General features: G+C 63.6%; 106 protein-coding genes, 3 tRNA genes and 4 pseudogenes (1 of these 113 only partly in view). 62 read left to right on the forward strand and 51 right to left on the reverse strand.

The window, feature by feature from the left end:
• Positions 1–62 precede the first annotated feature (62 nt).
• Positions 63–794 (forward strand): phosphonate metabolism transcriptional regulator PhnF, encoded by a 732-nt coding sequence (gene phnF / locus P3R82_RS24825; protein WP_283195716.1) that lies wholly within the window; start codon positions 63–65, stop codon positions 792–794.
• Positions 795–995: 201 nt separating this feature from the next.
• Here the strand turns inward: phnF and P3R82_RS24830 are convergent, their stop codons facing one another.
• From P3R82_RS24830 to mepA, 6 genes are all read right to left on the reverse strand, one after another.
• Complete coding sequence (locus P3R82_RS24830; protein WP_018899221.1) at positions 996–1631, reverse strand: 2,3-bisphosphoglycerate-dependent phosphoglycerate mutase; 636 nt, start codon at positions 1629–1631, stop codon at positions 996–998.
• 21 nt (positions 1632–1652) lie between these two features.
• Positions 1653–2477 (reverse strand): 4-hydroxy-tetrahydrodipicolinate reductase, encoded by an 825-nt coding sequence (dapB, locus tag P3R82_RS24835; protein ID WP_283195717.1) that lies wholly within the window; start codon positions 2475–2477, stop codon positions 1653–1655.
• 23 nt (positions 2478–2500) lie between these two features.
• On the reverse strand, positions 2501–4288 hold the full coding sequence (locus tag P3R82_RS24840; protein ID WP_183900695.1) for an ABC transporter ATP-binding protein: 1788 nt from the start codon (positions 4286–4288) through the stop codon (positions 2501–2503).
• Positions 4289–4381: 93 nt separating this feature from the next.
• Entirely contained in the window at positions 4382–5413 is a 1032-nt protein-coding gene (locus P3R82_RS24845; protein WP_283195718.1) for a glucokinase, read from the reverse strand.
• Positions 5414–5446: 33 nt separating this feature from the next.
• A complete protein-coding gene (locus tag P3R82_RS24850; protein WP_183900697.1) occupies positions 5447–5830 on the reverse strand; it encodes a methylglyoxal synthase in 384 nt (127 codons plus the stop codon).
• A gap of 111 nt (positions 5831–5941) precedes the next feature.
• Positions 5942–7015, reverse strand: coding sequence for a penicillin-insensitive murein endopeptidase (gene mepA, locus P3R82_RS24855; protein ID WP_283195719.1), 1074 nt, complete (start codon positions 7013–7015; stop codon positions 5942–5944).
• 242 nt (positions 7016–7257) lie between these two features.
• Here mepA and P3R82_RS24860 point away from each other — a divergent pair, with 242 nt between their 5' ends.
• The 9 genes from P3R82_RS24860 to pncB all read left to right on the forward strand — a co-directional run bounded on the left by P3R82_RS24860 (position 7258) and on the right by pncB (position 16891).
• The gene (locus P3R82_RS24860; protein ID WP_283196420.1) at positions 7258–9096 is read left to right on the forward strand and encodes an extracellular solute-binding protein; all 1839 of its coding nucleotides are present in this window, start codon (positions 7258–7260) and stop codon (positions 9094–9096) included.
• A 158-nt stretch (positions 9097–9254) separates the two neighbouring features.
• On the forward strand, positions 9255–10346 hold the full coding sequence (locus P3R82_RS24865) for a microcin C ABC transporter permease YejB (protein WP_183900699.1): 1092 nt from the start codon (positions 9255–9257) through the stop codon (positions 10344–10346).
• The gene (locus tag P3R82_RS24870) at positions 10346–11494 is read left to right on the forward strand and encodes an ABC transporter permease (protein WP_283195720.1); all 1149 of its coding nucleotides are present in this window, start codon (positions 10346–10348) and stop codon (positions 11492–11494) included. The genes P3R82_RS24865 and P3R82_RS24870 overlap by 1 nt, the downstream gene beginning before the upstream one ends.
• A 70-nt stretch (positions 11495–11564) precedes the next feature.
• Positions 11565–11861 (forward strand): hypothetical protein, encoded by a 297-nt coding sequence (locus P3R82_RS24875; protein ID WP_283195721.1) that lies wholly within the window; start codon positions 11565–11567, stop codon positions 11859–11861.
• On the forward strand, positions 11858–12343 hold the full coding sequence (locus P3R82_RS24880) for a PIN domain-containing protein (RefSeq protein ID WP_283195722.1): 486 nt from the start codon (positions 11858–11860) through the stop codon (positions 12341–12343). The genes P3R82_RS24875 and P3R82_RS24880 overlap by 4 nt, the downstream gene beginning before the upstream one ends.
• Positions 12343–13971, forward strand: coding sequence for an ABC transporter ATP-binding protein (locus P3R82_RS24885; protein ID WP_283195723.1), 1629 nt, complete (start codon positions 12343–12345; stop codon positions 13969–13971). The genes P3R82_RS24880 and P3R82_RS24885 overlap by 1 nt, the downstream gene beginning before the upstream one ends.
• A gap of 21 nt (positions 13972–13992) precedes the next feature.
• Positions 13993–14946 (forward strand): glyoxylate/hydroxypyruvate reductase A, encoded by a 954-nt coding sequence (locus tag P3R82_RS24890; RefSeq protein ID WP_283195724.1) that lies wholly within the window; start codon positions 13993–13995, stop codon positions 14944–14946.
• Positions 14947–15049: 103 nt separating this feature from the next.
• Positions 15050–15391: a hypothetical protein gene (locus tag P3R82_RS24895; RefSeq protein WP_183900705.1), complete on the forward strand. Its 342-nt coding sequence runs from the start codon at positions 15050–15052 to the stop codon at positions 15389–15391.
• 195 nt (positions 15392–15586) lie between these two features.
• Positions 15587–16891 carry a nicotinate phosphoribosyltransferase gene (pncB, locus tag P3R82_RS24900; RefSeq protein ID WP_183900706.1) on the forward strand — a complete coding sequence of 435 codons (1305 nt, stop codon included), beginning with the start codon at positions 15587–15589 and terminating at the stop codon, positions 16889–16891.
• A 179-nt stretch (positions 16892–17070) separates the two neighbouring features.
• On the opposite strand, the gene P3R82_RS24905 is transcribed toward pncB, so the two are convergent.
• Both P3R82_RS24905 and P3R82_RS24910 read right to left on the reverse strand, forming a co-directional pair.
• Positions 17071–17877 carry a hypothetical protein gene (locus P3R82_RS24905; protein ID WP_283195725.1) on the reverse strand — a complete coding sequence of 269 codons (807 nt, stop codon included), beginning with the start codon at positions 17875–17877 and terminating at the stop codon, positions 17071–17073.
• A gap of 53 nt (positions 17878–17930) precedes the next feature.
• Positions 17931–18020: transfer RNA gene (locus P3R82_RS24910), tRNA-Ser, on the reverse strand.
• Positions 18021–18245: 225 nt separating this feature from the next.
• Here P3R82_RS24910 and P3R82_RS24915 point away from each other — a divergent pair.
• From P3R82_RS24915 to deoA, 10 genes are all read left to right on the forward strand, one after another.
• Positions 18246–18563: a hypothetical protein gene (locus P3R82_RS24915; protein WP_183900725.1), complete on the forward strand. Its 318-nt coding sequence runs from the start codon at positions 18246–18248 to the stop codon at positions 18561–18563.
• A gap of 24 nt (positions 18564–18587) precedes the next feature.
• Positions 18588–18806 carry a hypothetical protein gene (locus tag P3R82_RS24920; protein ID WP_283195726.1) on the forward strand — a complete coding sequence of 73 codons (219 nt, stop codon included), beginning with the start codon at positions 18588–18590 and terminating at the stop codon, positions 18804–18806.
• A gap of 127 nt (positions 18807–18933) precedes the next feature.
• On the forward strand, positions 18934–19926 hold the full coding sequence (locus tag P3R82_RS24925) for a BMP family ABC transporter substrate-binding protein (RefSeq protein WP_183900726.1): 993 nt from the start codon (positions 18934–18936) through the stop codon (positions 19924–19926).
• 71 nt (positions 19927–19997) lie between these two features.
• Positions 19998–21509 carry an ABC transporter ATP-binding protein gene (locus P3R82_RS24930; protein ID WP_283195727.1) on the forward strand — a complete coding sequence of 504 codons (1512 nt, stop codon included), beginning with the start codon at positions 19998–20000 and terminating at the stop codon, positions 21507–21509.
• Positions 21510–21516: 7 nt separating this feature from the next.
• Entirely contained in the window at positions 21517–22620 is a 1104-nt protein-coding gene (locus tag P3R82_RS24935; RefSeq protein WP_183900728.1) for an ABC transporter permease, read from the forward strand.
• Between the two features lie 11 nt (positions 22621–22631).
• Entirely contained in the window at positions 22632–23603 is a 972-nt protein-coding gene (locus tag P3R82_RS24940) for an ABC transporter permease (RefSeq protein WP_283195728.1), read from the forward strand.
• A gap of 4 nt (positions 23604–23607) precedes the next feature.
• Positions 23608–23994, forward strand: a complete 387-nt coding sequence (locus tag P3R82_RS24945) for a cytidine deaminase (RefSeq protein ID WP_037188430.1) — start codon at positions 23608–23610, stop codon at positions 23992–23994.
• Positions 23994–24800 carry a purine-nucleoside phosphorylase gene (locus P3R82_RS24950; protein WP_283195729.1) on the forward strand — a complete coding sequence of 269 codons (807 nt, stop codon included), beginning with the start codon at positions 23994–23996 and terminating at the stop codon, positions 24798–24800. The genes P3R82_RS24945 and P3R82_RS24950 overlap by 1 nt, the downstream gene beginning before the upstream one ends.
• On the forward strand, positions 24797–25573 hold the full coding sequence (gene deoC / locus P3R82_RS24955) for a deoxyribose-phosphate aldolase (RefSeq protein WP_283195730.1): 777 nt from the start codon (positions 24797–24799) through the stop codon (positions 25571–25573). The genes P3R82_RS24950 and deoC overlap by 4 nt, the downstream gene beginning before the upstream one ends.
• A gap of 1 nt (position 25574) precedes the next feature.
• Entirely contained in the window at positions 25575–26882 is a 1308-nt protein-coding gene (gene deoA, locus P3R82_RS24960) for a thymidine phosphorylase (protein ID WP_283195731.1), read from the forward strand.
• A 4-nt stretch (positions 26883–26886) separates the two neighbouring features.
• Here deoA and P3R82_RS24965 read toward each other — a convergent pair whose 3' ends face one another.
• The 7 genes and pseudogenes from P3R82_RS24965 to P3R82_RS24995 all read right to left on the reverse strand — a co-directional run bounded on the left by P3R82_RS24965 (position 26887) and on the right by P3R82_RS24995 (position 32370).
• Complete coding sequence (locus P3R82_RS24965; protein ID WP_283195732.1) at positions 26887–27420, reverse strand: TIGR02281 family clan AA aspartic protease; 534 nt, start codon at positions 27418–27420, stop codon at positions 26887–26889.
• A 161-nt stretch (positions 27421–27581) separates the two neighbouring features.
• Positions 27582–28211, reverse strand: a complete 630-nt coding sequence (gene upp / locus P3R82_RS24970; protein WP_283195733.1) for a uracil phosphoribosyltransferase — start codon at positions 28209–28211, stop codon at positions 27582–27584.
• Between the two features lie 131 nt (positions 28212–28342).
• Positions 28343–29311: an adenosine deaminase gene (locus tag P3R82_RS24975; RefSeq protein ID WP_283195734.1), complete on the reverse strand. Its 969-nt coding sequence runs from the start codon at positions 29309–29311 to the stop codon at positions 28343–28345.
• Positions 29308–30528 carry a phosphopentomutase gene (locus P3R82_RS24980; RefSeq protein WP_283195735.1) on the reverse strand — a complete coding sequence of 407 codons (1221 nt, stop codon included), beginning with the start codon at positions 30526–30528 and terminating at the stop codon, positions 29308–29310. Before P3R82_RS24980 ends, P3R82_RS24975 begins: the two co-directional genes overlap by 4 nt.
• Before the next feature lie 109 nt (positions 30529–30637).
• Positions 30638–31213, reverse strand: coding sequence for a TadE/TadG family type IV pilus assembly protein (locus tag P3R82_RS24985; protein WP_283196421.1), 576 nt, complete (start codon positions 31211–31213; stop codon positions 30638–30640).
• Between the two features lie 2 nt (positions 31214–31215).
• Positions 31216–31832 (reverse strand): annotated as a pseudogene (locus tag P3R82_RS24990) (TadE/TadG family type IV pilus assembly protein).
• Between the two features lie 109 nt (positions 31833–31941).
• Positions 31942–32370, reverse strand: coding sequence for a pilus assembly protein N-terminal domain-containing protein (locus P3R82_RS24995; RefSeq protein WP_183900738.1), 429 nt, complete (start codon positions 32368–32370; stop codon positions 31942–31944).
• A 401-nt stretch (positions 32371–32771) separates the two neighbouring features.
• On the opposite strand from P3R82_RS24995, the gene P3R82_RS25000 reads away from it, so the two are divergent.
• From P3R82_RS25000 to P3R82_RS25045, 10 genes are all read left to right on the forward strand, one after another.
• Positions 32772–32951: a Flp family type IVb pilin gene (locus tag P3R82_RS25000; RefSeq protein ID WP_283195736.1), complete on the forward strand. Its 180-nt coding sequence runs from the start codon at positions 32772–32774 to the stop codon at positions 32949–32951.
• 103 nt (positions 32952–33054) lie between these two features.
• A complete protein-coding gene (locus P3R82_RS25005; protein WP_283195737.1) occupies positions 33055–33567 on the forward strand; it encodes a prepilin peptidase in 513 nt (170 codons plus the stop codon).
• Between the two features lie 110 nt (positions 33568–33677).
• Positions 33678–34493: a Flp pilus assembly protein CpaB gene (gene cpaB, locus P3R82_RS25010; protein WP_283195738.1), complete on the forward strand. Its 816-nt coding sequence runs from the start codon at positions 33678–33680 to the stop codon at positions 34491–34493.
• Between the two features lie 11 nt (positions 34494–34504).
• Entirely contained in the window at positions 34505–36010 is a 1506-nt protein-coding gene (locus P3R82_RS25015; protein WP_283195739.1) for a type II and III secretion system protein family protein, read from the forward strand.
• A 17-nt stretch (positions 36011–36027) separates the two neighbouring features.
• Positions 36028–36762 (forward strand): CpaD family pilus assembly protein, encoded by a 735-nt coding sequence (locus P3R82_RS25020; RefSeq protein WP_283195740.1) that lies wholly within the window; start codon positions 36028–36030, stop codon positions 36760–36762.
• 17 nt (positions 36763–36779) lie between these two features.
• Positions 36780–38057 carry a CpaE family protein gene (locus tag P3R82_RS25025; RefSeq protein WP_283195741.1) on the forward strand — a complete coding sequence of 426 codons (1278 nt, stop codon included), beginning with the start codon at positions 36780–36782 and terminating at the stop codon, positions 38055–38057.
• Positions 38058–38079: 22 nt separating this feature from the next.
• The gene (locus P3R82_RS25030) at positions 38080–39552 is read left to right on the forward strand and encodes a CpaF family protein (protein ID WP_283195742.1); all 1473 of its coding nucleotides are present in this window, start codon (positions 38080–38082) and stop codon (positions 39550–39552) included.
• 4 nt (positions 39553–39556) lie between these two features.
• On the forward strand, positions 39557–40564 hold the full coding sequence (locus tag P3R82_RS25035; RefSeq protein ID WP_183900746.1) for a type II secretion system F family protein: 1008 nt from the start codon (positions 39557–39559) through the stop codon (positions 40562–40564).
• 13 nt (positions 40565–40577) lie between these two features.
• Positions 40578–41564, forward strand: coding sequence for a type II secretion system F family protein (locus P3R82_RS25040; protein ID WP_283195743.1), 987 nt, complete (start codon positions 40578–40580; stop codon positions 41562–41564).
• 81 nt (positions 41565–41645) lie between these two features.
• Complete coding sequence (locus P3R82_RS25045; RefSeq protein WP_283195744.1) at positions 41646–42278, forward strand: LysE family translocator; 633 nt, start codon at positions 41646–41648, stop codon at positions 42276–42278.
• Here the strand turns inward: P3R82_RS25045 and P3R82_RS25050 are convergent.
• A complete protein-coding gene (locus P3R82_RS25050) occupies positions 42275–43105 on the reverse strand; it encodes a tetratricopeptide repeat protein (RefSeq protein WP_283195745.1) in 831 nt (276 codons plus the stop codon). The genes P3R82_RS25045 and P3R82_RS25050 overlap by 4 nt on opposite strands.
• A 248-nt stretch (positions 43106–43353) precedes the next feature.
• Between P3R82_RS25050 and P3R82_RS25055 the strand changes: the two genes are divergently transcribed.
• The 3 genes and pseudogenes from P3R82_RS25055 to P3R82_RS25065 all read left to right on the forward strand — a co-directional run bounded on the left by P3R82_RS25055 (position 43354) and on the right by P3R82_RS25065 (position 46061).
• Positions 43354–44742: a M17 family metallopeptidase gene (locus P3R82_RS25055; RefSeq protein WP_283195746.1), complete on the forward strand. Its 1389-nt coding sequence runs from the start codon at positions 43354–43356 to the stop codon at positions 44740–44742.
• A gap of 101 nt (positions 44743–44843) precedes the next feature.
• A complete protein-coding gene (locus P3R82_RS25060; protein WP_283195747.1) occupies positions 44844–45188 on the forward strand; it encodes a MarR family winged helix-turn-helix transcriptional regulator in 345 nt (114 codons plus the stop codon).
• A 16-nt stretch (positions 45189–45204) separates the two neighbouring features.
• Positions 45205–46061: pseudogene (locus P3R82_RS25065) on the forward strand (NlpC/P60 family protein).
• On the opposite strand, the gene P3R82_RS25070 reads toward P3R82_RS25065, so the two are convergent.
• The 12 genes and pseudogenes from P3R82_RS25070 to P3R82_RS25125 form a co-directional block, all read right to left on the reverse strand.
• Positions 46054–47445, reverse strand: a complete 1392-nt coding sequence (locus P3R82_RS25070; protein ID WP_283195748.1) for an amidase — start codon at positions 47443–47445, stop codon at positions 46054–46056. The pseudogene P3R82_RS25065 and the gene P3R82_RS25070 overlap by 8 nt on opposite strands.
• Positions 47446–47475: 30 nt before the next feature.
• Positions 47476–48342, reverse strand: a complete 867-nt coding sequence (locus P3R82_RS25075) for an ABC transporter permease (protein WP_283196422.1) — start codon at positions 48340–48342, stop codon at positions 47476–47478.
• A gap of 3 nt (positions 48343–48345) precedes the next feature.
• Positions 48346–49290: pseudogene (locus tag P3R82_RS25080) on the reverse strand (ABC transporter permease); the annotation flags it as partial.
• Between the two features lie 627 nt (positions 49291–49917).
• Entirely contained in the window at positions 49918–51447 is a 1530-nt protein-coding gene (locus P3R82_RS25085; protein ID WP_283196423.1) for an ABC transporter substrate-binding protein, read from the reverse strand.
• Positions 51448–51621: 174 nt separating this feature from the next.
• Positions 51622–52539 (reverse strand): LysR family transcriptional regulator, encoded by a 918-nt coding sequence (locus tag P3R82_RS25090; protein WP_283195749.1) that lies wholly within the window; start codon positions 52537–52539, stop codon positions 51622–51624.
• A gap of 41 nt (positions 52540–52580) precedes the next feature.
• On the reverse strand, positions 52581–53576 hold the full coding sequence (locus P3R82_RS25095) for a P1 family peptidase (protein ID WP_283195750.1): 996 nt from the start codon (positions 53574–53576) through the stop codon (positions 52581–52583).
• A gap of 154 nt (positions 53577–53730) precedes the next feature.
• On the reverse strand, positions 53731–53925 hold the full coding sequence (locus P3R82_RS25100) for a hypothetical protein (RefSeq protein WP_018899167.1): 195 nt from the start codon (positions 53923–53925) through the stop codon (positions 53731–53733).
• A gap of 522 nt (positions 53926–54447) precedes the next feature.
• Positions 54448–55089, reverse strand: a complete 642-nt coding sequence (locus P3R82_RS25105) for a dihydrofolate reductase family protein (RefSeq protein WP_283195751.1) — start codon at positions 55087–55089, stop codon at positions 54448–54450.
• 36 nt (positions 55090–55125) lie between these two features.
• Positions 55126–58053: an aminotransferase gene (locus P3R82_RS25110; RefSeq protein ID WP_283195752.1), complete on the reverse strand. Its 2928-nt coding sequence runs from the start codon at positions 58051–58053 to the stop codon at positions 55126–55128.
• A 164-nt stretch (positions 58054–58217) separates the two neighbouring features.
• Positions 58218–59102: a formyltetrahydrofolate deformylase gene (purU, locus tag P3R82_RS25115; protein ID WP_183900758.1), complete on the reverse strand. Its 885-nt coding sequence runs from the start codon at positions 59100–59102 to the stop codon at positions 58218–58220.
• 182 nt (positions 59103–59284) lie between these two features.
• Positions 59285–60562 (reverse strand): hypothetical protein, encoded by a 1278-nt coding sequence (locus P3R82_RS25120; protein WP_283195753.1) that lies wholly within the window; start codon positions 60560–60562, stop codon positions 59285–59287.
• Positions 60563–60566: 4 nt separating this feature from the next.
• A complete protein-coding gene (locus P3R82_RS25125; protein ID WP_283195754.1) occupies positions 60567–61628 on the reverse strand; it encodes a glycoside hydrolase family 5 protein in 1062 nt (353 codons plus the stop codon).
• 131 nt (positions 61629–61759) lie between these two features.
• On the opposite strand from P3R82_RS25125, the gene P3R82_RS25130 reads away from it, so the two are divergent.
• The 4 genes from P3R82_RS25130 (at position 61760) to P3R82_RS25145 (ending at position 65271) form a co-directional block, all read left to right on the forward strand.
• Positions 61760–63463, forward strand: a complete 1704-nt coding sequence (locus P3R82_RS25130) for a GNVR domain-containing protein (protein ID WP_283195755.1) — start codon at positions 61760–61762, stop codon at positions 63461–63463.
• 123 nt (positions 63464–63586) lie between these two features.
• Complete coding sequence (locus P3R82_RS25135) at positions 63587–63928, forward strand: hypothetical protein (RefSeq protein ID WP_283195756.1); 342 nt, start codon at positions 63587–63589, stop codon at positions 63926–63928.
• Between the two features lie 136 nt (positions 63929–64064).
• Positions 64065–64649 carry a sigma-70 family RNA polymerase sigma factor gene (locus P3R82_RS25140; RefSeq protein WP_283195757.1) on the forward strand — a complete coding sequence of 195 codons (585 nt, stop codon included), beginning with the start codon at positions 64065–64067 and terminating at the stop codon, positions 64647–64649.
• The gene (locus P3R82_RS25145; RefSeq protein ID WP_283195758.1) at positions 64636–65271 is read left to right on the forward strand and encodes a DUF1109 domain-containing protein; all 636 of its coding nucleotides are present in this window, start codon (positions 64636–64638) and stop codon (positions 65269–65271) included. Before P3R82_RS25140 ends, P3R82_RS25145 begins: the two co-directional genes overlap by 14 nt.
• A 43-nt stretch (positions 65272–65314) precedes the next feature.
• Here the strand turns inward: P3R82_RS25145 and P3R82_RS25150 are convergent, their stop codons facing one another.
• Both P3R82_RS25150 and P3R82_RS25155 read right to left on the reverse strand, forming a co-directional pair.
• The gene (locus tag P3R82_RS25150) at positions 65315–65539 is read right to left on the reverse strand and encodes a hypothetical protein (protein ID WP_283195759.1); all 225 of its coding nucleotides are present in this window, start codon (positions 65537–65539) and stop codon (positions 65315–65317) included.
• Between the two features lie 401 nt (positions 65540–65940).
• Positions 65941–66027, reverse strand: a tRNA-Leu gene (locus P3R82_RS25155).
• Between the two features lie 184 nt (positions 66028–66211).
• Here P3R82_RS25155 and P3R82_RS25160 point away from each other — a divergent pair.
• The gene (locus P3R82_RS25160) at positions 66212–66670 is read left to right on the forward strand and encodes a BA14K family protein (RefSeq protein WP_283195760.1); all 459 of its coding nucleotides are present in this window, start codon (positions 66212–66214) and stop codon (positions 66668–66670) included.
• 51 nt (positions 66671–66721) lie between these two features.
• On the opposite strand, the gene P3R82_RS25165 is transcribed toward P3R82_RS25160, so the two are convergent.
• Positions 66722–67018, reverse strand: coding sequence for a SelT/SelW/SelH family protein (locus P3R82_RS25165; RefSeq protein ID WP_112944963.1), 297 nt, complete (start codon positions 67016–67018; stop codon positions 66722–66724).
• A 138-nt stretch (positions 67019–67156) separates the two neighbouring features.
• Here P3R82_RS25165 and P3R82_RS25170 point away from each other — a divergent pair, with 138 nt between their 5' ends.
• Entirely contained in the window at positions 67157–67894 is a 738-nt protein-coding gene (locus P3R82_RS25170; RefSeq protein WP_283195761.1) for a type 1 glutamine amidotransferase, read from the forward strand.
• Positions 67895–67973: 79 nt separating this feature from the next.
• Here the strand turns inward: P3R82_RS25170 and P3R82_RS25175 are convergent, their stop codons facing one another.
• The 4 genes from P3R82_RS25175 to P3R82_RS25190 form a co-directional block, all read right to left on the reverse strand.
• Positions 67974–69248: a Gfo/Idh/MocA family oxidoreductase gene (locus P3R82_RS25175; protein ID WP_283195762.1), complete on the reverse strand. Its 1275-nt coding sequence runs from the start codon at positions 69246–69248 to the stop codon at positions 67974–67976.
• A 63-nt stretch (positions 69249–69311) separates the two neighbouring features.
• On the reverse strand, positions 69312–70139 hold the full coding sequence (locus tag P3R82_RS25180) for a sugar phosphate isomerase/epimerase family protein (RefSeq protein ID WP_283195763.1): 828 nt from the start codon (positions 70137–70139) through the stop codon (positions 69312–69314).
• A 74-nt stretch (positions 70140–70213) separates the two neighbouring features.
• Positions 70214–71362, reverse strand: a complete 1149-nt coding sequence (locus P3R82_RS25185; protein WP_283195764.1) for a Gfo/Idh/MocA family oxidoreductase — start codon at positions 71360–71362, stop codon at positions 70214–70216.
• A 147-nt stretch (positions 71363–71509) separates the two neighbouring features.
• Positions 71510–72175 (reverse strand): TetR/AcrR family transcriptional regulator, encoded by a 666-nt coding sequence (locus P3R82_RS25190; RefSeq protein WP_283195765.1) that lies wholly within the window; start codon positions 72173–72175, stop codon positions 71510–71512.
• Between the two features lie 202 nt (positions 72176–72377).
• Here P3R82_RS25190 and P3R82_RS25195 point away from each other — a divergent pair, with 202 nt between their 5' ends.
• From P3R82_RS25195 to P3R82_RS25230, 8 genes are all read left to right on the forward strand, one after another.
• Positions 72378–73664: an ABC transporter substrate-binding protein gene (locus P3R82_RS25195; protein WP_283195766.1), complete on the forward strand. Its 1287-nt coding sequence runs from the start codon at positions 72378–72380 to the stop codon at positions 73662–73664.
• Between the two features lie 5 nt (positions 73665–73669).
• Positions 73670–74632: a sugar ABC transporter permease gene (locus tag P3R82_RS25200; RefSeq protein ID WP_283195767.1), complete on the forward strand. Its 963-nt coding sequence runs from the start codon at positions 73670–73672 to the stop codon at positions 74630–74632.
• Positions 74625–75509, forward strand: coding sequence for a carbohydrate ABC transporter permease (locus P3R82_RS25205; RefSeq protein WP_183900771.1), 885 nt, complete (start codon positions 74625–74627; stop codon positions 75507–75509). The genes P3R82_RS25200 and P3R82_RS25205 overlap by 8 nt, the downstream gene beginning before the upstream one ends.
• Positions 75510–75546: 37 nt before the next feature.
• Positions 75547–76620, forward strand: a complete 1074-nt coding sequence (locus P3R82_RS25210) for a Gfo/Idh/MocA family oxidoreductase (protein WP_283195768.1) — start codon at positions 75547–75549, stop codon at positions 76618–76620.
• Between the two features lie 36 nt (positions 76621–76656).
• Positions 76657–77736, forward strand: a complete 1080-nt coding sequence (gene ugpC / locus P3R82_RS25215; protein ID WP_283195769.1) for a sn-glycerol-3-phosphate ABC transporter ATP-binding protein UgpC — start codon at positions 76657–76659, stop codon at positions 77734–77736.
• A gap of 186 nt (positions 77737–77922) precedes the next feature.
• Positions 77923–78321 (forward strand): hypothetical protein, encoded by a 399-nt coding sequence (locus tag P3R82_RS25220; RefSeq protein WP_283195770.1) that lies wholly within the window; start codon positions 77923–77925, stop codon positions 78319–78321.
• A gap of 25 nt (positions 78322–78346) precedes the next feature.
• Positions 78347–79216 carry a phosphotransferase gene (locus P3R82_RS25225; protein WP_283195771.1) on the forward strand — a complete coding sequence of 290 codons (870 nt, stop codon included), beginning with the start codon at positions 78347–78349 and terminating at the stop codon, positions 79214–79216.
• A 1-nt stretch (position 79217) separates the two neighbouring features.
• Entirely contained in the window at positions 79218–81668 is a 2451-nt protein-coding gene (locus P3R82_RS25230) for an FAD-dependent oxidoreductase (RefSeq protein ID WP_283195772.1), read from the forward strand.
• Between the two features lie 22 nt (positions 81669–81690).
• On the opposite strand, the pseudogene P3R82_RS25235 reads toward P3R82_RS25230, so the two are convergent.
• Positions 81691–83144, reverse strand: a pseudogene (locus tag P3R82_RS25235) (mannitol dehydrogenase family protein).
• Positions 83141–84556, reverse strand: a complete 1416-nt coding sequence (uxaC, locus tag P3R82_RS25240) for a glucuronate isomerase (protein WP_283195773.1) — start codon at positions 84554–84556, stop codon at positions 83141–83143. The pseudogene P3R82_RS25235 and the gene uxaC overlap by 4 nt, the downstream one beginning before the upstream one ends.
• A gap of 193 nt (positions 84557–84749) precedes the next feature.
• Between uxaC and P3R82_RS25245 the strand changes: the two genes are divergently transcribed.
• The 4 genes from P3R82_RS25245 (at position 84750) to P3R82_RS25260 (ending at position 88100) form a co-directional block, all read left to right on the forward strand.
• A complete protein-coding gene (locus tag P3R82_RS25245) occupies positions 84750–84959 on the forward strand; it encodes a SlyX family protein (protein WP_183900778.1) in 210 nt (69 codons plus the stop codon).
• A gap of 114 nt (positions 84960–85073) precedes the next feature.
• Entirely contained in the window at positions 85074–85520 is a 447-nt protein-coding gene (locus tag P3R82_RS25250) for a PACE efflux transporter (protein WP_283195774.1), read from the forward strand.
• 94 nt (positions 85521–85614) lie between these two features.
• Positions 85615–86241 (forward strand): ribonuclease D, encoded by a 627-nt coding sequence (locus tag P3R82_RS25255; RefSeq protein WP_283195775.1) that lies wholly within the window; start codon positions 85615–85617, stop codon positions 86239–86241.
• A gap of 230 nt (positions 86242–86471) precedes the next feature.
• Positions 86472–88100, forward strand: coding sequence for a hypothetical protein (locus P3R82_RS25260; protein ID WP_283195776.1), 1629 nt, complete (start codon positions 86472–86474; stop codon positions 88098–88100).
• 96 nt (positions 88101–88196) lie between these two features.
• Here P3R82_RS25260 and rpsA read toward each other — a convergent pair whose 3' ends face one another.
• The 3 genes from rpsA to P3R82_RS25275 form a co-directional block, all read right to left on the reverse strand.
• Positions 88197–89897 carry a 30S ribosomal protein S1 gene (rpsA, locus tag P3R82_RS25265; RefSeq protein WP_183900782.1) on the reverse strand — a complete coding sequence of 567 codons (1701 nt, stop codon included), beginning with the start codon at positions 89895–89897 and terminating at the stop codon, positions 88197–88199.
• Between the two features lie 169 nt (positions 89898–90066).
• Positions 90067–90717: a (d)CMP kinase gene (gene cmk / locus P3R82_RS25270; protein ID WP_283195777.1), complete on the reverse strand. Its 651-nt coding sequence runs from the start codon at positions 90715–90717 to the stop codon at positions 90067–90069.
• Positions 90718–90785: 68 nt separating this feature from the next.
• Complete coding sequence (locus P3R82_RS25275) at positions 90786–91451, reverse strand: FMN-binding negative transcriptional regulator (RefSeq protein ID WP_283195778.1); 666 nt, start codon at positions 91449–91451, stop codon at positions 90786–90788.
• Positions 91452–91708: 257 nt separating this feature from the next.
• Here P3R82_RS25275 and P3R82_RS25280 point away from each other — a divergent pair, with 257 nt between their 5' ends.
• From P3R82_RS25280 to P3R82_RS25295, 4 genes are all read left to right on the forward strand, one after another.
• Complete coding sequence (locus tag P3R82_RS25280; RefSeq protein ID WP_018899129.1) at positions 91709–92101, forward strand: TIGR02300 family protein; 393 nt, start codon at positions 91709–91711, stop codon at positions 92099–92101.
• Positions 92102–92254: 153 nt separating this feature from the next.
• Positions 92255–92330 (forward strand) — tRNA-Ala (locus P3R82_RS25285).
• Between the two features lie 172 nt (positions 92331–92502).
• The gene (locus P3R82_RS25290; RefSeq protein ID WP_283195779.1) at positions 92503–93219 is read left to right on the forward strand and encodes a YoaK family protein; all 717 of its coding nucleotides are present in this window, start codon (positions 92503–92505) and stop codon (positions 93217–93219) included.
• 71 nt (positions 93220–93290) lie between these two features.
• Complete coding sequence (locus tag P3R82_RS25295; RefSeq protein ID WP_283195780.1) at positions 93291–94076, forward strand: YdcF family protein; 786 nt, start codon at positions 93291–93293, stop codon at positions 94074–94076.
• 21 nt (positions 94077–94097) lie between these two features.
• Here the strand turns inward: P3R82_RS25295 and P3R82_RS25300 are convergent, their stop codons facing one another.
• Complete coding sequence (locus P3R82_RS25300; protein ID WP_283195781.1) at positions 94098–94580, reverse strand: hypothetical protein; 483 nt, start codon at positions 94578–94580, stop codon at positions 94098–94100.
• Between the two features lie 114 nt (positions 94581–94694).
• On the opposite strand from P3R82_RS25300, the gene P3R82_RS25305 reads away from it, so the two are divergent.
• On the forward strand, positions 94695–95330 hold the full coding sequence (locus P3R82_RS25305; RefSeq protein ID WP_183900789.1) for a trimeric intracellular cation channel family protein: 636 nt from the start codon (positions 94695–94697) through the stop codon (positions 95328–95330).
• Between the two features lie 25 nt (positions 95331–95355).
• Here the strand turns inward: P3R82_RS25305 and irrA are convergent, their stop codons facing one another.
• Positions 95356–95775, reverse strand: a complete 420-nt coding sequence (irrA, locus tag P3R82_RS25310) for an iron response transcriptional regulator IrrA (protein WP_183900790.1) — start codon at positions 95773–95775, stop codon at positions 95356–95358.
• Positions 95776–96076: 301 nt separating this feature from the next.
• Between irrA and fabA the strand changes: the two genes are divergently transcribed.
• From fabA to P3R82_RS25330, 4 genes are all read left to right on the forward strand, one after another.
• On the forward strand, positions 96077–96592 hold the full coding sequence (gene fabA / locus P3R82_RS25315) for a 3-hydroxyacyl-[acyl-carrier-protein] dehydratase FabA (RefSeq protein ID WP_183900791.1): 516 nt from the start codon (positions 96077–96079) through the stop codon (positions 96590–96592).
• A 58-nt stretch (positions 96593–96650) separates the two neighbouring features.
• Complete coding sequence (gene fabB / locus P3R82_RS25320; RefSeq protein ID WP_018899122.1) at positions 96651–97874, forward strand: beta-ketoacyl-ACP synthase I; 1224 nt, start codon at positions 96651–96653, stop codon at positions 97872–97874.
• A 4-nt stretch (positions 97875–97878) separates the two neighbouring features.
• Positions 97879–98685 carry an enoyl-ACP reductase FabI gene (gene fabI / locus P3R82_RS25325; RefSeq protein WP_283195782.1) on the forward strand — a complete coding sequence of 269 codons (807 nt, stop codon included), beginning with the start codon at positions 97879–97881 and terminating at the stop codon, positions 98683–98685.
• 132 nt (positions 98686–98817) lie between these two features.
• On the forward strand, positions 98818–99213 hold the full coding sequence (locus tag P3R82_RS25330) for a type II toxin-antitoxin system HicB family antitoxin (protein WP_283195783.1): 396 nt from the start codon (positions 98818–98820) through the stop codon (positions 99211–99213).
• A 5-nt stretch (positions 99214–99218) separates the two neighbouring features.
• Here the strand turns inward: P3R82_RS25330 and P3R82_RS25335 are convergent, their stop codons facing one another.
• The 3 genes from P3R82_RS25335 to rpsO form a co-directional block, all read right to left on the reverse strand.
• On the reverse strand, positions 99219–100235 hold the full coding sequence (locus P3R82_RS25335) for a class I SAM-dependent methyltransferase (protein WP_283195784.1): 1017 nt from the start codon (positions 100233–100235) through the stop codon (positions 99219–99221).
• Positions 100236–100310: 75 nt separating this feature from the next.
• Complete coding sequence (gene pnp / locus P3R82_RS25340) at positions 100311–102449, reverse strand: polyribonucleotide nucleotidyltransferase (protein WP_283195785.1); 2139 nt, start codon at positions 102447–102449, stop codon at positions 100311–100313.
• A 327-nt stretch (positions 102450–102776) separates the two neighbouring features.
• A complete protein-coding gene (gene rpsO, locus P3R82_RS25345; protein WP_026283114.1) occupies positions 102777–103046 on the reverse strand; it encodes a 30S ribosomal protein S15 in 270 nt (89 codons plus the stop codon).
• A gap of 267 nt (positions 103047–103313) precedes the next feature.
• Here rpsO and gstA point away from each other — a divergent pair, with 267 nt between their 5' ends.
• Entirely contained in the window at positions 103314–103922 is a 609-nt protein-coding gene (gene gstA / locus P3R82_RS25350; protein WP_283195786.1) for a glutathione transferase GstA, read from the forward strand.
• A 106-nt stretch (positions 103923–104028) separates the two neighbouring features.
• Here the strand turns inward: gstA and truB are convergent, their stop codons facing one another.
• The 6 genes from truB to rimP form a co-directional block, all read right to left on the reverse strand.
• Entirely contained in the window at positions 104029–104961 is a 933-nt protein-coding gene (gene truB / locus P3R82_RS25355; RefSeq protein ID WP_283195787.1) for a tRNA pseudouridine(55) synthase TruB, read from the reverse strand.
• A 12-nt stretch (positions 104962–104973) separates the two neighbouring features.
• The gene (rbfA, locus tag P3R82_RS25360; protein WP_018899114.1) at positions 104974–105381 is read right to left on the reverse strand and encodes a 30S ribosome-binding factor RbfA; all 408 of its coding nucleotides are present in this window, start codon (positions 105379–105381) and stop codon (positions 104974–104976) included.
• Positions 105382–105488: 107 nt separating this feature from the next.
• Positions 105489–108254: a translation initiation factor IF-2 gene (infB, locus tag P3R82_RS25365; protein ID WP_283195788.1), complete on the reverse strand. Its 2766-nt coding sequence runs from the start codon at positions 108252–108254 to the stop codon at positions 105489–105491.
• 102 nt (positions 108255–108356) lie between these two features.
• Positions 108357–109046: an RNA-binding protein gene (locus P3R82_RS25370; RefSeq protein ID WP_283195789.1), complete on the reverse strand. Its 690-nt coding sequence runs from the start codon at positions 109044–109046 to the stop codon at positions 108357–108359.
• Positions 109046–110650 carry a transcription termination factor NusA gene (nusA, locus tag P3R82_RS25375; protein WP_018899111.1) on the reverse strand — a complete coding sequence of 535 codons (1605 nt, stop codon included), beginning with the start codon at positions 110648–110650 and terminating at the stop codon, positions 109046–109048. Before nusA ends, P3R82_RS25370 begins: the two co-directional genes overlap by 1 nt.
• A gap of 61 nt (positions 110651–110711) precedes the next feature.
• Positions 110712–111317: a ribosome maturation factor RimP gene (gene rimP, locus P3R82_RS25380; RefSeq protein ID WP_047506543.1), complete on the reverse strand. Its 606-nt coding sequence runs from the start codon at positions 111315–111317 to the stop codon at positions 110712–110714.
• Positions 111318–111527: 210 nt separating this feature from the next.
• Here rimP and P3R82_RS25385 point away from each other — a divergent pair, with 210 nt between their 5' ends.
• Positions 111528–113156, forward strand: the 5' portion of a protein-coding gene (locus tag P3R82_RS25385; protein WP_283195790.1) for an MFS transporter. Its footprint extends 24 nt past the window's final position; only the first 1629 of its 1653 coding nucleotides appear in the window; it begins with the start codon at positions 111528–111530; its stop codon lies beyond the right edge, outside the window.

Below are 113156 nucleotides of genomic sequence, written 5' to 3' on the forward strand. Positions count from 1 at the left end.
ACCTAAATCGCCGAGGTGACAAGCGTGTGACATTTCGGGGGCGCATAAGATAAAGGGCTAAAATGGCTGGGCAGGTTCAGAGACAGACGGGCGTGGCGCTGTGGCGACAGATCGCCGACCGGATTCGCCAGGCAATCAGCGCCGGCGCCTACGACGAAACGGGCATGGTGCCGCCGGAGATGACGCTGGCCACGCAGTTCGGCGTCAACCGCCACACGGTGCGCAGCGCGCTGGCGGCGCTGGCGCAGGAGGGGATCGTGCGCGCCGTGCAGGGTCGCGGCACGCTGATCGAGCGCAAGGAACGGCTGAACTTTCCGATCAGCAAGCGGACGCGCTTCAACAGCGGCATCGGCGAGCAGGCGCGCGAGACGCGCGGGCTGTTGCTCGGACATGGCGAGGAGGCGTCCAGCGACGAGGTGGCGCGCTGGCTGAAGCTTGCGCCGGGGACGAAAGTGATCCGGCTGGAGACCGTGCGCAAGGCGGATGGACGGCCGGTCTCGAGCGCGACCTCATGGTTTCCGGCGGCGCGTTTCGCGGGCATGCCCGAGGCCTACGAGAAGACGGAATCGATCACCCGCGCCTTCGCCGACCTCGGCCTGTCCGACTATATCCGCGCCACCACCGAAATCACCGCCGCCCACGCCGAAGCCGCCGATCTCTCGGCGCTGGAGCTGACGCCGGGCGCGATCGTGCTGATCACCAAGGCGATGAATACCGATCTCGACGGCGTGCCGGTGCAATATTCGGTGACGCGGTTTGCCGCTGATCGGGTGCAGTTCACGATCGAGAATTGAGGGTTATCCTAGCAACATGGAGAGGGCGCAGCACGGGCGTGCGTGAACCCCCTGGCATCCCTCATCCCGGACTTGGTCCGGGATCCAGCAGCGTCGCGTCTGCGGCGCGAGGGAGTCCTTCAACCCAAGGACTTGGGTTGACTGGATCCCGGCACAAGGCCGGGATGAGGGTGGAGAGTTTGGACGCAGCCAGAGACGGGCTCAGTGCGCGCCGGACATGTCGCCGAGGACTTCCTTGGACGCGACGGTCGAGTCGGCGTTGAGCTTGTAGACCATGGGAACGCCGGTCGCGAGGTTGACGCCGAGGATCTGTTCCTTGGTGAGCTTGTCGAGCACCATGACCAGCGAGCGCAGCGAATTGCCGTGGGCGGCGACGAGCACGGTTTCGCCGCGCAGCACGCGGGGCAGGATCTCGGTGAGATAATAGGGCCAGACGCGGGCGCCGGTGTCGCGCAGGCTTTCGCCACCCGGAGGGGGAACGTCGTAGGAGCGGCGCCAGATGTGGACCTGCTCCTCGCCCCACTTGGCGCGGGCGTCGTCCTTGTTGAGGCCGGAGAGATCGCCGTAGTCGCGCTCGTTCAGCGCCTGGTCCTTGATCGTCTCGAGGCCGGTCTGGCCGACGTTCTCAAGGATGATCTTCAGCGTGTCCTGGGCGCGCTTCAGGTCGGAGGTGAAGGCGATGTCGAACTTGATGCCGGTCTCGGCGAGCGCCTTGCCGCCGGTGTTGGCTTCCTGAACGCCGAGCTCGGTGAGCTCCGGGTTCTTCCAGCCGGTGAAAAGGTTCTTCAGGTTCCAGTCGCTCTGGCCGTGGCGAACGAGGACGAGGGTACCACTCATGAGAAATGCCTCCGAAAAAGATCAGTTTTGGGAAAGCCCGAGAACATCGAGCATGGAATAGAGACCCGGCTTCCTGTCGCGCGCCCAAAGGGCCGCCTTGACGGCGCCGCGCGCGAAGATGGAGCGATCGCCGGCGCTGTGGGCCATCGAGACGCGCTCGCCTTCGCCGGCGAAGATGACGGAATGTTCGCCGATGACGGAGCCGCCGCGCAGCGTGGCGAAGCCGATCGTGCCCGCTTCGCGCGCGCCGGTGTGGCCATCGCGGACGCGCACGGAGTGGGTTGAGAGATCGACGCCGCGGCCCTTGGCGGCGGCTTCACCGAGCAGCAGGGCAGTGCCCGAGGGGGCATCGACCTTGCGCTTGTGGTGCATTTCGAGGACCTCGATGTCCCAATCGGCGGGATCGAGCGCGCGCGCCGCCTGTTCGACGAGAACGCTGAGCAGATTGACGCCGAGGCCCATATTGCCCGATTTGACGATGCGGGCATGGCGGCTGGCGGCCGAGATCTTCTGTTCGTCCTCGACCGAGCAGCCTGTCGTGCCGATGATGTGGACGATGCGGGCCTGGGCGGCGAGCGCGGCGAATTCATTGGTGGTCGCGGGCGTGGTGAAATCGAGCACGCCATCGGCATGGAGGAAGGCGGCCAGCGGATCGTCGCCGATCAGGACGCCGTTGGGGCCGAGGCCGGCGATCTCGCCGGCATCCTTGCCGATGAAGGGCGAGCCCGGGCGGCCGACGGCTGCGTGCAGTACGACGCCTTCGATCTCGTGCACCATGCGGATGAGCGCCTGTCCCATGCGGCCCGCTGCACCAACCACCACCAGTTTCATCGCAGCATCGCTCATGTCAGGCGTCCATCATTCACGTATCAGAAAGTCTCGGAGGCCGCGGGCCTCTGAAGATTGTTGAGGCGAGCGTAAAGACCGTCGCTGCGCTTCGCAAGCGTCTCGTGATTGCCCTCTTCGACGACGCGGCCCTGCTGCATGACGACGATCTTGTCGGCGCGCACGACGGTCGAGAGACGGTGGGCGATGACGACGACGGTGCGGCCGGTCATGGCTTCGTCGAGCGCCTTCTGCACGGCGGCTTCCGATTCGGTATCGAGCGCGGAGGTCGCTTCGTCGAGAAGCAGGATCGGGGCGTTGCGCACCAGCGCGCGGGCGATCGACAGGCGCTGGCGCTGGCCGCCCGAGAGCGTCACGCCGTTTTCGCCGACCGGCGTGTCGTAGCCTTCCGGCTGTGCGACAATGAAATCGTGGGCGTAAGCGAGACGCGCGGCTTCCTCGATCTCGGCATCGCTGGCATCGGGACGGCCGTAGCGGATGTTGTCGCGGATCGAGCCTTCGAAGAGATAAGGCTGCTGCGAGACATAGGCCAGCTGCTCGCGCAGCGACTTCTTCGTCACATGGGCGATGTCCTGGCCGTCGATCAGGATCTGGCCGGCCTTCGGATCGTAGAAGCGCGGGATGAGGTTGATGATCGTCGACTTGCCGGCGCCGGAGGGGCCGACGAGCGCGGTGGTCTTGCCGCCTTCGGCGACCATGTCGACGCCATCGAGCACATTGTCGTTGCCATAGGCGAAGGCGACGTGCCTCAGCTCGATGCGGGCCTCGGTGACGACCAGGGGCTTGGCATCCGGCAGGTCGCGCTGGCGCGGCTCCATGTCGAGCAATTCGTAGATCATCCGCGCGTTGACGGCGGCGCGCTCCATCTGCACCTGAAGCTTGGCAAGGCGGCGGGCGGGATCGTAAGCCAGGAGCAGCGCGGTGACGAAGGAGAAGAAGGCGCCGGGCGGCACGTTCTGATAGATCGAGCGGTAGGCGGCGTAGGCAAGAACGCTGGCGACGGCGAAACCGGCAAAGCTTTCGGTCATCGGCGCGTTGCGCTCCGACAGCCTTGCGATCTTGTTGGCGCGGCCCTCGGCGGCGACGATGATCTTGTTGACCTTCTCCTCGAGCTGGCCCTCCATCGTGAAGGCCTTGACGATGGAGATGCCCTGGATGGTCTCCTGCATGGCGCCGAGCACGTGGCTGTTGAGGTCGATCGCTTCCTTGGTGGCCTGGCGCAGGCGTTTGGAAAGGTAGCGCAGCGCCAGAAGCAGCGGCGGCGCCAGGATCAGGACGGCGAGGCTGAGCAGCGGGTCCTGATAGACCATGACGCCGAGCAGCGCCACGAAGGTCAGGAGGTCGCGGGCGGTGGAGGTGATCGTCAGGTTGAGGACATCGCGGATGCCGCCGACATTCTGGCTGACCTGGGCGGCGATGCGGGCCGAGCGCGCCTCGTTGAAATAGCCGACCGACAGCGTCATCAGATGCACGTAGAGGCGGCTCTGGTAACGGGCGACGATGTTGTTGCCGATCTTCGACAGCGCCACCGCCTGGCCATAGCTGGCGAAGCCGCGCACGACGAAGGCGATGAAAATCGCCAGACAGATGATCCACACGACATCGGCGCGCCTGTTGGCGAAGGCCTCGTCGATGATCGAGCGCATGATCCAGGCGGTGAAGGCCGTCGACAGCGCGACGAGGACAAGACAGCCGATGGCGACGACGTAGCCCCAGATGTGCTCGCGGCCGTTTTCAGCGATGATGCGCTTCAGAACGGCGGTGACCGTACCGCTGTCAACGGGTCGCTGCTGGGGATCGGATGAACGCAATAAAGACTTCCTGTCTCGTGGTCATGCGAGCCGCAAGTGCGGCCCGCGCTCGAGCGGCTCTATAAAGAGTTGACGCCCGTTTGGCTAGATCGGCTATCGACCCCAGCGGCGGCCATCCGTCGACACGCCAAACGTATCGGGCCGGCGGGCGTAGGAAGAGAGGCCGGAAAGCGCCGCCAGCGGATGGGTAACGACGTAGGTCGGGATGGTCGAGAGAAGTGCCGTATGCGGCGCCTTGTCCTCGAAACCGGCGCGAAACTCGGGCTTGCGCAGCGCGCCCAGGATCTTCTGGCTGATGCCGCCGGAGAGGAAGACGCCGCCACGGGCCATGAAGATCATCGCCATGTCGCCGGCAACGCGGCCGAGATAGGTCGAAAACAGCGAGATGGTCTCGACGGCGACCGGGTCGCTTTCGGCCAGCGCATGCGAGGTGATGTCGGCCGGATCGCTGTATTTCGGCGCGATGCCATCGGCGGCGCAGATGGCGCGGTAGAGATTGACGATGCCCCGGCCGGAGAGGATCTGCTCGGCGGACACGCGGCCCTCGATGGTCTCGACATGGGGGAAGATTTCGAGATCGCGCTTGCTGCGCGGCCCGAGATCGACGTGGCCGCCTTCGCCCGGAACCGGGATCCAGGCGCCGCGCGCATGCACGAGGCCGCCGACGCCGAGGCCGGTGCCTGGCCCGAGCACGACGCGGGAGGCGACCATGTCCTCATGGGCGTCGGGATTGCCGAGACGCTCGCGGTGCTCCGGCGCCAGATCGGAGATGGCGAGCGCCTGCGCCTCGAAATCGTTGACGACGAGAACATCCTCGAGCCCAAGATTTTCGATCATGGTCCTGGGGCGAACGACCCAGTCGCAATTGGTCAGCGGGATCTCGTCGTCGCTGATCGGGCCGGCGACCGCGAGGATCGCCGAACGCGGCTTGACCGCGCTCTTTTCCAGGATGGTGGCGCGGATGGCGTCGTCGATGGTTTCGAAATCGGCGGTGCGCACGTTCGGGAAATTGACCTGTTCGGCATCCGCCGTCTCGATGATGGCGAAACGGGCGTTGGTTCCGCCGATATCGCCGATCAGGATCGGGAAGGGCATGGAGGCGTCGCTGGTATCGAGCTGGTGCATGGCAGGTTCCGTTGTTGCGCGTTCGCGCGCCGCTTAGGCGTGAAGATTGGCGATCAGCCTGTCGGCCGTGGCCTCGTTGAGCGCCATTGGGATATCATAGACGATCGCGAGACGCATCAAGGCCTTGACGTCGACATCGTGCGGCATGGGTGTCAGCGGGTCGACGAAAAAGATCAGGGCATCGACCTCGCCGGTGGCGATGAGCGCGCCGATCTGCTGGTCGCCGCCGAGCGGGCCGCTCTTCAAGCGTGTAACATCGAGAGCGGGAGCGGCGTCGAGAACGCGGCCGCCCGTGGTTCCCGTCGCGAAGATCGTCCAGTGCGTCCTGAGCGTTTCCTCGTTGCGGCGGGCGAACTCCGCCATTTCGTCCTTCTTCTGGTCATGCGCGATGAGCGCAAGGCACTTGCGGCCGGCCATCAGAAGCTCCCCCTCTAAATTCACTGGCAAAATTCAATCGATTTGACCGCTTCTATACGAAGCGATCAGGGTTTTAAAGTGCGGGATCGCTGTGTTTCACCGCGCCGCGTGTCATTGCGCGGCGGGCTTGTCATCAGGGACGGGGCCGAGATCGGGCAGCTCTTCGTCGCTGGCGGCCGCCGGCTGGGCGGCGGGGGCAACGCCGAGCGCTTCGGCGGCCGAGGCGCCGCCATAGGTCGCCGCGCGCATCGAGGAGACGGCCGGGGCGTCGAGAACAGCCTGGCAGGCCTTGGGCAGATCGGAGACCATGACCTCGCGCGGCTTTACCGGCTTGGCATCCGGCTTCGGCGGCTTGGGCTTTGCCCAGGGCGCTGGGGTGAACCACCAGGCGAGCGACTGGTCACAGCCGTCTCCCGCCGCGACCGGAGCCTGCGGCTTGCAATTGGCCGCGCCCGGCGGGCATTTGAGCCGGACGTGGAAGTGGGCGTCGTGGCCGTATTCCGGGCGCAGCTTGCCGAGATTGGTGCGATCGCCCGTCCAGGTGTCGCACATCTTCTTCTTGATCGCCGGATTGACGAAGATGCGCTGCACCTCGGGGTAGCTCGCGGCGCGCATCAACAGGCGCGCCTGGGCCGCGCTCCAGACATTGGGATCGATCGTCAGAAACGCGTCCTTCTTCAGCATCGAGGTGAAGGGCAGTGCCTCGCGCTGGTCCGTGGTCATGCGGTAGGATGGCATCGGCTTCAGCCAGATATCGGCGTCGAGGCCGATCTGGTGCGAGGCGTGGCCATTGAACATCGGCCCGCCGCGCGGCTGGGAGATATCGCCGATCAGAAGACCCGGCCAGCCGTCATATCTGGCGGCGTCGCGCGACAGCTGTTCGATGAAGGACAGCATGGCCGGATTGCCCCAGCGGCGGTTGCGCGACAGGCGCATGGCCTGCCAGGTCGGACCATCGGTCGGCAGCGCTTCGGCGCCGGTCATGCAGCCCTTGGCGTAGAAGCCGAAAGGTTGCGGGCCGCCTTGCGTGGGAAGCTGAACGCCGCCGAAGATCGCCTTGGCGCTGCCGGGGCTCGGCTGTTTCTGCTGAGCGGCGGCATCGCCGGCGACGAGGCTGGCGCCGATCAAGCCAGCCAATGCCAGTTTACCGATGGAGGAAAGCGCCTGCGCGATACGGAAAGCCATGCCGTGTCCTGAACTGCTGCCCGATTGGGTCGAGTGATTTGTATTAGACTTACCGCGAAAAGCGATTCTGGTGAATCGATGTTTTTCACGGCCGCCGTGGGCCTTGCGTCGGACGCGTCGCGGCGGCTTGTTGCTCCCTTGCGCTCACATTTGCGCGAAGCCGGATAAAAAAGGTGGCGTCACCTGTTTTTCGCCTGCATTTCGCCTATCCTCGGACGAAGCGAAACAATTGGGGCTGGCGAATGGCGCGTGCGTGGTCGAGACTTGGTTTGGTGTTTTCCCTGCTGGGCGCTGCCGCCCTGCCCTTGCAGGCCGTGGCCCAGGAGCCGACTTTCAAGATCGGCAGCTCCGTCATCGGCGAGCTGAAATACAAGCCGGGCTTCAAGTATTTCGACTACGTCAACCCGGACGCGCCGAAGGGCGGCAATCTGAGGCTTTCGGCATCGGGAACCTACGACACGTTCAACCCGCTGCTGTCCAAGGGCCAAGGCGCCGTCGGCCTGACGCTGCCCTTCGAGACGCTGATGAAACCCGCCGATGACGAGCTGCTTGCCTCCTACGGGCTGCTGGCGGAGGGGCTCTCCTATCCCGACGACGTCTCGAGCGCGACGTTCAGGCTGCGCGCCGAAGCCAAGTGGGCGGATGGAAAGCCCGTCACGCCCGAGGACGTGATCTTCAGCTTCGACAAGGTGAAGGAGCTCAACCCGCTCGCTTCCAACTACTACGCGCACGTGGTGAAGGCCGAGAAATCGGGCGAGCGCGACGTGACCTTCACCTTCAACGAGAAGAACAACAAGGAACTGCCCAACATCCTGGGGCAGCTGGTCGTGGTGCCGAAGCACTGGTGGGAAGGCACCGGCCCCGACGGCAAGCCGCGCGATATCGCCAAGACCACGCTGGAACCCGTGATGGGCTCCGGCCCCTACAAGATCGCCGCCTTCTCGGCGGGCGCCACGATCCGCTACGAGCTGCGCGACGACTACTGGGGCAAGGATCTCAACGTCAATGTCGGGCAGAACAACTTCGGCTCGATCACCTACACCTATTACGGCGACCGGGACGTCGAGTTCGAGGCCTTCAGGGCCGGCAACAGCGACTTCTGGCAGGAGACGCTCGCGGCGCGCTGGGCGACCGGCTATGATTTTCCGGCCGTCAAGGAAGGGCGCGTGAAGAAGGAGGACGTGCCGAACGCGCTGCGCGCCACCGGCATCATGCAGGCGATGGTCACCAACACGCGGCGCGACGTCTTCAAGGACGAGAAGGTGCGCGAGGCGCTGAACTACGGCTTCGACTTCGAGGAGCTGAACCGCACCGTCGCCTTCAACAGCTACAAGCGCATCGACAGCTATTTCTGGAACACCGAGCTTGCGTCGTCCGGCCTGCCCGAGGGGCGCGAACTGGAGATCCTCAACGGTCTCAAGGACAAGCTTTCGCCCGACGTCTTCACCAAGGCCTATTCGAACCCCGTTGGCGGCGACCCGCAGAAGAGCCGCGACAACCTGCGCACGGCGATCAAGCTGCTCAAGGAGGCCGGCTGGGAGATCAAGGGCAACCGTATGGTCAATACCGCGACCGGCAAGCCGATGAGCTTCGAAATCCTGCTGTCGAGCCCGGTATTCGAGCGCTGGGCCGTGCCCTACGCCAACAATCTCAAGAAGATCGGCATCGATGTGCGCGTGCGCACCGTGGACGCCTCGCAATATACCAACCGGGTGCGCAGCTTCGATTACGACGTGATCTGGAACGTTTGGGCGCAGACGCTGAACCCCGGCAACGAGCAGGCCGACTACTGGGGCTCCGGCTCCGCCAACCAGCAGGGCTCGCGCAACTATGCCGGCATTTCCGACCCCGCCGTCGACGCGCTGATCCGCATGGTGATCTTCGCGCCCAACCGCGACGAGCAGGTGGCGGCGATCAAGGCGCTCGACCGGGTGCTGATGGCGGGGCATTATGTCGTGCCGCTGTTTTACCGCGACACGCAGTCGATCACCTACTGGAACACGATTACCCGGCCGGCCGAGTACCCGGCCTACTCGACCGGTTTTCCGGATGTCTGGTGGTCGTCTTCCGCGCAAAAGTGAGCGGGCTTGCATTGGCCCGGCGGCTGGGCTCCAAATGGACCAGCCGAATCACTTCGGACGATGATCAGCGCCGGGACGGAACGGCAAAGGAAGGCTTGACGATTGAGCGGCGATAGACTGGACAGCCTACGACAGAACTCCCCGGAGGCCGCTTACTGATGGGAGCCTATATCCTTCGCCGCCTGCTTCTGATGATCCCGACGATTGTCGGCATCATGGCCATCTCGTTCACCGTCATCCAGTTCGCGCCGGGCGGGCCCGTCGAGCAGGTGATCGCGCAGCTGACCGGCGATGCGCAGGGGGCTGACGCCCGCCTTTCGGGCGGCGGCGGCGACCTGATGGGCTCCGGAATGGATGACGGCGGCTCGAAATATCGCGGCGCGCAGGGGCTCGATCCGGAGCTGATCAAGAAGCTCGAGAAGCAGTTCGGCTTCGACAAGCCGCCGCTGACGCGCTTCGGCGAGATGATGTGGAACTATATCCGCTTCGATTTCGGCGAGAGCTTCTTCCGCAATACGTCCGTTCTCGATCTGATCAAGGAGAAGCTGCCGGTCTCGGCCTCGCTCGGGATCTGGATCATGATCTTCTCCTACGGCATCTCCATTCCGCTCGGTATCCGCAAGGCGGTGAAGGACGGCTCGACCTTCGACGTATGGACCTCGGGCGTGATCATCATCGGCTATGCCGTTCCGAGCTTCCTGTTCGGTATCCTTTTGATCGTGCTTTTCGCCGGCGGGTCGTTCTACGACTGGTTTCCGCTGCGCGGTCTCGTCTCCGACAATTTCGACCAGCTTGCGTGGTGGCAGAAGCCGCTCGACTATTTCTGGCACCTGACGCTGCCGCTGATCTCGCTGTCGCTGGCGGCTTTCGCGACGACGACGCTGCTGACCAAGAACTCCTTCATCGAGGAGATCAAGAAGCAGTATGTGGTGACGGCGCGGGCCAAGGGGCTGAACGAGCGCAAGGTGCTCTACGGCCACGTGTTCCGCAACGCCATGCTGATCATCATCGCCGGCTTTCCCGGCGCCTTCATCTCCGCCTTCTTCACCGGCTCGCTGCTGATCGAGAACATCTTCTCGCTCGATGGACTGGGGCGGCTCGGCTATCTCTCGGTGGTCAACCGCGACTATCCGATCGTGTTCGCGACGCTCTATATCTTCTCGCTGCTCGGCCTCTTCGTCAGCCTGATCTCCGACCTGATCTACACCTGGATCGATCCGCGCATCGACTTCGAGCGGAGGGACGTGTGATGGACACCGCCGCAAAGCCCGCGACCGCCACGCCCGTGAAGCCGCCGCGCAAGGGGCTGCTCTCGCCCACCAACATCAGGCGCTGGAAGAACTTCAAGGCCAACCGGCGCGGTTTCTGGTCGCTCTGGCTGTTTCTGCTTCTCTTCGGGCTCAGCCTGTTCGCCGAATTCATCGCCAACGACCGGCCGATCATCGCCTCCTACAAGGGCGAGATCCTGTTTCCCGTGCTGGTCAACTATCCGGAGGAGAAGTTCGGCGGCTTCCTGGCCGAGACCGACTACCGCTCCGACGTGATCGCCGACGAGATCAAGGCCAATGGCTGGATGATCTGGCCGCCGATCCGCTATTCCTACCGCTCGGTCAACTCCAACATCCCGCATTCGGCGCCGACCGCGCCCTTCTGGATGATGGGCGCCGAGGAGCGATGCTCCGGCTACCCGCAAGGCGTCAACGACCCCAACTGCACCTGGAACAATCTCAACTGGCTGGGAACCGACGACCAGGCGCGCGACGTGCTTGCCCGGGTGATCTACGGCTTCCGCATCTCGGTGCTGTTCGGGCTCATCCTGACGATCTGCTCGGCCATCGTCGGCGTCAGCGCCGGCGCGATCCAGGGCTATTTCGGCGGCTGGACCGATCTTCTGCTGCAGCGCTTCATCGAGATCTGGTCGTCGATGCCGGTGCTCTACATACTCCTGATCATCGCCGCGATCCTGCCGCCGGGCTTCTTCGTGCTGCTCGGGATCATGCTGCTGTTTTCGTGGGTCGGCTTCGTCGGCGTGGTGCGCGCGGAGTTCCTGCGAGCGCGCAATTTCGAATATGTCAGGGCGGCGCGGGCGCTCGGCGTCAGCAACCGCACGATCATGTGGCGGCACCTTCTGCCGAACGCCATGGTGGCGACGCTGACCTTCCTGCCCTTCATCCTCTCCGGGTCGATCACCACGCTGACCTCGCTCGACTTCCTCGGCTTCGGCATGCCGCCCGGCTCGCCCTCGCTCGGCGAGATGATCGCCCAGGGCAAGGCCAACCTGCAGGCGCCGTGGCTGGGGCTGACGGCGTTCTTCGCGATGTCGATCATGCTGTCGCTGCTGATCTTCATCGGCGAGGCGGTGCGCGACGCGTTCGATCCGAGAAAGACCTTCGGATGAGGGCGGCCTCGTCATGGCAGGGGTTTGCGGGTAGAGTTGTGTTTTACGCAACGTTTGGAGCGTGACCGTCATGAATAAGATCGTGCGTGATCATTATCCCGTCGCCAACCTTCCCGAGGATCTGAGGGAGGGATTCGCCGATGATGCAACGGTGCGTGTTGTCGTCGAGGTCGAGGGAAAAACCAGCCTCGATCGCAACCTTTACCCTGGCCTAAGCGAGTCCCAAGACGAACCTCGAAAGCCGATGACCGCGGCCGAGCTTATCGAAAGAATTCGGGAATATCAGAGGCACCACCCAGAAGGCGTCACTACGGAAGAGGCCGTTGCGCGCATCCGGGCTTTGCGTGACGAATGGGACGATGAATGAACCCGCCGTCACATCTATATTTGGATACGAATATCTTCATCGACCTATTCGAAGGTGGCCCCGCGACCCGACAGCTCGAGACCCTGCTTATGTTGGCGCGGGACAAACAATCAGAACCTTATTTTTCCACCAGCGAACTTACGTATTCCGAACTGATCGTGAAACCCTATAAGGCGAGAGATGATGAAGCCTTGGCGGTTTACGATGACATGCTGAAAACCAGCGAATGGCTAAGCGTTTTGCCGGTGGACCGGACAATTCTTCGCTATGCGGCAATGATGCGTGCAGGGAGCGGCAATCTGAAGCTGCCTGACGCGATTCATGTCGCGACGGCCTTGCAAATCGGCTGCTCGCATTTTCTGAGCGCCGATCTGGGCATCCGCGGGCCGTACAGCTTGCCAGAAGATGCGACCGCTGCTCCTCTTGTTGTTCTCCGCCCCGACGACGCCACCCTGACCTCCCTGATCGAGAGCCTGTCCTGATGTCCGAACCCTTGCTGTCCGTCCGCAATCTTTCCGTCGCCTTCCACCAGGGTGGCGCGAGTTCCGTGGCTGTCGATGGCATTTCCTTCGACGTCAACAAGGGCGAGGTGTTGGCGCTGGTGGGAGAGTCCGGTTCGGGGAAATCGGTATCGGCCAATTCGATCCTGCGGCTGCTGCCCTACCCCTCGGCCAGCCATCCCTCCGGCGAAATCCTGTTCAAGGGCAAGGATCTGCTCAAGGCATCCGACAAGGTGCTGCGCGAGGTGCGCGGCAACGACATCACGATGATCTTCCAGGAGCCGATGACCTCGCTCAACCCGCTGCACAATATCGAGAAGCAGATCGCCGAGATCTTGGAGTTGCACCAGGGGATCAAGGGACAGGCGGCGCGCACGCGGGTGCTCGAGCTGCTCAACCAGGTTGGCATCCGCGAGCCGGAAAAGCGGCTGAAGGCCTATCCGCACGAACTCTCGGGCGGGCAGAGGCAGCGCGTGATGATCGCCATGGCGCTCGCCAACCGGCCGGAACTGCTGATCGCCGACGAGCCGACGACGGCGCTCGACGTCACCGTGCAGGCGCAGATCCTCGAACTCCTGCGGCAGCTGAAGGGTCAGCATGGGATGTCGATGCTGTTCATCACCCATGACCTCGGCATCGTGCGCAAGTTCGCCGACCGGGTCTGCGTGATGACCAAGGGCAAGATCGTCGAGACCGGGACGGTCGAGGAGGTCTTCACCAATCCGCAGCACCAGTATACCCGCCATCTGCTGGCCTCCGAGCCGCGCGGCGAGCCGCCGCTCGCCGACAGCTCCAAGCCGATCGTGATGCAGGGATCGGACATCAAGGTCTGGTTCCCGATCAAGGCGGGGCTGATGCGCAAGGTGGTGGACCACGTGAAAGCGGTCGACGGGATCGACCTGTCGCTGCGCGCCGGGCAGACGCTGGGCGTTGTCGGCGAATCCGGCTCCGGCAAGACGACGCTCGGGCTGGCGCTCACCCGGCTGATCTCCTCGCAGGGGCGGATCAGCTTCGTCGGCAAGGATATAGCCAGCTATTCATTCACCGAGATGCGGCCGCTGCGCAACCAGCTGCAGGTGGTGTTTCAGGACCCGTACGGCTCGCTCAGCCCGCGCATGTCGGTGGGCGACATCATCGCCGAGGGACTGCAGGTGCATGAGCGCGGACTTTCCTACGAGGAGCGCGACCGGCGCGTCTGCTGGGCGCTGGAGGAAGTGGGGCTCGATCCCACCACCCGCTGGCGCTATCCGCATGAATTCTCCGGCGGCCAGCGGCAGCGCATCGCGATCGCCCGCGCCATGGTGCTGAAGCCGCGTTTCGTGATGCTCGACGAGCCGACATCGGCGCTCGACATGAGCGTGCAGGCGCAGGTGGTCGATCTCCTGCGCGACCTGCAGCAGAAGCACGACCTCGCCTATCTCTTCATCAGCCACGATCTCAAGGTGGTGAAGGCGCTGGCCAACGAGGTGATCGTGATGCGCTTCGGCAAGGTCGTCGAACAGGGGCCATCGGCCGATATCTTCAGCGCGCCGAAGGACGATTACACCAAGGCGCTGATGGCGGCGGCCTTCAACATCGAGGCGCGGCCAACGCCCGCAGTGCAACACTAGCGACATCAGAGCCCGGACACCATGCCAGCCCCCATTCTCGTCGACCTCAAGTTCAATCCCGATACCGTCGAACGCATCCTGAAGACCGCCTTTCTCGATCGCGGCAGCGTCAATGTCGCCGATCCCGAGACAAGGAGCCGGGATCTTTCCGGTCTCGACTACGCGCTTCTGTGGAAGCCGGATGCCGATCTGTTTTCGCGGGCGCCGAACCTGAAGGTGATCTTTTCCGGCGGCGCCGGCGTCGACAGCTTCATGAACCTGCCCGGCCTTCCCGACGTGCCGATCGTCCGCTTCGTCGACCACAGCCTGACGACGCGGATGAGCGAATGGGTTGTCATGCAGTGCCTGATGCATCAACGCGGGCAGAGCAAGCACGACCGGCTGCAGCGCCGGCGCGAATGGGGCCGCGACGTGGCGCCGGAGGCATCGGAACTGACTGTCGGCGTCATGGGGCTGGGCGTGCTTGGTCAGGATGCTGTCAAGAAGCTGAAAATCATGGGCTTCAACGTCATCGGCTGGTCGCGCACAGCCAAGCAGATCGAGGGCATCGAGACCTTCGACGCGGGCGGGCTCGATGCCTTTCTTTCGAAGACCGACATCCTCGTCGGCCTGCTGCCGCTGACGCCGGAGACAACGAAGTTCTACAACACCGCGCTGTTTTCCAGGCTGCGCCAGGGCGGCGCGCTGCAAAAGCCCGTGTTCATCAATGCCGGGCGCGGCAAGAGCCAGGTCGAAGCCGATATCGTCTCGGCGATCGAGACCGAGGTGCTCGGCGGCGCCTCCCTCGATGTCTTCGAGGTAGAGCCGCTGCCTTCGGAAAGCCCGCTCTGGGATCTGCCAAACGTGTTCATCACGCCGCATGATGCCGCGAGTTCGGAGGAGAACGCGCTGTTTCGGCATGTGGAGCGGCAGATCGCCCGCTTCGAACGCGGCGAACCGCTGCAATATGTGGTCGACCGCGGCCGCGGCTACTGAAGCGGAATGCGCCCCCCGGGGAACCATCGTGCCGGGTAACCGTTTGTTTCCAGTGGTTTTGGAGCATGCCCGGCAGCATGCGACATCTGGCAAGGAGGCACGCATGGCGCAGCAGATGCGAAGAGAATGGGTAAAGACCGATGGCGCGCTGCATGAAGAGCAGCAGATCGATCCCGTCAAGGCAAAGCAGGGCCACACCGGCCGGCGTATCCTGACGCTTCTGGTCGTGGCGCTGGTCCTCGCCTTTCTGGTCTGGATTCCGGTGGAAATCTGGGGCCAGCGTCAGGCAACCGACGTGGCGCCGCAGCAGCCCGGCCAGCAGCTTCAATCCGAGCAGCCGGCGCCCGCCAAGCCCTCGCCTTCGCTGCAGAACGGCACCGCCGTTCCGACGGAGACACCCGCGACCCCGGGCAGCCAGCCGCCAGCCCCGGCGACCGCGCAGTAGGCCCGCGCACTGGAACGTACCAATGGAAGGCACCCTCCGCAAAACCATGCGAGAGGGTGCTTTTGACCGCGCGTGTCCGTCCGCGCAGGCATTTGTTCTGGACATTGCCGGCCGAGTTTTCGATAAGAAACAGCACAGGCCGGTTGTCCTGCGCCGGTTTCGGCGCCCGCACCCGGATTGGATAGGGTGGATTCGATGGCGAAGACAGATATTGCACGGCGCGTTTACAACCACGCTTGGAAACTCGATCCCATCGTCCGCAGCCTGATCGACACGGACTTCTACAAGCTGTTGATGCTGCAGATGATCTGGAAGCTCTATCCAGAGGTCAACGCCACCTTCACCGTCATCAACCGCACCAAGCGCGTGCTGCTTGCCGAGGAGATCGACGAAGGGGAACTGCGCGCGCAGCTCGACCATGCGCGCACGCTCAGGCTCTCCAAGAAAGAGATGATCTGGCTGGCGGGTAACAGCTTCTACGGCCGCGCGCAGATCTTCGAGCCCGAATTCCTGGCCTGGCTGTCGCATTTCCAGCTGCCGGAATACGAGCTTTCGAAGCGCGACGGGCAGTACCGGCTCGATTTCCACGGCTCCTGGAAGGAGACCACGATGTGGGAGATCCCGGCGCTCGCGATCATCAACGAGCTGCGCTCGCGCTCGGCGCTGCGCGCGCTCGGGCCGTTCACGCTCGACGTGCTCTATGCCCGCGCCAAGGCGCGCATGTGGGAGAAGGTCGAGCGGCTGCGGGAATTGCCGGGCCTGCGCATCTCCGACTTCGGCACGCGGCGGCGCCATAGCTTCCTCTGGCAGCGCTGGTGCGTCGAGGCCTTGAAGGAAGGCATCGGCCCGGGCTTCACCGGCACCAGCAACGTTCTGCTCGCCATGGACAACGATCTCGAGGCCGTCGGCACCAACGCGCATGAGCTGCCCATGGTGGCGGCCGCCTTGGCCGAGACCGACGAGGAGCTGCGCAATGCGCCCTACAAGGTGCTGCGCGACTGGAACACGCTTTACGGCGGCAACCTTCTGATCGTGCTTCCCGATGCCTTCGGCACGGCGGCCTTCCTGCGCGACGCGCCGGAATGGGTGGCCGACTGGACCGGCTTTCGCCCCGACAGCGCGCCGCCGATCGAGGGCGGCGAGAAGATCATCGAGTGGTGGAAGAAGATGGGGCGCGATCCCCGGCAGAAGATGCTGATCTTCTCCGACGGGATGGATGTCGATGCGATCATCGACACCTACAAGCATTTCGAGGGCCGCGTGCGCATGAGCTTCGGCTGGGGCACCAACCTCACCAACGACTTCGCCGGCTGCGCGCCGACCGAGATCTCCGGCCTCAACCCGATCTCGATCGTCTGCAAGGTGAGCGACGCCAACGGGCGCCCGGCCGTCAAGCTCTCCGACAATCCGCAAAAGGCCACGGGCGAACCGGAAGAGGTGCAGCGCTACCTCAAATTCTTCGGCACCGAGGATCTGGTCGAGCAGGCCGTGCTGGTCTGAGACGCATTTTTACTGCGGATGTGTATGGAACGAGGGAACGGCCACGTGATCTCGTGACAGCGACGTGACGTCAATCTGCCGCCCGACCCCGTTCTTAAGTTAACGGCGGTCGCGTTCCGAGGCTGCGTTTACAGGATATTGGCGCGGATGCAAGGCAGCATGCCGCGCATGATTGCTGATCAGGCTGAATTTACTGCCGCAACAATTGCATTGTTTATGTAGCAGAATAGTTGGTCAGACACGCGTTCGTATTCGGCCTGCTCGGCGCCATCGAAACCCATGTCATTCCATGATCCCATACCGCCGAATACCGATGCACTTTGACACGCGTCTAGTATCAATTCGGCTTCTTTGGACAGCAAACCATCTCGAGATATGTCCTGATGATAGCCGTGCTTGTTCCCCGAACGCAAAGTGTCCAGTGCTTTTGCAAAAGCCTCTGTAAATCCACCGCAGTTATTTCTTTCGGAAAAGCTATGAATTTCCTCTAGGCTTCTCTCAAGAGCATCTGTGACATTGCGAATTGGCAGCGCCCCATCCCTGGGTGTCTTCCCAGTCGAGACCATCGCGTAAGTAACCCGCCAAATTCTTCGTTCCGGCGCGTTTTGATTCCAAACCTGCCAGCGCGCTACCCAATACTCGCTTTTATCGTTGGGCAGCAAAACCTCTATTCCCCAACGTCCACCGCCGCCAACGAAGCCGGCAGACATTCTATCATCGGTAGCTGAGCTGCTTTGCGGCGAGTAAGCCAACTTGAGCGATTTGGCATTCTTGCCCGTGAGGTATTCGAACCAATCATCGGGGGTCGACGCAATTTCCTTTTCTTTAACCTTGCCAAAGAAACTTCTTTTGAAAACGACGAAACTTATCTCGTCGCAAAACTTGCAGGTCGAATTGGAGGGAAAAAACGACGGAACGCCACCATTCTTTAAATGCGCGTTGCCGTGACAAGCTAGCGCAGCCAATTGCGCGACCGTTCCATTCATAAATCAGCTCTTTGGAGGCTAAAATTTCTGTCAAAAATTCGAAAAAAATAAAATGGCGGACAAGGTGGGATTCGAACCCACGGTACGCTTTCACGTACACACGCGTTCCAGGCGTGCGCCTTAAACCACTCGGCCACCTGTCCTGCTGCTTGATTTGGACCCTTGGGCGCAAATCGTTGGAACGGCGCGATATATACCGAGGAATTTTCAGGGATCAACCTAAATCTAACAGTTTTTTGACTTCTTCCAGCAAAAGTGCCGGAAAGCGGTCCATTGCGGTTCCGGCGGCGGGGCACTAGTGTCCGATGTCGTGGAGAGTGGGCGCAACTGGCCGGGTGAAACCCGGCGGATCGGTGGCGGAGAGAGTAATGCGTTTCCTTTTGCGTTTGGCGAGCCTGATCGCGCTGGCAGTCGCGGTGATCGCCGGGACGATCGACAGCATACAGTCGGTGGCGGCATCCTCGGTGGTCATCACGCCGATGGGCGATGCCTGGCAGGACATGAATGCATCGTCCTTCGAGGCGCTGCAATCGACCGTCGCCTACTATATCCATCCGCGCGTCTACACGCTGGGCTTCCAGTGGCTGATGATGCAGCCGGCTTTCGCGGTATTCCTCGTGCTGTCGCTGATCCTGTGGATGGCGGGGTACAAGAAGCCGCCGGTGGCGGGGCGTTTCGCGGCATAGGCGACGGCGTGATCGAGGCGTCCATTGCCCGCTTTTTTGCTACCTGACGTGGCGGCGACAGCCGTTAAGCGGGAATGCGCGCACGATATCCAGGGCGGACCCGGCGTGACCGGCAGCGAATGGCGACGTCTCGACTGGCTAGAAAAATCGCATTTTGGCGTTGATTTTGCGCAAAAAAAGATTGCCGTGGCCGGTTTTTACGCAGTGTCGTCAAATTTTTACCAGTCGAAAAATTTCCCGTGAGTTTTTTTTCACGCCATGCAAGGATGCGGCAAGCCAGCCTCCGGGGGGAGGTCGGCGGTTCCGCAGACATGCCTGAAAACGGGCTTGCGGGAGGACCCCTAACAAATAGCAACAACAGGGCTGCACAATGAAAAAATCCCTTCTCGCTCTCCTCGCCGTGGCTGCCATGTCCACGACGGCGCTTGCTGCCGACGTCAAGCCGGCACTGGTCTACGGCACCGGCGGAAAGTTCGACAAGTCATTCAACGAAGCCGCCTACAATGGCGCCGAGCAGTTCAAGAAGGAAACCGGTATCGCCTACCGCGATTTCGAGCCGACCGGCGACACCCAGGGCGAACAGGCCATCCGCAATTTCGCAAGCCGCGGCTTCAACCCCGTTGTCGCCGTCTCGTTTGCATGGACCTCGGCGATCGAGAAGGTCGCGGCTGAATTCCCCGACACCAAGTTCATCATCGTCGACGCCGTGGTCGACAAGCCGAACGTCCGCTCGGTCGTCTACAAGGAAGAAGAAGGCTCCTTCCTGGTCGGCGTTCTCGCCGGCATGGCATCCAAGACCGGCAAGGTCGGCTTCGTCGGCGGCATGGACATTCCGCTGATCCGCAAGTTCGAATGTGGCTACGCGCAGGGCGCGCGCGCCGCCAATGCCAAGGTCGAGGTGTTCCAGAACATGACCGGCACGACGGGTGCGGCCTGGAACGATCCGGTTCGCGGCGGTGAGCTGACCAAGAACCAGATCGACCAGGGTGCCGACGTGATCTACGCGGCAGCCGGCGCCACCGGTCTTGGCGTGCTGCAGACGGCCGCCGACAACAAGAAGTTCTCGATCGGCGTCGACAGCAACCAGAACTACCTGCATCCGGGCTCGGTGCTGACCTCGATGGTCAAGCGCGTCGACCTCGCCGTCTACAACGCCTACACCGACACCAAGAACGACAAGTTCAGTGCCGGCGTGCAGTCGCTCGGCGTCAAGGAAGACGGTGTGTCGGCCGCCATCGACGACAACAACAAGGCGCTGATCACGCCTGAAATGCTGGCCGCCGTCGAAAAGGCCAAGGCTGATATCATCGCGGGAACCGTCAAGGTTCACGATTACACCTCGGACAACTCCTGCCCGAAGTGATCCGCGCCTGAAATTGGGCGTATGGCGGACGTGATTTCCGCCATACGCCCTTTTCGTATCTGGAGCCTGCTGTGACTGACACGCCCGCTATCGAACTTGTGGGCATCGACAAGAAATTCGGTGCCGTCCACGCCAACAAAGACATCAACCTCACGGTCGCCAAGGGGTCCATCCACGGCATCATCGGGGAAAACGGAGCCGGAAAATCGACGCTGATGTCGATCATCTACGGCTTCTACCACGCCGACCAGGGCGAGATCCGGGTCAACGGCCAGGCCGTGACGATCAAGGACAGCCAGACGGCGATCTCGACGGGAATCGGCATGGTGCACCAGCACTTCATGCTGGTCGACAATTTCACGGTGCTCGAGAACATCATGCTCGGCGCCGAGGGCGGAGCGCTGCTCGCAAGAGGCGTGGCGTCCGCTCGCGCCGAGCTGAAGCGGCTGGAAAAGGAATACGGCCTCGAGGTCAACCCGGATGCGCTGATCGAGCAGCTCCCCGTCGGCCTGCAGCAGCGCGTCGAAATCCTGAAGGCCATGTATCGCGGCGCCGAGATCCTGATCCTCGACGAGCCCACGGGCGTGCTGACGCCGGCCGAGGCCGACCACCTGTTCCGGATCCTGAAAGTGCTGCGCGACCAGGGCAAGACGGTCATTCTCATCACCCACAAGCTGCGCGAGATCATGGCGATCACCGACACGGTGTCGGTGATGCGCCGTGGCGAGATGGTCGCCAGCCGCAAGACCGCGGAGACGACGGTCGAGGAACTGGCGGAGCTGATGGTCGGCCGCCGCGTGCTGCTGCGCGTGCAGAAGGGCGAGGCCAATCCCGGCAAGGTCATCCTGTCGGTGCGCAATCTGACGGTGAAGGACGACCGCGGCGTCGTGATGGTCGACAACGTGTCGTTCGACGTGCGGGCCGGCGAGATCGTCGGCGTGGCCGGTGTCGCCGGCAACGGGCAGTCGGAGCTTCTCGAAGCCATCGCGGGCATCCGCAAGCCGCATTCGGGCGAGATCCTGCTCGATGGCGAGACGATCGACAAGGCCGACCCGGCGCGGCTGCGCGAACTCGGCCTGGCGCATATCCCCGAGGACCGCCATCATATGGGCCTGGTGCTGAAGTTCGAGGAATACGAGAACTCGGTGCTCGGCTATCACCGCAAGCCTGAATACAGCAAGGGCCCGCTGCTCGATCTCGAAGCGATCCGCAAGGACGCGATGGAGAAGATCGAGAAATACGACATCCGGCCGCCGAACCCACGGCTGAAGACCGCGAACTTCTCCGGCGGCAACCAGCAGAAGATCGTCGTCGCCCGCGAAATCGAGCGCGATCCGACGGCGCTGATCATCGGCCAGCCGACGCGCGGCGTCGACATCGGCGCCATCGAATTCATTCACCGCCGGATCATCGAGATGCGCGACGCGGGCAAGGCGATCCTGCTCGTCTCCGTCGAGCTCGACGAAATCCGCGCCCTTTCAGACCGTATCCTTGTCATGTTCGCCGGCCATGTCGTCGGTGAGAAGACGCCCGATGCCGGTGAACAGACCCTCGGCCTGATGATGGCCGGCATTGCCGCGTGAGGCCTTGATGAGCACTGCTTCCATTCCCCTTCCCCGCTGGATCAACTACGGCCTCATTCCGATCCTGAACCTTGTCACCGCCTTCCTGATATCAGGCTTCGTCGTCTGGCTGATCGGCGAGAGCCCGCTCGGCGCGCTGCAGCTCTTGATCGAAGGCGCGCTCGGGAGCGGCGAAGGCATCGGCTTTACGCTGTACTACGCCACCAGCTTCATCTTCACCGGCCTTTCGGTGGCGGTCGCCATCCATGCCGGGCTGTTCAACATCGGCTCCGAGGGCCAGGCCTATCTCGGCGGTCTCGGCTGCGCGCTGGTGGCGCTGTCGCTCGACAAGTTCGTGCCGTGGTACGTGACCATGCCGGTCGCGGTGATCGGCGCCGGCCTGTTCGGCGCCGCCTGGGCCTTCATTCCGGCCTGGCTGCAGGCCAAGCGCGGCAGCCATATCGTCATCACCACGATCATGTTCAACTATATCGGCGCGGCGCTGATGGTCTATCTCTTGGTGCACGTGCTGATCGTGCCGGGCAAGATGGCGCCGGAAACCCGCACCTTCCTCGAAGGCGGACAGTTGCCGAAGCTCGGCTGGATCATGGACATGTTCGGCGCCAAGCTGGGGGCTGCGCCCTTCAACGTCTCCTTCATCATCGCGCTGGTGGCGGCCTGGTTCGTCTGGCTGCTGATCTGGCGCACCAAGCTCGGCTTCGAAATGCGTACGCTCGGCGTCAGCCCGAGTGCCGCGGCCTACGCCGGCATTCCCTATGCGCGCATCGTCATCATCGCCATGCTGCTTTCGGGCGCGCTGGCCGGCATGATGGCGCTCAACCCCGTGATGGGCTCGTCGGCCCGCCTGCAGGTCGAGTTCGTCGGCGGCGCCGGCTTCGTCGGCATCGCGGTGTCGCTGATGGGGCGCAACCATCCCGTCGGCATCGTGCTCTCGGCGATCCTGTTCGGCATCCTCTACCAGGGTGGTGACTGGATCTCGTTCGAGATGCCCAACATCACCCGCGAGATGATCCTTGTCATCCAGGGTCTGGTGATCCTGTTCGCAGGCGCGCTCGAATACATGTACCGGCCGGCGATGGTGCGCCTCTACCAACAGTTCAAGCGGGCTTAAGGAGAGCGACGATGGAATATTACGACATCTTCATCAGCGTTCTGAGCTCCACGATCCGCCTGTCGATCCCGCTGATCTTCACGGCGCTGGCAGGCCTGTTTTCCGAGCGCGCCGGCGTGTTCGACATCGGGCTCGAGGGCAAGATGCTGGGCTCGGCCTTCGCCGCCGCCTGCGTCGCCTATCTCACCGGCTCGCCGTGGCTGGGGCTCGGCGCCGGCATCGTCTGCTCGGTCGCATTGAGCTTCGTGCACGGCTTCGCCTCGATCACCAACCGCGGCAACCAGATCATCTCCGGCGTCGCGATCAACTTCTTCGTGGCCGGGATCACCATCGTCCTCGGCCAGGCCTGGTTCGGCCAGGGCGGACGCACGCCGCAGCTTGCGGGCGACGCCCGCTTCACGCCGATCACGCTTCCGGGCGCCGACATCATGCGCGAGGTGCCCTTGATCGGGCCGCTCTATGCCAACGTCATCTCCGGCAACAACATCCTCACCTACCTCGCCTTCCTGGCGGTGCCGCTCTCGTGGTGGATCCTCTACCGCACGCGCTTCGGTCTTCGTCTGCGCGCCGTCGGCGAGAATCCTGGTGCCGTCGATACCGCCGGCATCTCGGTGACGTGGCTGCGCTACCGCGCCGTCGTCTGCGCCGGCATTCTCTGCGGCTTCGCCGGCACCTATCTGGCGATCGCGCAATCGGCGGCGTTCATCAAGGACATGTCGGCCGGCAAGGGCTATATCGCGCTCGCCGCGCTCGTCTTCGCCAAGTGGAAGCCGGTGCCCGTCATGTTCGCCTGCCTGCTGTTCGGCTTCCTCGACGCGCTCGGCAATTTCATGCAGGGCAAGCCGATCCCCGGGATCGGCGAGGTTCCGGTGCAGATCTTCCAGGCCCTGCCCTACATCCTCACCTGCGTGCTGCTCGCGGGCTTCATCGGCAAAGCCATCCCGCCGAAGGCCGGCGGCACACCCTATGTCAAGGAGCGCTAAGACCATGTCCCACGACCTCTTCGAAGCCGCCCGCGGCGCCATGGCGTTCGCCCACGCGCCCTATTCGAAATTCCCCGTCGGTGCTGCGATCCGCGCCGAGGATGGCAAGGTCTATACCGGCGCCAATATCGAGAACCTCTCCTTCCCTCAAGGCTGGTGCGCCGAGCCGACGGCGATCAGCGCCATGATCATGGGCGGGGCGAAGAAGATCGTCGAGATGGCCGTGATCGCCGAGAAGCTGCCGCTCTGCCCGCCCTGCGGCGGCTGCCGCCAGAAGATCTCGGAATTCGCCTCCAAGGAGACCAGGATCTATCTCTGCGACGAAGCAGGCGTGCAGAAGACCATGACCATGGACGAACTGCTTCCCTTCAGCTTCGAGACGGAACTCTGATGCAGGCGGCGCTCGACCTGCTGAAGGCGCGGCTCGGCGGGCTGTCGCCGCGCTACGGCGTCATCCTCGGCTCCGGGCTCGGCTCGCTGGTGGCGGAGCTCAAGGATGCGGTCAGGATCGCCTATCAGGATATACCGGGCTTTCCCGTCAGCGCCGTCTCGGGCCACGCCGGTGAAGTGGTCGCCGGTACGCTTGGCGGCGTGCCCGTGGTCATGCTGTCGGGGCGCGTGCATTTCTACGAGAAGGGCGACGCGAGTGCCATGCGGCTGCCGATCGAGGTGCTGAAGGGGCTCGGCGTCGAAGCGCTGATCCTGACGAATTCGGCGGGATCGCTGCGCGAGGATCTTTCGCCCGGATCGGTGATGCGGATCACCGACCACATCAACTATTCCGGCATCAACCCGCTGATCGGCGAGGAGAGCGACCGCCGTTTCGTGGGCATGACCAACGCCTACGATGCCGGGCTCGCGGAGGCGATGCGGCGGGCGGCGGAGAAGACCGGCACCGACCTTTCGCAGGGCGTCTACATGTGGTTTTCGGGCCCGAGCTTCGAGACGCCGGCGGAAATCCGCATGGCGCGCATTCTCGGCGCCGACGCGGTGGGCATGTCGACAGTACCCGAGGTGATCATCGCCCGAATGCTCGACATGAGGGTTGCGGCTGCTTCCGTTATCACCAACTATGGGGCGGGAATGACCGGTTCGGAACTGAGCCACGACGAAACCAAGGAGATGGCGCCCATCGGCGGTGCCCGTCTTGCCGCCATCCTGAAAGAGATGATCGCGGCCGGAGGAAATGGACCATGAGCAATCACTCGCTGAAGGAAACGGCGGCGGTGGCGCTGTCGCTGCTTGACCTCACCAATCTCAAGGACGACTGCACGGAGGCGCAGATCGAGGCCCTGTGCGCGCGGGCGCAGACGCCCTACGGCAACAGTGCCGCCATCTGCATCTGGCCGCGCTTCGTGGCGCATGCGCGCTCGATCCTCGGCAGCGGCCATCCCGTCAGGATCGCCACCGTCGTCAACTTCCCCTCCGGCGACATGGAGGTCGCCGACGTGGCGGCGGAGACGCGCGAGGCGATCGCCGATGGCGCCGACGAGATCGACCTCGTCATCCCCTATCGCAAGTTCATCGCCGGCAGCGGCCGGGCCGTCACAGACATGGTGGCCGCCGTGCGCGCCGAATGCGGCGACGCGGTGCTTTTGAAGGTGATCCTCGAGACCGGCGAGATCAAGGATGCGGCGATGATCCGCCGCGCCTCCGAACTGGCGATCGAGGCCGGCGCCGACTTCATCAAGACCTCGACCGGCAAGGTGTCCGTCAACGCCACGCTGGAGGCCGCCGACATCATGCTTCGGGCCATCCGCCAGAGCGGCCGCAAGGTCGGCTTCAAGCCCGCCGGCGGTATCGCCTCGGTGGCGGATGCGGCACTTTATCTCAGCCTCGCCGAGACGATCATGACGCCCGACTGGGCAATGCCCTCGACCTTCCGCTTCGGTGCTTCCGGCGTGCTCGACGATATCCTTGCGGTTCTTTCCGGCACGCAATCGGCACCGGCGACCGCCGCGAGCTACTGAGATGATCCCGCAGGAGATCATCCGCCGCAAGCGCGACGGCGCGGTGCTGTCCGACGACGATATCCAGGCGTTCATCGCGGCGCTCGCGGCGGGCAAGCTCTCCGAGGGGCAGATCGGCGCCTTCGCCATGGCGGTATGGTTCAAGGGGATGCGCCGCGAGGAGACCGTTTCGCTGACCATGGCGATGGCCCGCTCCGGCGATATGCTCGACTGGAGCGATCTGGACCGGCCGATCGCCGACAAGCATTCGACCGGCGGCGTCGGCGACAACGTCTCGCTGATGCTGGCGCCGATCGCTTCGGCCTGCGGGCTGGTGGTGCCGATGATCTCGGGACGCGGGCTCGGCCATACCGGCGGGACGCTCGACAAGCTGGAATCCATACCAGGCTATACGGTTACCCCCGACACCGCGCTGTTCCGCAAGGTGGTGCGCGAGGCCGGCTGCGCCATCATCGGCCAGACGGCGGCGCTGGCGCCGGCCGACGGCAGGCTCTACGCGGTGCGCGACGTGACGGCGACGGTGGATTCCATTCCGCTGATCACCGCATCGATCCTGTCGAAGAAGCTGGCGGCCGGGTTGGAGACGCTGGTGCTCGACGTGAAGGTCGGCAACGGTGCCTTCATGGCCTCGTCCGACGAAGCCGAGCAGCTGGCGCGATCGCTGGTCGAGGTGGCCAATGGTGCCGGGCTGAAGACCTCGGCCGTCATCACCGACATGAACCAGCCGCTGGCGGATGCCGTGGGCAACGCGCTGGAGATCCGCAACGCGCTGGCGTTCCTTAAGGGCGAAAAGAGCGGCACACGGCTGGAACAGGTGGTGCTTGCCTTTGCCGCCGAGATGCTCGTCCAGTCGGGCGTCGCGGTCTCGCGTGAAGACGGCGAGGCGCGGGCGACAGAGGCGCTGTCATCGGGCAAGGCGGCGGAGATATTCGGGCGCATGGCGCATATGCTTGGTGGCCCTTCCGACCTCGTCGAGAAGCCGGACAGCCATCTCCCGACCGCCCCCGTCATCCGGCCAGTGACGGCGATCCGCGGCGGCTGGCTCGCGGCCTGCGACAGCCGGGACATCGGGATGAAGCTGATCGATCTCGGCGGCGGGCGACGGCATCCCGATGACCGGATCGACCACCGGGTGGGGTTCAGCGATATCGTTGCGCTGGGCACGCGCGTCGAGCGCGGCGATCCGATCGCCTTGGTGCATGCCGCAAGCGAAAGTGCGGCGGACACGGCCGCCGCGTCGCTTCAGGCGAACTACACGATCGGCGACAGCGCGCCGGCACTGCCACCCGTCATTTCATCGCGTTTCTGATCGCCTACTGCTTCAGGCTGAGCGAGCCGTCGGCCACCGAATAGGAAGCGAGCTTCTTCAGGAAGCTCATGCCGACCAGTGTCGAGGACAGCGCCTCGTCCTTGAGGACGAAAGCCTCGACGTCGCGCACCCTTATGCCGCCGATCTCGACACGGTCGAGGATGATGTGCGACGCCTTGGTCTGGCCATTGGCGGTGTTGACCGAATAGCGGAAATCGAGCTGGTTGGCGGTGTAGCCGAGACGGCGGGCCATGGTCTCGTTCAGCGCGACATAGGTCGCGCCGGTGTCGATCATGCCGGAGACCGATTTGCCATTGATGCGGAAGTCGCCGGTGTAGTGGCCTTGATCATTGGCCTTGAGGCGGATGCCGCCGCCATTGCCCGATACGGCGGTGGCGGGCGTGGCATCGACGGCACCGGAGATGAAATTGGCAGAGACCGGGCCTTCCGGCCGCGCAGGCGCGCTTCCGAGGAAGGAAGGGGCCTGTGTGGCAAGCACCGCGGCGATGCTTGCGAATATGACTGTACGCACGAGCATGGAAACAGAAATCCTTCCTGTATAAACCGTGCATCATGCGCGGCCGTATCTTTAGCAGCTAAGCCACAATTGCTGAAAAGTTGCTAATGACGGAAGGAGATAAGGCCTGGAAACATAGTCCAGGCCCCATGTAACATTTCGAATGGTAAACCGATCGTTAATTACTTGGTGCCGTACATGCGGTCGCCGGCATCGCCGAGGCCGGGCATGATATAGCCCTTCTCGTTGAGATGGCTGTCGATCGAGGCCGTGTAGATCCTCACATCCGGGTGGGCTTCCTTGAAGTTGCTGATGCCCTCGGGGGCGGCCAGCAGGCAGAGGAAGCGAATGTTGGTCGCGCCGCGTTCCTTCAGCTTGTGAATGGCGGCGATCGAGGAATTGCCGGTGGCGAGCATCGGATCGACGACGATCATCAGGCGCTCGTCGAGCGCTTCCGGCGCCTTGAAATAGTATTCCACCGGCTGCAGCGTGTCGTGATCGCGGTACATGCCGATATGCGAGACGCGGGCGGAGGGAACCAGCTCCAGCATGCCTTCGAGCAGGCCGTTGCCGGCGCGCAGGATCGACACGAAAACCAGCTTCTTGCCTTCGAGGATCGGCGACTGCATCGTCTGCATCGGCGTTTCGATGGTTTCCATCGTCAGCTCGAGATCGCGCGTCACCTCGTAACACAGGAGCGTGGAAATCTCGCGCAACAGGCGGCGGAAGCTGCCCGTCGAAGTTTCCTTGCGCCGCATGATGGTGAGTTTGTGCTGCACGAGCGGATGATCGATGACCGTTACGCCGTCCATGGCCGAGCCCTTTCCTTAGCTGTTCTTATAGCATGTTTCTTCCACGGAATTCGTCTCCGCCGCAAGAGCGGCGGGCAAATTGCGACGGCGATCCCCAATCTCACGATCCAGTCTCACCGGATCGGGACGGATCAGAGCCTGGCCAGAAGCTCGCTACGCGTGGCCTCGTCGACGAAGGCGGCCTCGATGCCGGTGCGGGTGATCGCGTCGATCTCGGCGTCGCTGAAGCCGAAGGCGGAGGAAGCGAGCTCGTATTCCCGCTTGAGCGAGGTGTGGAAGAAGGGCGGATCGTCGGAACTGATGGTGACGCGCACGCCGGCCTCCTTCAACGCCCGCAGCGGGTGCGACTGGAAATCCGGGAAGACCTCGAGCGCGATGTTCGAGCCCGGGCAGACCTCCAGCACCGTGCCCTGATCGACCAGCCGCCTGACGAGGTCCGCATCCTCGATCGCGCGCACGCCATGGCCGATACGGGCCGGGCGAACGGCATCCAGCGCATCAGCGACGCTGAAGGCGCCGCAGACCTCTCCGGCGTGGATGGTGAGGCCGAGGCCGGCGTCGCGGGCGATGTCGAAGGCGCGCGCATAGTCCGCCACGCGGCCCATGCGCTCCTCGCCAGCGAGGTTGAAGCCGGTGATGAGCGGGTTACGAGCGCTCGCGGCGTATTCGGCGGCGCCGATGACACTGTCGGGGCCGAAGTGGCGCTCGCCGGTGACGATCAGCCTCGCCTCGATGCCAGACGCCGCCCTGGCGCGGCGGATGCCCTCGCACACGCCTTCGATATAGGCATCGGCACCGAGGCCGATGCGCTTGCCGTGATCGGGCGAGACGATGAGCTCGCTATAGATCGTGCCTACACCGGCGAGTTCGGCCAGATAGGTTTCCGTGAGCAACGCATAGTCCTCGTCGGTCTTGTAGACCTCGGAGATCTTGTCGTAGCATTCGAGGAAGCTCGCGAAATCATGCCAGACATAGGCGCCGTCCCTGAGGTGGGCGCTGATGTCGATGTTGTACTTGCGTGCCTGCGCCAATGTCAGCGCCGGCGGGGCGGCACCCTCGAGATGACAGTGCAGCTCGACCTTCTTCAGATGCGCGGTCATAGGAAGCTCCTCCCGTGCGGGCCGGCGGGGATGCGCAGATGCTGGGCGATGGTCTCGCCGATATCGGCGTAGCTGGTGCGAATGCCGAGATTGCGCGGGCGGTGGCCGGGGCCGTAGGCGATGATGGGAACCCGCTCGCGGGTGTGATCGGTGCCGCGCCAGGTCGGGTCGCAGCCGTGGTCGGCGGTGATGATGACGAGATCGCCGGGCTTCAGCTTGCCGCCGACCTCAGACAGGCGCGCGTCGAAGGCCTCGAGCGCCGCCGCATAACCCGGAACGTCGCGGCGATGGCCATAGAGCATGTCGAAATCGACGAAATTGGTGAAGACGAGATCGCCATCCTCGGCGACATCCATGGCGTCTAGCGTCGCATCCATCAGCGCCGCGTTGCCGTTTGCCTTTATGACGCGCGAGACGCCCTGGTGGGCGAAGATGTCGCCGATCTTGCCGACGGCATGGACGGTGCGGCCTTCCTTCACCAGCCGGTCGAGCAGTGTCGGTTCCGGCGGCGGCACGGAGAAATCGCGGCGATTGCCGGTGCGCTCGAAGCTCGCCTTGGCTTCGCCGACAAAGGGGCGGGCGATGACGCGGCCGATATTGTGCCGGTCGAGAAGGGCGCGGGCGATGGCGCAGAAGGTCATCAGCCGTTCGAGGCCGAAATGCTTCTCGTGGGCGGCGACCTGGAAGACGGAGTCCGACGAGGTGTAGCAGATCGGCTTGCCGGTGCGGATGTGTTCCTCGCCGTGGCGGGCGATGATGTCGGTGCCGGAGGCATGGCAATTGCCGAGGATGCCCGGAACCTCGGCGGCGTTGCACAGCGCCTCGATCAGTTCGGGGGTAAAGGCATCACCCTCGGTCGGGAAATAGCCCCAGTCGAATGTGACGGGCGTGCCTGATATTTCCCAATGGCCGGAGGGCGTATCCTTGCCGCGCGAGACCTCGCTGGCCGCGCCGAAGCTGGCATAGACTTTCTCGGCCATCGGCATGCCCACCGGGATCTTGCCGGATGCCGCCTTGGCGAGGTGCAGGAGGCCGAGAGCCGAAAGGTTCGGCAGCTGCAGCGGCCCCGAACGCAGGCCCTCGCGATCGCCAAGGCCGGCGGCGCAGAATTCGGCGATATGGCCGAGCGTATCCGCCCCTTCGTCGCCATAGGCGGCCGCATCGGGCGCGCCACCCACTCCGAAGGAATCCATCACGAATAGAAAGGCACGCGGCATGTTTCACCCGACACTCAAAAGCTGGCGCGCCGGATTGCCGGCCGCCGGGCCACAAGCCTTATAACGGAGACGAGAGTATGGCAAATGCGCGGGCGCGAACGCGACCGGCTCAGCAATCGCTGCACAGGACGTTGTCGCCCTGGCGCTGCCGGTAGTAATAGGTGCGGCTGATGGTGAGGGTGCTGTTGTTCGGCATGAGATTGGGCGCGAAGAGAAACAGCTTGTAGGGTACCGACAGTTCCGAGCGTACGAGAAAGCTGTTGGCCTTCTTCAGATCCGCCGGAACCGTGACCGCCGAATTGGCCGTGTAGGGACGGTTGTTGTCCTGCGCCCAGGACCACTTGACGGTCGGGTTGGCGGCTGCGTCGATCTGGATGCCGGTGATCTTCAAGCTCACCGTGGTGCCGGCATTGTAGGGGACGAAGATCGCCGCGGCTGCATTGGGCATGTCGGCAAGCCAGGATTTCGTCACGCTCTGCTGCTGGGTGACGATATCCGCCACCGTGGCGGCGGCGCGCGAGGCGCGCTTGCTGACGCTGAGACCCATGGTGATCTCGAATGCGCCGACATAGAGCATCACGAGGATCGGAAAAAGAATGGCGAACTCGATCGCGCCCATGCCATCGCGATCGCCGGCGAAGCGGCGAGACACGGCCCGTAGCCTGACGATTGCGTTGCGGATCATCATCACGGGTACTGCTCGTTCTGGAACGCCGCGGTCGCGACAATCAGGAAGTAGGCCGAGGAGCCGTCGGATGGCCTGACATTGGAAATGTAGGGGCGGATGAGGTCACCGATCACCTGCCACTTGTAATAGGCCCGGACCATGTTGATGGTGCCGGCACCGCCAGGCGCGTATTGGAGCGCGGAGCTGTCGAGGTCCGAATAGGCGGCGGTCGTCTTCTTCGGGATCGTCGTCGGGATGGCCCCGAATGTCGAGAAGTTCCGGACATCGACGAAAAGCTTGCTCGGCGTTGCCGCCTCCGTCGTCGAGCAGGTGATCAGGATCGAGATCTCCTTGCAGAAGGCGGTGCGAAACGCGGTGCGATCCGTATTGGCGGCCGTTATCTGGCCCGTGCGGATCTTGCGGCTCAGTGTGTCGACGGCGTTGGATACGAGCTCTTGACCGGCAAAGGCGATGAAGGTCTCGATGATCGCGAAGACGACCATGAAATAGGGAATGGCGAGAAGCGCGAATTCGATGGCGCGGCGCCGTCACGCGAGCGCGTGAAAGCGGCAATGGACCACCACCGCCTGCATCGGCGCCGATCCGTCCGTTCCGCTGTTTGATCCAATTCCGTCATGGCCTGCATCCGACACAGCTTCGATCATGCATTTTTAAGTGCCGAACGTTGATTTTCCGTTTCAAGCCGGTTCAGAAATTTAACAACAAGTAAAAGAGCCCCGTTTTGCTCAGGGTGCCGCGGCGGCTGCGCCAGCGGCCGTGGTGGCGCTATGCTGTTCGCAATTGGGCGTGCAGGACAAAACCGTACGCTCCGTCTGGCGAAACACGCGCACGGTGTTGGCTTCGTCGATGGATACGAGGATGCTCTGATCGAGGATGGCGTTGCCGTCGGCGTCGAGCAGGACGAGATTGGTGCTGCCGAAGCTGCGGCCGGTGAGCACGATGGTCTTGGCGTCGGCGACCGTCGCATCCGCCACCTTGGCGTTACCGACGATGACCTTGCTGACGGGGCGATCGAGCTTCAACACGCGCGCCTGATCCATATAGACCCTGAGCATCTGCTGCTGCTGGGCGAAGGCCGGGGCGAAGACAGTTGCGCAAGCCGCGGCGGCAGCAAGAACACTGGCAAGGACTGGCCTTATGCCGCTCGATGACATCTGGATTCTCTCACGATCACGACGCTAACTTACCGGAAGCATAGAAAAAAATGGTGCATGAAACCTTAATGGGAGAGCGATCCCGCCCATAACGAGACGTTAACGCCGCGTCATCGGTACCGAAACGATACAGTCGGCTTCCCGCTTGGCCGGTCAGGTAATGAATCATGGCGCCGGCCAATCAGAAATCCCTTATTCAGTAGTGACTTCCGCATGATATTTAAATTTCTATGGAACTACTGAAACGGTTACTTACCATGACCGTCGACTGCTTCCTGTTAACATATTAGTAACCCATTTTTTTAAGCCGATCGAAAGAGCGGTACGTTAGGTTGTGCTCATCCGATCAACGGCGAACAGTTGGCGGACGTGCTGAACATCAACTGGAGTTAGGAGTTATCATGACCAAGCTTGTAAGCCGTTTTCTGAAAGACGAATCCGGCGCGACCGCAATTGAATACGGCCTGATCGCAGCGCTCATTTCCGTAGCGCTCATCACGGGCGCTTCCACGCTCGGCAGCAAACTGAACACCATGTTCAGCAACCTGGGCAACACAATCTCTTCCAAGACCCCGACCTGATATCGCCTTCGGCGACACGATATACGCCAGACCTTAACGGGTCTGGCGCTAAACATGGGCTCACTCGAACAGTGGGCCTTTTGTCTTAAGGATCGATAGCAGAATGATCGCAGCTTCCGTCTTTGTGATATTCCCGCTGTGCCTCGCAGTCGCGGCATTTTCCGATCTGTTCACGATGACGATCCCGAACAGGATCTCCATCATCCTCATCGCGTCTTTCTTCGCCATCGCGCTTTTGACCGGCATGCCGCTTGCCCAGGTCGGCAGCCATGCCGCCGGCGCGCTGGCCGTCTTCGTCGTCTGCTTCATTCTTTTCGCCACCAATACGATGGGCGGCGGCGACGCCAAACTTTTGACGGCGTCGGCACTCTGGTTCGGCCTCAACCCGGCGATCGTGGAATTTCTGGGCTATGTCGGTGTTATTGGCGGCATAATTACTCTGGCGATCGTTATCATCCGGACCCAAGCCGACACGATTCTCGCGATCGGCCTACCGGTTCCGAACTCCATTCTCATGGCCAAGAAGATCCCCTACGGCATCGCCATCGCGATCGGCGGCTTTCTGGCATTTCCGTCCTCGCCGCTGTTCATGACCGCGCTGCAAGGCCTGAAGTAAAGGCGCTTAAGCGCTCGTTAACCTAAGATCGAAGTCTTTCGTTAACTATAATTACACCAATTGGAGCCAATTCTCCGGAACGAATATTTCGATTCCCTGGGGAACGCCTGATGAAGCCCGCCCGCATTTTGATCCTTGGAGTGGCCGTCGTCGCCGCCGGTCTGGCCGGCGTTCTGGCGATGAACCTTGCCGGTCGTGGCGGATCGGTGGTGACCCAGGTCCAGCAGGTGGTCGAGAAGGAACCAACCGTCAACGTGCTCGTCTCCAGCGCCAATCTTCCCGTCGGCGCACGGCTCGACGACAAGTCCGCGCACTGGATGGCCTGGCCGCAGGGCGGGGTGGTGCAGGGCTTCATCACGGAAACGGACAAGCCCGAAGCGATCAAGGAACTGCAGGGCGCCGTCGTGCGCATGCCGATCTTCGAGGGCGAGCCGATCCGGGCCGAAAAGATCGCCGATTCCAACAGCCGTATCATGTCGTCGCTGCTGCCTTCGGGCAAGCGCGCCGTCGCAACCGAAATCTCGGTCGCGACCGGCGCCGGCGGCTTCATCCTGCCGAACGACCGCGTCGACGTGATCATGGTCCGCAAGGAAAAGAACGGCGACAAGTATCTGACCGAAACGGTGCTCAACAATGTGCGGGTGCTGGCGATCGACCAGCAGGTTCAGGAGAAGGACGACGGCTCCAAGGCCGTTGTCGGCACGACCGCGACGCTGGAACTGACCCCCGACCAGACCAAGGTGCTCGCCGTCGCGCAGCAGATGGCGGATCGGCTTTCGCTGGCGCTGCGCTCGGTCGCCGACGCCCGCGAGCCGGACACCAAGGCCGCGGACTATCTGCTCAGCGGCGACAATGGCAGCTCCATCGTTCAGGTCATCAAGTCAGGCGCCATCGTCAACGACAGCGCGCCTCAGAAAGCCGAGTAGAGGAGACGGACATGGGCAACTCAACACGGCGCATGAAACATCTGATGGCAGGCTGCCTGTCGCTGACGATCGGCTTCACCGGCGTCGCGCCGGGCTTTCTCGATCCCGTCATCGGTGTCGGCGCGGCGCAGGCCGCTTCCGACGGCATGGTGAGCATCACCCAGACGGGCCAGGGCGCGCATCGCAGCCTCAAGCTCGGCCTGAAGAAGGCGATCGTGATCGACCTCCCGGTCGATGCGAGCGATATCCTCGTTTCCGATCCGAGCATGGCCGACGCGGTGACGCGCTCCTCGCGGCGCATCTATCTCTTCGGCAAGACGGTCGGGCAGACCAACATCTTCATCTTCGGCGCCGACGGCCAGCAGATCGTCAGTCTCGACATCGCGATCGAACGCGACGTCAGCGGATTGCAGAACAACCTGCGCCGCTTCATTCCCGATTCCAACATCAACGTCGAGATCGTCTCGGACAACATCGTGCTGACAGGCACGGTGCGCACGCCGCAGGATGCGGCGCAGGCCGCCGATCTCGCCGGTGTCTTCCTGAAGGGCGGCGAGGCGACCACGCGCACGGAAACGGCCAGCAGCCAGGGCGGCGGCGACGGATCGGTGGCGCTGTTCGCGGAAAACCGCCAGCAGTCGCAGGTGATCAACCTGCTGCAGATCGAAGGCGAGGACCAGGTCACGCTGAAGGTGACCATCGCCGAGGTTCGCCGCGAAATCCTGAAGCAGATCGGCTTCGACAATCTGGTTTCCAACTCCAGCGGCATGACCGTCGCGCAGCTTGGCGCACCCAATGCCAGCGCCGCGACCTCGACGCTCGGCGGCGGACTGGCGGCGCTGTTCAAGAACTCGATCGGCAAATACGACATCTCGACCTATCTGAGCGCACTGGAACAGGCGAAGGTCGTCAAGACCCTGGCCGAGCCGACGCTGACGGCGATTTCCGGCCAGGCGGCGACCTTCAACTCCGGCGGTCAGGTGCTCTATTCGACGACCGACAACGACGGCAACGTCACCGTCACACCCTACAATTATGGTATCAGCCTGGGCTTCAAGCCCGTCGTGCTCTCCTCGGGCCGCATCAGCCTGGAGATCAAGACCAACGTGTCGGAACCGGCACCTTCCGTCAGCGGTTCGGCACCGACCTACCAGCGCCGTTCGGCCGAGACCTCCGTCGAGCTTCCGTCCGGCGGCTCGATCGCGCTGGCGGGCCTGATCCGCGACAACGTCGCGCAGACATCGAACGGCACGCCCGGCGCCAACAAGATCCCGCTGCTGGGAACGCTGTTTCGCCAGCGCACCGTGCAGCGCGAAGAGACCGAGCTCGTCATCATCGCGACGCCCTATCTCGTGCGTCCTGTCGCCCGCAATCAGCTGAACCGTCCCGACGACAATTTCAGCCCGACCAACGACGGCGCCGCATTCTTCCTCAACCGCGTGAACAAGGTCTACGGCGGCAAGACGCCGGTCGCGGACACCCAGTTCCACGGCTCAATCGGGTTCATCTACAAATGAGCGAAGCGGGATCAGCAATGGCACAACACAGAGACACGCCGATGGCCCAGATCAAGACCGACTCCCGTTACCGCGGCTTTTCGACTCCGCTGATCGTCGCCGCGTCCATCGCGACCGCCCTGCTTTCCGGTTGCGCCTCGCGCGACGACCTGACGACGGGCGGCATTCCCGACGATTACCGGCAGCGCCACCCGATCGTGGTGACGGAAGCCGAGCAATCGGTGGACATCCCCGTCGCCTCGACCGATCGCCGGCTCAACACAGCGCAGCGCGACATGATCCGCGGCTTCGCGCAGAACTACAGCGCGCGCGCCACCGGCCCGATCTACCTGCTGACGCCGGAGGGATCGCCGAACTCGAACGCCGCCCGGCAGCTGCGCGGCCAGGTGCGCGCCGAGCTTGCCGCGCGCGGGATCGCCGCCTCGAAGATCGTCAACAGCTCCTATGTGACGATCGAGGCCAAGGACGCGGCGCCGATCCGCCTCACCTTCGTCGGCACGACCGCGATGACGTCGCAGTGCGGCCAGTGGCCGAAGGACATGATCAACGACTTCAGCAACCAGAACTACTATAATTTCGGCTGCGCGACACAGAACAACCTCGCGGCGCAGATCGCCAATCCCGAGGATCTCGTCGCGCCGCGCGGCATGACCCCGATCGACGCGACGCGCCGCAACGCCGCCATCAAGGAATATCGCGAACGCACATCGAACCTCGAAGAAATGAGCGGCAGTTCCGCCAACAGCTTCTGATCAAGCCAGGATTGACGATGAGCACGGTTGAATACGACATCAAGCACACAGCCGACCTGCAGCAGGCCGAAGAGGCGGTGCGCATGGGCGAGCTGGAAAACATGCGCCCGCTTCCGCGCATCTCGGTGCACGCCTTCTGCGAAAGCGAGGAGCTGCAGCGGGTGATGGAACGCTGCGGCAGCGACCGCCGCCTGTCGAAGGTCAGCCTGCGGATCACCAGCGGCGGCATCGCGGCGGCAGCCAACATGTTCGCCAGCGCGCCGACGCCGAACCTGATCATTCTCGAGACCCGGGGCAGCAGCGCGAGCCTGCTCAACGAGCTGGCGCCGCTCGCCGCCGTCTGCGACCCGTCGACCAAGGTCATCATCGTCGGCTATCACAACGATATCGCGCTCTATCGCGAGCTGATCCGCAACGGCATTTCCGAATATATCGTCCAGCCCGTCGGCATGCCCGACATCATGACGGCGATGGCGACGATCTTCGTCGATCCGGATGCCGAGCCGCTCGGACGCAGCATCGCCTTCATCGGCGCCAAGGGCGGCGTCGGCGCCTCCACCATCGCCCACAACTGCGCCTTCGGCATCTCGCGCCTGTTTTCGACCGAAACGATCCTCGCCGATCTCGACCTGCCCTACGGAACCGCCAATATCGACTTCGACCAGGACCCGACGCAGGGGATCGCCGAGGCGGTCTATGCCCCGGAGCGCCTGGACGAGATGTTCCTCGACCGCCTGCTGACGAAGTGCTCCGAGCACCTGTCGCTGCTGGCGGCGCCCTCGCTTCTCGACCGGGCCTACGATTTCGACGGTCACGCCTTCCAGCCGGTCATGGATGTGCTGCAGCGCAGCGCGCCGGTGACGGTGCTCGATGTGCCGCACACTTGGTCGGAATGGACGCGCTCGGTGCTGGGTGCGGCCGACGAGGTTGTGATCTGCGCCTCTCCCGACCTCGCCAACCTGCGCAACACCAAGAACCTGATCGACGCGCTGCGCAAGATGCGACCGAACGACAAGCCGCCTCACCTCGTTCTCAACCAGGTGGGCATGCCGAAGCGTCCGGAGATCAGTCCTTCGGATTTCTGCGAGCCGCTGGAATGCGAGCCCGTCGCCATCATCCCGTTCGACAGCAACCTGTTCGGAACGGCGGCCAACAGCGGCCGGATGATCTCGGAGATGGACCCGAAATCACCGACGGCCGAGACCTTCTCGCAGCTGTCGCACATCGTTACCGGGCGGATCGCGATCAAGAAGGCGAAGAAGAGCAGTCTTCTCAGCCTCCTGAAGCGCAAATAGCCCACCAGGAGTGGAACAAGTAATGTTCGGAAAACGCGGAAACGAAGGATCTGGCAAGGCGGGCGGCACGATCGCGCCACCGCCGCCCGTTGCCGCGCCTTCCCCGTCGTCGGCGCCCGCCGTCTTCGTCGAGCCACAGCGCGAGCAGACCCGCCAGCAGGTGGCGCCGCCGCCGATGCAGACGCCGCAGCGCAAGCGCCCTGCCCGCACGGAAGAATATTACGACACCAAGGCGCAGGTCTTCTCGGCGCTGATCGACACGATCGACCTGTCGCAGCTCGCCAAGCTCGACGGCGAAAGCGCGCGCGAGGAAATTCGCGACATCGTCAACGATATCATCACGATCAAGAACTTCGCGATGTCGATCTCCGAGCAGGAAGAGCTGCTCGACGACATCTGCAACGACGTTCTCGGCTATGGTCCGCTGGAGCCGCTTCTGGCACGCGACGACATCGCCGACATCATGGTCAACGGCTCGGGCAAGACCTTCATCGAAGTCGGCGGCAAGACGCTGGAATCGGAAGTGCGGTTCCGCGACAACGCCCAGCTCCTGTCGATCTGCCAGCGCATCGTCAGCCAGGTCGGCCGCCGCGTCGACGAATCGAGCCCGATCTGCGACGCCCGCCTGCCCGACGGCTCGCGCGTCAACGTCATCGCGCCGCCGCTCGCCATCGACGGGCCGGCTCTCACCATTCGTAAGTTCAAGAAGGACAAGCTGACGCTCGACCAGCTGGTGCGCTTCGGGGCGATCACGCCCGAGGGCGCGACGCTGTTGCAGATCATCGGCCGCGTCCGCTGCAACATCGTCATCTCCGGCGGTACCGGCTCGGGCAAGACGACGCTTCTGAACTGCCTTACCAACTACATTGACCGCGACGAGCGCGTCATCACCTGCGAGGACACGGCCGAACTGCAGCTGCAGCAGCCGCATGTCGTGCGCCTCGAAACCCGCCCGCCCAATATCGAAGGCGAAGGCGAGATCACCATGCGCGATCTCGTCAAGAACTGCCTGCGTATGCGCCCCGAACGCATCATCGTCGGCGAAGTGCGCGGACCCGAGGTCTTCGACCTCCTGCAGGCGATGAACACCGGCCACGACGGTTCGATGGGCACGATCCACTCCAACTCGCCGCGCGAGTGCCTCAGCCGTATCGAATCGATGATCGCCATGGGCGGCTATTCGCTGCCGGCCAAGACCGTTCGCGAGATCATTTCAAGCTCCGTCGACATCGTCGTCCAGGCCGCGCGCCTGCGCGACGGTTCGCGCCGCATCACGCAGATCACCGAGGTGATCGGCATGGAAGGCGACGTGATCATCACCCAGGATCTGATGCGCTACGAGATCGAGGGCGAAGACGCGGCCGGAAAGATCATCGGCCGGCACAAGTCGACCGGTATCGGCAAGCCGAATTTCTGGGACCGCGCCCGCTACTACAACGAAGAGAAGCGGCTCGCCGCGGCGCTCGACGAGATGGAAGAGAAGTCGAAGGATTAAGATTATGTTCGGTTTCGATCCGCTGGTGCTGGGTATCGTGCTGCTCGTGGCCGTTTCGGCCGGTGCGGTCTGCTACGGCCTGCTGTTTTCACGGATGGAAACCGAGAAGAAGGCGGCGAGCCGGGTCAGCCGGGTCGCATCCGCCGAGCTCGACAAGCAGAACGTCAAGGCCGCGCGCGACCGTGTCCAGGAAATGTCCAAGCGTCGCAAGTCGATGCAGGACAACCTCAAGGACCTCGAGAAGCGTCAGCAGGAAAACGCCAAGAAGAAGCTGACGCTGAAGTCGCGCCTGACGCAGGCGGGCCTCACGATCACGCCCGGCCGATTCTACATGTTCAGCGGCATTTTCGGCTTCGTGCTGATGTTCGCCGCATTCCTGTTCGGCGCGCCCACCATGGTCGTCCTCGGCCTGCCGATCGTCGCCGGTCTCGGCCTGCCGCGCTGGATCCTCGGCTTTCTCATCAAGCGCCGGCAGAACAAGTTCCTCGAGGAGTTTCCGAACGCGCTCGACGTCATCGTGCGATCGATCAAATCCGGTCTTCCGCTGAACGACGCGATCCGGCTGATCGCCAACGAGGGCAAGGAGCCTGTCAAGGGCGAGTTCCGGCGCGTGGTCGAATCCCAGCAGGTGGGGCTCAGCGTCCCCGATGCCTGCACGCGCATGGTCAACCACATGCCGCTGCAGGAAGTGAACTTCTTTTCGATCGTCATCGCCATTCAATCGCAGGCGGGCGGCAACCTGTCGGAAGCGATCGGCAACCTCTCGAAGGTGCTGCGCGAGCGCAAGAAGATGAAGGCCAAGGTGAAAGCGCTTTCGATGGAAGCCAAGGCTTCGGCCGTCATCATCGGCGCGCTGCCGTTCATCGTCGCCACGCTCGTCTACCTGACGTCGCCGCAGTACATGATGGTCCTCTTCACCGACCCGCGCGGTCACCTGATCATGGGCGTTTCGGCGGTCTGGATGTCGATCGGCATCTTCGTCATGCGCAACATGGTCAATTTCGATATCTAACAGAGGAAATGCGATGTCGTCCGATCTTGCGAGTTCCCTGACGGATCCCTCGATGCTGATCGCGGTGCTGGTGGCGCTGGCGGTGTTCGCGACGCTTTACACGCTCGCCATCCCGTTCTTCGAGCGCGGCGATCTCAACCAGCGCATGAAGGCGGTATCGACGGAACGCGAGCAGATGCGGGCCCGCGAACGCGCGCGGATGAACGCCGAGTCGACCGGCAGCAAGGCGTCGCTGCGCACGCAGAACAACCGCTCGGTTCGCCAGATCGTCGAGCGCTTCAACCTGCGCGAGGCGCTGGTCGACGAAAACACGATGAACAAGCTGCGCGCGGCGGGCTATCGCTCGGAAAACGCGCTGAACATGTTCCTGGTGGCGCGCTTCCTGCTGCCCTTCTGCTTCTTCGCGCTGGCGATCTTCTGGGTGTTCGGCCTCGACAACCTCGTCGACAAGCCGACGCCGATCCGCTTCCTCGCGACGCTCTGCTTCGCCTATGTCGGCTTCTACGCACCGAACATCTTCATCTCCAACAAGATGAAGAAGCGGCAGCATTCGATCAAGCGCGCCTGGCCGGACGCGCTGGACCTGATGCTGATCTGCGTGGAATCCGGTATCTCGATCGAAGCCGCGATGCGCCGCGTCTCCGAGGAGCTCGGCGAGGCTTCTCCGGCGCTCGCGGAAGAAATGGTGCTGACGACGGCCGAGCTCTCCTTCCTGCCGGATCGCCGCGTGGCGCTCGAAAACCTCGGCACGCGCACGCAGATCCCGATCGTGCAGTCCGTCGTTCAGGCGCTGATGCAGGCCGACCGCTACGGCACGCCGGTTTCGCAGGCGCTGCGCGTGCTTGCCCAGGAAGGCCGTGACGAGCGCATGAACGAGGCGGAGAAGAAGGCCGCCGCGCTGCCGCCGAAGCTCACCGTGCCGATGATCCTGTTCTTCCTGCCGGTTCTGGTCGCCGTCATTCTCGGGCCGGCCGGCATCCAGGTCGCCGACCGGTTCTAAGAGCCGCCGATTTTTGGGATGGACCGCCGCGCGGGGCCGTGTGACATTCGACGACGTCACCCCCAACCACGGACCATCGCCATGTCGTCGCTCAGCGTCCTCCTCAGCATCCTCGCAACGCTTTCGATCGGCGCCATGAGCCCCGGGCCGAGCTTCGTGCTCGTCTCCAGGATCGCCGTGTCGCGCTCGCGCATCGACGGGCTTGCCGCGGCTGTCGGCATGGGGCTGGGCGGAGTGTTGTTCAGCATCCTGGCGTTGGCCGGGCTGACCGCGCTTTTGTCGCAGTTCGGATGGCTCTATCTGGCGCTGAAGATCATGGGCGGGCTTTATCTCGCCTATATCGCCTACAGGATCTGGCGCGGCGCCGGCGAGCCACTTGTGATCGGCGAGACGGCGGCGGCCAACCGGGCCATCGGCCGCAGCTTCATGACCGCTTTCCTGACGCAGGTCAGCAATCCGAAGACCATCGTCGTCTACGCCAGCATCTTCGCGGCGCTCTTGCCGAAGACCATTCCGCTGGAATTGTTCGTGGCGATCCCGCTCGGCGTCTTTCTTGTCGAGGCCGGATGGTACACGATCGTGGCGCTGGCATTCTCGGCCCGCCACCCGCGCCTGATCTATCTGGCGGCGAAGAAGTGGATCGACCGCGCGGCCGGAGCTGTGATGGCGGGGCTCGGCCTGCAGCTCGTTGTGTCAGGCCTGAGCGGGCGCTAGTTGGTGCTTCCCGCCGCCGCCCCGGCATCCCTGGTGGCGAGCTTCTGCCAGGAATTCTGTTGCGACATCATCGAGCGGATATAGGCGAGGTTGGCATCGGCCTGTTGCGGCGAGAGCTCGCGCCTTGCGATCTGCTCGGCCTCGGGGAAGCGGCCCTGCAGGCCGACGACGAGCGCCAGGTTCTGGCGCACGCGGCTGTCGGCCGTCGGCTGGCCGGCTGCCTGGCGCAGATAGGTTTCGGCGCTCTTGAGATCGCCTGTCAGCACGTAGGACATGCCGAGATTGGACAGGATCGACGGCTCGCCCGGCTGCAGGTCGAGCGCGTCGCGGTAACGCTGGCGGGCCTCGGTCGAGCGGCCGAGCTGATCGAGAATGGCGCCCTCGGCGGAGACGAGTTTCCAGTCCGGACGGTCCGCCGTCTGGGCGCGGCCGATGGTGTCGAGCGCCTGCTGCAATTGGCCGGCGGCGGCCTGCGCCTTGCCATAGGCGGCGAGCACGTTGCGATCCTGCGGATTGGCGATCGCCACCTGCTGCATGACGGCGAGCGCCTGGGCGTCCCTGCCCTGCATGCGCAGGAGGTTGGCGTAGTTGACGCCGTTTACCGGATCGCGCGGGTTCTTTTCATAGGCCTGGCCGACGCGATCGGTGGCGGAGCGCACTTCCTGGTCGTTCATCGTCTCGACCGGCTTGTTCAGCGCGACCGGGATCGAGCCCGTGGTCATCTTGTCCCTGGTGGTGTTGCAGCCGGCCAGCATCAGGGCCAGCATCGCGGTCGCCGTGCACTGGAAAAGACGGGTTTTCAAAGAGGTATCGACCAAAGCAGCCATGGCGGTTTCCTGAAATCAGAAATCGGCGCCTGACCTAGAAGCGGAACAGGGAAAGGTTTTGACGCAATCTACGCTCAAGCAATAGTCTGTTAACCCTAACGGAACGTTAAAATGCGATTCTTGGAGCATGTCGCGCAAAAGTGTGAAGCGGTTTTGCGATAACGACATGCGATAAAACAAAGATCTAAAGCGCAAGAAGCGAATCCGAAGGATCGCGCCGCGCTTTGGACGCCCCTGAAGGATAAACAATGCCCCCGTTCCAGTTCATCGAAAGACCGACCCCCTTCAACACCAAGGGCGGCCAGACCTTGCCGATCTTCGCCGTCACGCCGGCGCATATCGAAACCGGGACGATCGATCCGATCGCGCTCGATTGGGCGAAGAAGGCGGGCTACAAGGCCGAGAGCGGCTCGCTGCTCCTGATCCCGACATCGGATGGCCATCTCGGCGGGGCGCTGTTCGGTCTCGGCTCCAACCCTTCGGAACAGCCCTATATCACCGGCAAGCTGGCGCGCGCGCTGCCGGCGGGCGACTGGCATATCGAGACGGCACCGCTGACGGCCAACCGGCTGGCGCTCGGCTTCGGCCTCGGGAGCTACCGTTTCGACCGCTACAAGTCCGAAAAGCAGCCGGCCGGCACGTTGATGATCCCGCGCGATGCCGATGCCGCCGATATCAAGCGGCAGCTGGCCGGCGTGTTCCTTGCCCGCGACCTGATCAACACGCCCACCAACGACATGGGCCCGAACGAGCTGGAAGCGGCGTTCCGCGGGCTTGCCGCGCACTACAAGGCCGAGATCTCGGTAATCTCGGGCGACGACCTCAGGCACAATTTCCCGCTGGTGCACACGGTCGGCCGCGCCAGCGCCGACGCGCCGCGGCTGATGGAGCTGCGCTGGGGCAAGAAGGGCCATCGCAAGATCACGCTGGTCGGCAAGGGCGTGTGCTTCGACACCGGCGGCCTCGACATCAAGCCCGCCTCCTCGATGCTTCTGATGAAGAAGGATATGGGGGGTGCGGCCAACGTGATGGGCCTGGCACTGATGATCATGGACGCCAAGCTGAAGGTCGACCTGCGCGTCGTCATTCCCGTGGTCGAGAACTCGATCTCGTCGAACGCCTTCCGCCCCGGCGACATCTACAAGAGCCGCAAGGGCCTGACCGTCCAGATCGACAACACCGACGCCGAGGGTCGCCTGATCCTCGCCGACGCGCTCTCCTATGCCGACGAGGAAGAGCCCGACCTGATGATCGACATGGCGACGCTGACCGGGGCTGCGCGCGTGGCGCTCGGACCCGACCTGCCGCCCTTCTTCACCGACGACGCGGATCTGGCGCGCGACCTGATGGAATCGAGCCTCGAGACCGACGATCCAATGTGGCGGCTGCCGCTCTACGCCGGCTACGAAAAGGACATCCGCGCCAAGTTCGCCGATATCACCAATGCGCCGGCAGGCGGCATGGCGGGCGCGATCACGGCGGCGCTGTTCCTCAAGCGCTTCGTCAGCCATGCCAGGAGCTGGGCGCATTTCGACATTTACGGCTGGGCGCCTTCGGAGCGACCGCATTCGCCCGGTGGCGGCGAGGCGCAGGCGATCCGGGCGCTTTACCACCACATCCGCGAGAGCGTTCGTTAAAATTTTATTCACCCTGTGGGGCGGCAGATCAGCCGCCCCATTGCGTTGCGGGGGTGCGTGCCGGAAAATGGAACGCAGGCGTAACGAATGCGGGAGGGGCCGTGCCGATCGAATTGACCGCATCGCAGGCGCTGGGGCTCTGGCACGGCGTGTCGCTCGACCAGGTTCGCCACGACGACCGCGATTTGACATTGCGCCAGATGGCGATCCTGCTGCATATCTATCTCGTGCCGCCGCCGCATACCGTGCGCGGCCTGGCCGCCGAACTCAACGTCACCAAGCCCGTCATCACCCGGGCGCTCGATACGATGGGCGAGATGGGGCTGGTGGACCGGGTGCGCGATGACCGCGACCGGCGCAACGTGCTGATCAAGCGCACCGTGGGCGGCGCGCTTTATCTCGAAAAACTGGGCGACCGCGTGCGCGAGCACGGGCGCCGGCTGTGACCTTGAGGACAAGACCATGACCACGCTCGACCGCCGCCTGCACGCCTTCAGGGACGATCTCGCCGAGCGCGGACTGGAAGGACAGGTCACGGCCCGGCGCTTTACCGACGGGACGCCGGCGCGCATCGCGGTCCCGGTCGTGGGCCTGCGGCCGCGCCGGACGCGACCATCGGTATCGATACCGAACTCTTGTTCGGCGAAGACGTGACCGTGCTCGACCGCGCCGACGGATGGTGCTGGATCAAGGCGCGGTCGGACAATTACGTCGGCTATCTACCCGAGAGCACGGTGAGCGAGGCATCGCCCGCTCCGACCCATATCGTCACCGTTCAGCGCACCTTCCTCTATCGCGAGCCGGAACTGCGCAAACCCTATACAAGCATTCTTTCGATGGGCAGCCGCGTCGCCGTTGCCGGCACCGCGGAGGCGCGCGGCAACCACTATGTGACGCTTGAAGACGGGACTGCCATTTTCGCCAAGCATGTGCAGCCCATCGGCGCGCTTGATGGCGCGGACTATGTCGAGATCGCCGGCCGCTTCATCGAAACGCCCTATCTCTGGGGCGGCCGCTCCGGGCTCGGGATCGACTGCTCCGGCCTGGTGCAGCTTTCCATGCTGATGGCCGGCCACGCCGCGCCGCGCGATACCGACATGCAGGCGTCAGCGCTTGGCACGCCGATTGCGCGTGATGAACTGCGACGCGGCGACCTGGTGTTCTGGAAGGGGCATGTGGCGATCATGGAGGATGCGGAAACGATCCTGCACGCGACCGGCCACACGATGACCGTGACGCGCGAGAATTTCGAAGAGGCCGTTCAGCGTATCGGCTGGCTCTACGAGCAGCCCAACGGCTATCGTCGCCCGATCAACTGACCGGCGGCTTTGGCCATGCGGTGACGCCGCCGGACCAGGTTTCGAACGCTTTCGACAGCCTCAGGACGCGCATGTCGTCGAAGCGGGGACCGACGATCTGCAGGCCGATCGGCATGCCGGATTTTGAGAAGCCGCAATTGATCGACGAGGCCGGTTGCTCCGACATGTTCCAGGGAACGGTGAAGGCGATGTGCTCGAAGGGACGGGCCGGATCGTTGGTCGGCGAGGCCCATTCGGCCGGGTAGGAAACGATCGGATTGGTCGGCGATAGCACGGCGTCGACCTCCTCGAACAGCGCGCCGCAGGCCTTGCGCATCTCGATCGTCTGGTTGAAGCCCTTGACGGCGGCGACGCCGCTAACATCGGCCCCGCCCTTGGCCCAGCCGTAGATATAGGGAAGGATGCTCTCCCGGCGCTCCTCGCTCAGCCCCTCGATATCGCCCCAGAAGCGGGCGCGCCAGAAATTGTCGAGACCATCGAGCATCGCCCGCGACAGCAGCGGGCCGACCGGCACGATGACGGCGCCGGCTTTCTCGAACTGTTTCGCCGCCGCGACGACGGCCGTCCTCACCTCGTCCTCGGCATCGAGGCCGCAGCCGGCGTCGAGCATGAGGCCGATGCGCATGCCCGAGAGGTCGATATCGAGATCCGCCCAGTCGATATCGTTGGGCGGGAGGCTGGTGCCGTCGCGCCAGTCCGGCCGCGAGAGCGTGGCCATGGCGAGTGCCGCGTCCTCGACCGTGCGCGTCATCGGCCCGGCGCAGCGGCCGACATAATAGGGGTCAACCGGGATGCGGCCGTGGCTGGGCTTGAAGCCGAAGATACCGGTCCAGCCGGCCGGGAGCCGCACGGAGCCGCCGATATCGGTGCCGATATGGAGCGGGCCGTAGCCGGCCGCCGCCGCCGCCGAGGCGCCGGCGCTGGAACCGCCCGGGTTCTGGCTGACATCCCAGGGATTGCGGCTGAGCGGGTGGAAGCTCGAGAGGCCGGACGAGAGCATGCCGTAGTCAGGGCATGTGGTCTTGGCGAAGATGATCGCGCCGTCCTCACGCATGCGGGCGGCGATGGGGGCATCGTCGAGCGCCGGCGTCAGCTCCACGGCCCGGGTGCCGAGAGGGACGGGCTGGCCCTTGGTTGATATCAGCTCCTTCAACGTCACCGGGATGCCGTCGAGCGGGCCCAGGGTTTCTCCCTTCGCCCAGCGTTCGGTCGAGGCTTTGGCCTGAGCGCGGGCGGCGCCGGGGTCGTAGAGATAGAGCGCGGCGATGTGCGGCTCCCAGGCGGCGATATGCGGCTCCAGCGCCAGCCAGTATTCCAGCGGAGACAGGCTTTTCTTCGCAAAGCGCCGCTTCAGTTCGCGGATGCTCAGGTCGATCTCGGTCATGGCGCGGTCTTTCAAAACGATATCTTCAAATCAGCGACTTGTTCCCTCGCGGGGGTCGAGCAGGTCACGCAGGCCGTCGCCCAGCATGTTGAAGCCGAGGACGGCAAGCGCGATGGCGAGGCCGGGGAGAATGGCAAGCCAGGGGGCGAGACCGAGGAAGGTCTGCGCATCGGCAAGCATCCGCCCCCAGCTCGGCGCCGGCGGGGCGAGGCCGAGACCGAGGAAGCTGAGGCCCGCTTCGGTGAGCACCGCGAGGCCAAGCTGGATGGTGACCTGGACGATGAGCTGGCTCATGATATTGGGCAGCACGTGGCGGAGCGAGATCGCCAGCCGCGTATTTCCGAGCGCGCGGGCGGCGAGCACGTAATCGCGGCTCCAGGCCTGCAGCGCGCTTGCCAGCGCAACACGGGCAAAGACCGGAATGAGGAAGGTGGCGATGGCGGCGATCGCCGTCAGCCGGCCGCCGCCGAGGAAGGCGCCGAGCATCATGGCCGAGAGGATGGGCGGGAGCGCGAAGATGACGTCGCAGACGCGCATCAGAAGCGTTTCGAAGATGCCGCGAAAGGCGGCCGCCGCGAGGCCGGCGATGGTGCCGAGCGTGCCGCCGATGGCGACGGCGACGACGGCTGTTGACAGCGAGTTCCAGCAGCCGACCATCAGCATGGAGAGCACGTCGCGGCCGAACTGATCGGTGCCGAGAAGGCCGAAGCCGAAGGGCGGCTGCAGCTTGTGGATGATCTGCATCTTCGCCGGCGGCAGCGGCGTCCACACCAGCGACAGCAGCGCGGTGGCGACAAGGCAGGCGACGATCGCGGCGCCGATGATGAGGTTGACGCGCTTGATGCCGCGCATGCGGCGGCGGCCGATATTCGTTTCGGTCGAGACCAGGGGGGCCATCTCAGATCCCTTTCTCAGACGCGGGTCGATCGCGAGATAGGAGAGATCGACCAGGAAGTTCATGAGGATGACGAGGCCGGCGAAGAACAGCACCACATCCTGCATGACGACGATATCGCGCTGCGACAGCGCCTGATAGGCGAGACGGCCGAGGCCGGGAAGATTGAAGACATTCTCGACCAGGACTGCGCCGGCGACCAGGAAGGTGGCTTGCAGGCCGAGGATGGTGAGGATCGGCACCAGCGCATTGGGCACCGAATGGCGCCAGAGCACTTTGCCTGATGACAGGCCCTTGGCGCGGGCGGTGCGGGTGAAATCCTCGTGCAGCGTGTCCAGCACCGCCGAGCGGGTGACGCGAGTGAGCACGCCCGCCTGCGGCAGCGCCAACGCCACGGCCGGCATCAGCAGGGCCTTCAGCGCCGGCCAGACACCGGCGCTCCAGCCGGGGAAGCCACCCGCGGGCATCAGCCCCAGCGTGGTCGAAAACAGGATGATCAGCAGCAGCGCCACCCAGAAGGCGGGCACGGCGATACTGACCTGCGAGAAGACGGCGGCGACCGCATCGACGATGCCGCCGCGCCTGGAGGCGGCGGTGACGCCGAGGGGGATGGCGATGGCGACCGAGAGCAGGATGGCGATGAGGGCGAGCGGCAGGGTGACGGCGAGACGCTCGAGGATGAGGCCGGCGACGGGGACGCCATACGTGTAGGAACGCCCGAGATCGCCGGTAAAGACGCCTGCCAGCCACTCGGCGTAGCGCACCATGAGCGGCCGGTCGAGGCCGAGCTCCTGACGCAGCGCCGCCAGGGTTTCCGGCGAGGCCGAGGTACCGAGCATGATCGAGGCCGGGTCGCCGGGCAGCATGTCCATGACGGCGAAGATCAGCAGCGAGACCACCAGCAGCGTGACGACGAGGCCGGCGACGCGACGGAGCACGAGGGCGATCATGCGGCGGTTCTCGGGGTTCTTGCGGGGCGACTGATGGTGACGCCAGCGCATGTGGCCCCCTCATCCGACCCTTCGGGCCACTGACCGGGGTCGAGCCGCTGGTCTCGACCCGTCCTTCGGACCCCCGTCGGGGAGAAGGGAAGATGGAGCGAGCGGCCCGCTACGAGTCTCTTCTCCCCAGCGGGGAGAAGGTGGCGGCAGCCGGATGAGGGGGCCGCAGGCTCGGTGGGCGCGATACCCCCCTCTGTCCTGCCGGACATCTCCCCCACAAGGGGGGAGATCGAATCGTTGCGATGGCATTGCTGAACGTTCAGGTCGGAGCGAGTGGGTGAGGCGAGCCAATCTCCCCCCTTGTGGGGGAGATGCCCGGCAGGGCAGAGGGGGGTAATCTTGGCGGGGCCGTAAGTGGGGGACTCAGCGCGCGTGCCCCCTCATCCGACCCTTCGGGCCACCTTCTCCCCGCGGGGAGAAGGGAAGATGGAGCGAGCGGCCTGCCACACGTCCCTTCGCCCCAACGGGGAGAAGGTGCCGGCAGGCGGATGAGGGGGCCGCAGGCTCGATGGCTGCAATCAGCCTTGCGCTTACCCTAACCTCTCCCTCTCCCACCAACACAAACCCTCCCGCCACCTATTCGTCCCAGGAGACGTTGGTCAGCACATTGGACGGGATCGGCTCGTTTTCCCAGAGGCCTTTCAGCTTCTTGTCCCAGACACCAAGCTTTGGCATGACGAAGAGGAAAAGCGCGGGGACGTCGTCGGCGAGGATGGTTTGCGCCTCGGCGTAGATCTTGGCCTGCGCAGCCGGATCGGTGGTTTCCTGGACCTTCTTCATCAGCGCGTTGAAATCAGGGTTCTTGTAGTTGAAGTAGTAGGGATCGCGGGAATAGATGTCGATGTCCATCGGTTCGGCATGGGCGACGATGGTCATCTGGTAGGATCGGTCCTTCATCACGTCCTGGACCCACTTGGCCGGGAATTCGGTGGGTTCGATGGTCATCGTCACGCCGATTTCGGCGAGCATGGCCTGCATGACCTCGGCGCTGCGCGGCGCATAGGCCATTTGCGGGGCCTTGATGGTGAAGGCGAAGCCATCGGGGTAGCCGGCTTCGGCGAGAAGCGCCTTGGCCTTTTCGGGATCGTAGGGCAGCTTGGCCGTCAGGTCGACATATCCAGGGTCGTTCGGCGTGTAGTGGCTGCCGATCGGGGTGCCGAGGCCGGACCAGGCGCCCTCGATCACCGTCTTGCGGTCGATCGCCATCATCAATGCCTGGCGCACGCGCTTGTCGTCGAAGGGCTTTTCGGCATTGTTCATGCCGGCCACGACCTTTAACTCGGTGTTGCCGATCTTGGTCATCAGCCTGGCGTCGCCGTCGAAGGAGGCCATCAGCTCGGGGGCGGCGAATTCGGGGATGGCATCGACGTCGCCGGATTTCAGCGCGGCTGCCTGCGCCTGCGGATCGGCGATGAAGCGGAAGGTGACCTTGTCGAGCGTGACTGACACGTCCTTGTTCCAATAGCCGGCGTTCTTTTCCAGCTCGACCTTGTCGCCCTTGGCCCAGCTGACAAACTTGAACGGGCCGGTGCCGACGGGCTTGGTCTTGTCGTCGGCGGACGAGTTCGGAGCGACCATGACGGAGGCCGGCCAGCCCAGCCAGTAGAGCAGGCTGCCGGTGGGCTCGGAGAGGCGCAGCACCAGGGTGGCGGCATCGGGGGTGTCGATCGAGGCGATGGAGGCGAAGAAGCGCTTCTGCGGATTGACCGAATCCTTGCCACGGGCGCGGTCGAGCGCGAACTTGGCGGAGGCGGAATCGAAGGCCTGCCCGTCATGGAAGGTGACGCCTTCGCGCAGCTTGAACGTATAGGTCAGTCCATCCGGCGAGATCTCCCAGCTTTTCGCCAGCTGCGGCTGCACCTTGCCGGCCTCGTCGATGGTCACCAGACCCTCGAAGACGTTCTGCCAGGTGACCTGGCCGATGGCGACGGGGGCGGCGATCGTCGGGTCGAGACCCGTCGGCTCGATGGTCATGCCGAGGCTGAGCGTGGTCTTGGCGGCTTCGGCCGGCGTCAGGCTGAGCATCACCAGGCCTGCCGAGACGGCGACCCCAAGCGAAAGACGACGAACGAGGCGCGCGGAGGGCGCGAGCGAAAGCTTGATCATCATGTCCCCTTCATGGCCGCCGCTTGCTGCAACTGGCCGATTGCCGATAGAGTGTCATTGCGCCTGTGCACACACAATGACGATTTTGTGTGCTCAGTGTAGCCGAAAGAGCTACACAGGAATTTTCCGCCCGATGCAAGCCCAGAGCCGTCCACCGGCGACCCTCGCATTCCCTCATTCCTTGCCGACAGGCCCGCCGGCGCGCTCGCGCATGAAACGCTCGATGAAATCGAGAAGCTTGGAGGCGGCGAAGGACAGCTGGCGATCGGGCGCCACGCAGAGATCGACATGGGTGCGGATGGCGCTTCTCGGCGCCAACGGCACGGCACGCAGCTGACCCGCCTCGATCTCGCGGCGCACCGTCAGCGCCGGAAGCAGGGTGGCGGCGGCGCCGCTCAGCACCAGCTCCTTCAGCATTTCCAGCGAGCTGGTGACGAAGACGGCATCGAAGCTCAGCCCCGCCTTTTCGAACAGCGCATCGAAGGCCTGGCGGAAGCCGAAGGACTGATCGGGCAGTGCCAATGGATAGTCGGCTATATCCTTGAGGCTGACCTCCTGCCGTTCGGCCGCCGGATGGGCTGTCGCGACGATCAGATCATAGGATATCTCGGAGCGCAGGCGGATCTTGGTGCCCGATACCGGCGGCGCGAAGAGGGTGACGGCGATATCGGCCTCGCCGCCATTGACCGCCTCGACGGCCTGGCGGGCGCTGGAGATGGTGACCTCGAAATGCAGCTTGGGATATTTGAGGCTGAACGCGGCCAGGGCTGGGGCCAGCAGATTGGCGACAGTGGCGCCATTGGCGTGGATGGCGACGCGGCCGGCCTGCAGGCCTTTCAGATCCTCGATCAGCTGGCCGACGTGATCGAGCTCGCGCAGGGTGCGGCCGGCTCGGGCGGCCAGCAGCTCGCCTGCCGCCGTCAGCTTGACGCCGCGCGAACTGCGCTCCACCAGCGGCGCGCCGAAATGATATTCGAGGTTCTCGATCTGCCGGCTGATCGCTGTCGGCGCGACGTTCAGGTTCTCGGCGGCCTGGCGCATCGAATTGGTGCGGACCAGCTCGTCGAAATACATCAGGGCGCGTATCTGCATCTCACCGTCTCCGCAATCGGACCATGCCCTTCTCTAAATGATCACAGGCGATCGGCAAAGCGGTCCCGCCATGCCGGCTGGGCGCCTTCCACGGCAAGTGCCGTCGCCTCATAGACACCGCGGGCAATGGCGCGGGCCATCACAAGCGTGGCAAGGTGGCAGAGTTCCAGAAATTCGGGCAGGCCGCCGAGCGCTCTGGCGCCGGTGGCAGCGGAGAAGATGGTGTCGCCATCGAGCGGCAGATGCGCCGGCAGCAAGGCGCGCGCGAAGCCGTCATGGCCCATGACGGCGAGCCGATGGGCTTGCGCCTTCGTCAGCACCGCGTCCGTGACGATGGCGCCGATGGTCGTGGCGGTGGTGTTCATGCCCTTGAGGCGCATGGCGGTGTCGCGCGCGTCGATCATCTCCGGCAGGCCGAGACCGCCGAATTCATTGTCCTGTTCGAAAGGCGCCGACCAGAAATGCGGCCCCTCGCCCATCGTGGCGGAACCGAGCGCGTTAACGGCGACGATGGCGGCTATGGTGTGGCCTGTTGACGAGCGGGCGCTGGCGGAGCCGAGGCCGCCCTTGACGGTGGCGGTGGTGGCGCCGGTGCCGGCGCCCACGGTTCCGAGCGCGAAAGATCCCTTCGCGGCGGCGCGGAAGGCTTCATAGCCGAGATCGCGATAGGGCGATTGCAGGCCCCAATCCTTGTCGCCGCCATTCAGGAGGTCCATGAGGATCGCCTGCGGGACGATGGGGACGCGCTGGTTTCCAACGGGAAAGCCGCGACCCATGGCGCGCAGGCCGGCCTGGACGCCTCCGGCGGCATCGAGGCCGAAGGCGGAGCCGCCGGAGAGCACGAAGGCATCGACCTCGGTGACCGTCATGGCGGGATCGAGCAGCGCGGTGTCACGGCCGCCGGGCGCACCGCCCAGCACGACGCCGGAGGCGACCGCAGGCCGATCGAAGACGATGGCGGTGACGCCGGAGCCGAGGCCAAGATCCGTGGCGTGGCCGACGGAGAGGCCTTCGATATCGGTGAGCAGATTGAGCAAGCGCGGCGTCCTTTGTCTCGATACCGATCAGCAGCAGGCGATAGGACGATATGGGCGGCCAAAAAACAAGACCGGCCCCGCCTTGGGCGGGACCGGTCGGATATTCTCGAATTGTTTTCGCCCGGGCTTTTCAAGCCGGGATCGAACCATGCCTTCAGGCATGGATGGGTTTGGGATGACGGCGGGTCATCAGGTCGTGGATCGCGTGCTTGACCTCGGCCGGCGAACTGAAGTGCTGCTCGTCGAGATCGTGGACGTGATACTTCACGGCGATGAATTTCAGCCGGTTTTCATCCGGAATGACGATACCAACGGGCACGCCTGCGTATTCGATAACTTCTTTTTTCATGCATAGAACTCCTGCCGCGCGGAGTGCGTCGGCGATGGCGAATTGACTTGTCTTTTACCGTTTAAGGGGGGACGAAGGTCACATTCGACAGTTCGGGCGGGAGAGAGCGCCCGGACGGTCATTGCCAAGCACGCGGCGCACCAGGAGCGTGGCAAGAATATCGAAGTCGTTCATGTCTCATTCCTTTCTTCTGCGTCGTGCTTGCTTCGGGCCCCGGGCATGCCGGGACCGGCGGTGGTGTTCTGTATAATCTACTTTATTTGTAGAGAATACATAACGAACAGTCGGAAACATATTCCGAAACGTGTCAAAATGTCGGCGATTAGGAAAATATCATTCCGCCAAAGCCGAATTCACGAGAAGACCATTAGCAGGTCTTTGTGCACTTGGTATGACGATACGGAACTCTCCGTCGCTCGCAGCCAGAGATAGGGAGTGCATCTGATTCCGGCAATGGGGCTTTTTATTAAAAGACGGTAAGCCTCGAAATGACCGAAATGGTTAACGGGCGTCAGAGGCCTGTTAGCGCCTGAAAGTCAGGTGGATCGTGCCGCTTGGCGCGGTTTCCGATGTGACCGTGTAAACCGCTTCCAGGCCACGCAAATCGTCCCACAGGCGGATGCCGCGCCCGAGAAGGATCGGCGTGATCGCGACATGAAGCCGATCGACCAGCCCGGCTTTCAGAAAATCGCGCGCCACCGTCGGCCCGCCGCCGACGCGCACATCCTTGCCGCTAGCCGCCTTCATCGCCCGCTCGAGCGCTTCCACGGGCGTGGCGCTCAGGAAATGGAACGTGGTGCCGCCGGCCATCTCGACCGACGGGCGCTCCTTGTGCGTGAGCACGAAGACCGGGCAGCCGAAGGGCGGCTCGTCGCCCCACCATCCGCGCCAGTCCGGATCGTCGGGAAAATTATGTAGGCCGAACATGCCGGCGCCCATGATCTCGGCACCGATATTCTCGAAATATGCCCGCGCGTAGTCGTCGTCGAGGCCGGTGGTGCCGCTGCCGCTGGTGTCCTTGAACACCCGCTCGCGGAACGTCCGCGTGGCCATGTAAGCGCCCACGAGCCGTGGCCAGTCCTCGCCGAACGGGACTTCCGGCGTCTGGTCCGTGGTCGTGGCGAAACCATCCAGCGAGACCATGAGATCGATACGAACTGCCATCGCGCTCTCCCTTCGAGAAGCTTCCCCGGATAGCGGTCACCACCCTTCCGAGAGCACCTTTTCCAGCATGTCGGCGAAGAAATCGGCGCTTTCGGCCGTCAGGCAGAGCGGCGGCTTGATCTTCAACACGTTCAGGTGATCGCCGGTCGGCTGCATGATGACGCCGAGGTCGAGCAGCCGCGCGCAGATCGCCGCCGTCTCGGCGGTCGCCGGCTCCAGCGTCGCGCGGTCGCGGACGAACTCGACGCCGAGATAAAGCCCCATGCCATGCACGGCGCCGACGAGCGGATGGTGATCCATCAGCGCCACCAGCCGGCCCTTCAGCCGATCGCCGATCTCGCGGGCATTCTGCTGCAGCGCCTCGTCGGCCATGATGTCGAGCACGGTGATGCCGACGACGGAACTGACCGGGCTGCCGCCCGACGAGGAGAAGAAATAGCCCTCCTTCTCCAGCGAATCGGCGATGGCGCGCGTGGTGATGACGGCGCCGAGCGGGTGGCCGTTGCCCATGCCCTTGGCGACCGTGATGATATCGGGCACCACCTGCTGCTGCTCGAAGCCCCAGAAATGATGGCCGAGCCGGCCATAGCCGACCTGTACCTCGTCGGCGATGCAGACGCCGCCACGGGCGCGCACCTGGCCATAGACGGCGGCGAGATAGCCATCCGGCAGCGCTATGCCGCCGGCGTTGCCGTATACCGGCTCGGCGATGAAGCCCGCCAGCCGCTCGCCGCTTCCGTCGATCAGTTCCAGCGCGGCAAGAACGCTTTGCAGATAGTCGCCGGTCGAATCCGGTCCACGGAACTCGCCGCGATAGGTATTGGGCGCGGCAACGGGATGAACCCAATCGGGCCGCGTCGTCAGCGCCCGGGGATTGTCGGCGATCGAGGTGGAGACGGCATCGCTTGCCACAGACCAGCCGTGATAGGCCTCGAGCAGGGTCAGCATGTTGCGCGCGCCGGTGTGGGCCCAGGCAAGCCGCAGCGCCAGATCGTTGGCCTCCGAACCGGAGTTGACCAGGAAGACGGTGTCGAGCCCTTCAGGTGCCAGAGCCGCCAGCCGTTCGGAGAGATCGGCGACGGCGGCATAGTGAAAGCGTGAATTGGTGTTCAGCCGCAGCCATTGCTCGCCCACGGCATCGGCAAGGCGCGGGTGGCCGTGGCCGAGAATGGTGACGTTGTTGACCATGTCGAGATAGGCGCGGCCCTCGACATCGAACATGTGCTCCTTCCAGCCGCGCTCGATGCGCGGCGGGGTCTCGTAGTAGTGCTTCTGGGCGGCCGCGAAATGGGCCGTGCGCACGGCAAGGATTTCCGCATCGACAGGCTTCGGCGCTTCTACGCCATGGCCGAGTAACGCTGCCGGCGACGGGCAAAGCGCCGACCAGGCAAAGACCTCGGCGGGCGTGCAGAAGAGCGGCGGCTCGGCGCCCTTCAGTGTCGAGAGCTGCACGCGCAAGCCGCCGAGCGAGCCCTGTTCGCCCGAGACTGCGCCGATCGCCTGGCCTGATTCGAGCTCGGCGCCGTCCTCGACCGAGGGATCGATACCGTCGAGATGGAGGCTGATATCGGCGCCCTCGAGGACGAGATGGTGGTTCTGCCAGCTGATGCGTCCCGAAAAGGGCGCCGCGATCGCGCTGCCGGCGGCCAGGCAGATATCGGCGTGCAGGGCGTAGGTGGCGGACGGTTTGGCGCTCAGCAGGCGGGCGCGCGACAATCTGTATTCGCCGTAGCGGGTGGCGGCGGCATCGGCCTCGGAGGCGGCGCGGGCAAGCAGCCGCCAGTCCATGTCGCCCTGGCCCCAGTTGCCGGCGGCGAAGTGCTGGCTTTCGACGCCGAGGTCGACATAGAGCATGTTTTGAAGGTCGAGATCGGGCAGCAGCGGGTGCCAATGCTCGGTCGCAACAGTGGGGAGTTCGACGCCCGCCGTCTTCAGGATGGCCGTTTCCATGAGATCGAAGGGAACGGCGATGGCCGTATCGAAGATGCGCTGCTCAAGCACGAGGTTGGCGCGGACATATTCGTTTTCGGGATCGATGGAGATCTGCTGTTCGCTGCTCGCCACCAGGATGACGGCACGGGCAACAACCAACGGCCACAGCGCCCTGAGCTCTTCTTCCTTCAGCGGATAGATTTCGTGATAGGCCTTGACGGCGGGCAGCACGAAGAAGGGGTCGCCATCGGCCTGATGCAGCAGCGAAGCGCAGGTGACGGCGAGATCGCCGACCAGCCAGCCACGGATGATATCGCCGAAATCGATGACGCCATCGGGAATGAGGCGTCCCTTTTCGTCGCGGCGGCTGACGACATTGTCGCCGGTGACATCATGGTGGACGGCCTGCAGGCGCAGCGCCGGCGCGAAGGGCTGTACGCGGCGGACGGCGGCGACCATGTTCTTGGCGATACGGTCGCGCGCGGCGCCATCGGTGATCGCCGACAGGAGCTGGACGGCGACCGGGCCGGCGCGGCGCAGGTCCCATTGCAGGTTGCGGTCGAGGCCGGGATGATCGAAATCGGCAAGCGATCTGGCGAGATTGGCGCAGAGCGCACCCAGCGCCGCCACGGATTGCCCGGGAAGATGCGCGGGGCCGCTCAACCCCTCGCCTTCGAGATATTCCAGCAGCCGGACCTGATAGGTCTGGTCGCGGACGACGACGGCGATGATGTCCTGGCCATCGGTGGAAGCGACCACGCGTGGCACGCGCGGCGCGCCCTCGATGCCGGCGAGGTGACGCATCGCGGCATTCTGCGCCTCGAGCTCGATCGTCTCGTAGACCATGTGGCAGATCTTCAGGACGTAAGCCTGCTCGCCGGTATCGACGCGGTAGTTGCGGTCCTGCTGGCTTCCGAGCTCACTCAGCGTGCCCGACAAGCCATAGCGCGACTGCAGGATCTCTCCGGCTTCCTCGGCCGTCACGTCGGGACGCGGAAGCTCGAGACGCCGAGCGAGCGTTTCATCGGTCATGGCATTCCCCCACCGCGCGATTCGATCCTGCACAATAAGCAGATAATCGACAGCTTGCTATCGGCAAGCGAGGATCGGGCGTCATCCCTAGGAATTACGGGCCTGGGAATTACTGGCCCGGCAATTACCGGCCAAGGAATCAGCGGACGCCCGATACCAATGACTTAGCCCATGCGTTCGGAAGCATAGCTGCCCGGGCTTGCCGGGAAGACCACGGTGCGGTTGCCGTTCAGGAACACGCGGTGGTGAATGTGGGCGTGGATGGCGCGGGCAAGCACCTGGCTCTCGACATCGCGGCCGATCGAGACGTAATCGTCGGCCGACTGCGCATGGGTGATGCGCGCCGTGTCCTGCTCGATGATCGGGCCTTCGTCGAGGTCGGCGGTGACGTAGTGCGCGGTGGCGCCGATCAGCTTCACGCCACGCTCATAGGCCTGCTTGTAGGGGTTCGCGCCCTTGAACGACGGCAGGAAGGAGTGGTGGATGTTGATGATGCGCCCCGACATCTTCTTGCACATGGCGTCCGAGAGCACCTGCATGTAGCGGGCAAGCACAACGAGCTCGGTGCCGGAGCTTTCGAGCAGCTGCAGGAGCTGGGCTTCGGCCTGCGGCTTGTTTTCCTTCGTCACCTTGATGTGGTGGAAGGGAATGTCGTGGTTGACGACGACCTTCTGGTAATCGAAGTGGTTGGAGACGACGCCGACGATGTCGATCGGCAGCGCGCCGATCTTCCAGCGATAGAGCAGGTCGTTCAGACAATGGCCGAAGCGCGAAACCATCAACAGCACCTTCATGCGCTGGTCACCGTCGTGGATTTCCGATGTCATCTCGAATTTTTCGGCGATCGGCTGGAAGCCTTCGCGGATAGCCGCCAGTGTAGCACCCTCTTCGGAGATGAAGCTGACGCGGGTGAAGAACATGCCGGTGGAGAGATCGTCGAACTGCGAGCTGTCGATGATGTTGCAGCCCTGTCCGGCCAGATAGGTCGAAATCGCCGCCACGATGCCGCGCGTCGATTTGCAGGCTACCGTCAGTACATATTGCGTCATGCGTCATATTCCTTGTTCAAGCGTCGGCCTTGTTTAGGCATCGGCCTTTTAAGCGTTGGTCTGGGGCGACCGTCGAGCCTGCTTAGATCAAAGCGACATGGCCGATCAAGCACGACACGCGCGCCGCTGCACCAGGTTTGTCGAGACGGGCGGCGCTTGCGGCCGGCGCATCTCATCGGCCCTCAGCTTACGGCAGTTCCTGCCGGAGTCCGTTCACTTTGCGTCGTGGAACCGCGTATTCTCGCCGTGGCGCCCTCGTTGAATTTGAGAAAGCCGACGAGAAGCCAGCCGAGGCCGGCGGTCTTCATCGAAAAGATCGCTGTCGAGCCGATCATCAGGTTCAGGAACATGAAGAGCGACAGCGAATGGCAAAGGCGCTTCTGGTTGGGCGTCTGGCCGGCCGGATAGAAGGAGACGAACAGCCAGAACAGGATGAGGCCGAAGATGGTGGCGCCGTAGGTGATATAGACATAGCCGCTGTCGACGAAGGTGGTGGCCTTGTCGAGCTCGAGCCCCATCGTCGCCGGCAGATCCATGGCGATGATGTTTCGTACCGTGCCGCTGATGCGGCCGACGAAATCGTCGTCACGGGCGTTAGGCTTGAAGGCATGGATGATGAAGCCGACCATGACGATCGCCGGCATCATCAGAAAGCTGAAGATCTTCGGGATCAGGGGATAGATGACATAGCCGGCGACGCTGACGATGGTGAAGATCAGCATCGTGCGGGTGTCGTTCGTCACCAGGATGAGCACGATCGTCGCCATGAAGATCAGCCGGTCGAAGAGCGTGATGCGGTTGGCGAAGCTGACGAGATAGATGACCATGACGCCGCAGAAATTGGCGAGCGACACCTGCTCGAGGAAGATCGAGGAGGAGCGGTGATCGATGAGGCCGAAGGAGAACCGCCCCTCGAAGCCGAGCGCGCCGCGAAACAGGCCGGAATCGCTGTAGGTGGCAGGGGGAACGCCGCGGGTGTTCTGGAAATACTCGGCCGGATGGAAGAGCGCCACATAGGCGGGCGTCGAGATGATCTCGCAAAGGAGCGCCGCGAGAACCGCAAGGCAGCAGATCTTGAAGGCAAGCCGCAGCGTTCGTTCATTGCTCCAGCGTCCGAGCACCGTGAAGGCGAAGATGATCAGGACGTTGCGAAGATGGTCGATATAGCCGGCCTTGTTGATGACCATCACATAGACCGTCAGCGCGACGGTCGCGAGGAGATAGCCGAGCGGCACGATATCTTCCTCGTAGAGGCCCTTCTTCAGGATGTAGCCGAAGCTGTAGGCGAGGATCAGGATCTCGCTCGCCACGACGGCGGTTGACGTCAGCGGCATGATGTTGTGATTGATGAAGGCAAGAATGGCGTTGTAGGTCACGCCGAGCACGCTGACGGCCAGGATGCTGTAGTCGATCGGCTCCTTTTCGATCGCATCACCGGCGGCTTTGACCTTGCTTGCCATATCCTCAATCCACCAGCGTCTTGCACTTGGACTTGTCGGCGGCCGGTGTCTTCAGCGCGTTTTCCAGCGCCGTCATCTGCTGGCGATCCTTGCCGCCGCGCGGCTGCACGTTCAGCGTCTCCGTTTCCGGCCACCAGTCGCCCGCCACCCAGTAGGTCCAGCCGAGCCAGACGTCGGGGTTGGCCTGCATCTGGTCGAGCACGCGGCCGAGCGCCGCCACGCAGGCCTTGTCCTGCGACACGCCGAATTCGCCGAGGAAGACCCGCGTATTGTTCTTCCTCGCCCAGTCGGTCATATCGGTCACCGCCTTGAGCGCGCTGTCGCTGCCGCTGCATTCGGCGTTCATGCCCGACGAATCCTGATCGAAATACTGATGCACCTCGTAGGCGTAGTTCTTGCGCGGATCGCGCACGCCCAGCATGACCGTGCCGTTGGCGCCGCCCGGCCCATCCGCCTGCCAGGAATGGGCGCCGGTGAAGCGGGTGCCCGGAACCAGGATCAGATTGTTGGCTCCCGTCGCCCGGATGGTGCGGATCGCGGCGTTGGCGGCCTTCAGCCAGGCATCGGCGCCGATGTCGTAGGGCTCGTTCATCAGGCCGAAGATCACATCCTCCTGATTGGAGAATTCAATCGCCAGCCGCGCCCAGAACTCGGCGAAGGCGGTGTCGGTGACCGGCGGCTTGCCGATCATCACCTTGTCGTATTGCGCGTAGTTGTGCGGATCGAGAATGACGGTCAGGCGCTTCTTGCGCAAAAGCTCGACCGTGTCCTTCAGCCGCTTCAGCTCGGCTTCGTCGAGCGGCTTGCCGAGCTCGGGTTGCAGGCGCTCCCAGAGAAAGGGAAGGCGCACGCTGTTGAAGCCCTTCTGGGCGAAATAGGCGATCGTTTCCTCGGAGGGATAGGCATAGGCCTTGAACACCTCGCCGCCGCGCTCGCCGAACTCGGCACCGGAGAGATTGATGCCCTGCAGGCAGGTGCCCTGCGCACCGGCCGCGCCGGCCTGGAGCAGCATCGTTGCCAGCACGGCCGCCGCTAGGCGCCGCCGGGGGGAGAATTTGTCGCTCATTGATACCGCTTCCGGGTTCGGCTGATCGTTCGTCTCAGTGCTGTCTCGGCATCTTAACGGTCCGTTAGCTAAGGATTTCTAAAGTCGAACCCACGTCGCCGGCATTTTACAGGCGAGCAACGAGCGCGCGCATGAACCAGTTTGACAGGAACAAGGTTGGCAGGCTGCCACAATGGCGCAGCTATGAGCCGCCGAACACCGAGCCCAACCGGACCGGCGCGCCCGGACCCGTGCTGCGCCCGTCCGACTTCGTGCCCGCCAAGCCCGCGCCCGCTTCCCTGATCACGGACGCCTCTCCTGAGAACCCCGCCCCTCCAAGCCAATCGGGCACGGCATCCGCGCCGCCAGCGAGCGAGGCGCCCCGCGCACCCGAGCGGGCGCCGCAGGTTGAGCGGAACGCCGATGCCCCGCCCTCGTCCGCGGGCACTGTCGCGCGCGATGAACCGCCAGCGCCCGTCGCCGCACCCGTGGTCGCGCCCGCCGTGGTGCACGCGCCGGAGCGCGGCGGACCGCTGCTCGACACCCGCTCGGCGATCGAGGCGATCTGGAACAAGCGGCTCCTGATCCTCGGCCTTAGCGTGCTCGGCGCGGTTGCCGGCGCCATCGTGCTGCCGCTGTCGACGCAGAAATTCACCGCCAGCACGACGCTCTACTTCGATCCCAGACAGATCGGCCTCAACGATCCCAGCACGCAGGCCAACGGCCCCTCGCCCGAGATGATCTCGGCGATGATCGACAGCCAGGTGCAGATCCTGAGCTCCGGCAATGTCATGCGCCGCGTCGCCGACGCGATGAAGCTCGACCAGGACCCCGAATTCAACGCCGGCCGGGCCGACAGCGCCGCCGTCGTCAGCGCGCTGCAGAAGGCGCTGGTGATCACCAGGCAGAGTTCCACCTACGTGGTTTCCATGGAGGTGACCACGAAGAACGCCGAGAAATCCGCGCGTCTCGCCAACCAGGTCGTGGCGTCCTTCCTGCAGGAGGAAGACGGCGCCAGCTCCGGTCTCTACGAGAATACCTCGACCACGCTCGACAAGCGCCTGACCGACCTTCGCCAGAGGGTTCAGGAGGCCGAGCAGGCGGTGGAGACCTACCGCGCCGACAACGACATGGCCTCGACGCAGAACGGATTGATCTCCGACCAGCGGCTCGCATCCTTGAACACGCTCCTGGTGACGGCGCAGGACAAGACGATCCAGGCCAAGGCTCGGGCGGATGCCGCCGCCAACCTGCGCTTGGAGGACGTGGTCGGCGGCACATCGCAGAGCGGCGTTTCGACGGCCCTTGCAACGCTGCGCCAGCAATATTCGACGCAGGCCGCCATGGTCAGCAGCCTCGAGAGCCAGATGGGCACGCGCCATCCGCGCCTGCAGGCGGCGCGCTCCTCGCTGAAGAGCATATCCGACCAGATCCGCGGCGAATTGCAGCGGCTGGCGAGCACCGCACAGGGCGAATACCAGCAGGCGAAGAAGGCCGAGGAGGCCGTCTCCAAGGAACTGTCGGTGCAAAAGGCGCTGCAGGTCAACACCTCCGACAAGCAGGTCGAACTCAACGAATTGCAGCGCAAGGCGACCGCGGCGCGCAATATCTACGAGACCGTGCTGAAGCGCTCCGGACAGACCAGCGAAGAGCAGAGCCTGTCGCGCAGCAATGTCCGCGTGATCTCCGAGGCCGAGCCGCCGCTGAAGGCCAACGGGCCGGGCAGGACGGCACTTTTGATCGCCGGCGTCATCGGCGGCCTGCTCGCGGGCTTCCTCGCCGGCGCCGGCTTCGCCATCCTCGCCAGCCTGGTTGCCCATCCGACGGTCCGGGGCTATTTCCGCAAGTCGGCGTAGGGCCTGTGCAGGCGCCGAAGTCACGATTGCGGGAGCGGCGCATGCTGCCGCTTGATGCGTGGGAATGGCATGCTTACATCGACGGCATTGACAGAGAGACCGGCGAGCGGCCGGAGGGACTTGATGCGGCTCGGTAATTTCAAGAAAATCGTTCTCGTGACGCTGGCGCTTTCAGCCGGCGTTCTTCCGGCGCCGGCGTTTTCGACCGACTGGGCGCGCGCCGGACAAGGCCGGGTGCCGCCGACCTATCCCTATGCCAACCTTCCCGGCGTCAAGGCGCCCACCGATCCGTCGCTGGAGCCGAAACTGACCTGCCGGACCGAGACGCAGTATATACGCCGGCGCCATGACGAGATTTTCCGCTCCGGCGGCATGCCGATGACGGTCTATGTATGCGACCGCGACGGCGTGATTTCCTCCGGCAGCCAGGTTCCGCTGCGCGGCCGCTACCAACCCGTCCGCTGACCACCCGCCTCCCCCTGTTCATTTGGCATCGACACTCTCGCGACGCTTTTCAAGCGATGCGGCCTTGCGGCGTGCTGCAAATATTTCCAAGGTCCGGTAACAACTGCATGTGCCCGTTCGTAGAGGATGATGTCGGGTGAACACTTCGGCGCGTGAAGAGGAATGGGCGGAATGGATGCGCCGGGCGCTTGATGGCGACGGGCAGGCCTATCAGCGTTTTCTTCTCGCCGTGACCCCGCATTTGCGGGCGATGGCCCGGCGGCGCTGCGAACAGTTCGGCGCGCCGGCAAGCGAGGCGGAAGACGTCGTGCAGGAAGTTCTGCTCGCGGTGCACCTGAAGCGCGGCACCTGGGACACGACGCGCCCGATCGGTCCGTGGCTGTCGGCGATCGTGCGCAACAAGCTGATCGACAGCCTGCGCCGGCGCGGACGGCATGTGGATGTGCCGATCGAGGATGTGATGGAAACGGTTGCAAGCGACGATGAGGCTGAGGACGCCATGAACCGCCTTGACGCCATGAACCTTCTGGAGCGGCTGAAGGACCCGCAACGCGACATCGTACGCTCGATCTCGATCGGCGGCGCGGGCATACGCGAAACGGCGGAGCGGCTGAAAATGAGCGAGGGAGCGGTGCGCGTCGCGCTGCATCGGGCGCTGAAGAAGCTTGCCGCCCTTTATCGCGGCGAAGAATATCGGAGTGGGCGTGGTGAAGACGAATGAGCTGATCAGCCTGCTGGCCGAGGATGCCCCTGTGCGGAACCGGCTCGGCCCCGCGCTCAAGACCGCGCTTGTCGCGGGCGTCGTCGTTTCGGCGCTGATCCTGGTGTTCGCGATCGGCATTCGCCGCGACGTCTCCAGCGCCGTGGAAACCACGCGCGTGCTCTTCAAGGTGAGCCTCATGCTGGGGCTCGCCATCCTCGCATCGTCGATCGTGTTTCGCATCGGCCGCCCCGAACTTTCGCTGCGCGCCGGCGGATGGGCGCTCATCGTGCCGGCGGGCCTGCTTGCCGCCGCCGTCGGCATCGAACTCCTGGTGCTGCCGCCGGAGCTATGGGGGCAGCAGCTGATGGGACACAACGCGGCCTATTGCCTGACGCTCATCCCGCTTTTGTCGATCGCTCCGCTTGCGGGTTTCATCCTGGCGCTTCGAGCCGGCGCGCCACGGCGACCGGCTCTTGCCGGTGCCGCCGCCGGGCTTGCGGCCGGCGCCATCGCCTCGGCGCTCTACGCCTGGCATTGCATCGACGACAGCCCGCTCTTCGTCGCCACCTGGTACACGATATCGATCACCGCCGTGACCGCCATCGGCGCCGTGCTCGGCCGTCGCTATCTCAGATGGTGATGATCAACCAGCGGCAGTGACAGCGCGGATACGCGCCGTGGCGTCAGCCGTTGCCCCCGGCATCGCCGTCGACAGCCTGTTGCAGCGCCGCCTTCGGTCCGACCGGCTGCGCCACGCCGTCGATGCGGCTTTTCGTGCCATAGCTCATGACGACGCAGGCGACGATCAGGACCATGAGCAGGCAGGCAAGCACGCCCGTCAGATCGACCCTCAGCGTAAGGCCACGACCCTTATTGACGGTGGAAGAAGAAGACGTCGCGTTCGTCATGCAGCACCCGGTCCCTCGAATACTATCGAATATTGCCCATCTCCCAGGGCAACGAGCTAAGCATCATTCGCAGCGAATGGAAAGAGACCGAGACTTGTCGATGGACCGATCGCGCATCAATACTTGTGATAGTTGCATGAAAACATGCTTCCGCCGACGAAAATGGAAACATTCGTTCCGGCACTTGCGAAGGGCAGTAAAGAAGAGGCCGCTGGCCTCGCCAGGAGCTGCGTTTTCCTGGCGTGCGCAATGCGCCGCGAGCACACCCGTCGAAACGCGAGACATCAGCAATCAGGTCTTTGGGAGAGTTTTCGGTGTTTCGTCACTGAACCTCCATCGAGGTTTTGCGAAACACCTATGATCTTGCGATCATTGAGAAATCCACGTTTCTCAAAATGGAATGGTGCCCAGAAGAGGACTCGAACCTCCACACCCTTTCGGGTACCAGCACCTGAAGCTGGCGCGTCTACCAATTCCGCCATCTGGGCGACGGAGAGCCATGTACGGGGGTGGCCGGTTGGTGTCAACAGGGTTTTTGAAGTTTTTCTGACACCACGCAAAAAAGTCTTCGGGCAAGACCGGGAAAGGTGGGTTTTTGGACGATCCGGGATTTCGGGCGGTGCCAAGAAACGCCGGGCGCACTATATATGATCCATGGAAAAGGATGTTGCGATGACCGTTTTTCAGAAATTGTCCGCTGTTGTGATTCTGTCCGTGGTGCCGCTTGGCCAGGTTTGGGCCATGCCGAGGACGCCGCTTGCGGAGGTAGCGGGCAGCAGCGACATCGTCCGCGTGCAGACCATGTGCGATTTTCGCGGCTGCTTCACCTTCGGCAAGACGCAGTCGTTCACGCCATCCTACGTGCAGCCGAACTACAGGCCGCCAACCGCGACCGGGCCGACCTATTATCGCCCGCGCGCGATGGGGCCTGCGCCGAAATACTACAACACGCAACCGCCGGGCCGCTACCAGCCGCCGCAGACACCCGCACGGACCGCGCGGCCGAATGCGCCCGACCGCAACTTTCACGTCAACTGGTGCCGCAACCAGTATCGCAGCTACAATCCGAACACCGATCGCTTCGTGACCTATGAGGGGATCTACAAGACCTGCAACTCGCCCTACGACTAGGCGTTTCGTGCGGTGGAGCAGACCGAGCGTCTGGATCGCCGCCTGGTCGGGCTAGCTTTCCTTCGACGTCCGGTCGGTGTGGCCGAGATCGCGGTCGGGATCGATGATATCGCGGATGCGCTGCTTCAGTTCCTTGGGGCCGGGAAAGCCGCCGTCGCGCTTGCGCTCCCAGATAAGCTCATCATCGACGCGGATCTCGAAATTGCCGCCGGTGCCGGGGATGAGCGCCACCTCACCGAGGCTGTCGGTGAACGTCTGCAGCAGTTCCTGCGCCATCCAGCCGGCGCGCAGCAGCCAGTTGCACTGGGTGCAGTAGAGAATGGTCACGCGGGCTTTTTTCTCGGTCATGGGGGCTTTCTGTCCGGCTTCGGGCATATCGTTGCAGTTGCGCCAAACTTACGAAGTGGCCGGGTGTGACGCAACGGATATTGCAATGCGCGATGGCTTGGTGTTCTTCCTGAAGCGACAGGAAGACAGGAGTTGCCGATGCGGGTTGCCGTGGTCGAGAACATGAAGAACACGCCGCTGGGCTCGCTCGGCATCGCGCTTGCCGAAGCCAATGCCGAGCTCGACATCTACCAGCCCTATCTCGACGGCCGGCTGCCACAGAGCATCTTCGAGCATGACGCGCTTGTCGTGCTTGGTGGCGAGCAGGACGCGCTCGATGATGCGAACTATCCCTATCTGCCCGCTCTGGCGCGGCTGATGCAGCGCTTTTGCGAGGCGGGCAAGGCGGTGATGGGCATCTGCCTGGGGTCGCAGATCCTGGCGCGTGCCTATGGCGCGGAAAACCATCTCGGCCGGCAGCTGGAATTCGGCTGGAAACCCGTCGAGAAGACGGAAGAGGGTAAGGCCGATCCGCTGCTGTCGGGCCTCGAGGCCGATTTCATCACCTTCGAGTGGCACAGCGATACGTTCACGCTGCCTCAGGGCGCCTGCCTGCTCGCGACCAGCCCGCTCGTGCGCAACCAGGCCTTCCGGCTTGGCCGCGCCACCTATGGCACGCAGTTTCATTTCGAGGCCAGCCGCGCGGTGGTCGAGGGCTGGACGACGGGCTTCGAGGCGACGATCGAGCGGATGGAACCCGGCTGGCTGCAGCGCCACCCCGATCTCGCCCCGGTGGATGGCGCCGCGGCCGATGCCAGCGGTCTTGCGATCGCGCGCAACTGGGTCGCGATGATCGAGGTCGCGACGACGAAGGAACCGGTCGCCGTCGGCGCCTGAGGAGGCGCGAGCGCCGGCAACGATCCGCCGGCTTTCGTCAGCCGGCCTTATTCAGCCGGCTTGCATCGGCCAGCATGTATCAGCCGGCCTTGAGGCCCGGACTTGCATCGCCGCCGATGAGCTCCGGCATCAGGTCGGCGATCTTCACGACCTTGCCGCTGCGTGCGCTTGACAGGGCTGCGATGCCCGTCAGCACCGACATGGCGCCGGCGCGGGTGCCGGCGCGCTGGCCGAGGCGGTCTTCCATGCCGGGCTTGAAGATCATGTTGCGCATGCGGTTGTCGCCGCCATAGTGACCGCCGGAAGAATGCGGCACGACGATGCGCTCGACCGGCGCCCTGTCCTTCGGAAAGTTGCGGATCAAGAGGATCGTATCCTCGTCCGGCGTTTCCCACGGCTGCTTTTCGAACTGGCGCAACTCGATCCGCCCCTCGGTGCCGTTGAAGGCGATGTGGTGGCCTTCGATCGGCTGGAAGGTGTTCAGCGAATAGGAGACGTGGACGTTGTTGCGGTAGCGCAGGCTGACGACCATGGTGTCGGGGATATCGATATCCTCGCGATAGACGCAGCCGTCGCGGAAATAGCCGTCGATCTCGGAGGGGTCTTCGTAGAGCGCGTCGAGGAAGGGATCGGCCTCGAGATCGAGGTAGTAATCGCACTCCCCCGAATGCGGACAGAGCTTGCAGCGCGGGCCACGGAACGGACCCTTGCGGCCGTAATTCTGCAGGTCGGCGAAAGAGGAGACGGCTTCGGGGTCGCTGTCGAGATACCAGTTCAGGAGATCGAAATGGTGGGTGGCCTTGTGGACGAAGAGGCTGCCGGAGTTTTCCGTATAGGCGTGCCAGCGGCGGAAGTAATCGGCGCCGTGCCTGGTATCGAGATACCAGTGGAAATCGACGGAGGTGACGCGTCCGATCTCGCCCGAGGAGAGCAGCTCCTTGATCCTGGCGGCGGTCGGCGCGTAGCGATAGTTGAAGGAGACGTCGACGCGCTTGCCGCTGCGCTTTTCGGCATCGAGGATGCGGCGGATCTTGTCGACGGCTGTCGTCATCGGCTTTTCGGTGATGACGTCGATGCCGGCTTCCAGCGCGCGCACGACGATGTCGTCATGGGTGTAGTCGGGCGTGCAGACGATGACCATGTCGACCTCATGCTCGGCGAGCATGGCGTCGATGTTCTCATAGATCGGGGCATTGCTGCCGATCATGGTGCGGGCGCGTTCGGCGCGCAGCGAATTGGTGTCGACGATCGCCACCAGATCCACATGCTCGCGCCAGCCGGCCAGCAATTCCTTGCCCCACATGGTCGTTCCGCGATTTCCGGTGCCTATCAGTGCGAAGCGGCGTTTCTCCATCGAATGATCCTCCTTCATGCGTGCGGAAACGAATGTGTTGGTCTGCCTCTGGTCCGTGCCGGCTCAGATCCGGCAGCAGTCGTGGAAGCGCTCGACGCAGGTGCGGATCACCTCGTCGGCCGGGCGTTTCCACCAGTTCTCCGCCGAGAATATCTCGACCTCCTGCGCGCCGTGAAAGCCAGCGTCCTCCACCATCCGTCTTATGCCCTTCAGGTCGATGACGCCATCGCCCATCATGCCGCGGTCGGTCAGCATGTCCCTGGTCGGCACCAGCCAATCGCAGATGTGATGCGCGAGAATGCGCCGCTCGCGCCCGGCGCGGGCGATCTGGCGCGCCAGATCGGGGTCCCACCAGACATGGTAGACGTCGATCGCGACGCCCACCCCCTCGCCCAGCGTCTCGCACATGTCGAGCGCCTGGCCGAGCGTGTTCACGCAGGAGCGGTCGGCGGCATACATGGGATGCAGAGGCTCGATCGCCAGCGGCACGCCGCTCGCGCGGGCATGCGGCAGCGTGGCGGCGATGCCATCGCGGACCATCTCGCGGGCGTCCTCGATATTCTTCGATCCGCCGGCAAGCCCGCCGACCACGAGCACGAGGCAATCGGCGCCCAATGCAGCCGCCTCGTCGATGGCGCGCCTGTTGTCGTCGATCGCCGACTGACGGTCCGCGGCGCTCGCCGCCGGAAAGAAGCCGCCACGGCAGAGGCCGGTGAGCTTGATGCCGTTCTGGCGGATGATGCGCGCCGCCTCGTCGATCCCGATCCTGGCGACCTGATCGCGCCAGGGGGCGATTGAGGTGATGCCGTGCTTGAGGCAGAGATCGACCGCTTCGGCGAAGCCGCATTGCTCTCGTATCGTCGCGAGGTTGATGGAGAGACCGTCTACCATGCTTGCCGTGCCCCGCTTTCATGCGGGGCAACAGGGGCGACCACGGGTACATAGTGTACGATGCTTTGCATGGCTCAGAACTCCAGCGCGGGCACATCGAGCCAGCGGCGTTCGGCCCAGGACTTCAGCCCGAGTTCGGCGAGCTGCACGCCCTTGGCGCCGGCCTCGAGACCATAGGGCCAGGGCGCGTCCTCGGCGACATGGCGCAGGAACATCTCCCACTGCGCCTTGAAGCCGTTGTCGAACATCTGCGTGTCGGGCACCTCGTCCCAGGTCCTGTAGAAATCAATCGTCTGCGGCTGGTCCGGATTCCAGACGGGCTTGGGCGTATTGACGCGGTGCTGGGTCCAGCATTTCGTCAGCCCGGCCACGGCCGAACCGTGAGTACCGTCGACCTGGAATGTGACGAGATCGTCGCGGCGCACGCGCACCGCCCAGGACGAATTGATATGGGCGATCACCCCGCCTTCAAGCTCGAAGGTGGCATAGGCGGCGTCATCGGTATCGCAATCATAGGGCTTGCCCTGTTCGTCGATGCGGGTGCCGATGTGGGTGGCGCCGAGGCAGGAGACCGATTTGACCTCGCCGAAGAGATTGTCGAGCACGTAGCGCCAGTGGCAGAGCATGTCGAGAATGATGCCGCCGCCATCGGCCTTGCGGTAATTCCAGGACGGGCGCTGCGCCGGCACGCCCCAATCGCCCTCGAAGACCCAATAGCCGAACTCGCCGCGCACGGAGAGGATCTTGCCGAAGAAGCCAGAATCGCGCAGCAGCGCCAGCTTGCGCAGGCCGGGCAGGAAGAGCTTGTCCTGCACGACGCCATGTTTGAGGCCCGAGCCGCGCGCCTTGCGGGCGAGCGCGATGGCGACCTCGAGGTCGTCGGAGATCGGCTTTTCGCAATAGACGTGCTTGCCGGCATCGAGCGCCCGGGACAGAAGCTCGGCGCGCATCAGCGTTGTGCCGGCGTCGAAGAAGATCTGGTCATCTGGATTTTTGAGGGCAGCGTCGAGATCGGTCGACCAGCGCCTGATGCCGTGGCGCTTGGCCAGTTCCTCCATCTTGGCGGCGTTGCGGCCGACGATGATGGGGTCGATCTCGAGCTTTTCGCCGGATTTCAGCGTCAGGCCACCCTGATCGCAGATCGCCAGTATCGAGCGGACGAGGTGCTGATTGTAGCCCATCCGGCCCGTTACGCCGTGCAGAATTATCCCTAGACGCGCCATGTCTGCCTCCCTGCAAAATGTCTTACAAACTTTCTTGCAAATGCCGGACGCGCGATGCCGCGCGGCTCCTCCCGGCCAGTAACCAAACAGTTACTTGATGGCAGAGGAGAAGCGGCGCTGTCAATAGCCGAGGTCAAATTTCAGCGATCAGGCCTTGATGGACGCAAGCGTGACGTGGACGATATGGCGCTCCCAGGCGTCGAGATTGTCCTTCTCCTGAAGGTCGCGGCCGAAGATGGTCGAGAGCGTGTACTGGTTGGAAATGTAGAAATAGCCGAGCGAGGCGATGGTCAGATAGACGTTCAGCGGATCGGCGGCCGCGATGAAGACGCCCGCCTTCTTGCCGCGATCGAGCACCTCGGTCAGTTCGACGATCAGATGCGAATGCAGTTCCTTCAGCCGTACCGACTGGCGCAGCCAGCGGGCGCGGTGCAGGTTCTCGGTGCCGAGCAGGCTCAGGAATTCGGGATGCTTGAGGAAATAGCGCCAGGTGAACAGCGCCAGTTCGGCGATCCCCTCCTCCGGGCTTCGGTCGCCGATATGCAGTTCGCGCTCGGCGGTGCGGATGCCGACATAGGCTTCCTCGAGCACATGCAGATAGAGCTGCTCCTTATCGCCGAAATAGTGATAGAGCATGCGCTTGTTGGTGCCGGCACGCTCGGCAATGGCATCGACACGGGCGCCGCCCATGCCGTTTTCAGCGAATTCCCGGGTCGCGGCTTCGAGAATGGCGGCGCGCGTCCGCTCCGGATCGCGCTGCAGGACGCGCTCTTGCGAGCGCCGCTTGACCGTCTTCTTCTCTCCGCCATCCATCCGTTGCTGCCCTTTCCCGTAAACCTCGCGCTCATAGTCGTTTATGAACAGATTGTAAAAAACAAAGCCCGACGATCCCGCCACCACATGTCGCTTGACAGTCCCGGTGCTTCTTCATAGCTTGTAACCAAATAGTTATTTGTTGCAAGAGAAACCAGCCGGGAGCGTGTGGAGGCGCTCCCCAAGGGAGGAGGAAAAACAGATGACGTTTCGTGTGAGCAGACGCAATTTCGTTGCGGGAGGGGCAGCCCTTCTTTCGATGTCCGCACTGGGGCCAGGGGCTTTTGCCGCCGACGCCCGACTGCGGCTCCTGTGGTGGGGCTCGCAGCCGCGCGCCGACCGCACCAACAAGGTTTCCGAACTCTACAAGGCCAAGAATTCAGGCACGTCGATCACCGGCGAGTTCCTGGGATGGAGCGATTACTGGCCGCGCCTGGCAACCCAGGTCGCCGGTCGCAACGCGCCCGACGTGATCCAGATGGATTACCGCTATATCGTCGAATATGCGCGGCGCGGCGCGCTCGCCCCGCTTGAATCCTACATGCCATCGAAGCTCAATCTCGACGATTTCGATCCGGCGCAGGTCGAGGGCGGCAAGGTCGACGGCCGTCTCTACGGCGTCAGCCTCGGCGCCAATTCGGCGGCAACCGTCATCAACACGGTGGCGCTGCAGGAAGCCGGCATCGAGGCGCCGACGAACAAGACCACCTGGGAAGAGCTCGGCAAGATGGGCGCCGAGATCACCAAGGCGGGCAAGCGCAAGGGCTTTTTCGGCTTCGCCGACGGCAGCGGCGCGGAACCGCTCTTCGAAAACTACGTGCGCCAACGCGGCAAGGCGCTCTACACGGCGGATTCGAAGATCGCCTTCGGCGCCGACGACGCATCCGAGTGGTTCGACATGTGGGCCAAGTTCCGCGAGGCGCAGGCCTGCGTGCCGCCCGACGTGCAGGCGCTCTACAAGGACACGATCGACACCGCGCCGCTGACGCTCGGCAAGGCCGCGATCGACTATGCGCACAGCAACCAGTTCGTCGGCTTCCAGGCCGTGGTCAAGGACAAGCTGACGCTCAGCAACTATCCGCTGATCAAGGCGGATTCGAAGGGCGGCCACTACCGCAAGCCGTCGATGTTCTTCTCGGTCTCTGCGCAGTCCAAGGCGCTCGAACAGGCGGTCGACTACGTCAACTTCTTCGTCAAGGATCCTGAAGCCGCCAAGGTGCTCGATGTCGAGCGCGGCATCCCGGAATCCAAGGCGATGCGTGATGTCGTGGCCGGCATGCTCGACGATGTCGGCAAGATCCCGCTGAACTATGTGGCCAATCTCGGCGATCTCGCCGGGCCGCTGCCGCCGCCGCCTCCCTCAGGTGCCGGCGAAGGCCAGACCGTTCTGCGCCAGCTTGCCGAGCAGGTCGCCTTCGGTCAGGTCACGCCAGCCGATGCCGGCAAACAGCTTGTCGACGAGATCACGCGCCTTCTCGCGCGGGGTTGACCGACATGAGCAATGCGATGCGCGCGACGGCTGACCGGGCCGCGACGGCGGAGCAATATCAGGGAGTGGTCGCCGACAGCCGTTGGCGACGCCTCCTTGCCGCCAACGGACCTGGATATCTCTTTCTTCTTCCATGGCTCATCGGCTTTTTGGGGCTGACGCTCGGGCCGGCGCTGGTATCGCTCTACCTGTCGTTCACGGATTTCGACATGATCCGCTCGCCTGAATGGGTGGGGGCCGCGAACTATGTGCGCATCACCACCGCGGACCCGAAGTTCGCGGCGGCGATGAAGGTGACGCTGACCTATGTGGTGCTGTCGGTGCCGTTCAAGCTGGTCTTCGCGCTTCTGGTGGCGATGGCGCTCAACAAGGGGGTGCGGGGGCTGACCGTCTACCGCGCCGTCTTCTACCTGCCGTCGCTGCTTGGCGGCAGCGTGGCAATCGCCGTGCTCTGGCGGCAGCTGTTTGCCGGCGACGGCCTCGTCAACGCCGCGCTGTCGCAGATCGGCATCCAGGGACCGAGCTGGATCTCGCATCCGAGCTATTCGATCTATACGCTGGTGGCGCTCAGCGTCTGGCAGTTCGGCTCGCCGATGATCATCTTTCTCGCCGGTCTCCGCCAGATCCCGACCGACATGTACGAGGCGGCCAGCCTCGACGGGGCCTCGAAGTTCCGGCAGTTCTACAAGATCACCCTGCCGCTTTTGACGCCCGTCATCTTCTTCAACGCCGTGGTGCAGACGATCGACGCCTTCAAGGCGTTCACGCCTGCCTTCATCATCTCCGGCGGGTCGGGCGGGCCGATCAATTCGACGCTGTTCTACACGCTCTATCTCTATCAGGAGGCGTTCGGCAACTTCCGCATGGGCTATGCTTCCGCTCTTGCATGGATCCTGGTGCTGATCATCGCCGTGTTCACCGCCTTCTCGTTCCTGTCCTCACGCTACTGGGTGCATTACGATGACTAACGGGATCACGACAGCGGTCGCCGCGCCGCCATCCGACATCACCAAGCGCAGCCTGCCGGCCTCGATCGTCGTTCACACGCTGCTGATCATCGCCTCGCTGCTGATGCTATATCCGCTCTTGTGGATGGTGTCGGCGTCGGTGCGACCGGAAAACGAGATCTTCTCGTCGACCTCGCTCATCCCGTCGTCGATCGATTTCACATCCTATGTGCGTGGCTGGAGTGGCCTCGACATCACCTTCGGGCGCTTCTTCTGGAATTCGCTGGTGATTTCGCTTCTGACCGTGACCGGCAACGTGGTGGCCTGCTCGCTGGCCGCCTATGCCTTCGCGCGGCTGCGCTTCGCCGGGCGGAACTTCTGGTTTGCGATCATGCTCGGCACGCTGATGATCCCCTATCACGTGACGCTGATCCCGCAATATGTGCTGTTTCTCAACCTCGGCTGGGTGAACACCATCCTGCCGCTGGTCGTGCCGAAGTTTCTCGCCAGCGACGCCTTCTTCATTTTCCTGATGGTGCAGTTCTTCCGGGGCATCCCGCGCGAACTCGACGAGGCGGCGATGATGGACGGGTGCAGCGCCTGGCGGATCTATTGGAAGATCATGCTGCCGCTCTCGCTGCCGGTGCTGGCGACGGCGGCGATCTTCTCCTTCATCTGGACCTGGGACGACTTCTTCGGACCGCTGATCTACCTCAACGACATGAACACCTACACGATCCAGCTCGGCCTGCGCACGTTCGTCGATTCGAGCAGTTCATCGGACTGGGGCGGTCTGTTCGCCATGTCGACGCTGACGCTGGTGCCGGTGTTCTTCTTCTTCCTGTTCTTCCAGCGGCTCCTGATCGACGGCATCGCCACGACCGGCATGAAGCGTTGAGACCGGCCGCAATGCACATGCCAGAGAGACCTATCCCATGAGTATCAAGAGAGTAGCGATCATCGGCTGCGGCATCGGCCGCTCGCATATCGTCGAAGGCTACCTGCCGCATCCCGACAAGTTCGAAGTGGCTTTTCTCTGCGACCTCAACGAAGCCAGGCTCGCCGAAGTGGCAGACGAGTTCGGCATCATCGGTCGCACCACCTCGTTTGCAGAGGTTCTCGCCGACGACAGCATCGACATCGTCGACATCTGCACGCCACCCGGCATTCATCTCGAGCAGGTGGTGGCGGCCCTTCAGGCGGGCAAGCACGTGATCTGCGAGAAGCCGCTCACCGGATCGCTATCAGGCGTCGACGAGATCATGCGCGTCGAAAAGACCGCCAAGGGCGTGCTGATGCCGATCTTCCAGTATCGCTACGGCGACGGCGTGGAGAAGGCGAAACGGATCATCGAGGCGGGGATCGCGGGCAAGCCCTACATGGGTTCGGTCGAGACCTTCTGGCTGCGCACACCCGCCTATTACGCCGTTCCCTGGCGCGGCAAGTGGGCAACCGAGCTCGGCGGCGTGCTGGTGACGCATGCGCTGCACCTGCACGACATGCTGCTGCACCTGATGGGGCCGGCGACACGCGTCTTCGGCCGCGTCGCGACACGCGTCAACGACATCGAGGTTGAAGACTGCGCCTCGGCGAGCCTGCAAATGGAAAGCGGCGCTTTCGTTTCGCTCTCCTGCACGCTCGGCTCGCAAAGGGAAATCAGCCGGCTGAGGCTGCATTTCGAGAACGTCACCTTCGAGAGCAACCATGAGGCCTATTCGCCGGGCAAGGACCCATGGACGATCCTTGCCGCCAATGACGAGGTGCAGCGCCGGATCGACGCCGTGATCGGCGACTGGCAGCCGGTGGCGCCGCGCTTCACCACGCAGATGGCGCATTTCCACGCCCATCTCGAAGGCAAGGGTCCGCTGCCCGTCAGCACGCAGGATGCGCGGCGGGCGCTGGAACTGGTGACCGCCATCTATCAATCGTCGGACAGCGGCCAGGACATCGCCCTGCCCGTCGGACCCGACAGCCCGAAATACGCCGACTGGCGCGCAAGAACCCGGTAACGGACCAGACAAAGACCAGACAAGGAAACCCAAGAGATGGCAACGAGCGTCGTTCTTCAGAAGGTCGAGAAACGCTATGGCGCGCTTGACGTCATCCACGGCATCGATCTGGCGATCGATCCCGGCGAATTCGTCGTTTTCGTCGGCCCGTCCGGCTGCGGCAAGTCCACGCTGCTTCGTATGATCGCCGGCCTGGAGGAAATCTCCGGCGGCGCCTTGATGCTCGACAACGAGCGGATGAACGAGGTGGCGCCGGCCAAGCGCGGGATCGCCATGGTGTTCCAGTCCTACGCGCTCTACCCGCACATGTCCGTCTACAAGAACCTCGCCTTCGGGCTGGAGACAGCCGGCTACAAGAAGGCCGAGATCGAGCCCAGGGTGCAGCGCGCGGCGCAGATCCTGCAGATCGAGAAGCTATTGCAGCGCAAGCCGAAGGCGCTTTCGGGCGGGCAGCGGCAGCGCGTCGCGATCGGCCGCGCCATCGTGCGCGAACCGCGCATCTTCCTGTTCGACGAGCCGCTCTCCAACCTCGACGCGGAACTGCGCGTGCAGATGCGCGTGGAGATCTCGCGGCTGCACCGCAGCCTTGGCAATACGATGATCTACGTCACCCACGATCAGGTGGAAGCCATGACCATGGCCGACAAGATCGTGGTGCTGAATTCCGGCCGCATCGAGCAGGTGGGCGCGCCGCTCGACCTCTACAACAACCCCGCCAACCGCTTCGTCGCCGGCTTCATCGGCAGCCCGAAGATGAACTTCCTGCAGGGCAAGATCGAAGCCGTCGGCGAGAGCGAGACAACGATCAACGTCTGCGGCAACGGCGTGCGGCTGCCGCGCCGGGTGGCGGCGCAGGCGGGAGAGAGCGTGACCTTCGGCATCCGTCCGGAGCATCTGTCGCTGATCGACAAGGGCGGCATCGCGCTCTCGTCCGTCAACATCGACCTCTTGGAAAACCTCGGCGGCGCGACGATGCTCTACACGACGACGCCCGACAGGCAGCAGCTGACGATCGCGCTCGACGGGCAGCAGAAGGTGGAGCGCGGGGCCAACGTCACCGCCTATTTCGACCCGGCGCGCTGTCATATCTTCGACGGTGCGGGCAGCACCATTTAGCCCCGCCCATTTGCCACGCTTGACAGCCCGGTCTGGCTGTCAGCACTACTGGACGCAATTTCACTTCCTGGCGCATCGACTTCATCTGGACAAACCGGGCCCACATCGACAATTGACATGCCGGCAGGCGCGGTTGGCATGAATAACGTATAGTCTTGAGATAAAGGTCCTGAACGAAGACAATCCATGAGTAATATAGATGAAATCTCTGAGATTGTTCGAAAAGTGTTTGGCCTTTCCGCCTACACGCTTTTCAGCGCTATCGACCCCGACGACTTGCTCTCTTTACAGGAGAAAAAGTGGGCTTTCTTTGACGCGATCAATCAGTTGCTAGACGCCGGGAAGATCAAGTTCATTGCTCCGGGAGCTGATTGTTATATATCTCCAGCAAATCCATCTCCGAAATTGACAATACAAGACAGCGAAGCGCATTGGCGCGCAACCTCAGAGGAAATCGTGGCTTCGCTTTCCGCTCAGTGGCCCATCCACGTAGATGATGAAAACGACCCTGAACTAACAGTCTACTTCTACAGTATCCCTGCTATCATCTGGGTAGATGATGACGGGTTGCTAGTCTCGTCATAGGATAGGCCGCGAGGGGGGGGACAGCGTGACGCCTGAAGACCGGATACGTGCGCTTGGCATATGGAATGGTCCGGTCGATATCTCGGCGATCACGGGAGGCATCACCAACCGCAACTATCTGGTCCGCGACGGCACGCTGAAGCGGGTCGTGCGGCTGGGCGACGACATCCCCGTCCATCACATCAGCCGATCGAACGAGCTGGCGGCGAGCAAGGCGGCGCATGCGGCGGGGCTCTCGCCGGCGGTGATCCACCATGCGCCGGGCGTGCTGGTGCTCGACTACATCGATGCACGAGCGCTAACGCCGGAGGATCTGCGCGACGCCGGGACCCTGGAGCGCGTGATTCCGCTGGTGCGCGCCTGCCATCACGATATCGCACGCGAATTTCGCGGCGCGGCCACGATATTCTGGGTGTTTCACGTTGTGCGCGACTATATCGCGACGCTCGAGGCCGCCGGCAGCACCTATCATCAGCTGTTTTCCTATCTCCTGATCAAGGCGGAGCGGCTGGAGCAGGCGGCGGGGCCTTTCGAGATCGCCTTCGGCCATAACGACATGCTGGCCGCCAATTTTCTCGACGACGGCAAAAGGCTCTGGCTGATCGATTGGGACTATGCCGGCTTCAACACGCCGCTCTTCGATCTCGGCGGCCTCGCCTCCAACAACGAGTTTTCCGAGGATGCCGAGCGGGCGATGCTGGAGGCCTATTACCAAGCGCCGCTGACACCGGATCTCTGGCGGCGCTACCAAGCGATGAAATGCGCCTCTCTCTTGCGCGAGATGCTGTGGAGCATGGTCTCGGAAATCCACTCGACCATCGATTTCGACTACGCCGCCTATACCGCCGAAAACCGTGCGCGCTTCGAGCGCGCCTATGCCGAACAGGATCAATGACATGACGAAGGAATTGCCCAGAACCGCCAAGGTTGTCGTCATCGGCGGCGGCATCATCGGCTGCTCGACGGCCTATCATCTCGGCAAGCTCGGCTTGACGGATACCGTGCTGTTGGAACGCAAGAAGCTGACCTCGGGCACCACCTTCCATGCCGCAGGCCTCGTCGGCCAGCTCAGGACCAGCGCCAACATCACCCAGCTGCTCGGCTATTCCGTCGATCTCTACAAGCGACTGGAGGCCGAGACCGGGCTTGGCACCGGCTGGAAGATGAACGGCGGGCTGCGGCTTGCCTGTAACGAAGAACGCTGGACCGAGGTGAAGCGGCAGGCGACCACGGCGCAATCCTTCGGGCTCGACATGCAGCTTCTGACGCCGCGGGAAGCCTTCGACCTCTGGCCGCTGATGACGACAGACGACCTGATCGGCGCCGCCTACCTGCCGACCGACGGCCAGGCCAATCCCTCCGACATCACGCAGGCGCTCGCCAAGGGCGCGCGCATGGCCGGCGTTTCGATCTTCGAGGATACCGAGGTGATCGACCTCGAGATCGACAAGGGCCGCATCCGCGCCGTGATCACCGGGCATGGCCGCATCGAATGCGAGCGCGTCGTCGTTTGCGCCGGGCAATGGACGCGCAGTTTCGCGGCGCGCTTCGGCGTCAACGTGCCACTGGTCTCGGTCGAGCACCAGTATATCATCACCGAATCCTTCGGCGTGCCCTCCAACCTGCCGACGCTGCGCGATCCCGACCGGCTGACCTATTACAAGGAAGAGGTTGGCGGCATCGTCATGGGCGGCTACGAGCCGAACCCGATCCCCTGGGCAACGTCGGGTATCCCCGAGGGCTTTCACTACACGCTGCTCGACAGCAATTTCGACCATTTCGAGCAGATCATGGAGCAGGCGCTCGGCCGCGTGCCGGCGCTTGAGAATGTCGGCGTCAAGCAGCTCCTGAACGGGCCGGAGAGCTTTACGCCTGACGGCAACTTCATTCTCGGCGAGGCGCCGGAGCTCAAGAACTTCTTTGTCGGCGCCGGCTTCAACGCCTTCGGCATCGCATCGGCCGGCGGCGCGGGGATGGCACTGGCGGAGTGGGTCTCCAAGGGCGAACCACCCTACGATCTCTGGCCTGTCGATATCCGCCGCTTCGGCCGCCCGCATTTCGACACCGACTGGGTGCGCACCCGCACGCTGGAGGCCTATGGCAAGCACTACACGCTGGCCTTCCCCTTCGAGGAATATTCCAGCGGTCGCCCATGCCGCAAATCGCCGCTCTACGACCGGCTGAAGGCGCAGGGCGCATGCTTCGGCGAAAAGCTCGGCTGGGAGCGGCCCAACTGGTTCGCCGATCTCTTCGCCAACGAGGAGCCGAAGGACGTCTACAGCTACGAGAGGCAGAACTGGTTTGAGGCGGTGGGCCGCGAGCACAAAGCGGTGCGCGAGGCGGCGGTCATCTTCGACCAGACCTCGTTCGCCAAATTCACGCTGAAGGGCCGCGACGCGGAAAAGGCACTCTCGTGGATATCAGCCAACAACGTCGCCAAGCCCGTGGGTTCGCTCGTCTACACGCAGATGCTGAACGACGAGGGCGGCATCGAGTGTGACCTCACCTGCGCGCGCATCGCCGAGGACGAATATTACATCGTCACCGGCACGGGCTTCGCGACACACGACTTCGACTGGATCGCCCGCAATATTCCAGACGATCTACACGCAGAGCTGGTCGACGTGACGTCCGCCTATTGCGTGCTGGCGCTGATGGGGCCGAATGCACGCGCGGTGCTGGAAAAGGTCACGGGCAGCGACATCTCCAACGCCGCCTTCCCCTTCGGCCGCGTCAAGACCATCGGCATCGCCGGCTGCCCGGTGCGCGCGCTGCGCATCACCTATGTCGGCGAACTCGGCTATGAGCTGCATGTGCCGATTGAATACGCCACGACCGTCTACGACGCGCTGATGACGGCCGGTGCTCCGCTGCATCTCGTCAATGCCGGCTATCGGGCGATCGAAAGCTGCCGGCTGGAAAAGGGCTATCGCGCCTGGGGCTCGGACATCGGGCCGGATCATACGCCGATCGAAGCAGGCCTCGGCTGGGCGGTGAAGACGAAGAAGACCACGCCGTTCCGCGGCCGCGAGGCGATCGAACGGCAGCTGGCCTCGGGCGTCAAGAAGATGCTCGCCTGCTTCGTGCCCGATGATCCCGACGTAGTGCTGCTCGGCCGCGAGACGATCTACCGCGACGGCAAGCGCGTCGGCTGGCTCTCGTCAGGCGGCTTCGGCTACACCGTGGGCAAACCGATCGGCTACGGCTACGTGCGCAACGCCGAGGGCGTGACGGAAGGTTTCGTGCTGTCGGGCCGATACGAGCTCGACGTCGCGCGGGTGCGGGTGCCGTGCCAGGTGTCGCTGACGCCGCTTTACGATCCCGAGATGGCGCGGGTGAAGGCTTAGTCTAAAGCCCTCCCAGCCCCAATCAGAACAGCGGCAGCTTGCTGTCCTGGATCAGGATGTCGAGCTTGTTGATCACGTCCTCGGCCCATGCGGCGTTCCCGGTGAGCGCGGCCGGGAAGAGGCCGGGCAGTGTGAACAGCGCCGCGCCACGGTGGGGCCGTTGCGGGGGACATCCACCAGCAATGCGGCGATCTCGTTGGCGCGGGGGTCGCGCAACTCGTAGCTCTTGCCGTTGCGGTCGATGCCCAGCGCGTACCGCATCCAGGCGGCGACGGCGATGGCGTAGGTTTCCGCCTGGCTGCCCCCGGCCAAGGCTTCCACCGCCGGCTCCAGCAGGCGCTGCGGCAGCTTCTGGGTGCCGTCCATGGCGATCTGGTAGGTGCGGTGAGCGATCGCCTTGTTCGCAAAGCGGGCTATCAATTCGTCGGCATAGGTGTCCAGATCGATGCCGGGGACCGGGTCGAGCGTGCTGGCGGCGGCGTTCATATGGCGGCGTGCAAGGGCCGACAGGCCGCTATCGCCCATGACGTCGCGGATGAATTCATAGCCGCCGATATAACCGAGATAGGCGAGCAGCGAATGCGCGCCGTTCAACATGCGCAGCTTCATCTTCTCGTAGGCCGAGACATCCTCGACCATCAGCGCGCCGGCCTTTTCCCATTGCGGGCGGCCGTTGGCGAAGCTGTCCTCGATGACCCACTGCGTGAAGGGTTCGGTCTCGATCGCCGCAAGGTCGACGCGGCCGGTGAGCGTTTCGGCGTCACGATAGGTGGCATCGGTGCTGGCGGGCGTGATGCGGTCGACCATGGTCGAGGGGAACGGAACTTCACGCTCGATCCAGGCCTTGAGCTCGGGATCGACGCGGCCGGCGAAATCGAGCACGAGGCGCTTCAACACCGCGCCGTTGCTCGGGAGATTGTCACAGCTGAGCGGGGTGAACGGCGCGATGCCCCTGGCGCGGCGGCGCGCCAGGCCCTCGACGAGATAGCCGATGACGCCGCGCGGGGCGTGGCGGTTCGCAAGGTCGGCGATGATATCGGCATGCTTGAGATCGAGACCGCCGGTCGCTGCATCGAAGCCATAGGCCTTTTCGGTCACCGTCAGGCTGACGATGCGGATGGCGGGGTCTTCCAGCCGCGCCAGCAGTTCACCCGGGTCGCGGGTCGCGACATGCGCCTTGAGGATCGGACCGATGACATGCGCGACCGTGCCTTCCGTGTCGCGCACCAGCATGGTGTAGAGGCCGTTCTGCTCGTTCAGGTGATCGGCGACATCGGCGGTGCGCAGGCTTGCCACCTCGATCCCCCAATCGCCACCGGCGAGCGCCAGCGCCGCATCGGTATAGGGCGCGAAGTGGGCGCGGAAGAAGGCGCCGGGGCCGAGATGCAGGATGCCCGGCTTCAGCTTGTCCCGGTTGAAGGCGGGAAGCTTGGCGGATGGTGCCAGGCCGGTGAGGCGCGTCAATCGTTCGGTCACAGCTTGTAGGCCTTCTTGGCGTTGCCGTAGGAGAGATCGGCGGCGGCGATCGCCGCATCCTTGCGCGAAATGCGGTGCTCGGCCGCAAGCGTCGCCAGGAAGCCGCAAACCTCGCGGCGCCAGACGTCGTGGCGGGCGGGGATGGAGAGCAGCGCGCGCGTGTCGTCGTTGAAGCCGGCCATGTTGGCGAAGCCTGCCGTCTCGACCACCTGGTCGAGATAGCGGCGAATGCCGGCCGGGCTGTCGTGGAACCACCAGGGCGGGCCGATCATCAGGCAGGGCCAGTGGCCAGCCATCGGCGCCAGTTCGCGGGCGTAGGTGGTTTCGTCGAGCGTGAAGAGCAGCACGCGCAGACCCGGCGCATGGCCGTATTTCGCCAGAAGCGCCGAGAGGCCGCCGACCCAGTCGGTCGGCGTCGGGATATCGGCCCCCATGTTCGGCCCGCGCGTCTGGAAGAGTTCGCGGTCGGTATTGCGGCGCGAGCCGGCGTGGATCTGCATGACCATGCCGTCTTCCGCCGAAAGGCCGGCCATTTCCGTCAGCATCTGGCCACGGAAAAGCTCGGCCTCGCCAGCCTCGAGCGTGCCCCTGTGCGCCCGGTCGAGCAGCCGCTGCTTGTCGGAATGCGGCAGGTCGGCGGTGAAGGCGGTGGGGACGCCGTGGTCGGTGGCGGTGGCGCCGAACTGGCGGAAATAGGCGCGGCGCTTGCGGTGTGCGTCGATCAGGCCATCCCAGCTCGCGACGTCGCAACCGGTGAGCTCGCCGAGCTTCACGAGGTTTTCGCGGAAGCCGACGGCATCGGGATCGGTGACGCTATCGGGGCGATAGGTGGTGCGGACACGGCCGATCCAGCCATCCTCGGCCATCTTCCGGTGGTGCGGGAGCTGGTCGAGCGCGCCCTCGGTGGTGGCGATGGTCTCGATGCCGAAGCGCTTGTGGAGCGCGCGCGGACGGAATTCCGGCAGGGCCAGTTGCGCGTTGATGTGGTCGTAGAGCGCGTCGGCATTCCCTGATGTCAGCGGCTCCTCACAGCCGAGCACGGCCGACATGGCGTGATCGACCCAGAGGCTCGACGGGGTTCCCCGGAAGAGATGATAGTGCGTCGCGAAGGTGCGCCAGATGGCGCGGCCGGACGAGACGGGCTTGCCGTCGAGGCGGGGAACGCCGAGATCGTCGAGCTTGACGCCGACGCTGTGCAGCATCCGGAAGAGATAGTGATCCGGAATGACGAGCAGCGAGGCGGCATCCTCGAACGGCCTGTCGTCGGCGAACCAGGCGGGTTCGGTGTGCCCGTGCGGGCTGACGATCGGGAGAGCGCTTACGCTCTCGTAAAGCTCGCGCGCGATTGATCGCGTTGCCGGATCGGCGGGAAAGAGCCGGTCCGGATGCAGAAATCCATTGCCAACATCCATCAGTATTCCTCCCAAGTCTCCACCGGCCTAGCGCACAAAAAAAGATGCGGCAAGGGCTTTTAGTAACCAAACGGTTCACTTTGTGAATCGGCGACGGTGCCTCTCGAAACGATTGACCTTGCGGCCTATTTCCGCTTTGGAGAGCGCAATCACATGACCGGTTCACATGGCCGGTCGTGGCAAGGAGAACCCGATGCCGGATCAGACCGATCGTATCACCCAACTCGAGGAAACCGTCGCCCATCAGGCCAAGACGATCGAAGAACTGTCCGACCAGCTGACGGAACAGTGGAAGGTGGTCGAGCAGACGCGCGCCAAGCTGGACCGGCTGACCGAGCGCTTTCTCTCGCTCGAAGAACAGTCGCTGGAAGCGCCGTCGATCACAAGGCCGCCGCATTACTGATTGTCGCCATCTTGCCCTTCGCGGGCGAAATCCCTATATCGGAGCTTGAGAGGACGACCTCCCCCTTCTGGGCAAAAACTCGGGACGACCCGACCTATCCCACAGGGGTTATCCATGCGATCCACATCCGACCGTATCCGTCACGCCATCAGTTTCGAAATCATCGGCCTTGCCCTCGTCACGCCACTCGGCGCGCTGGCGTTCGGCATGCCTCTCGCCGATGTCGGCGTGGTCGGCGTTGCCGGCGCCACGATCGCGACGGGCTGGAACTATCTCTACAATCTCGGCTTCGACCATGCGATGCAGCGCCTGACCGGCGGCACGAGGAAGAGCCTTGCCGTTCGCGTCCTGCATGCCGTCCTGTTCGAGGGTGGCCTGCTTCTGGCGCTCCTGCCGCTTATCGCCTGGTATCTCGACGTCAGCCTTCTGGAGGCCTTCCTGATGGACGTGTCCTTCGCGCTCTTCTATCTGGTCTACACCTTCGTCTTCAACTGGGCCTACGACCGGATCTTCCCGCTGCCGGACTGGCAGGGGAAGACGCCTGACGCGATGCGCGGCTGATCGTCTTCATGCGGCGCCAAATGGCGCGGTTTGCGATTGCGGTTTTCGGGTCTATATAGCGCCAGAACATCATTGCTCAGCGAAAGACGACAGCATGGCCGCGACGATCCGTTACCACGAAGGCGATATTCCGGCGGCGGCCGCCGCCCGTTACACCGGCGCCGTCGCGATCGACACCGAAACGCTGGGGCTGGTGCCGCGCCGCGACCGGCTGTGCGTCGTTCAGCTTTCATCGGGAGACGGCACGGCCGATGTCATCCGCATCGCCGCCGGGCAGACCGAAGCGCCGAACCTGGTGGCGCTTCTGGCCGATCCGACGCACCAGAAGATATTCCATTACGGTCGGTTCGACATCGCGGTTCTCTTCCACACATTCGGCGTGACGACGCAGCCGGTGTTCTGCACCAAGATCGCCTCGCGCCTCTGCCGCACCTATACCGACCGCCATGGGCTGAAGGACAATCTCAAGGAGATGCTCGAGGTCGACGTCTCCAAGGCGCAACAATCCTCCGACTGGGGTGCCGAGACGCTGTCGCAGGCGCAGCTCGAATATGCGGCCTCGGATGTGCTCCATCTGCATGCGCTGCGCGACAAGCTCACGCACCGCCTTATCCGCGACGGCCGCTTCGAGCACGCGACGGCCTGCTTCGAATTCCTGCCAACCCGCGCCAAGCTCGATCTTCTCGGCTGGGAAGAGACGGATATTTTCGCGCACAGCTGAGGCGTGCTTTCCAGTTTTCCGCGACGGAAGCCGTCATGCCCCGGCACGCACCGAATGATTAGTGATTCGTTAACGGTGAATCACTAGGATACGCATTAACTTCTAAGCATTCCGTGGCGCGATGGAGCGTCCTCCGGGTCCCGTCAGTCGGGCGGAGAATGCCAACAGCCCGATGAACGCGGCTTTCTTGTAACCTGCTTTATCGCATTTTACGAAAGAGGAAGCATGCCATGTTGACTCCCGTTCGTGCAGCATCAAGTTCAAGCTTTCCCTCGCAGGGGTCGCCATCGGCGCTCGGTGCCAGCGACATCGTGCGCGGTTCGACCGCGATCGTGCCCGTCAACCAGGTCGAGAGCCCGGACCTGACGTCCGGCGCCACCGCCAAGCTCAACATCCTGCTGCTTGCCGTCCGGGCCCGCATGGTCGAAGCATTGCTCAACGTGCTGACCGCCACGGGACAGGCGATGTCCCAGCCGCGCGACGCCGACGAGCCGGATCTCGTCTTCGCATCGCGGCTGGCCGAAGCGATCCAGAAGCTGCCGGCCGCGAAGATCGAGATCATCGAGCGCCAGCTGGCGGCCAAGGGATACACGATACCGCTGCGCCTGCTTGCCGAGGCCCTGCAAAACCCGGCCGGACCGGCCGCGACGCGCATTGCCGCCTATCTCGAAACGATCGGCTCCAGGGATCGCGATCTCGCGACGCGCGCCGTTCTCAAATCCTACAGCCAGAACGACGGCTCGCCGACGCGCGCCGAACAGCGGCCGGAGATAAGCCTGCATCGCGATACGGTCACGTCGCCGGCGCCCCGCGCGACGACAGCGGCTTCGGAGGCAGGCGGAACGAGGAATACGGCGATGCCGGCGGCAGGCGAGGCCGCCGACAGCAAGAGCGAAGTAACCGCGCAGGCCACCGTCGCCGACGAGGCCGCCCCGGCCTCGCCAGCCGAGCGCGCGGAGCCGAAAGCGGCGATGGCCGCCGCAAGCGTCGCGCGCTCGACGGAAGAAGCCGTGGAAGCGCCTGTTGCAGCCACTGAAGCGGATACATCGGCTCCCGTACCCGAAGCCGAGACAGGCGAGGTTATGGCGGAACCGGCAGTCACGGGCGACACCAAGGCCGATCCGATCATCCCGAAGAACTGGGTCGGCATTCCGGCTTCGCTGTCGAAGGACGAGACCGACATGATCGTCGTCATCATCCGCGATCAGCAGACGGAGGTTCTGATCGAGGCGACCGAGGTGGAGCCGGCGGTCGATATCGACGCGCTGCTCGACGATACGCTGATCGCCGACATCCCCGACAATCTGAAGCGCCCCGCCGAGCAAATGTTGCTGGCGAACGGGCTCGCCAAGCCGGTGGCGGCGCAGACCGCGCCCTCGGCGCTGGAGGCCGCGGCGGCACAGGCGGCGGCGAGACAGCCCGAAGAGACGGATGGCAACGCGCCATCATCAGCGGCGCGGCAGATGATCGAAGCAACCTACGCGCCCGTTCTGATGAAGATCGTCGAGGGCGTGCCCTATGCGCCGCAGCCCTACAACTTCGCCAAGGACGAGACTGATGACGCCGGTTCGCGCGAGATGAACCGCCAGGACCACAACGGCAACATCGACCAGGGCGACGGGAAAAGCGACGACCAGGACGGCGCGGACGAGGCGGAGACGCCCGAAGAGCAGGCTTTGGCGGCCGGTGACGACAGCGACGAAGCGGCATTCATGGCCGCGCAGCAATCCGCGATAGCGGCACCGGTCCTTGACGAAGAGGGCGCGCCCATCCTGATGCTGCCGGGTCCCGGCCTGCCGATGGCGCCGGCGAGCGACGAAGCCTATGCGCGCTACCGGCGCATGGTCGGCTGGGAATAGACCGGCTTTCGACCTCCTCCCAAGGGACCGAAAACGAAAGAACCCGCCGGATCGCTCCGGCGGGTTCTCTTATTCTTCAAGCCTGACGGCTGGCGATTATTCGCCGCGGTTCTTCAGAGCCGCGCCGAGGATGTCGCCGAGCGAAGCGCCAGAGTCGGACGAACCGAACTGAGCAACGGCTTCCTTCTCTTCAGCGATTTCCAGAGCCTTGATCGAAAGCATGACCTTGCGGTCCTTCTTCGAGAAGTTGGTGACGCGAGCGTCAACCGTCTGGCCAACCGAGAAGCGCTCCGGACGCTGGTCGTCGCGATCGCGAGCGAGGTCAGCGCGGCGGATGAACGAGGTGATGTCTTCGTGGTCGACGAGCTTCACTTCGATGCCACCGTCGTTGACGGCGATGACTTCAGCCGAAACAACAGCGTTCTTGCGCAGGTCGCCGGAAGCGGCTGCTTCGCCGACCGCATCCTTGCCGAGCTGCTTGATGCCGAGCGAGATGCGCTCCTTTTCGACGTCTACATCGAGAACGACAGCCTTAACGACGTCGCCCTTGTTGTATTCCTCGATGACCTGTTCGCCCGGACGGTTCCAGTCGAGGTCGGAGAGGTGCACCATGCCGTCAACATCGCCGTCGAGGCCGATGAACAGGCCGAATTCGGTCTTGTTCTTGACTTCGCCTTCGACTTCAGTGCCGGCCGGATGGTTGCGAGCGAATGCCGCCCACGGGTTTTCCAGGGTCTGCTTGAGGCCGAGCGAAATACGACGCTTGGACGGATCGACTTCGAGAACGACGACTTCGACTTCCTGGCTCGTGGACAGGATCTTGCCGGGGTGTACGTTCTTCTTGGTCCAGGACATTTCCGAGATGTGGATCAGGCCTTCGATGCCCGGCTCCAGCTCGACGAACGCACCGTAGTCGGTGATGTTCGTGACGGTACCGGAGATCTTCTTGCCTTCCGGATACTTGGCCTGGATGCCATCCCACGGATCCGACTCGAGCTGCTTCATGCCGAGCGAGATGCGGTGGGTTTCCTGGTTGATGCGGATGATCTGAACCTTGACCTGCTGGCCAATGGACAGGATTTCCGACGGATGGTTCACACGGCGCCATGCCATGTCGGTGACGTGCAGCAGGCCGTCGATGCCGCCGAGGTCAACGAACGCACCGTAGTCGGTGATGTTCTTGACGACGCCGTCAACAACCTGGCCTTCTTCGAGGTTCTGAACGATTTCAGAACGCTGCTCGGCACGGGATTCTTCCAGAACCGTACGACGCGATACGACGATGTTGCCGCGACGCTTGTCCATCTTGAGGATTTCGAAGGGCTGCGGGTTGTGCATCAGCGGGGTAACGTCGCGGATCGGACGGATGTCGACCTGCGAACGCGGCAGGAAGGCGATGGCACCGTCGAGGTCAACCGTGAAGCCGCCCTTGACCTGGTTGAAGATAACGCCTTCAACGCGCTCACCAGCTTCGAACTTGGCTTCGAGCTTGACCCAGCTCTCTTCGCGGCGAGCCTTTTCGCGCGACAGAACAGCTTCGCCGAGAGCGTTTTCGATGCGCTCAACGTAAACTTCGACTTCGTCGCCGACCTTGAGCGTGCCGTCCTTGGCCTTGGCGCCGAATTCCTTGAGCAGAATGCGACCTTCGACCTTGAGGCCAACGTCGACAACGGCGGAGTCCTTCTCGATTGCCGTTACGATACCCTTGGTTACATAGCCTTCAGCCAGATCGTTCTTGGCAAAGGATTCTTCCAGAAGGGCCGCGAAATCTTCGCGAGAGGGAGTAGCTACTGACATGAAATCTCCTGCGTGTCCGAGATCTTTGGACACGTATGCGCCGGTTGGTTCGTGTTGAATGAGCCTGATCCCCGTCCGCCCTCTCTTCGAAGGCAATCCGGCGCTTGGACGGAATTTCAGGCTGTTGTTCGAGGCACTCCGGGCAAAGCCTGGCGGAACGCCTCAAATCCTAGTTTCGGTTCAAGGCGGCATCGATGACCGATTTCGCGGCTTGAAACGCGGCTTCTATACTCATTTCCGACGTATCAAGCAAGTGCGCGTCTTCGGCTGGTTTCAAAGGGCTGTCGGCCCGTCCCATGTCGCGTTCGTCGCGCCGCTTGACGTCTTCGAAAATCGCCGCGAAATCGGCGGCGATCCCCTTTGCCTTGATCTCGTCGAAACGGCGCCTCGCGCGCACTTGCGCCGATGCCGTCACATAAAGCTTCACCGGTGCCTCGGGGCAGACCACCGTTCCGATGTCGCGCCCGTCGAGCACCGTGCCCGGCGTACGCTCCGAAAACTTGCGCTGCGCCTCGACCAGCGCGCGGCGCACCGACGGCATCACGGCGATCTTCGAGGCGGCTTCACCTATCTCGTGTTTCGACAGGATATCGCGATCGAGGCCGGCGAGTTCAACCTCGCGGGCGATTTTTTCCGCCGTAGGCTCATCATCGAGCGGCAGGCCGGCGTCGAGCAGCGCCTTGGCGGTGGCGCGATAGGTTAGCCCGGTGTCGAGATGGTGGAAGCCATAGGTCTCGGCGATGCGGCGCGACAGCGTGCCCTTGCCGGCGGCGGCCGGTCCATCGATGGCGATGACAAAATGGTCTGAACTGGTCGGCATGCTGGTCTTTCTATCCCGCCCGATACTTCCGGGCCTTTTCCGTCGGCCGATATGGATCGGCCGGTGTCTCAACGCTCTTTGTCGGCCTCTTCGCCCGCTTCTGGCAAACCGCCATAGCGGCGCACGAGATCCGTCATCTCGTCCTGGCCCGCCGTTTCGCCGAGCCCCGCCGCGACACTCGCACGGTCGGCGACCGGCCGGTTCTGGCTGACCTTCCACTTGCCCTCGATGGCGGCGATCTCGATCTCGACGCCGACGATGCCCTTCATCTGCGCCTTCACATAGGCCTCCGGCGCGTCGCTGACGGCCCATGGCTTTTCACGCGGCGTCTCGTGCTGCGTGGTCAAGGCGGTGATCTGCGCGAGCAGCCAATCCGCGTCCTCGATGACGCGGGCGGCGCCGCGCACCTGCACCACGGCATAGTTCCATGTCGGCACCACCTTGCCGGTCTCGCGCTTGGTCTCGTACCAGGAGGGCGTGACATAGCTGTCGGCGCCCTGGAAGACGACAAGCAGCTCGGCGCCATCCGCGAGATCGCGCCATTGCGGATTGGCTCTCGCCAGATGCAGCCGAAGCGTTCCCTTCTCGGACGCCGCCGCATCGAGATGAAAGGGCACCGAGTTGGCCATCAGGCCGGAGGCGCCCATGCTGATCAAGAGGCCGAGCGGATGCGCCCTGATCAGCGCGTGCTGGACGCCAAGATCGTCTTCCCTGAAATGCGGTGGCTGATACATGTCGCCCATCCGTCTTGCTGCCGGAACCTGCCGGCGTCACGTTACCCATCGACTATTCGCGGCTCACTAGCACAAACCATTGGCCCGGTCATCCGCCGCGCGGTGCGCGCTTGTCGTGGCGGCACATGAAGTTAGGCTTTGACATGGCGGCCCGCAACGATTATGGGGACCGGCTTATAAATTCCGAACAGAACGCCGGTTTCAACGGCATTTGCCGAACTCAGGTTCGGCCATTCTCACGATCACGAGGCTCAACAGTGGCGAAAGCTGAACTTGGAACCAAGCGTACCGATCCGGAAACCGGCAAGAAATTCTACGACCTGAACCGGAACCCGATCGTTTCTCCTTACACGGGCAAGACCTACCCGCTCTCCTTCTTCGTCGAAAGCTCGGCCGCCGCCGCTGCAGAAGCCGCGCAGGAAGAGGAAGAAGTGGCCGAAGTCGATACCGAAAGCACGGAAGTCGAACTGGTCTCGCTCGAGGATGCTGACGGCGATGCATCCGGCGACGATATCCCCGACATGGGCGACGACGACGTCGAAATCGAAGGCGATGACGACGACGATACCTTCCTGGAAGCCGACGAAGACGACGACGATGACGACATGAGCGACATCATCGGCGTGACCGGCGACGAAGAAGACGTCTGATTTCGAACAAGGATCGGCCCGGGCGAGAAAAATTCACCGGGCCGATTTTTTAGGCTTGCCATCTGCGAAAACCGCACGTATTAAGCCGCCACTTCCCGAGGACAAGCGCTTCGCGAAGCATCCCAGGCCCGGCACAGACCGGTCCACCCTGATGGGGCTATAGCTCAGCTGGGAGAGCGCTTGCATGGCATGCAAGAGGTCAGCGGTTCGATCCCGCTTAGCTCCACCAAATTTTTTCCCCTGTAATTCTCGTGTAATTCTCGACTAAATCATCCGACCACCCGAATTGCGTTTCCCGCCATCTCGGGCGTATGCTCGACCTGCAGTTTTCAATCATTCCTTTTCACGCCGCGAGGCTCCACCCGGTCTTCGGCACCATTTCAGCGTCCGGGATCCCACCCATGACACGACAGAGACGACGCCGCATCATTCACACACGCCGGACGGCGACCGGGCTTGTGCTCGCGGGGGCGATTTCGTTTCTGGCGGGGATGACGGATGCGACCGGGTTGGTTTTGAGCGGCGATTTCGTGTCATTCATGACCGGGAATACGACGCGGGCGGCGCTGTCGCTCGGAGCCGGAAACTTCGGGCATGCGGCCGTGCTGATCGCGGCGATCACCGTCTTCGTGCTCGGCAATGCCGCCGGGATCGTGGTTGCCCATTTCGCCGAGCGGCGGGTGTTCGTGGTGCTCGGCTGCGTCGGGTTGATGCTGGCGGGCGCCTCGCTGATGAGCGATCCCGGCCTTGCACTGCCCCGCTTCTACCTGATCGTCGCCTCCATGGGGATGGTGAACGCCGCCGTCGAGCATATCGAGGGGCTGCCGATCGGGCTGACCTATGTGACCGGGGCGCTGTCGCGTTTCGGACGTGGCATCGGCCGCTTTCTGATCGGCGAACGGCGGCTCGACTGGACGATCCAGATCGTTCCCTGGCTCGGCATGCTGCTCGGCGCCATAGCGGGCGCGCTGCTGACACAGGCAGCGGGTGCCGCCGCGCTGTGGGTGGTCGCCGCCTTCGCCATGCTGGTCGCGCTGGCCGCTCTCCTGATCCCGAAGCCGCTACAGCGGCGGTTCAACCAGACCACCCCGCGCGCGTCGATCCAGCGCGCGAAGTGATCGTTGCACTATCCCGTTCGCGAATCAGCTAGACGTCGTTCCAGAACCGATGCAGCAGCGGAGCGGCCCACGTGTTTATCTTCTCAAAACTCGTCTGGATTTTCGGGCAGCCGCTGTCGCTGGCCTTCCTCCTCGTCGTCGTCGCGTTGATCGCGGGGTTGGTCCGCTTTAGGATCATCAGCCTGCTATCGACCGCCTGCGCCGGCCTCGTGCTCTTCCTCACGCTCTACACGACCGTGGGCAATTATCTGCTGCAGGGTCTGGAAGATCGCTTCGCCAAGCCGCAGGACCCGGCCGCGCTTACATGCATGATCGTGCTCGGCGGCGGGTTCGAGAACGAGGTCAATACATCCAGGCAGGGGATCGAGATGAATGCCGGCGGCGACCGGTTCATCGAGACGCTGCGGCTGGCGCAGAAATATCCGCAGTCGCGCATCCTCGTCTCCGGTGGCGACGGATCGATGTCTGGTGTCTACGAGGGCGACGCGGCCATGGCCGAACGGTTCTTCCCGCTGTTCGGCGTGGCGAAGGAGCGGCTGGTGCAGGAGACGACCTCGCGAACCACCTTCGAGAACGCCGTCAACACCAAGGATCTCCTCGCAAGCCAGGGACTTTCCAACTGCCTGCTGATCACCTCGGGCTATCACATGCCGCGTTCGGTCGGGATTTTCCGCAAGCTCGGCATCGACGTCACGCCCTGGCCGACGGACTATAGGACCGACGGTCGCGAGCGGCTGGCGCTCGATTTCACCCAGCCGAGCCGGAACGCGCAGAACATGGCGACGGCGGTCCGCGAATGGTTCGGCCTCGTCGGATATTATTTCGCCGGACGCACCTCGGAGCTCTATCCGCGATGAGCCCGGCCTTGTCCCGGCGCGCTATTTCTTGAAAATCGTGACGAACTTGGTGCCGCGCACGCGGGTGGTGATGACGCAGGGATCGGTCTTCGGATCGGCGTTGGGCCGGTCGCAGAAGCGTGGATGCATCTTCATCGCCAGAACCTTGTTGCCGTAGCGCTGCTCGACATCGTAGCCGTAGGTCTTGGCGGTGGCGATCATGAAATAACCGCCCTCGGCAACCTGGAGATAGAAGTTGTTGACGCAGCCGTCCTCGTCGCACTTGGTGTTGCTGCTGCCGTCGCAGGTCATTAGTCCCTCGTTGACGACCACGTCGACGAGCCCGTCATTGTTGATGTCCTGGCGAGTGGCGAAGCCGTCGGAAAAAGAGACCTCGGCGCATTGCTTCTTGAAGTAATCCTTCTCGTAGACCTCCGGGTCGGGAAGCAGCGACTGCTGGGCCTGGGCGGCCGTGGATACGGCCAGGGCCGCAACGAGATTCAAGGCGATCAGCAGCTTTTTCACGGGTTCTCTTTTCGTCGGATAAGGACGTGATTGGCTAGCGAGTTTGGCTGATGCGCCTTGCGCCGCCCTTGCGGCCATGATTATTCGAAGGAAAGATCGCCATTGGAGCACGCAATGTCGCCATTCGTCTATCTCGACTATGCCGGCGTTGCCCTGTTCGCGGCGACCGGCGCGCTTGCCGCCTCGCGCAAGCAGCTCGATCTGATCGGCTTTCTGTTCTTCGCGGTCATCACCGGCACAGGCGGCGGCACGGTGCGCGATATCGTTTTGGGCCGGGTGCCGGTATTCTGGGTCCTGAACCCCACCTATATCCTCATCTGCTGCGCGGCGGGCGTCATCGTGTTCTTCACCGCGCATCTGGTGGAATCGCGCTACCGGCTGCTGATCTGGCTCGACGCTGTCGGGCTGTCGGCCTATTGCGCCATGGGTGCCGCCAAGGGACTGGCCGCCACCGGCTCGCCGACCATCGCGATCGTGACGGGCACGCTGACGGCGACCTTCGGCGGCGTCCTGCGCGATCTGTTGGCCAACGAACCCTCGGTGCTGCTGAGGCCGGAGATCTACATCACCGCCGCGCTGGTGGGCGCGGCGATCTTCACCGGCGCCACCGAATTCGGGCTACCGCTCTACGCGGCATCGGCCGCCGGCGTGCTCGCGGCCTTCGCTGTGCGCGGCGGGGCGCTTTACTATGGATGGACGTTTCCGACCTACAAGGCAAAGCCCGGCCGGCATCCCGACGACGTCATGTAGATGTGATGGAGGTCGGGCGCGTTGATCAGACGCGCTTGGGACGCAGGCGGATCACCACGTCGACATGGGCGATCTCCATGCCTTCGGGCGGCTCCGGCAGATTGTCGATCGTGAGATTGCTCACCGGAATATCGAGCACGTCGTTGTCGCCTTCCACGAAGAAGTGGTGGTGATCGGAGATGTTGGTGTCGAAGTAGGTCTTGGCGCTTTCGACCGCGAGAACGCGGATCATGCCGGCCTCGGTGAACTGGTGCAGGGTGTTGTAGACGGTGGCGAGCGATACCGGCACGCCGGCGACGACCGCCTCTTCGTGCAGTTCCTCGACGGTCAGATGCCGATCGCCCTTCGCAAAGAGCAGGTCGCCGAGCGCGACGCGCTGGCGCGTCGGCCTGAGGCCAGCGCCCCGCAACCTTGCTTCAATGGTAAGAGGGGCTTCAGCCGCCATCAACAACTCCAGCTAATCTAGCGTCCCGCAATCATGTTTCTCTTAAGCCATATAACTTTTGCACGAATGGCTTTCAATAGTTTCAATGGGGACAAGGCGTGTCAAAGCGCCGCAAAATCGGGCTTTTCGCATAATTAGTGCTGGCCCGGGGCTTGGCCTTCCTGTATGCGACCACCAAATAAGGCGCGCAGCCGGTCCTTGGACGTGGGTGAAGCTCAGTCATGCTTATGCTTCATTTTCCGCCGAACTTGGACTAAACGTTCACATCCATCAGCTTAGTTGCGGGGGAATTAGAGTTTTCATGGCGACGAAACAATCCAGCTTCAACTATGAGGAAATCCTGGCCTGCGGCCGTGGCGAGCTTTTCGGCCCCGGCAACGCGCAGCTTCCTCTGCCGCCAATGCTCATGGTTCACCGCATCACCGACATCTCCGAGACCGGCGGTGCCTTCGACAAGGGCTATATCCGCGCCGAGTACGACGTGAAGCCTGACGATTGGTATTTCCCCTGCCACTTCCAGGGCAACCCGATCATGCCCGGCTGCCTCGGCCTCGACGGCATGTGGCAGCTGACGGGCTTCTTCCTCGGCTGGCTCGGCGAGCCCGGCCGCGGCATGGCGCTGTCAACCGGCGAAGTGAAGTTCAAGGGCATGATCCGCCCGACCACGAAGCTGCTCGAATACGGCATCGACTTCAAGCGCGTCATGCGCGGCCGCCTGGTGCTCGGCACCGCCGACGGCTGGCTGAAGGCCGATGGCGAAACCATCTACCAGGCCACCGACCTGCGCGTCGGCCTGTCCAAGGACAAAGACGCCTGATTGCACCGGGCATCGCTGCCCGGTTCCCAAGTTAGAAAAAACGAAAAGGTCGAAACACATGAGACGGGTAGTTGTCACGGGTCTGGGCGTCGTTTCCTCGATCGGCAATGATGCCGCCGAGGTCACTGCGTCGCTGCGCGATGCCAAGTCCGGCATTTCCTTTTCCAACGACTTCGCCGAGCACGGCTTCAAGTGCCAGGTCTGGGGTCGTCCCTCGCTCGATCCGACGGATCTGGTCGATCGCCGCGCCATGCGCTTCCTGTCGCAGGGCGGCGCCTGGAACCATGTCGCGATGAAGCAGGCGCTGGCCGATTCCGGCCTCGAGGAAAAGGACTACAGCGAAAACGAGCGCACCGGCATCATCATGGGCTCGGGCGGTCCTTCGACGCGCACGCTGATCGAAGCCGCCGAGATCACCATCAAGAACAACAGCCCGAAGCGCATCGGCCCGTTCGCCGTGCCGAAGGCCATGTCGTCCACCGCCTCGGCCACGCTCGCGACCTGGTTCAAGATCCACGGCGTCAACTACTCGATCTCGTCGGCCTGCTCGACCTCGGCGCATTGCATCGGCAACGCCGCCGAGATGATCCAGTGGGGCAAGCAGGACATCATGTTCGCCGGCGGCCACGAGGATCTCGACTGGACGATGTCGAACCTGTTCGACGCCATGGGCGCCATGTCCTCGAAGTACAACGACACGCCCGAGACCGCATCGCGCGCCTATGACGCAACCCGCGACGGCTTCGTGATTGCCGGCGGCGCCGGCGTTCTGGTTCTCGAGGAGCTGGAACACGCCAAGGCGCGCGGCGCCAAGATCTACGCCGAAATCGTCGGCTATGGCGCCACCTCCGACGGCTACGACATGGTCGCGCCTTCCGGCGAAGGCGCCATCCGCTGCATGCGTCAGGCGCTCTCGACGGTGAAGGGCGATGTCGACTACGTCAACACGCACGGCACTTCGACGCCTGTCGGCGACAGCAAGGAAATCGGTGCGATCCGCGAAGTGTTCGGCAACAAGATCCCGCACATCCAGTCCACCAAGTCGCTGACCGGCCATTCGCTGGGCGCCGCCGGCGTGCAGGAATCGATCTATTCGCTCCTGATGATGCAGGCCGGCTTCATCGGCGAAAGCGCTCACATCACCGAGCTCGACCCTGAGTTCGACGGCGTGCCGATCGTGCGCAAGCGCATCGACGATGCCAAGATCGACATCGCGCTTTCCAACTCCTTCGGCTTCGGCGGCACCAACGCCACGCTCGTCTTCCAGCGCTACAACGGATAACACCATGACGGGAATCATGCAGGGTAAGCGCGGGCTTATCATGGGTGTCGCGAACAACCACTCCATCGCCTGGGGCATTTCCAAGGCGCTGGCGGCACAGGGCGCGGAACTTGCCTTCACTTACCAGGGCGACGCACTCGGCAAGCGCGTGAAACCGCTTGCCGCCGAAGTCGGCTCCGATTTCGTGCTGCCCTGCGACGTCGAGGATATCGCTTCCGTCGACGCTACGGTGGATGCGATCAAGGAACGCTGGGGCACGCTCGACTTCGTCGTGCACGCCATCGGCTTCTCCGACAAGAACGAGCTCAAGGGCCTTTACGCCGACACCACGCGCGACAATTTCAGCCGCACGATGGTGATTTCCTGCTTCTCGTTCACCGAGATCGCCAAGCGCCTGGCGCCGTTGATGACCGAAGGCGGCTCGATGCTGACGCTGACCTACAACGGCTCGACGCGCGTCATTCCGAACTACAACGTCATGGGCGTCGCCAAGGCGGCACTCGAGGCCTCCGTGCGCTATCTGGCGGCTGATTACGGCCCGCGCGGCATTCGCGTCAACGCGATCTCCGCCGGCCCGATCCGCACGCTCGCCGGCGCCGGCATTTCGGATGCCCGCGCCATCCTGTCGTGGAACCAGCAGAACTCGCCGCTGCGCAAGACCGTGACGATCGATCACGTCGGCAACTCGGCCCTCTACCTGCTCTCCGACATGGCGGCGGGCGTCACCGGCGAAATCCACTTCGTCGACGCCGGCTTCAACATTACCTCGATGCCTGCGCTCGATGCGCTGCGCAAGGCCGACGCCGAGTAAGCGGCAGCCGGCCACAACCGAATACAAGGCCATGCGCATTATATTGCGCATGGCCTTTTTGTTTCAGATACTATCTCACGTAGGCGCCGATATGCGCTGTCTTCCAGACTGATGGTCTTAGGGAAAGCGATGATGAGATATTTCTTCGCGCTTGTGCACAAGGAACCGGACAGCGTCTTCGGCGTCAGCTTCCCCGATCTGCCGTCCCTATTCTCCGCAGCCGACGTCGAGGACGACCTGACCGCCAATGCGATCGAAGCCCTGCGGCTGTGGGCGGAAGATGAGGTTTTGCCGACACCGTCATCCTTCGACGAGATCAGCGCGCGTCCCGAGGTGCGGAGCGAGCTTGCGTCAGGCGCCATCCTGACACGGATTCCGTTTATCGAGGATACGACACGGACCGTTTGCGCCAATGTCACCTTCGACAAGGGCATGCTCGACGCGATCGACGCGGCGGCCAAGGAGCGCGGTCTCACGCGCTCGGCTTTCCTTGCGAGCGCCGCCCGCAAGGAAATAGAAGCGGCCTGAGCCGCTTATTTCTTCGCCCACAAGACCTTGAAGCGGGCGTTGCGGCAGGTTTCGCCGCTTTCGCGGAAGCTCGCAGCCAGTACCGGCTCGTAGGGCAGGCCGCGGTTGGCGACCAGAAGCAGGCGACCGCCGGAGCGGAGCGAAGCTGCCGCCGTCTTGATCATCGCCTGGCCGAGCGCCGGCTCGGCGGCGTGGCTTTCGTGGAAGGGCGGGTTCATGATGACGAGGTCGTACTTGTCCCTGACCTGTTCGCCCGCCAGATCGTGCCAGAAGAAGCGCGCCGGTACATTTGGGCAGTTCTCCTCGATGTTGGCCTTGGCGGCCTCCAGCGCGGCGTAATTCGCCTCGTAGAGGTCGAGGCGGCTGACGCCCGGCGAGCGTTCCGCCATTTCGACGGAGAGATAGCCCCAGCCGGCGCCGAAATCGGCGACGTCGCCGGTGAAATCGGTAGGCAGGCGCGAGGCGAGCAGCTCGGAGCCGTCGTCGATGCGATCGTGCGAGAACATGCCGGCGGCGGCCTCGAAGCGGCCGTCGACGCGCACCGGTGGCTTGGCGAACTTGGCGATGATTTCGGACGGATCGGCGGGCGCGCCGAACCAGAAGGCGACGCCGTGGTACTTCGGCATATGTTCGAGCGCCAGGCCGAAGGCTTCCATGCGCTTGCGCAGCGGCTGGATGCCGTCTTCCTTGCCGCCGGCGACAACGACGAGACCGCCCATCTTCACGCGGGTGAGTGCCTCGGCGATATTCGCCTCGTTCTCGCCCTTGTGCTTGTTGCAGAGAACCAGAACGGCATCGTAGTCCTCGCCTTCGACCTCAGGCGTGGTTTCGATGCGCTGGGCGAGCAGCTGCCGGTACAACGGCCGGAAGCCCTGTACGGCGCTCAGCGCGGCGGCAAAGCCCTGAGGAAGGGCGAAGCCCGCCTCGGCGCCGAGGAAGAGCACGCGCTCGCCCTCGCCGGGCGCCTCGACGGTGCCGCTTACAAAGGGGTGGAACAGTGTCTTCAGCGTCTCGCTGCTCATGGCTCTATCTCGTGCTTGAATACAAAAAGGGCGCGGAAATTACCCCGCGCCCATGAAGTCTAGGGAAGGCGCAGCTTACTCGGCTGCTTCTTCCTTCTTCTTGTCGGCAGGGATTTCCTGGCCGGTCGCCTGGTCGACAACCTTCATCGACAGGCGGACCTTGCCGCGCTCGTCGAAGCCGAGGAGCTTGACCCAAACCTTCTGGCCTTCCTTGACGACGTCCTGGGTCTTGGCAACACGCTCTGAAGCGAGCTGCGAGATGTGGACGAGGCCGTCGCGGGCGCCGAAGAAGTTGACGAAGGCGCCGAAGTCGGCGGTCTTGACGACCGTGCCTTCGTAGATCACGCCGATTTCAGGCTCGGCAACGATCGAGTGGATCCACTTGCGGGCCGCTTCGATTTCCTTGCCCGAGGAAGAGGCGATCTTCACGGTGCCGTCGTCTTCGATGTTGATCTTGGCGCCGGTCTTTTCGACGATTTCGCGGATGACCTTGCCGCCGGAGCCGATGACTTCACGGATCTTGTCGACCGGGATGTTCATGACTTCGATGCGCGGAGCGAATTCGCCGAGCTGCGAACGGCCTTCGGAGATCGCCTTCGACATTTCGCCGAGGATGTGCGTGCGACCACCCTGTGCCTGGCCGAGAGCGACCTTCATGATCTCTTCGGTGATACCGGCGATCTTGATGTCCATCTGCAGCGAGGTGATGCCGTCGGCGGTACCTGCAACCTTGAAGTCCATGTCGCCGAGGTGGTCTTCGTCTCCGAGGATGTCGGAGAGAACGGCAAAGCGGTCACCTTCGAGGATCAGGCCCATGGCGATACCGGCAACCGGCTTAGCCAAAGGAACGCCGGCGTCCATCAGAGCGAGCGAGGTGCCGCAGACGGTTGCCATCGAGGACGAGCCGTTGGACTCGGTGATCTCGGAGACGACGCGCAGCGTGTAGGGGAACTGCTCAGCCGAGGGAAGCATCGGACGGATGGCGCGCCAAGCGAGCTTGCCGTGACCGATTTCGCGACGGCCCGGAGAGCCCATGCGGCCGGTTTCGCCAACGGAGTAGGGAGGGAAGTTGTAATGGAGCAGGAAGCGCTCCTTGTACATGCCCGTCAGGCTGTCGACGTACTGTTCGTCTTCGCCGGTGCCGAGCGTGGCAACGACGATCGCCTGCGTTTCACCGCGGGTGAAGAGCGCGGAACCGTGGGTGCGCGGCAGGAGGCCAACTTCCGATACGATCGGGCGAACGGTCTCGAGGTCGCGGCCGTCGATGCGGCTCTTGGTGTCGAGGATGTTCCAGCGAACGATCTTGGCCTGCAGGTGCTTGAAGATCGCGCCGATGACTTCGGCGGTGTACTTCGGCTCTTCGCCTTCCGGGAAGAAGCGGGCCTTGACCTTGGCCTTGACGGCGTCGACGGCAGCGTAGCGCTCGGCCTTCTGCGTGTTCTTGTAGGCGGTGCGCAGCTCGGCTTCGAAGTGCTTCAGCATTTCGGCTTCGAGTTCGGAGAAGTCTTCCGGCTGGAAGTCGCGCGGCTCCTTGGCAGCCACTTCGGCGAGCTTGATGATCGCGTCGAGAACCGGCTGGAAACCACGATGGCCGAACATGACGGCGCCGAGCATGACTTCTTCGTTCAGTTCCTTGGCTTCGGATTCAACCATCAGAACGGCGTCGTGCGTACCGGCGACGACGAGGTCGAGGATCGACTCGTCCATCTCGTCGAGATGCGGGTTCAGGACGTATTCGCCGTTGATGTAGCCGACGCGCGCGCCGCCGACCGGGCCCATGAAGGGAACGCCGGAGAGTGTCAGGGCAGCAGAAGCGGCAACCATCGACAGAACGTCGGGGTTGTTTTCCAGGTCGTGCTGGATAACCGTGACGACGACCTGCGTGTCGTTCTTGTAGCCTTCAGGGAAAAGCGGGCGGATCGGGCGGTCGATCAGGCGCGAAACCAGCGTTTCGTTTTCCGACGGGCGGCCTTCGCGCTTGAAGTAGCCGCCGGGGATCTTGCCGGCCGCATAGGTCTTTTCCTGGTAGTTGACGGTCAGCGGAAAGAAGTCCTGGCCCGGCTTCGGCGCCTTGGCGGAAACGACGGTGGCGAGAACCACGGTTTCGCCGTAGGTCGCGAGAACGGCGCCGTCAGCCTGACGGGCGATCTTGCCGGTTTCGAGCTTCAGCGGGCGGCCTGCCCACTCGATTTCCACGGAATGAGTGTCGAACATATGTCTTGTCCTTCAATGCGGAGGCGCGCCATTGGCCCTGGGGCACGGCGCAGACGACCGCAATTGTTGATGACGCATCATGGGCAAGACAACGGGAGGCTTTGCATCGTCGGCTCTCTCGGAGAAAGAGCCGGGCCAAGGTGTGCGCCTTGGCCGAAAGCATCCGGCAATCCTGCCCCATGACAGGTCAACGGTTGGTTTTGCGGATCCGGCCCATCCGGGTCCGCGGGCAGTCCCGCAAACGCCTATGGCGGATTGCGGTTTGGAGAAAACGTTCCCCGGAAACAAATGCGGCGGGCGTCCACAAGGAGCGCCCGCCGAAAAGCCTTAGCGGCGGATACCCAGGCTGGTGATCAGCTTGGTGTAACGGCCTTCGTTCTTCTTCTTGAGGTAGTCAAGAAGCGAGCGGCGGCTCGAAACCATCGTCAGCAGGCCACGGCGGGAATGGTTATCCTTCTTGTGGCCCTTGAAGTGTTCCGTGAGGTTGTTGATGCGCTCGGTGAGGATCGCAACCTGCACTTCGGGCGAACCGGTGTCGCCTTCGAACGTTGCGTATTCCTTGATAAGTGCCGTCTTGCGCTCAGCAGTAATCGACATCGGATGTTCCTTTCGATGAGAGGAGATAAGGTCGCCAAAAGCCGGGATGTCGTCCAGCTTTGGCCGCGAAGGCATTCAAGCAAAGCCTGATGCTGGCGCTGCCTATACAATATCCCACGGGTGAAGGGAAGAGCGGAGTTTTAACCGCCGCCTTACCAATCCGGAGCCGCGATCAAAAAGACAGGATCACGCAAAATCCTGGTTGCGCGGGCAGAGCGATCGACTATCACCTGCGCCAGCCAAGTCTGTTTCCAGAAAGGAATTTGCGTGAAACTCTTTTATGCCCCCGGCGCCTGCTCCATGGCATCCCACATCGTCCTTCATGAAATCGGCAAGCCTTTCGAGATCGAGAAGGTCAGCACCAAGACGAAGGTCATGGAAAGCGGCGGCGACTTCTTTGCGATCAACCCCAAGGGCGCGGTACCAGCGCTCCAGCTCGACAACGGCGAGGTCCTGACCGAAGGTCCGGCGATCCTGCAATATGTCGCCGATGCCAACGGCGCCACCGAGCTCGCCCCGCCGACCGGCACGCTGGCCCGCGCCCGCGTTCAGGAAATGCTGAGCTACGTCGGCTCGGAATTGCACAAGTCGTTCAGCCCGCTCTTCCATCCCGGCAAGACCGATGCGGAAAAGGACGCGGCGCGCGAGGTGCTACAGAAGAAGTTCGCGTGGCTGGAATCGCTCCTCGCCGACGGTCGCGACTATCTGACCGGCCCGAGCTTCACCGTAGCCGACGCCTACGCATTCGTCGTGACCAGCTGGACGAAGCCCACGGGCGTTTCGCTGGACGCGTGGCCGAAGCTGAAGGATTACGTCGCGCGCGTTGCCGCCCGCCCGTCGGTCCAGGCGACCATGAAGGCCGAAGGCCTGATCTGATTACGAGAGATGCGCGCGGTTCAGGCCGCGCGCATTGAGCATTAGAGCCTTTGTTTTATCGCATGTCGATACCGCAAAACCGCTGCACACTTTTGCGCGACATGCTTTATCCGAAGACGCGCTTGGGGCGGAACTCGCCCTGGCCGATTTCGCCGATGGCGATCAGCTTGCCGCGGGCCGTGGCATAGGCTTCGCTTTCTTCCACCGGCGCATCGCGGCCGCGCACCAGGATCGGGTTGCCCATCTTCAGGCGGTGGGCCTGGTCGTCGTTGACGATCAGATGCGGCAGCGAGGACAACGCCTCGCTGGTATCGATCAGAAGCGCGTCGAGTGCTGCCAGCCGTTCCTCGTCATCCTGAATTTTTTCCAGCGCAACGAGTTCGGCGAGCGGGATCATCGTCTCCTCGGCAAACGGTGCCACGAAGCTGCGGCGCAGGCCGGAGATATGGCCGAAGCAGCCGAGATCGCGGCCGAAATCGCGGGCGAGCGCACGGACATAGGTGCCCTTGCCGCACTCGACCTCGAAATGCGCGGTGCTTTCGTTCTCGCATTCGAGCAGCGTCAGGCGGTAGATCTCGACCTCACGCGACGGGATCTCCACCGTCTCACCCTCACGGGCGAGGTCATAGGCGCGCTCGCCTGCGATCTTGATGGCGGAGAACTGCGGCGGGACCTGGCTGATGACGCCGGTGTAGTTCGGCAGCAGCGCCAGTATCTCGTCTTCGGTCGGACGCTTGTCGGAGCTCTCGATGACCTCGCCCTCGAGATCATCGGTCGAGCGTTGTTCGCCCCAGGTCACGGTGAATTCGTAAATCTTGCGGCCGTCCATAACGTAGGGAACGGTCTTGGTCGCATCGCCGAGCGCGATCGGCAGCATGCCTGAAGCCAGCGGATCGAGCGTGCCGGCATGGCCGCATTTCTGCGCCTTGAACAGCCACTTGATCTTGGAGACGGCTTCGGTCGAGCCAAAGTCGACGGGCTTGTCAAGGATAAGCCAGCCCGAAATCGGGCGGCCTTTGGGCTTGCGTGGTTTGGACATAAGGCTCTTCTGTTACTTTTCGTCGGTATCGCCGTCCTCGAGGTCGCGCATGACCTCGGGCGAGCGCAGCAGCTCGTCGATCTTCTTGTAGTTGTCGAAGCTCGTATCGTCGCGGAAGCGGATCTCGGGCATGAATTTCATCTGCCGGAGATGCGGGCCGAGACGGCCGCGGATGAATTTGGCGTGGCGGTTGAGCGCCGTGATGACCGTCTCGTGATCCGATACGCCGAGCGGCGTGATGAAGGCGGTCGCGACCTTGAGGTCGGTCGACATGCGCACTTCGGACACGGAGATGACGGTCTTTTCCAGGAGGTCGTCGCGCACTTCACCGCGCTGCAGGACCTGGGTGATCGCGGCGCGGACCTGCTCGCCGACGCGCAGCATGCGCTGCGACTGTGCTGTCGAGGTTTTTGTTGCCATTGTTCTTTGCCTCAAAAATCTGGGGCCACAAAAGTCCGGGGCCTCAAAAGGTTCGGGCGCCGGCCTCATATGATCCGGCGCCCGTCCACAATTCTAGTCTCGCACGATCAGAGCGTACGGGTGATATGCTCGACGCGGAAGCACTCGATGACATCGCCCGCGCGGATGTCTTCGTAGTTCTCGAAGGCCATACCGCATTCCTGACCGACAGGAACTTCCGATACTTCGTCCTTGAAGCGCTTGAGCGTCTTGAGCTTGCCTTCGTGGATGACGACGTTGTCGCGGATGAGGCGGACGCCAGCACCACGTTCGACCTTGCCTTCGGTGACGCGGCAACCCGCGACCTTGCCGGTCTTGGTGATGTTGAACACCTCGAGGATCTCGGCATTGCCGAGGAAGGTTTCGCGGCGCTCCGGCGTGAGCAGACCCGACATCGCTGCCTTAACGTCATCCACCAGATCGTAGATGATGTTGTAGTAGCGGATCTCGATGCCTGCGCGTTCAGCGGCGACACGTGCCTGTGCGTTGGCACGGACGTTAAAGCCGATGATCGCGGCGTCGGAGGATTCGGCAAGCGCCAGATCCGATTCCGTGATGGCACCGGCGCCCGAATGGACGATACGGGCCCGCACTTCGTCGGTGCCGAGCTTGTCGAGAGCACCGATGATCGCTTCGATGGAACCCTGCACGTCGCCCTTGATGAGCAGCGGGAATTCCTTGAAGCCGGTGTTCTGCAGCTTGCTCATCATCTGTTCGAGCGAACCGCGCTGACCGGTCTGGCGGGCAACCGCCTTGTCGCGGGCCAAACGCTGGCGATATTCGGAAATCTCGCGAGCACGGCTCTCGTTTTCGACGACGGCGAACTTGTCACCGGCAGCAGGCGTGCCGGACAGGCCGAGCACTTCGACCGGCATGGCCGGACCCGCTTCCTTGACATGGTCGCCCTTGTCGGTGACGAGCGCGCGAACGCGGCCCCACTGATCGCCGGCAACGATGATCTGGCCGGGCTTCAGCGTGCCCTTCTGGACGAGGACGGTCGCAACCGCACCACGACCGCGATCGAGCTGGGCTTCGATGACGATACCTTCGGCAGTACGTGTCGGGTCGGCCTTGAGGTCGAGGATTTCGGCCTGCAGGAGGACGGCTTCGAGCAGCTTGTCGAGGTTGGTCTTGTTCTTCGCCGACACTTCGACGTCGAGCACTTCACCGCCGAGCGATTCAACGAAGACTTCGTGCTGCAGAAGCTGCTGACGGACCTTGTCCGGGTTGGCTTCGTGCTTGTCGATCTTGTTGATCGCCACGATGATCGGAACACCGGCCGCCTTGGCGTGGCTGATGGATTCGATCGTCTGCGGCATGACGCTGTCGTCGGCCGCGACCACGAGGATCGCGATGTCGGTTGCCTGCGCACCACGGGCACGCATGGCCGTGAAGGCGGCGTGGCCGGGGGTGTCGATGAAGGTGATCTTCTGGCCGTTCTGTTCGACCTGATAGGCACCGATGTGCTGGGTGATGCCACCGGCCTCGCCCGAGACGACGTTTGCCTGACGGATGGCGTCGAGCAGCGAGGTCTTGCCGTGGTCGACGTGACCCATGATGGTGACGACCGGGGGACGCGATACCATTTCGCCGGCATCGTCGGCCCGGTCGAAGATGCCTTCTTCGACGTCGGATTCCGAAACGCGCTTGACGGTGTGGCCGAATTCGCCGGCGATGAGTTCAGCGAGGTCGGCGTCGATGACGTCGCCCGGCTTCATCATCTGGCCTTCCTTCATCAGGTACTTGATGACGTCGACGGCGCGTTCGGACATGCGCTGCGACAGTTCCTGAATGGTGATGGTCTCAGGCAGGATGACTTCGCGGACAACCTTTTCGCGGGTTTCCTGGATCTGGCTGCGGCGGAACTTTTCCTGGCGACGGCGCATGGCGGCCATCGAGCGGCCACGGTTGTTGCCGTCGTCATCCGTGCTGGCAGCCGTGATCGTAAGCTTGCCCTGGCGGCGACCATCGTCGCCCTTCGGACGCGCGGTAACCGGCTTTGCCGGTTCCGGACGCACGACGCGGCCACGCGCCGGAGCGCCACCACGCGGCGCACCGCGATCATCGTCTTCATTCTCGCGGCGACGGACGCCGGGAGCGCCGGCGGGTGCAGCGCCTGGAGCCGGGCGGGCAGCCGACGGTGCGTCGGTGCGGCGTACGGCCGGTGCGGCGGCCTGCGGGCGCGGAGCTTCGGCAGCGGCTGGGGCGGCGGGTGCCGGCGGAGCGGCGGCGGCTTCAGCGGCGCGTGCGGCTTCCTCTGCGGCAAGGCGCTTGGCTTCCTCGGCGGCAGCGGCCTGGCGGACGATCTCTTCGGCGGCGCGGCGCTTTTCTTCCTCGGCGCGGCGAACCGCATCCTCGGCATCGCGAACCTGGGCCATGGCGAGCGCACGGCGGCGCGCGTCCATCTCTTCCGGCGACAGATGGTTCAGAACCACCGGACGCGGACGATCCTGCTGGCGCGGCGCCTGCGAAGGCTGCTGCGGACGGTTATACTGCTGGCCGCTCGGCTGGTTGTAGCGCTGCGGCTGCTGGGGCTGCGTCGGACGGGCCTGGACAGGCGCCGGCGCGGGCGCAGGCGCCGCCGACTGTGCGGCAGGCGCGGAGGCGGGCTCGGCGGCGCGGGCGGGCGCTGCCGGTGCCGTCACCGGGGTGATCGGGCGCTGTTCGTCTTCCGGGCGCATCGGGCGCCGCTTGCGGGTTTCGACAACGACCGCCTTGGTGCGACCGCGGCCCATATCCTGGCGCACGGTGCCCTGGCTTACGCCCGACGGTTTCAGGGTCAGAGTCTTCTTGCCCGGGCCGTTCAGTGTCTTGTCGTCATTGCTATCGGTCATTCGTTCCCGTTCCTTCGGACAGGGAGCGATGACGTCATCAGGCCCTGTCAATCAAGTAATGTCGATCAATGATACCGGGTCCGGACAAGTCCGGTGACCGTATCATTGTTTTTGCCGGCCAGCGCCGCCCGCTGCCCGGGACTGACCGCCGTTGCGGTACTGTTCGAGCATCTTTGCGCGCTTCACTACACCCTCACCCGCCTGCCCTGCAAGCACTGCAGCATGGATAAAAGCGTTCTGACCCATCAGGCCTTCCATTTCGCTCTCCGAGAAGAGTCGGTAGGAAGGTATTTCCTCCTCGGTCTCCATTCCGAGGTGCCAGGCCTTGCGAGCCTGGTCGATCTTTCTCACGCCATCGGCCGCCGCGTCCGTTGCATGGAACACGGCAAGGGCCGCGCCACTGCGGATCGCGGCATCCACCTTCGAGGCGCCGGTGATGAACTGTCCGGCCTTGCGGGCCATGTTCATCATCTGCATCAGTTGCTGCATCAGCAGCTTGTCGACGGTTTCACCGAGATCGGCGGCCGCCTTCACATCCGTTTTCAGGGCGCGGGCGAAGGATTTCTTCGCCACCGCCTTGTCGACCAGAGTGCGGTCGATCTTCACCCAGCAGCCGCGACCCGGAAGCTGACGCTTCAGGTCGGCCACCACCGTCCCATCGGGAGCGGCGACGAAGCGGATCAGCTCATCCGGCGATCCGCTTTCGCGCGTCACGATGCACATGCGACCATTCACGTCATAACCTGCAAGATCGTCGTCCTCAGGAGAAACGGTAGGCTCACGCGCAGACATTAAACTTCCTGCTCGGCCTCGGGAGCTTCTTCAGCTTCCGCTTCCTTCGCAAGGTCCTCCTCGGTGATCCAGCCAGCCGCGAGGCGGGCCTGAACGACCATCTGTTCGGCTTCGACGCGCGAAACGTCGAACTTCGAGAACAGGCCCTCGAACTTCTTGGTCTCGCCGTTCTTGCGCTCGCTCCAGCCGACGAGATCGTCGGCTGCGCAGCCGGCGAAGTCTTCCATCGTCTTGATGCCGTCCTCACCGAGGGCAACCATCATCTGGGCGGTCATGCCGTCGATGCCACGCAGTTCGTCGGATACGCCGAGCGCCTTGCGCTTCTCGTCCATCTCGGCTTCGAGCTTTTCGAGATATTCGCGGGCGCGGGTCTGGATTTCCTGCGCGGTGTCTTCGTCGAAGCCATCGATCGAGGCGATTTCGTCGAGTTCGACGTAAGCCAGTTCCTCAACGGCGGCGAAGCCTTCGGAGGCCAGAACCTGGCCGACCATTTCGTCGACGTCGAGCGAATCCATGAACAGGTTGGTGCGCTCGTTGAATTCCTTCTGACGGCGTTCCGATTCCTCGGCTTCCGTCATGATGTCGATATCCCAGCCGGTCAGCTGCGAAGCGAGGCGAACGTTCTGGCCGCGGCGGCCGATGGCCAGCGACAGCTGCTCGTCCGGAACCACGACTTCGATGCGCTCGGCATCCTCATCGAGAACGACCTTGGCGACTTCGGCCGGCTGCAGGGCGTTGACGACGAAGGTCGCCGGGTCCTGGCTCCACGGAATGATGTCGATCTTTTCGCCCTGGAGCTCGCCGACAACGGCCTGAACGCGCGAACCACGCATACCGACGCAGGCACCAACAGGATCGATCGAACTGTCGTTCGAGATGACGGCGATCTTGGCGCGCGAACCCGGATCGCGGGCAACCGACTTCACTTGGATGATGCCGTCGTAGATTTCAGGCACTTCCATGGTGAAGAGCTTGACCATGAACTGCGGATGCGTGCGCGACAGGAAGATCTGCGGGCCGCGCTGTTCGCGACGAACGTCATATACGTATGCACGGACGCGATCGCCATAGCGGACGTTTTCGCGCGGGATCATTTCGTCGCGACGGATGATGCCTTCGCCACGGCCGAGGTCGACGATGACGTTGCCGTATTCGACGCGCTTGACGGTGCCGTTGACGATTTCGCCGACGCGATCCTTGAATTCGTCGAACTGGCGATCACGCTCGGCTTCGCGAACCTTCTGGACGATGACCTGCTTGGCGGACTGGGCGGCGATACGGCCGAAATCCATCGGCGGCAGCGGATCGGCGATGAAGTCGCCAAGGGCTGCGTCCGGGTTGCGGTCGCGCGCCAGTTCGAGCGGGATCTGCGTGGAGTAGTCCTCGGCAGCCTCGACAACCTCGAGAAGACGCTGCAGGCGGATTTCGCCGGTCTTCGGGTTGATGTCGGCGCGGATGTTGGATTCAGTGCCGTAGCGCGAGCGCGCCGCCTTCTGGATCGCGTCCGCCATCGCGGCGAGCACGATCTCGCGGTCGATGACCTTTTCGCGGGCGACTGCATCTGCGATCTGCAGAAGTTCGAGCCGGTTCGCACTGACTGCCATGTGTTTTGTCTCCGTCTAGGCGTCCAGGCTTTCCCTTGCCCGGCGCCACAAGTTGATCGGTTTATTCTTCGTCTTCCGCTTCGTTCTGGTTCGCGGCCTCTGCCTTCGCCAGCTTGTCGGCGCGCAGGGCATCACGGATCAGATCGTCGGTCAGAATGAGTTTCGCATCGGCAAGCGCCGTGAACGGAATGACGATCGCCTTTTCCTCGCCGGCCGGAGCCTCGTCACGCTCGAGCGTGAAGCCATCGACGTCGCTGGAAACGATCTTGCCGCGGAAGCGCTTGCGACCACCGACGATGATCGAGGTCTCGCACTTCAGCAGATGGCCCTGCCAGCGCACGAAATCGGACTTTCGCACCATCGGGCGATCGATGCCGGGCGACGACACTTCCAGATGATACTCTTTATCGATCGGATCTTCCACATCGAGAACCGGAGAAACGGCCACCGAGACCTCCTCGCAGCCTTCGACGTCCATGGTTCCATCGTTGCGCTCGGCCATGATCTGCATGGTGGCGCCGTTCTGGTTGAGCATGCGCACGCGGATCAGGCGATAGCCGAGGTCGATGAGGACGGGCTCGATGATGGCGGCGAGGCGCTGGTCGAGGCCAGTCTCGGTGATCAGCCGCGGCTCAAGTTCATTGTCTGCGTTCGTCGAATCCGACAAGCGATGCGCTCCTAAGCGATATTTTCGGGCGATCGCGGTAATAAAAAAGAGCGGGTCCTTGCGGCCCACTCCTCATCAATGCGATCAAGATTTGAGAGCCATATAGGCCCGTTTCCGCGAAATTGCAAGCTCCATCGGCGGCGCGGCGCGGTCGTGGCGGGCGGGCGGTGGCCTTGATCGCCTGTTCGCTTATATAGCTTGCCGCAGCGCATGGCATTCGACGGAGGAATCGTGGCCTATACATCATCGACACTGGCACCGCTCAGGCACGAGACCTACCGCACCATCTGGTTCGCCAGCATCGCCTCCAATTTCGGCGGGTTGATCCAGGCGGTGGGTGCCGCATGGATGATGACCATGATCACCGCCTCGGGCGACATGGTGGCGCTGGTGCAGACCTCCACGGCGCTTCCTATCATGCTCTTCTCGCTGGTCTCGGGCGCGCTGGCCGACAGTTTCGACAGACGGCGGGTGATGCTGACGGCGCAGTGTTTCATGCTGGCGGTCTCGGCGCTGCTCAGCGTCTTCGCCTTCTTCGGGATCCTCTCTCCCTGGCTGCTCCTGTTCTTCACCTTCCTGCTCGGCTGCGGCACGGCGCTCAACAATCCCTCCTGGCAGGCCTCGGTGGGAGACATGGTTCCGCGCGCCGATCTTCCCGGCGCGGTGACGCTGAACAGCGTCGGCTTCAACATCACCCGCAGCGTCGGGCCGGCGATCGGCGGCATCATCGTCGCGGCGGCAGGTGCGGCAGCGGCGTTTGCCGTCAACACGATGAGCTACTTCGCGCTGATCTACGCGCTGTTGCGCTGGAAGCCGACCTACCCCGCGACGACACTGCCGCGCGAGGCGCTCGGCAGCGCCATCTTCGCCGGGCTGCGCTACATCTCGATGTCGCCCAACCTGCAGAAAGTCATGCTGCGCGGGCTGATCTTCGGCATCAGCGCCAGCTCGATCCTCGCGCTGCTGCCGATCGTGGCGCTGGAGCTGGTGGTCGGCGGTCCCCTCACCTACGGCCTGATGCTCGGCTCCTTCGGCATCGGCGCCATCGGCGGCGCGGTGCTGAACGCAAGGCTGCGCGAGCGCTTCTCCAGCGAGACGATCGTGCGCCTGTCGTTTGCCGGCTTCGCGCTCAGCGCCGCGATTGCCGCCTTCAGCCCGATTTCGGCGGTCACCTGCTTGGGATTGGTGATCTCGGGCGCCTGTTGGGTTCTGGCGCTGTCGCTGTTCAACACCATCGTGCAGCTTTCGACGCCGCGCTGGGTGGTCGGCCGGGCGCTATCGCTCTACCAGACCGTGACCTTCGGCGGGATTGCCGGCGGAAGCTGGATCTGGGGCATCGCGGCAGACAATTACGGCGTCGCCAACGCGCTGCTCCTGTCGGCCGGCGTCATGCTGTTCGGTATCGTCATCGGGCTGAAATTCGCCATGCCGGCCTTCGCCTCGCTCAACCTCGATCCGCTCAACCGCTTCACGGAGCCCTCGCTCGGGCTCGACATCACGCCACGCAGCGGGCCCGTCGTCATCCAGGTCGATTACGAGATCGACGACAGCGACGTGCCGGAATTCCTGATGCTGATGGGCGAGCGGCGGCGCATCCGCATCCGCGACGGCGCACGCAACTGGGCGCTGATGCGCGACCTGGAGAAGCCCGGCTCATGGACCGAGACCTACCACACGCCGACCTGGGTCGAATATATCCGCCACAACCAGCGACGAACACAGGTGGACGGCGAAAACACCGACCGGCTAAGGGCGCTGCATCGTGGCGAGGCGGGACCGCATGTGCACCGGATGATCGAGCGGCAGGCCATTCCGCCGAGCGACGACCTGTTCTTCAAG

It is taken from the genome of Rhizobium sp. AN80A (genome assembly GCF_030053015.1).
In the GTDB taxonomy this organism is placed as follows: domain Bacteria; phylum Pseudomonadota; class Alphaproteobacteria; order Rhizobiales; family Rhizobiaceae; genus Rhizobium; species Rhizobium metallidurans.

What these genes read in the sequence shown, in the direction of transcription:
- phnF (WP_283195716.1), top strand. Translation starts at nt 63, where the DNA reads ATGGCTGGGCAGGTTCAGAGACAGACGGGCGTGGCGCTGTGGCGACAG.
- P3R82_RS24830 (WP_018899221.1), bottom strand. Translation starts at nt 1,631, where the DNA reads ATGAGTGGTACCCTCGTCCTCGTTCGCCACGGCCAGAGCGACTGGAAC.
- dapB (WP_283195717.1), bottom strand. Translation starts at nt 2,477, where the DNA reads ATGAGCGATGCTGCGATGAAACTGGTGGTGGTTGGTGCAGCGGGCCGC.
- P3R82_RS24845 (WP_283195718.1), bottom strand. Translation starts at nt 5,413, where the DNA reads ATGCACCAGCTCGATACCAGCGACGCCTCCATGCCCTTCCCGATCCTG.
- P3R82_RS24850 (WP_183900697.1), bottom strand. Translation starts at nt 5,830, where the DNA reads ATGGCCGGCCGCAAGTGCCTTGCGCTCATCGCGCATGACCAGAAGAAG.
- mepA (WP_283195719.1), bottom strand. Translation starts at nt 7,015, where the DNA reads ATGGCTTTCCGTATCGCGCAGGCGCTTTCCTCCATCGGTAAACTGGCA.
- P3R82_RS24860 (WP_283196420.1), top strand. Translation starts at nt 7,258, where the DNA reads ATGGCGCGTGCGTGGTCGAGACTTGGTTTGGTGTTTTCCCTGCTGGGC.
- P3R82_RS24865 (WP_183900699.1), top strand. Translation starts at nt 9,255, where the DNA reads ATGGGAGCCTATATCCTTCGCCGCCTGCTTCTGATGATCCCGACGATT.
- P3R82_RS24870 (WP_283195720.1), top strand. Translation starts at nt 10,346, where the DNA reads ATGGACACCGCCGCAAAGCCCGCGACCGCCACGCCCGTGAAGCCGCCG.
- P3R82_RS24875 (WP_283195721.1), top strand. Translation starts at nt 11,565, where the DNA reads ATGAATAAGATCGTGCGTGATCATTATCCCGTCGCCAACCTTCCCGAG.
- P3R82_RS24880 (WP_283195722.1), top strand. Translation starts at nt 11,858, where the DNA reads ATGAACCCGCCGTCACATCTATATTTGGATACGAATATCTTCATCGAC.
- P3R82_RS24885 (WP_283195723.1), top strand. Translation starts at nt 12,343, where the DNA reads ATGTCCGAACCCTTGCTGTCCGTCCGCAATCTTTCCGTCGCCTTCCAC.
- P3R82_RS24890 (WP_283195724.1), top strand. Translation starts at nt 13,993, where the DNA reads ATGCCAGCCCCCATTCTCGTCGACCTCAAGTTCAATCCCGATACCGTC.
- P3R82_RS24895 (WP_183900705.1), top strand. Translation starts at nt 15,050, where the DNA reads ATGGCGCAGCAGATGCGAAGAGAATGGGTAAAGACCGATGGCGCGCTG.
- pncB (WP_183900706.1), top strand. Translation starts at nt 15,587, where the DNA reads ATGGCGAAGACAGATATTGCACGGCGCGTTTACAACCACGCTTGGAAA.
- P3R82_RS24905 (WP_283195725.1), bottom strand. Translation starts at nt 17,877, where the DNA reads ATGAATGGAACGGTCGCGCAATTGGCTGCGCTAGCTTGTCACGGCAAC.
- P3R82_RS24915 (WP_183900725.1), top strand. Translation starts at nt 18,246, where the DNA reads ATGCGTTTCCTTTTGCGTTTGGCGAGCCTGATCGCGCTGGCAGTCGCG.
- P3R82_RS24925 (WP_183900726.1), top strand. Translation starts at nt 18,934, where the DNA reads ATGAAAAAATCCCTTCTCGCTCTCCTCGCCGTGGCTGCCATGTCCACG.
- P3R82_RS24935 (WP_183900728.1), top strand. Translation starts at nt 21,517, where the DNA reads ATGAGCACTGCTTCCATTCCCCTTCCCCGCTGGATCAACTACGGCCTC.
- P3R82_RS24940 (WP_283195728.1), top strand. Translation starts at nt 22,632, where the DNA reads ATGGAATATTACGACATCTTCATCAGCGTTCTGAGCTCCACGATCCGC.
- P3R82_RS24945 (WP_037188430.1), top strand. Translation starts at nt 23,608, where the DNA reads ATGTCCCACGACCTCTTCGAAGCCGCCCGCGGCGCCATGGCGTTCGCC.
- P3R82_RS24950 (WP_283195729.1), top strand. Translation starts at nt 23,994, where the DNA reads ATGCAGGCGGCGCTCGACCTGCTGAAGGCGCGGCTCGGCGGGCTGTCG.
- deoC (WP_283195730.1), top strand. Translation starts at nt 24,797, where the DNA reads ATGAGCAATCACTCGCTGAAGGAAACGGCGGCGGTGGCGCTGTCGCTG.
- deoA (WP_283195731.1), top strand. Translation starts at nt 25,575, where the DNA reads ATGATCCCGCAGGAGATCATCCGCCGCAAGCGCGACGGCGCGGTGCTG.
- P3R82_RS24965 (WP_283195732.1), bottom strand. Translation starts at nt 27,420, where the DNA reads ATGCTCGTGCGTACAGTCATATTCGCAAGCATCGCCGCGGTGCTTGCC.
- upp (WP_283195733.1), bottom strand. Translation starts at nt 28,211, where the DNA reads ATGGACGGCGTAACGGTCATCGATCATCCGCTCGTGCAGCACAAACTC.
- P3R82_RS24975 (WP_283195734.1), bottom strand. Translation starts at nt 29,311, where the DNA reads ATGACCGCGCATCTGAAGAAGGTCGAGCTGCACTGTCATCTCGAGGGT.
- P3R82_RS24980 (WP_283195735.1), bottom strand. Translation starts at nt 30,528, where the DNA reads ATGCCGCGTGCCTTTCTATTCGTGATGGATTCCTTCGGAGTGGGTGGC.
- P3R82_RS24985 (WP_283196421.1), bottom strand. Translation starts at nt 31,213, where the DNA reads ATGATCCGCAACGCAATCGTCAGGCTACGGGCCGTGTCTCGCCGCTTC.
- P3R82_RS24995 (WP_183900738.1), bottom strand. Translation starts at nt 32,370, where the DNA reads ATGTCATCGAGCGGCATAAGGCCAGTCCTTGCCAGTGTTCTTGCTGCC.
- P3R82_RS25000 (WP_283195736.1), top strand. Translation starts at nt 32,772, where the DNA reads ATGACCAAGCTTGTAAGCCGTTTTCTGAAAGACGAATCCGGCGCGACC.
- P3R82_RS25005 (WP_283195737.1), top strand. Translation starts at nt 33,055, where the DNA reads ATGATCGCAGCTTCCGTCTTTGTGATATTCCCGCTGTGCCTCGCAGTC.
- cpaB (WP_283195738.1), top strand. Translation starts at nt 33,678, where the DNA reads ATGAAGCCCGCCCGCATTTTGATCCTTGGAGTGGCCGTCGTCGCCGCC.
- P3R82_RS25015 (WP_283195739.1), top strand. Translation starts at nt 34,505, where the DNA reads ATGGGCAACTCAACACGGCGCATGAAACATCTGATGGCAGGCTGCCTG.
- P3R82_RS25020 (WP_283195740.1), top strand. Translation starts at nt 36,028, where the DNA reads ATGGCACAACACAGAGACACGCCGATGGCCCAGATCAAGACCGACTCC.
- P3R82_RS25025 (WP_283195741.1), top strand. Translation starts at nt 36,780, where the DNA reads ATGAGCACGGTTGAATACGACATCAAGCACACAGCCGACCTGCAGCAG.
- P3R82_RS25030 (WP_283195742.1), top strand. Translation starts at nt 38,080, where the DNA reads ATGTTCGGAAAACGCGGAAACGAAGGATCTGGCAAGGCGGGCGGCACG.
- P3R82_RS25035 (WP_183900746.1), top strand. Translation starts at nt 39,557, where the DNA reads ATGTTCGGTTTCGATCCGCTGGTGCTGGGTATCGTGCTGCTCGTGGCC.
- P3R82_RS25040 (WP_283195743.1), top strand. Translation starts at nt 40,578, where the DNA reads ATGTCGTCCGATCTTGCGAGTTCCCTGACGGATCCCTCGATGCTGATC.
- P3R82_RS25045 (WP_283195744.1), top strand. Translation starts at nt 41,646, where the DNA reads ATGTCGTCGCTCAGCGTCCTCCTCAGCATCCTCGCAACGCTTTCGATC.
- P3R82_RS25050 (WP_283195745.1), bottom strand. Translation starts at nt 43,105, where the DNA reads ATGGCTGCTTTGGTCGATACCTCTTTGAAAACCCGTCTTTTCCAGTGC.
- P3R82_RS25055 (WP_283195746.1), top strand. Translation starts at nt 43,354, where the DNA reads ATGCCCCCGTTCCAGTTCATCGAAAGACCGACCCCCTTCAACACCAAG.
- P3R82_RS25070 (WP_283195748.1), bottom strand. Translation starts at nt 47,445, where the DNA reads ATGACCGAGATCGACCTGAGCATCCGCGAACTGAAGCGGCGCTTTGCG.
- P3R82_RS25075 (WP_283196422.1), bottom strand. Translation starts at nt 48,342, where the DNA reads ATGGCCCCCCTGGTCTCGACCGAAACGAATATCGGCCGCCGCCGCATG.
- P3R82_RS25085 (WP_283196423.1), bottom strand. Translation starts at nt 51,447, where the DNA reads ATGATCAAGCTTTCGCTCGCGCCCTCCGCGCGCCTCGTTCGTCGTCTT.
- P3R82_RS25090 (WP_283195749.1), bottom strand. Translation starts at nt 52,539, where the DNA reads ATGCAGATACGCGCCCTGATGTATTTCGACGAGCTGGTCCGCACCAAT.
- P3R82_RS25100 (WP_018899167.1), bottom strand. Translation starts at nt 53,925, where the DNA reads ATGAAAAAAGAAGTTATCGAATACGCAGGCGTGCCCGTTGGTATCGTC.
- P3R82_RS25105 (WP_283195751.1), bottom strand. Translation starts at nt 55,089, where the DNA reads ATGGCAGTTCGTATCGATCTCATGGTCTCGCTGGATGGTTTCGCCACG.
- P3R82_RS25110 (WP_283195752.1), bottom strand. Translation starts at nt 58,053, where the DNA reads ATGACCGATGAAACGCTCGCTCGGCGTCTCGAGCTTCCGCGTCCCGAC.
- purU (WP_183900758.1), bottom strand. Translation starts at nt 59,102, where the DNA reads ATGACGCAATATGTACTGACGGTAGCCTGCAAATCGACGCGCGGCATC.
- P3R82_RS25120 (WP_283195753.1), bottom strand. Translation starts at nt 60,562, where the DNA reads ATGGCAAGCAAGGTCAAAGCCGCCGGTGATGCGATCGAAAAGGAGCCG.
- P3R82_RS25125 (WP_283195754.1), bottom strand. Translation starts at nt 61,628, where the DNA reads ATGAGCGACAAATTCTCCCCCCGGCGGCGCCTAGCGGCGGCCGTGCTG.
- P3R82_RS25130 (WP_283195755.1), top strand. Translation starts at nt 61,760, where the DNA reads ATGAACCAGTTTGACAGGAACAAGGTTGGCAGGCTGCCACAATGGCGC.
- P3R82_RS25135 (WP_283195756.1), top strand. Translation starts at nt 63,587, where the DNA reads ATGCGGCTCGGTAATTTCAAGAAAATCGTTCTCGTGACGCTGGCGCTT.
- P3R82_RS25150 (WP_283195759.1), bottom strand. Translation starts at nt 65,539, where the DNA reads ATGACGAACGCGACGTCTTCTTCTTCCACCGTCAATAAGGGTCGTGGC.
- P3R82_RS25160 (WP_283195760.1), top strand. Translation starts at nt 66,212, where the DNA reads ATGACCGTTTTTCAGAAATTGTCCGCTGTTGTGATTCTGTCCGTGGTG.
- P3R82_RS25165 (WP_112944963.1), bottom strand. Translation starts at nt 67,018, where the DNA reads ATGACCGAGAAAAAAGCCCGCGTGACCATTCTCTACTGCACCCAGTGC.
- P3R82_RS25170 (WP_283195761.1), top strand. Translation starts at nt 67,157, where the DNA reads ATGCGGGTTGCCGTGGTCGAGAACATGAAGAACACGCCGCTGGGCTCG.
- P3R82_RS25175 (WP_283195762.1), bottom strand. Translation starts at nt 69,248, where the DNA reads ATGGAGAAACGCCGCTTCGCACTGATAGGCACCGGAAATCGCGGAACG.
- P3R82_RS25180 (WP_283195763.1), bottom strand. Translation starts at nt 70,139, where the DNA reads ATGGTAGACGGTCTCTCCATCAACCTCGCGACGATACGAGAGCAATGC.
- P3R82_RS25185 (WP_283195764.1), bottom strand. Translation starts at nt 71,362, where the DNA reads ATGGCGCGTCTAGGGATAATTCTGCACGGCGTAACGGGCCGGATGGGC.
- P3R82_RS25190 (WP_283195765.1), bottom strand. Translation starts at nt 72,175, where the DNA reads ATGGATGGCGGAGAGAAGAAGACGGTCAAGCGGCGCTCGCAAGAGCGC.
- P3R82_RS25195 (WP_283195766.1), top strand. Translation starts at nt 72,378, where the DNA reads ATGACGTTTCGTGTGAGCAGACGCAATTTCGTTGCGGGAGGGGCAGCC.
- P3R82_RS25200 (WP_283195767.1), top strand. Translation starts at nt 73,670, where the DNA reads ATGAGCAATGCGATGCGCGCGACGGCTGACCGGGCCGCGACGGCGGAG.
- P3R82_RS25205 (WP_183900771.1), top strand. Translation starts at nt 74,625, where the DNA reads ATGACTAACGGGATCACGACAGCGGTCGCCGCGCCGCCATCCGACATC.
- P3R82_RS25210 (WP_283195768.1), top strand. Translation starts at nt 75,547, where the DNA reads ATGAGTATCAAGAGAGTAGCGATCATCGGCTGCGGCATCGGCCGCTCG.
- ugpC (WP_283195769.1), top strand. Translation starts at nt 76,657, where the DNA reads ATGGCAACGAGCGTCGTTCTTCAGAAGGTCGAGAAACGCTATGGCGCG.
- P3R82_RS25220 (WP_283195770.1), top strand. Translation starts at nt 77,923, where the DNA reads ATGAGTAATATAGATGAAATCTCTGAGATTGTTCGAAAAGTGTTTGGC.
- P3R82_RS25230 (WP_283195772.1), top strand. Translation starts at nt 79,218, where the DNA reads ATGACGAAGGAATTGCCCAGAACCGCCAAGGTTGTCGTCATCGGCGGC.
- uxaC (WP_283195773.1), bottom strand. Translation starts at nt 84,556, where the DNA reads ATGGATGTTGGCAATGGATTTCTGCATCCGGACCGGCTCTTTCCCGCC.
- P3R82_RS25245 (WP_183900778.1), top strand. Translation starts at nt 84,750, where the DNA reads ATGCCGGATCAGACCGATCGTATCACCCAACTCGAGGAAACCGTCGCC.
- P3R82_RS25250 (WP_283195774.1), top strand. Translation starts at nt 85,074, where the DNA reads ATGCGATCCACATCCGACCGTATCCGTCACGCCATCAGTTTCGAAATC.
- P3R82_RS25255 (WP_283195775.1), top strand. Translation starts at nt 85,615, where the DNA reads ATGGCCGCGACGATCCGTTACCACGAAGGCGATATTCCGGCGGCGGCC.
- P3R82_RS25260 (WP_283195776.1), top strand. Translation starts at nt 86,472, where the DNA reads ATGTTGACTCCCGTTCGTGCAGCATCAAGTTCAAGCTTTCCCTCGCAG.
- rpsA (WP_183900782.1), bottom strand. Translation starts at nt 89,897, where the DNA reads ATGTCAGTAGCTACTCCCTCTCGCGAAGATTTCGCGGCCCTTCTGGAA.
- cmk (WP_283195777.1), bottom strand. Translation starts at nt 90,717, where the DNA reads ATGCCGACCAGTTCAGACCATTTTGTCATCGCCATCGATGGACCGGCC.
- P3R82_RS25275 (WP_283195778.1), bottom strand. Translation starts at nt 91,451, where the DNA reads ATGTATCAGCCACCGCATTTCAGGGAAGACGATCTTGGCGTCCAGCAC.
- P3R82_RS25290 (WP_283195779.1), top strand. Translation starts at nt 92,503, where the DNA reads ATGACACGACAGAGACGACGCCGCATCATTCACACACGCCGGACGGCG.
- P3R82_RS25305 (WP_183900789.1), top strand. Translation starts at nt 94,695, where the DNA reads ATGTCGCCATTCGTCTATCTCGACTATGCCGGCGTTGCCCTGTTCGCG.
- irrA (WP_183900790.1), bottom strand. Translation starts at nt 95,775, where the DNA reads ATGGCGGCTGAAGCCCCTCTTACCATTGAAGCAAGGTTGCGGGGCGCT.
- fabA (WP_183900791.1), top strand. Translation starts at nt 96,077, where the DNA reads ATGGCGACGAAACAATCCAGCTTCAACTATGAGGAAATCCTGGCCTGC.
- fabB (WP_018899122.1), top strand. Translation starts at nt 96,651, where the DNA reads ATGAGACGGGTAGTTGTCACGGGTCTGGGCGTCGTTTCCTCGATCGGC.
- fabI (WP_283195782.1), top strand. Translation starts at nt 97,879, where the DNA reads ATGACGGGAATCATGCAGGGTAAGCGCGGGCTTATCATGGGTGTCGCG.
- P3R82_RS25330 (WP_283195783.1), top strand. Translation starts at nt 98,818, where the DNA reads ATGAGATATTTCTTCGCGCTTGTGCACAAGGAACCGGACAGCGTCTTC.
- P3R82_RS25335 (WP_283195784.1), bottom strand. Translation starts at nt 100,235, where the DNA reads ATGAGCAGCGAGACGCTGAAGACACTGTTCCACCCCTTTGTAAGCGGC.
- pnp (WP_283195785.1), bottom strand. Translation starts at nt 102,449, where the DNA reads ATGTTCGACACTCATTCCGTGGAAATCGAGTGGGCAGGCCGCCCGCTG.
- rpsO (WP_026283114.1), bottom strand. Translation starts at nt 103,046, where the DNA reads ATGTCGATTACTGCTGAGCGCAAGACGGCACTTATCAAGGAATACGCA.
- truB (WP_283195787.1), bottom strand. Translation starts at nt 104,961, where the DNA reads ATGTCCAAACCACGCAAGCCCAAAGGCCGCCCGATTTCGGGCTGGCTT.
- rbfA (WP_018899114.1), bottom strand. Translation starts at nt 105,381, where the DNA reads ATGGCAACAAAAACCTCGACAGCACAGTCGCAGCGCATGCTGCGCGTC.
- infB (WP_283195788.1), bottom strand. Translation starts at nt 108,254, where the DNA reads ATGACCGATAGCAATGACGACAAGACACTGAACGGCCCGGGCAAGAAG.
- P3R82_RS25370 (WP_283195789.1), bottom strand. Translation starts at nt 109,046, where the DNA reads ATGTCTGCGCGTGAGCCTACCGTTTCTCCTGAGGACGACGATCTTGCA.
- nusA (WP_018899111.1), bottom strand. Translation starts at nt 110,650, where the DNA reads ATGGCAGTCAGTGCGAACCGGCTCGAACTTCTGCAGATCGCAGATGCA.